At 45.8% G+C, this 115,343-nt stretch carries 97 protein-coding genes, 1 tRNA gene, 1 other RNA gene and 3 pseudogenes; 51 read left to right on the top strand and 51 right to left on the bottom strand.

Annotated features, from left to right (window positions below):
* Nucleotides 1-92: 92 nt before the first annotated feature.
* The 11 genes from RIE73_RS12855 to RIE73_RS12805 form a co-directional block, all read right to left on the bottom strand.
* Nucleotides 93-1,151: a CobW family GTP-binding protein gene (locus tag RIE73_RS12855; protein WP_446401543.1), complete on the bottom strand. Its 1,059-nt coding sequence runs from the start codon at nucleotides 1,149-1,151 to the stop codon at nucleotides 93-95.
* A 61-nt stretch (nucleotides 1,152-1,212) separates the two neighbouring features.
* Nucleotides 1,213-2,241: a porphobilinogen synthase gene (hemB, locus tag RIE73_RS12850; protein ID WP_446401542.1), complete on the bottom strand. Its 1,029-nt coding sequence runs from the start codon at nucleotides 2,239-2,241 to the stop codon at nucleotides 1,213-1,215.
* Nucleotides 2,242-2,352: 111 nt separating this feature from the next.
* On the bottom strand, nucleotides 2,353-2,814 hold the full coding sequence (locus RIE73_RS12845) for a DUF1830 domain-containing protein (RefSeq protein ID WP_446401541.1): 462 nt from the start codon (nucleotides 2,812-2,814) through the stop codon (nucleotides 2,353-2,355).
* A 21-nt stretch (nucleotides 2,815-2,835) separates the two neighbouring features.
* Nucleotides 2,836-3,705: an energy-coupling factor ABC transporter ATP-binding protein gene (locus RIE73_RS12840; RefSeq protein WP_446401540.1), complete on the bottom strand. Its 870-nt coding sequence runs from the start codon at nucleotides 3,703-3,705 to the stop codon at nucleotides 2,836-2,838.
* A gap of 41 nt (nucleotides 3,706-3,746) precedes the next feature.
* The gene (cbiQ, locus tag RIE73_RS12835) at nucleotides 3,747-4,544 is read right to left on the bottom strand and encodes a cobalt ECF transporter T component CbiQ (protein ID WP_446401539.1); all 798 of its coding nucleotides are present in this window, start codon (nucleotides 4,542-4,544) and stop codon (nucleotides 3,747-3,749) included.
* A 281-nt stretch (nucleotides 4,545-4,825) separates the two neighbouring features.
* Complete coding sequence (locus RIE73_RS12830; RefSeq protein WP_446401538.1) at nucleotides 4,826-5,128, bottom strand: energy-coupling factor ABC transporter substrate-binding protein; 303 nt, start codon at nucleotides 5,126-5,128, stop codon at nucleotides 4,826-4,828.
* Nucleotides 5,125-5,883, bottom strand: coding sequence for an energy-coupling factor ABC transporter permease (locus RIE73_RS12825; RefSeq protein WP_446401537.1), 759 nt, complete (start codon nucleotides 5,881-5,883; stop codon nucleotides 5,125-5,127). The genes RIE73_RS12830 and RIE73_RS12825 overlap by 4 nt, the downstream gene beginning before the upstream one ends.
* Nucleotides 5,884-5,898: 15 nt before the next feature.
* Nucleotides 5,899-6,156 carry a hypothetical protein gene (locus tag RIE73_RS12820; RefSeq protein ID WP_446401536.1) on the bottom strand — a complete coding sequence of 86 codons (258 nt, stop codon included), beginning with the start codon at nucleotides 6,154-6,156 and terminating at the stop codon, nucleotides 5,899-5,901.
* 114 nt (nucleotides 6,157-6,270) lie between these two features.
* The gene (locus tag RIE73_RS12815) at nucleotides 6,271-7,347 is read right to left on the bottom strand and encodes a WD40 repeat domain-containing protein (protein ID WP_446401535.1); all 1,077 of its coding nucleotides are present in this window, start codon (nucleotides 7,345-7,347) and stop codon (nucleotides 6,271-6,273) included.
* Complete coding sequence (locus tag RIE73_RS12810; protein ID WP_446401534.1) at nucleotides 7,335-8,306, bottom strand: CobW family GTP-binding protein; 972 nt, start codon at nucleotides 8,304-8,306, stop codon at nucleotides 7,335-7,337. The genes RIE73_RS12815 and RIE73_RS12810 overlap by 13 nt, the downstream gene beginning before the upstream one ends.
* A 118-nt stretch (nucleotides 8,307-8,424) precedes the next feature.
* Nucleotides 8,425-10,074, bottom strand: coding sequence for an iron uptake porin (locus tag RIE73_RS12805; protein WP_446401533.1), 1,650 nt, complete (start codon nucleotides 10,072-10,074; stop codon nucleotides 8,425-8,427).
* 129 nt (nucleotides 10,075-10,203) lie between these two features.
* Here RIE73_RS12805 and RIE73_RS12800 point away from each other — a divergent pair, with 129 nt between their 5' ends.
* Nucleotides 10,204-11,433, top strand: coding sequence for an FAD-dependent oxidoreductase (locus RIE73_RS12800; protein ID WP_446401532.1), 1,230 nt, complete (start codon nucleotides 10,204-10,206; stop codon nucleotides 11,431-11,433).
* A 122-nt stretch (nucleotides 11,434-11,555) separates the two neighbouring features.
* Here RIE73_RS12800 and RIE73_RS12795 read toward each other — a convergent pair whose 3' ends face one another.
* On the bottom strand, nucleotides 11,556-12,626 hold the full coding sequence (locus tag RIE73_RS12795) for a metal ABC transporter solute-binding protein, Zn/Mn family (RefSeq protein ID WP_446401531.1): 1,071 nt from the start codon (nucleotides 12,624-12,626) through the stop codon (nucleotides 11,556-11,558).
* A gap of 273 nt (nucleotides 12,627-12,899) precedes the next feature.
* Here RIE73_RS12795 and RIE73_RS12790 point away from each other — a divergent pair, with 273 nt between their 5' ends.
* The 3 genes from RIE73_RS12790 (at nucleotide 12,900) to RIE73_RS12780 (ending at nucleotide 15,939) form a co-directional block, all read left to right on the top strand.
* Nucleotides 12,900-13,619, top strand: coding sequence for a metal ABC transporter ATP-binding protein (locus RIE73_RS12790; protein WP_446401555.1), 720 nt, complete (start codon nucleotides 12,900-12,902; stop codon nucleotides 13,617-13,619).
* A gap of 229 nt (nucleotides 13,620-13,848) precedes the next feature.
* Nucleotides 13,849-14,736: a metal ABC transporter permease gene (locus tag RIE73_RS12785; protein ID WP_446401530.1), complete on the top strand. Its 888-nt coding sequence runs from the start codon at nucleotides 13,849-13,851 to the stop codon at nucleotides 14,734-14,736.
* A gap of 408 nt (nucleotides 14,737-15,144) precedes the next feature.
* Nucleotides 15,145-15,939, top strand: a complete 795-nt coding sequence (locus RIE73_RS12780; RefSeq protein ID WP_446401529.1) for a hypothetical protein — start codon at nucleotides 15,145-15,147, stop codon at nucleotides 15,937-15,939.
* 246 nt (nucleotides 15,940-16,185) lie between these two features.
* On the opposite strand, the gene RIE73_RS12775 is transcribed toward RIE73_RS12780, so the two are convergent.
* A complete protein-coding gene (locus RIE73_RS12775) occupies nucleotides 16,186-17,832 on the bottom strand; it encodes an FAD-dependent oxidoreductase (RefSeq protein ID WP_446401528.1) in 1,647 nt (548 codons plus the stop codon).
* Nucleotides 17,833-18,081: 249 nt separating this feature from the next.
* Between RIE73_RS12775 and RIE73_RS12770 the strand changes: the two genes are divergently transcribed.
* Nucleotides 18,082-18,882: an endonuclease/exonuclease/phosphatase family protein gene (locus RIE73_RS12770; protein WP_446401527.1), complete on the top strand. Its 801-nt coding sequence runs from the start codon at nucleotides 18,082-18,084 to the stop codon at nucleotides 18,880-18,882.
* Nucleotides 18,883-19,040: 158 nt separating this feature from the next.
* Here the strand turns inward: RIE73_RS12770 and RIE73_RS12765 are convergent, their stop codons facing one another.
* Nucleotides 19,041-19,673 carry a transaldolase family protein gene (locus RIE73_RS12765; RefSeq protein ID WP_446401526.1) on the bottom strand — a complete coding sequence of 211 codons (633 nt, stop codon included), beginning with the start codon at nucleotides 19,671-19,673 and terminating at the stop codon, nucleotides 19,041-19,043.
* A gap of 158 nt (nucleotides 19,674-19,831) precedes the next feature.
* Nucleotides 19,832-20,167 carry an element excision factor XisI family protein gene (locus RIE73_RS12760; RefSeq protein ID WP_446401525.1) on the bottom strand — a complete coding sequence of 112 codons (336 nt, stop codon included), beginning with the start codon at nucleotides 20,165-20,167 and terminating at the stop codon, nucleotides 19,832-19,834.
* Between the two features lie 159 nt (nucleotides 20,168-20,326).
* On the opposite strand from RIE73_RS12760, the gene RIE73_RS12755 reads away from it, so the two are divergent.
* Nucleotides 20,327-20,560 (top strand): hypothetical protein, encoded by a 234-nt coding sequence (locus tag RIE73_RS12755; protein WP_446401524.1) that lies wholly within the window; start codon nucleotides 20,327-20,329, stop codon nucleotides 20,558-20,560.
* A gap of 158 nt (nucleotides 20,561-20,718) precedes the next feature.
* Nucleotides 20,719-21,159, top strand: a complete 441-nt coding sequence (gene gvpU, locus RIE73_RS12750) for a gas vesicle accessory protein GvpU (RefSeq protein ID WP_446401523.1) — start codon at nucleotides 20,719-20,721, stop codon at nucleotides 21,157-21,159.
* Nucleotides 21,160-21,196: 37 nt separating this feature from the next.
* On the opposite strand, the gene RIE73_RS12745 is transcribed toward gvpU, so the two are convergent.
* The 4 genes and pseudogenes from RIE73_RS12745 to RIE73_RS12730 all read right to left on the bottom strand — a co-directional run.
* Complete coding sequence (locus tag RIE73_RS12745) at nucleotides 21,197-21,667, bottom strand: type II toxin-antitoxin system VapC family toxin (RefSeq protein WP_446401522.1); 471 nt, start codon at nucleotides 21,665-21,667, stop codon at nucleotides 21,197-21,199.
* Entirely contained in the window at nucleotides 21,654-22,040 is a 387-nt protein-coding gene (locus RIE73_RS12740) for a hypothetical protein (RefSeq protein ID WP_446401521.1), read from the bottom strand. The genes RIE73_RS12745 and RIE73_RS12740 overlap by 14 nt, the downstream gene beginning before the upstream one ends.
* Before the next feature lie 354 nt (nucleotides 22,041-22,394).
* On the bottom strand, nucleotides 22,395-22,661 hold the full coding sequence (locus RIE73_RS12735) for a hypothetical protein (protein ID WP_446401520.1): 267 nt from the start codon (nucleotides 22,659-22,661) through the stop codon (nucleotides 22,395-22,397).
* A pseudogene (locus RIE73_RS12730) lies at nucleotides 22,662-22,766 on the bottom strand (BrnT family toxin); the annotation flags it as partial.
* A gap of 43 nt (nucleotides 22,767-22,809) precedes the next feature.
* On the opposite strand from RIE73_RS12730, the gene RIE73_RS12725 reads away from it, so the two are divergent.
* Nucleotides 22,810-23,148 (top strand): element excision factor XisI family protein, encoded by a 339-nt coding sequence (locus RIE73_RS12725; RefSeq protein WP_446401519.1) that lies wholly within the window; start codon nucleotides 22,810-22,812, stop codon nucleotides 23,146-23,148.
* A gap of 15 nt (nucleotides 23,149-23,163) precedes the next feature.
* Here the strand turns inward: RIE73_RS12725 and RIE73_RS12720 are convergent, their stop codons facing one another.
* Complete coding sequence (locus RIE73_RS12720; protein WP_446401518.1) at nucleotides 23,164-24,711, bottom strand: ArnT family glycosyltransferase; 1,548 nt, start codon at nucleotides 24,709-24,711, stop codon at nucleotides 23,164-23,166.
* 924 nt (nucleotides 24,712-25,635) lie between these two features.
* Complete coding sequence (locus RIE73_RS12715; RefSeq protein WP_446401517.1) at nucleotides 25,636-26,781, bottom strand: quinone-dependent dihydroorotate dehydrogenase; 1,146 nt, start codon at nucleotides 26,779-26,781, stop codon at nucleotides 25,636-25,638.
* Between the two features lie 282 nt (nucleotides 26,782-27,063).
* Between RIE73_RS12715 and RIE73_RS12710 the strand changes: the two genes are divergently transcribed.
* The 6 genes from RIE73_RS12710 to RIE73_RS12685 all read left to right on the top strand — a co-directional run bounded on the left by RIE73_RS12710 (nucleotide 27,064) and on the right by RIE73_RS12685 (nucleotide 35,534).
* Complete coding sequence (locus tag RIE73_RS12710; protein WP_446401516.1) at nucleotides 27,064-29,892, top strand: GAF domain-containing protein; 2,829 nt, start codon at nucleotides 27,064-27,066, stop codon at nucleotides 29,890-29,892.
* Nucleotides 29,893-30,073: 181 nt separating this feature from the next.
* On the top strand, nucleotides 30,074-30,757 hold the full coding sequence (locus RIE73_RS12705; protein ID WP_446401515.1) for a Uma2 family endonuclease: 684 nt from the start codon (nucleotides 30,074-30,076) through the stop codon (nucleotides 30,755-30,757).
* Between the two features lie 555 nt (nucleotides 30,758-31,312).
* Nucleotides 31,313-33,940, top strand: a complete 2,628-nt coding sequence (gene clpB / locus RIE73_RS12700; RefSeq protein ID WP_446401514.1) for an ATP-dependent chaperone ClpB — start codon at nucleotides 31,313-31,315, stop codon at nucleotides 33,938-33,940.
* A gap of 119 nt (nucleotides 33,941-34,059) precedes the next feature.
* On the top strand, nucleotides 34,060-34,263 hold the full coding sequence (locus tag RIE73_RS12695; protein WP_446390328.1) for a hypothetical protein: 204 nt from the start codon (nucleotides 34,060-34,062) through the stop codon (nucleotides 34,261-34,263).
* 141 nt (nucleotides 34,264-34,404) lie between these two features.
* A complete protein-coding gene (locus RIE73_RS12690) occupies nucleotides 34,405-34,590 on the top strand; it encodes a hypothetical protein (RefSeq protein ID WP_446401513.1) in 186 nt (61 codons plus the stop codon).
* 257 nt (nucleotides 34,591-34,847) lie between these two features.
* The gene (locus RIE73_RS12685; RefSeq protein WP_446401512.1) at nucleotides 34,848-35,534 is read left to right on the top strand and encodes a Uma2 family endonuclease; all 687 of its coding nucleotides are present in this window, start codon (nucleotides 34,848-34,850) and stop codon (nucleotides 35,532-35,534) included.
* 92 nt (nucleotides 35,535-35,626) lie between these two features.
* On the opposite strand, the gene RIE73_RS12680 is transcribed toward RIE73_RS12685, so the two are convergent.
* A complete protein-coding gene (locus RIE73_RS12680; protein ID WP_446401511.1) occupies nucleotides 35,627-36,340 on the bottom strand; it encodes an SAM-dependent methyltransferase in 714 nt (237 codons plus the stop codon).
* Between the two features lie 226 nt (nucleotides 36,341-36,566).
* On the opposite strand from RIE73_RS12680, the gene lepB reads away from it, so the two are divergent.
* Both lepB and RIE73_RS12670 read left to right on the top strand, forming a co-directional pair.
* The gene (gene lepB, locus RIE73_RS12675; RefSeq protein ID WP_446401510.1) at nucleotides 36,567-37,610 is read left to right on the top strand and encodes a signal peptidase I; all 1,044 of its coding nucleotides are present in this window, start codon (nucleotides 36,567-36,569) and stop codon (nucleotides 37,608-37,610) included.
* A 179-nt stretch (nucleotides 37,611-37,789) separates the two neighbouring features.
* Nucleotides 37,790-40,108: a GAF domain-containing protein gene (locus tag RIE73_RS12670; RefSeq protein ID WP_446401509.1), complete on the top strand. Its 2,319-nt coding sequence runs from the start codon at nucleotides 37,790-37,792 to the stop codon at nucleotides 40,106-40,108.
* A 124-nt stretch (nucleotides 40,109-40,232) separates the two neighbouring features.
* Here the strand turns inward: RIE73_RS12670 and RIE73_RS12665 are convergent, their stop codons facing one another.
* On the bottom strand, nucleotides 40,233-40,571 hold the full coding sequence (locus RIE73_RS12665; RefSeq protein ID WP_446401508.1) for a hypothetical protein: 339 nt from the start codon (nucleotides 40,569-40,571) through the stop codon (nucleotides 40,233-40,235).
* A gap of 148 nt (nucleotides 40,572-40,719) precedes the next feature.
* Between RIE73_RS12665 and RIE73_RS12660 the strand changes: the two genes are divergently transcribed.
* Nucleotides 40,720-40,926 (top strand): hypothetical protein, encoded by a 207-nt coding sequence (locus RIE73_RS12660; RefSeq protein WP_446401507.1) that lies wholly within the window; start codon nucleotides 40,720-40,722, stop codon nucleotides 40,924-40,926.
* On the opposite strand, the gene RIE73_RS12655 is transcribed toward RIE73_RS12660, so the two are convergent.
* Nucleotides 40,909-41,745 carry a HEAT repeat domain-containing protein gene (locus RIE73_RS12655; protein WP_446401506.1) on the bottom strand — a complete coding sequence of 279 codons (837 nt, stop codon included), beginning with the start codon at nucleotides 41,743-41,745 and terminating at the stop codon, nucleotides 40,909-40,911. The genes RIE73_RS12660 and RIE73_RS12655 overlap by 18 nt on opposite strands.
* An 85-nt stretch (nucleotides 41,746-41,830) precedes the next feature.
* Nucleotides 41,831-41,944: pseudogene (locus RIE73_RS12650) on the bottom strand (ISKra4 family transposase); the annotation flags it as partial.
* A gap of 294 nt (nucleotides 41,945-42,238) precedes the next feature.
* Between RIE73_RS12650 and RIE73_RS12645 the strand changes: the two are divergent.
* Nucleotides 42,239-43,240: an aldo/keto reductase gene (locus RIE73_RS12645; protein WP_446401505.1), complete on the top strand. Its 1,002-nt coding sequence runs from the start codon at nucleotides 42,239-42,241 to the stop codon at nucleotides 43,238-43,240.
* On the opposite strand, the gene RIE73_RS12640 is transcribed toward RIE73_RS12645, so the two are convergent.
* Nucleotides 43,224-43,496: a hypothetical protein gene (locus RIE73_RS12640; protein WP_446401504.1), complete on the bottom strand. Its 273-nt coding sequence runs from the start codon at nucleotides 43,494-43,496 to the stop codon at nucleotides 43,224-43,226. The two genes, RIE73_RS12645 and RIE73_RS12640, sit on opposite strands and share 17 nt — an antisense overlap.
* A 735-nt stretch (nucleotides 43,497-44,231) precedes the next feature.
* Here RIE73_RS12640 and RIE73_RS12635 point away from each other — a divergent pair.
* From RIE73_RS12635 to RIE73_RS12620, 4 genes are all read left to right on the top strand, one after another.
* Nucleotides 44,232-44,927 (top strand): sigma-70 family RNA polymerase sigma factor, encoded by a 696-nt coding sequence (locus tag RIE73_RS12635; RefSeq protein ID WP_446401503.1) that lies wholly within the window; start codon nucleotides 44,232-44,234, stop codon nucleotides 44,925-44,927.
* Between the two features lie 212 nt (nucleotides 44,928-45,139).
* Nucleotides 45,140-45,919 (top strand): hypothetical protein, encoded by a 780-nt coding sequence (locus RIE73_RS12630; RefSeq protein WP_446401502.1) that lies wholly within the window; start codon nucleotides 45,140-45,142, stop codon nucleotides 45,917-45,919.
* A gap of 548 nt (nucleotides 45,920-46,467) precedes the next feature.
* A complete protein-coding gene (locus tag RIE73_RS12625; protein ID WP_446401501.1) occupies nucleotides 46,468-46,965 on the top strand; it encodes a Fur family transcriptional regulator in 498 nt (165 codons plus the stop codon).
* Between the two features lie 93 nt (nucleotides 46,966-47,058).
* A complete protein-coding gene (locus tag RIE73_RS12620; protein WP_446401500.1) occupies nucleotides 47,059-48,783 on the top strand; it encodes an iron uptake porin in 1,725 nt (574 codons plus the stop codon).
* A 459-nt stretch (nucleotides 48,784-49,242) separates the two neighbouring features.
* Here RIE73_RS12620 and RIE73_RS12615 read toward each other — a convergent pair whose 3' ends face one another.
* Nucleotides 49,243-49,317, bottom strand: coding sequence for a PEP-CTERM sorting domain-containing protein (locus RIE73_RS12615; RefSeq protein WP_446401554.1), 75 nt, complete (start codon nucleotides 49,315-49,317; stop codon nucleotides 49,243-49,245).
* A gap of 273 nt (nucleotides 49,318-49,590) precedes the next feature.
* Here RIE73_RS12615 and RIE73_RS12610 point away from each other — a divergent pair, with 273 nt between their 5' ends.
* Nucleotides 49,591-49,713 (top strand): hypothetical protein, encoded by a 123-nt coding sequence (locus RIE73_RS12610; RefSeq protein ID WP_446401499.1) that lies wholly within the window; start codon nucleotides 49,591-49,593, stop codon nucleotides 49,711-49,713.
* A gap of 117 nt (nucleotides 49,714-49,830) precedes the next feature.
* Here RIE73_RS12610 and sfsA read toward each other — a convergent pair whose 3' ends face one another.
* Entirely contained in the window at nucleotides 49,831-50,586 is a 756-nt protein-coding gene (gene sfsA, locus RIE73_RS12605; protein WP_446401498.1) for a DNA/RNA nuclease SfsA, read from the bottom strand.
* A 79-nt stretch (nucleotides 50,587-50,665) separates the two neighbouring features.
* On the opposite strand from sfsA, the gene RIE73_RS12600 reads away from it, so the two are divergent.
* The 3 genes from RIE73_RS12600 (at nucleotide 50,666) to RIE73_RS12590 (ending at nucleotide 52,996) form a co-directional block, all read left to right on the top strand.
* Complete coding sequence (locus RIE73_RS12600; RefSeq protein ID WP_446401497.1) at nucleotides 50,666-50,806, top strand: hypothetical protein; 141 nt, start codon at nucleotides 50,666-50,668, stop codon at nucleotides 50,804-50,806.
* Nucleotides 50,807-51,269: 463 nt separating this feature from the next.
* A complete protein-coding gene (locus RIE73_RS12595) occupies nucleotides 51,270-51,449 on the top strand; it encodes a hypothetical protein (RefSeq protein ID WP_446401496.1) in 180 nt (59 codons plus the stop codon).
* 152 nt (nucleotides 51,450-51,601) lie between these two features.
* Nucleotides 51,602-52,996, top strand: coding sequence for an aminopeptidase P family protein (locus tag RIE73_RS12590; RefSeq protein ID WP_446401495.1), 1,395 nt, complete (start codon nucleotides 51,602-51,604; stop codon nucleotides 52,994-52,996).
* 107 nt (nucleotides 52,997-53,103) lie between these two features.
* On the opposite strand, the gene RIE73_RS12585 is transcribed toward RIE73_RS12590, so the two are convergent.
* A complete protein-coding gene (locus RIE73_RS12585; RefSeq protein ID WP_446401494.1) occupies nucleotides 53,104-53,595 on the bottom strand; it encodes a hypothetical protein in 492 nt (163 codons plus the stop codon).
* A gap of 28 nt (nucleotides 53,596-53,623) precedes the next feature.
* Here RIE73_RS12585 and RIE73_RS12580 point away from each other — a divergent pair, with 28 nt between their 5' ends.
* Nucleotides 53,624-54,850, top strand: coding sequence for a methionine gamma-lyase family protein (locus RIE73_RS12580; RefSeq protein ID WP_446401493.1), 1,227 nt, complete (start codon nucleotides 53,624-53,626; stop codon nucleotides 54,848-54,850).
* 191 nt (nucleotides 54,851-55,041) lie between these two features.
* Here the strand turns inward: RIE73_RS12580 and RIE73_RS12575 are convergent, their stop codons facing one another.
* The 9 genes from RIE73_RS12575 to RIE73_RS12535 form a co-directional block, all read right to left on the bottom strand.
* Nucleotides 55,042-56,670: an ABC transporter permease gene (locus RIE73_RS12575; protein ID WP_446401492.1), complete on the bottom strand. Its 1,629-nt coding sequence runs from the start codon at nucleotides 56,668-56,670 to the stop codon at nucleotides 55,042-55,044.
* A 71-nt stretch (nucleotides 56,671-56,741) separates the two neighbouring features.
* Entirely contained in the window at nucleotides 56,742-58,325 is a 1,584-nt protein-coding gene (locus RIE73_RS12570; RefSeq protein ID WP_446401491.1) for a hypothetical protein, read from the bottom strand.
* Between the two features lie 181 nt (nucleotides 58,326-58,506).
* Nucleotides 58,507-60,378 carry an ABC transporter permease gene (locus RIE73_RS12565; RefSeq protein ID WP_446401490.1) on the bottom strand — a complete coding sequence of 624 codons (1,872 nt, stop codon included), beginning with the start codon at nucleotides 60,376-60,378 and terminating at the stop codon, nucleotides 58,507-58,509.
* A 134-nt stretch (nucleotides 60,379-60,512) separates the two neighbouring features.
* Nucleotides 60,513-61,499 carry an ABC transporter ATP-binding protein gene (locus tag RIE73_RS12560; RefSeq protein WP_446401489.1) on the bottom strand — a complete coding sequence of 329 codons (987 nt, stop codon included), beginning with the start codon at nucleotides 61,497-61,499 and terminating at the stop codon, nucleotides 60,513-60,515.
* A gap of 179 nt (nucleotides 61,500-61,678) precedes the next feature.
* Nucleotides 61,679-62,446 (bottom strand): PAS domain-containing protein, encoded by a 768-nt coding sequence (locus tag RIE73_RS12555; protein ID WP_446401488.1) that lies wholly within the window; start codon nucleotides 62,444-62,446, stop codon nucleotides 61,679-61,681.
* Nucleotides 62,447-62,808: 362 nt separating this feature from the next.
* A complete protein-coding gene (locus tag RIE73_RS12550; protein ID WP_446401487.1) occupies nucleotides 62,809-64,767 on the bottom strand; it encodes an adenylate/guanylate cyclase domain-containing protein in 1,959 nt (652 codons plus the stop codon).
* A gap of 191 nt (nucleotides 64,768-64,958) precedes the next feature.
* Complete coding sequence (locus RIE73_RS12545; protein ID WP_446401486.1) at nucleotides 64,959-65,459, bottom strand: Rab family GTPase; 501 nt, start codon at nucleotides 65,457-65,459, stop codon at nucleotides 64,959-64,961.
* A gap of 283 nt (nucleotides 65,460-65,742) precedes the next feature.
* Nucleotides 65,743-66,441 carry a 3-oxoacyl-ACP reductase FabG gene (fabG, locus tag RIE73_RS12540; RefSeq protein WP_446401485.1) on the bottom strand — a complete coding sequence of 233 codons (699 nt, stop codon included), beginning with the start codon at nucleotides 66,439-66,441 and terminating at the stop codon, nucleotides 65,743-65,745.
* A gap of 153 nt (nucleotides 66,442-66,594) precedes the next feature.
* On the bottom strand, nucleotides 66,595-66,918 hold the full coding sequence (locus RIE73_RS12535) for a DUF1825 family protein (protein ID WP_446401484.1): 324 nt from the start codon (nucleotides 66,916-66,918) through the stop codon (nucleotides 66,595-66,597).
* A 280-nt stretch (nucleotides 66,919-67,198) separates the two neighbouring features.
* Here RIE73_RS12535 and RIE73_RS12530 point away from each other — a divergent pair, with 280 nt between their 5' ends.
* The 5 genes from RIE73_RS12530 (at nucleotide 67,199) to RIE73_RS12510 (ending at nucleotide 69,400) form a co-directional block, all read left to right on the top strand.
* Nucleotides 67,199-67,594, top strand: coding sequence for an NINE protein (locus RIE73_RS12530; protein WP_446391378.1), 396 nt, complete (start codon nucleotides 67,199-67,201; stop codon nucleotides 67,592-67,594).
* Nucleotides 67,595-67,601: 7 nt separating this feature from the next.
* On the top strand, nucleotides 67,602-68,150 hold the full coding sequence (locus RIE73_RS12525; RefSeq protein ID WP_446401483.1) for a helix-hairpin-helix domain-containing protein: 549 nt from the start codon (nucleotides 67,602-67,604) through the stop codon (nucleotides 68,148-68,150).
* A 13-nt stretch (nucleotides 68,151-68,163) separates the two neighbouring features.
* Complete coding sequence (locus tag RIE73_RS12520; protein ID WP_446376342.1) at nucleotides 68,164-68,430, top strand: YciI family protein; 267 nt, start codon at nucleotides 68,164-68,166, stop codon at nucleotides 68,428-68,430.
* A 56-nt stretch (nucleotides 68,431-68,486) separates the two neighbouring features.
* Nucleotides 68,487-68,583: signal recognition particle sRNA small type (gene ffs, locus RIE73_RS12515), an RNA gene on the top strand.
* Nucleotides 68,584-68,755: 172 nt separating this feature from the next.
* On the top strand, nucleotides 68,756-69,400 hold the full coding sequence (locus RIE73_RS12510; protein WP_446401482.1) for a DUF3318 domain-containing protein: 645 nt from the start codon (nucleotides 68,756-68,758) through the stop codon (nucleotides 69,398-69,400).
* Here the strand turns inward: RIE73_RS12510 and RIE73_RS12505 are convergent.
* Entirely contained in the window at nucleotides 69,397-70,179 is a 783-nt protein-coding gene (locus RIE73_RS12505; protein WP_446401481.1) for a 7-carboxy-7-deazaguanine synthase QueE, read from the bottom strand. The two genes, RIE73_RS12510 and RIE73_RS12505, sit on opposite strands and share 4 nt — an antisense overlap.
* Before the next feature lie 119 nt (nucleotides 70,180-70,298).
* Here RIE73_RS12505 and RIE73_RS12500 point away from each other — a divergent pair, with 119 nt between their 5' ends.
* The 8 genes from RIE73_RS12500 (at nucleotide 70,299) to RIE73_RS12465 (ending at nucleotide 76,250) form a co-directional block, all read left to right on the top strand.
* On the top strand, nucleotides 70,299-71,258 hold the full coding sequence (locus RIE73_RS12500) for an anti-sigma factor antagonist (protein ID WP_446401480.1): 960 nt from the start codon (nucleotides 70,299-70,301) through the stop codon (nucleotides 71,256-71,258).
* 25 nt (nucleotides 71,259-71,283) lie between these two features.
* Nucleotides 71,284-71,748: an ATP-binding protein gene (locus RIE73_RS12495; protein ID WP_446401479.1), complete on the top strand. Its 465-nt coding sequence runs from the start codon at nucleotides 71,284-71,286 to the stop codon at nucleotides 71,746-71,748.
* A gap of 238 nt (nucleotides 71,749-71,986) precedes the next feature.
* Complete coding sequence (locus RIE73_RS12490) at nucleotides 71,987-73,315, top strand: glycosyltransferase family 4 protein (protein ID WP_446401478.1); 1,329 nt, start codon at nucleotides 71,987-71,989, stop codon at nucleotides 73,313-73,315.
* Between the two features lie 64 nt (nucleotides 73,316-73,379).
* Nucleotides 73,380-73,967: a bis(5'-nucleosyl)-tetraphosphatase (symmetrical) YqeK gene (gene yqeK / locus RIE73_RS12485; protein WP_446401477.1), complete on the top strand. Its 588-nt coding sequence runs from the start codon at nucleotides 73,380-73,382 to the stop codon at nucleotides 73,965-73,967.
* Nucleotides 73,968-74,026: 59 nt separating this feature from the next.
* On the top strand, nucleotides 74,027-74,464 hold the full coding sequence (rsfS, locus tag RIE73_RS12480) for a ribosome silencing factor (protein ID WP_446401476.1): 438 nt from the start codon (nucleotides 74,027-74,029) through the stop codon (nucleotides 74,462-74,464).
* Between the two features lie 14 nt (nucleotides 74,465-74,478).
* On the top strand, nucleotides 74,479-74,979 hold the full coding sequence (locus tag RIE73_RS12475) for a CGLD27 family protein (protein ID WP_446401475.1): 501 nt from the start codon (nucleotides 74,479-74,481) through the stop codon (nucleotides 74,977-74,979).
* A gap of 134 nt (nucleotides 74,980-75,113) precedes the next feature.
* A complete protein-coding gene (locus RIE73_RS12470; protein ID WP_446401474.1) occupies nucleotides 75,114-76,070 on the top strand; it encodes an asparaginase in 957 nt (318 codons plus the stop codon).
* Between the two features lie 103 nt (nucleotides 76,071-76,173).
* Nucleotides 76,174-76,250: transfer RNA gene (locus RIE73_RS12465), tRNA-Met, on the top strand.
* A gap of 380 nt (nucleotides 76,251-76,630) precedes the next feature.
* On the opposite strand, the gene RIE73_RS12460 is transcribed toward RIE73_RS12465, so the two are convergent.
* On the bottom strand, nucleotides 76,631-81,154 hold the full coding sequence (locus RIE73_RS12460; protein ID WP_446401473.1) for a S8 family serine peptidase: 4,524 nt from the start codon (nucleotides 81,152-81,154) through the stop codon (nucleotides 76,631-76,633).
* A gap of 181 nt (nucleotides 81,155-81,335) precedes the next feature.
* Here RIE73_RS12460 and RIE73_RS12455 point away from each other — a divergent pair, with 181 nt between their 5' ends.
* From RIE73_RS12455 to RIE73_RS12435, 5 genes are all read left to right on the top strand, one after another.
* Nucleotides 81,336-82,055 (top strand): sigma-70 family RNA polymerase sigma factor, encoded by a 720-nt coding sequence (locus RIE73_RS12455; RefSeq protein WP_446401472.1) that lies wholly within the window; start codon nucleotides 81,336-81,338, stop codon nucleotides 82,053-82,055.
* Between the two features lie 255 nt (nucleotides 82,056-82,310).
* Nucleotides 82,311-83,429 (top strand): DUF1822 family protein, encoded by a 1,119-nt coding sequence (locus RIE73_RS12450; RefSeq protein ID WP_446401471.1) that lies wholly within the window; start codon nucleotides 82,311-82,313, stop codon nucleotides 83,427-83,429.
* Between the two features lie 20 nt (nucleotides 83,430-83,449).
* Nucleotides 83,450-85,285, top strand: coding sequence for a CHAT domain-containing tetratricopeptide repeat protein (locus tag RIE73_RS12445; RefSeq protein ID WP_446401470.1), 1,836 nt, complete (start codon nucleotides 83,450-83,452; stop codon nucleotides 85,283-85,285).
* A complete protein-coding gene (locus RIE73_RS12440; protein WP_446401469.1) occupies nucleotides 85,285-86,418 on the top strand; it encodes a hypothetical protein in 1,134 nt (377 codons plus the stop codon). The genes RIE73_RS12445 and RIE73_RS12440 overlap by 1 nt, the downstream gene beginning before the upstream one ends.
* A gap of 66 nt (nucleotides 86,419-86,484) precedes the next feature.
* Nucleotides 86,485-92,040: a CHAT domain-containing protein gene (locus RIE73_RS12435; RefSeq protein WP_446401468.1), complete on the top strand. Its 5,556-nt coding sequence runs from the start codon at nucleotides 86,485-86,487 to the stop codon at nucleotides 92,038-92,040.
* On the opposite strand, the pseudogene RIE73_RS12430 reads toward RIE73_RS12435, so the two are convergent.
* Nucleotides 92,030-92,353 (bottom strand): annotated as a pseudogene (locus RIE73_RS12430) (Uma2 family endonuclease); the annotation flags it as partial. The gene RIE73_RS12435 and the pseudogene RIE73_RS12430 overlap by 11 nt on opposite strands.
* A gap of 143 nt (nucleotides 92,354-92,496) precedes the next feature.
* On the opposite strand from RIE73_RS12430, the gene RIE73_RS12425 reads away from it, so the two are divergent.
* The 3 genes from RIE73_RS12425 to RIE73_RS12415 all read left to right on the top strand — a co-directional run bounded on the left by RIE73_RS12425 (nucleotide 92,497) and on the right by RIE73_RS12415 (nucleotide 93,808).
* The gene (locus tag RIE73_RS12425; RefSeq protein WP_446401467.1) at nucleotides 92,497-92,811 is read left to right on the top strand and encodes a nucleotidyltransferase family protein; all 315 of its coding nucleotides are present in this window, start codon (nucleotides 92,497-92,499) and stop codon (nucleotides 92,809-92,811) included.
* The gene (locus tag RIE73_RS12420; RefSeq protein ID WP_446401466.1) at nucleotides 92,798-93,157 is read left to right on the top strand and encodes a HepT-like ribonuclease domain-containing protein; all 360 of its coding nucleotides are present in this window, start codon (nucleotides 92,798-92,800) and stop codon (nucleotides 93,155-93,157) included. Before RIE73_RS12425 ends, RIE73_RS12420 begins: the two co-directional genes overlap by 14 nt.
* A 96-nt stretch (nucleotides 93,158-93,253) precedes the next feature.
* Entirely contained in the window at nucleotides 93,254-93,808 is a 555-nt protein-coding gene (locus RIE73_RS12415) for a CHAT domain-containing protein (RefSeq protein WP_446401465.1), read from the top strand.
* Between the two features lie 455 nt (nucleotides 93,809-94,263).
* On the opposite strand, the gene RIE73_RS12410 is transcribed toward RIE73_RS12415, so the two are convergent.
* The 8 genes from RIE73_RS12410 to pflB all read right to left on the bottom strand — a co-directional run bounded on the left by RIE73_RS12410 (nucleotide 94,264) and on the right by pflB (nucleotide 106,212).
* Complete coding sequence (locus RIE73_RS12410; protein WP_446401464.1) at nucleotides 94,264-96,867, bottom strand: GAF domain-containing protein; 2,604 nt, start codon at nucleotides 96,865-96,867, stop codon at nucleotides 94,264-94,266.
* Nucleotides 96,868-97,197: 330 nt separating this feature from the next.
* On the bottom strand, nucleotides 97,198-99,939 hold the full coding sequence (locus tag RIE73_RS12405; protein ID WP_446401463.1) for a bifunctional acetate--CoA ligase family protein/GNAT family N-acetyltransferase: 2,742 nt from the start codon (nucleotides 99,937-99,939) through the stop codon (nucleotides 97,198-97,200).
* A 217-nt stretch (nucleotides 99,940-100,156) separates the two neighbouring features.
* Nucleotides 100,157-100,666 carry a hydrogenase maturation protease gene (locus RIE73_RS12400; RefSeq protein WP_446401462.1) on the bottom strand — a complete coding sequence of 170 codons (510 nt, stop codon included), beginning with the start codon at nucleotides 100,664-100,666 and terminating at the stop codon, nucleotides 100,157-100,159.
* Between the two features lie 62 nt (nucleotides 100,667-100,728).
* Nucleotides 100,729-101,895, bottom strand: a complete 1,167-nt coding sequence (locus RIE73_RS12395) for a SpoIIE family protein phosphatase (protein WP_446401461.1) — start codon at nucleotides 101,893-101,895, stop codon at nucleotides 100,729-100,731.
* A gap of 124 nt (nucleotides 101,896-102,019) precedes the next feature.
* Complete coding sequence (locus RIE73_RS12390; RefSeq protein WP_446401460.1) at nucleotides 102,020-102,526, bottom strand: PAS domain-containing protein; 507 nt, start codon at nucleotides 102,524-102,526, stop codon at nucleotides 102,020-102,022.
* Nucleotides 102,527-102,619: 93 nt separating this feature from the next.
* Nucleotides 102,620-102,877 carry a (2Fe-2S) ferredoxin domain-containing protein gene (locus tag RIE73_RS12385; protein ID WP_446340354.1) on the bottom strand — a complete coding sequence of 86 codons (258 nt, stop codon included), beginning with the start codon at nucleotides 102,875-102,877 and terminating at the stop codon, nucleotides 102,620-102,622.
* 16 nt (nucleotides 102,878-102,893) lie between these two features.
* On the bottom strand, nucleotides 102,894-103,667 hold the full coding sequence (gene pflA / locus RIE73_RS12380; RefSeq protein WP_446401459.1) for a pyruvate formate-lyase-activating protein: 774 nt from the start codon (nucleotides 103,665-103,667) through the stop codon (nucleotides 102,894-102,896).
* Between the two features lie 259 nt (nucleotides 103,668-103,926).
* Entirely contained in the window at nucleotides 103,927-106,212 is a 2,286-nt protein-coding gene (gene pflB / locus RIE73_RS12375) for a formate C-acetyltransferase (protein WP_446401458.1), read from the bottom strand.
* Between the two features lie 1,357 nt (nucleotides 106,213-107,569).
* Between pflB and RIE73_RS12370 the strand changes: the two genes are divergently transcribed.
* The 3 genes from RIE73_RS12370 (at nucleotide 107,570) to RIE73_RS12360 (ending at nucleotide 110,604) form a co-directional block, all read left to right on the top strand.
* Complete coding sequence (locus tag RIE73_RS12370) at nucleotides 107,570-109,483, top strand: SUMF1/EgtB/PvdO family nonheme iron enzyme (RefSeq protein ID WP_446401457.1); 1,914 nt, start codon at nucleotides 107,570-107,572, stop codon at nucleotides 109,481-109,483.
* Nucleotides 109,484-109,966: 483 nt separating this feature from the next.
* A complete protein-coding gene (locus RIE73_RS12365; protein WP_446401456.1) occupies nucleotides 109,967-110,269 on the top strand; it encodes a nucleotidyltransferase family protein in 303 nt (100 codons plus the stop codon).
* Complete coding sequence (locus RIE73_RS12360) at nucleotides 110,266-110,604, top strand: HepT-like ribonuclease domain-containing protein (protein ID WP_446378079.1); 339 nt, start codon at nucleotides 110,266-110,268, stop codon at nucleotides 110,602-110,604. The genes RIE73_RS12365 and RIE73_RS12360 overlap by 4 nt, the downstream gene beginning before the upstream one ends.
* Before the next feature lie 154 nt (nucleotides 110,605-110,758).
* Here RIE73_RS12360 and RIE73_RS12355 read toward each other — a convergent pair whose 3' ends face one another.
* Both RIE73_RS12355 and leuS read right to left on the bottom strand, forming a co-directional pair.
* Nucleotides 110,759-111,475, bottom strand: coding sequence for a Uma2 family endonuclease (locus RIE73_RS12355; RefSeq protein ID WP_446401455.1), 717 nt, complete (start codon nucleotides 111,473-111,475; stop codon nucleotides 110,759-110,761).
* Between the two features lie 298 nt (nucleotides 111,476-111,773).
* On the bottom strand, nucleotides 111,774-114,341 hold the full coding sequence (leuS, locus tag RIE73_RS12350) for a leucine--tRNA ligase (protein ID WP_446401553.1): 2,568 nt from the start codon (nucleotides 114,339-114,341) through the stop codon (nucleotides 111,774-111,776).
* Nucleotides 114,342-115,343: the final 1,002 nt, after the last annotated feature.

Here is a 115,343-nt window from a genome sequence, read left to right as displayed (position 1 = left end):
AACCCTTACTGTTCCCTGTTCCCTGTTCCCTGTTCCCTAATCTCAACCGTTCACGTTAATTGTGTCCACCTACTTAATTGACAATTAATTGACTATAATTTTACCGATTCAACCAGACAGTTGTCCAGTATCGTTTTGATTTCATCTAGATCGAGATGACGCCCAATCAAGACAAGCTGAGTTTTAGGTGAACCTATCCAAGGCTCAGCGTTTAATTCAAACCGAGGACCGCTGAGTTGAAAGATATGGCGTAAAGGGCTATCACTAAACCAGAGAATACCTTTTCCCCGAAACACAGTATTCGGCATCTGTTCAGTCAAAAAATACTCAAATTTGTGGACATCAAAAGGGCGATCGCTCTGGAAAGACAGGGAAACAAATCCATCATTTTCTAAGTGATGGGAATGATGGGAGTGATCATGATGGTGATGGGAGTGATCCTGATGGGAATGATGCCCATGATCCTCGTGCTGGCTTTCCTCCAACTCCTGCTGGTAGTTCTCTATTTGGGTTAATCCCACATCCAAAATTAAGGGTAATGGCACTTGACCATATTGACAACGGATGAGTCTTGCTCCCTGTTTAATTACGCGGATATAACTCTCTAATTCATCCAGCTTTTTCGGCTCAGCGCGATCTGTTTTATTCAGCAACACGATATCACCATACGCCACCTGTGCAAACGCGGCTTCACTGTCAAAATGCTCTGGAGTGAATGTTTCAGCATCGACTACCGTTAAGATCGAATCCAATCGCGTCAGGTTTCGCAGTTCTGTCCCTAAAAAGGTAATCGCAATGGGTAACGGATCAGCCACTCCCGTGGTTTCAATGACTAAATAATCAATCCGGTCTTCCCGTTCTAAAACGCGATAAACAGCATCAACTAACCCATCATTAATCGTACAGCAAATACAACCATTACTCAACTCCACCATGTCTTCATCGAAAGAAACCAGAAGCTGGGAGTCAATATTGATATCTCCAAACTCATTCACTAACACAGCGACTTTTAAATTCTGCTTGTTTTCGAGAATTTGATTAACTAAGGTGGTTTTGCCACTCCCCAGAAATCCGGTAATAATCGTGACAGGCATCCCTCGTTTGGGAAGGTTTACGATTTCCGATTCCGTTTGTTTTGTTGTCTGTACCATGGTTTTCTTTTAGGATGAAAGTCTCGGTTGGTCTAACTACAATTAGCGGTAGATGGGATATTTACGTCCCCGGCAACATCAAGGCGACATCTTTAGCAAAGTAGGTCAAAATTAGGTCAGCACCCGCCCGTTTGATACTCGTAAGCGTTTCTAAAATCACGGATTTTTCGTCAATCCAACCCCTTTGACTCGCGGCTTTAATCATGGCATATTCACCACTGACATTGTAAGCCGCCACGGGGAGTTGAGTCGCGTTACGAACCTGCTGAATAATATCGAGATAGGCAAGAGCAGGCTTAATCATTAATACGTCAGCACCTTCGGCAATATCCAAAGCTATTTCTTTGAGTGCTTCCTTAGCATTAGCTGAATCCATTTGATAGGTTTTCTTATCACCAAACTTCGGCGCAGAATCAAGGGCGTCACGAAAGGGACCATAATAGGCAGAGGCGTATTTAGCGGAGTAGGCGAGAATCCCGACATCGACATAACCCTCAGCGTCTAGCGCTTGGCGAATGGCGCCCACTCGCCCATCCATCATGTCAGAAGGCGCCACGAGATCTGCACCTGCATTGGCTTGTGAAAGTGCCATTTTCACCAACACGTCTACCGTGGGATCATTGAGGATAATGCCGTCTTCTGAGACAATGCCATCATGACCGTGAGATGAGAACGGATCGAGGGCGACATCGGTAATCACCACGATTTCGGGTACGGCTTGACGAATCGCTTTGACGGTTCGCTGTACAAGTCCATCCGGATTATAGCTTTCGGTGGCGGTGGCATCTTTCTTGTCTTCAGGGATAACGGGGAATAGCGCGATCGCATTAATCCCTAATTCAAAGACGTTTTCTACTTCTTTGAGTAGTAAATCCCCGGAATAACGGTAGCATCCCGGCATAGAAATTATTTCCTGCTGATGACTCTCGCCTTCCATAACAAACAGGGGATAAATTAGATCGTTAACACTAAGCTGAGTTTCTCGTACCATCCGGCGCATGGCTGGTGTGCGACGCAGACGCCTGGGGCGATTGGGTAACAGGAGGTTGGTTGATTTAGAGTGATGAGACACGGAGTTTTTTGATGACATAAGTTAAGGTAATTGACAGTAATAATTAGGGGGATTTAGCCATCTATTTGGCTCAATCTAGATCACAAAAGCAGTTGAGGGATTCGAGAAGCTGACACAATCAAGAACAGGCTAGTTGAACGTTCGGTGGCTGGAAGGGTGAAAAACTGGAAGTTTTTTTAAGTCTTGGTTAGGCGATCGGATGATATCATGTTCGCCAAAATAACCGTAATATCCTTCTTCATTGCCACCTTGATCCTTCCCTTCTGCCCTCTGCCTTCTGCCCTCTGCCTTGTCTCCACCTAAATGTGAGTATTCAACCGGACATAATATGAATTCCTGTTGAATGTATAACCGATCGCAGCCAATTCTATCTAGAAGAATTCCCTGGCTCATTGCGCCTGTATAAATTTCCAGTTGAGCCTCAGAACAGGCTTCAAATAAGAGATGTTGCCGAGGAAATACGACTCGCTCAAAGTACCAATTGGGAATATTGACAATCCGCACAATCTGAACTTGTCTCGTCTGATTGAAATAGCCACATAAAATTTTCGAGGGAAAGTCTGGGGGCAAAGCATCAAGAATTTGAGTCATGGTTATAATTACTTAGTTTAATTAACGTCTGGATTGATATAAATTTTGCGTCATAGTTCCTGATAATTTCTCGTTCAGTTCATTCACGGTTCGGGGAACAGAGGTATTTTCTGAACGACAAAGGTGCTTGGATAAGGCTTGCCAGATTTGCCAGACTATTGGCAAACCGAGTTGTAAGTCTTCAATTAATTCCCGTTGGGAAAAAACTGCTTCCGCCTCACCTTCCATAACCAATTGTCCTTGATGGAGAACCAAGAACCAATCTGCCCATTGATAGGCAATATCTAAGTCATGGGTTGCCAGAACAACTGTTGTTCCTGACTCATGAATCCGATCTAATTCCTGCATAAAATTCTGAGTTTGTCTTTGATCTAAATAAGCCGTCGGTTCGTCTAAAAGGAGTAATTCTGGCTTCAACGCCATCACACCCGCTAAAGCAACGCGCCGCTTTTGTCCTAAGCTGAGATGGTGTAGGGGTAGGTTGACTAATTCCTGCAAAACAAAGTCCGCGATCGCGTCATCAAGTCTCTGTTCAAATTCGGCTTTGGCTAATTGCAAGTTAGCTAAACCATAAGCGATATCCTCTATCACTGTTCCGGCGACTAATTGTTGTTCAGGATCTTGAAAAGCTAACCCAATTCGTTGTCGCCATCGATTGAGAGATTTGCGGTTGTATTTTAATTCCTCGTTTTTCCAGTAGATTTTTCCTTGCTGAACTTTATGTAACCCATCTATCAACAGGAATAGGCTGGATTTCCCCGATCCGTTTTCACCAATAATCGCCGTTTTTTTTGATTGAGCAATCCTCAGGTTTAATTCCCGAAACAAAGGATTATCTTGACCTGGATAAGTATAAACGATGTCTTTGAGTTGTAGCAATGTATGGGTCATAGATGGGGGATAGGGTAAAAAAGACTGAATCCACAGTTATTCTAGTTAATTCTCAGATAAATATCTAATCCTGACAAACTTAAACACCCAATTATTCCTTCTAAGGCATAGCGCTGGGAATAGTTCCGATGTTGCTCATTAAACCAATAGAATCTATCGGTAAATCCTCTAGCGGCTAAGCCTAAACCAAATTGATGATAGCGAATGATTGTCCGTTGCAGCAATTGACTAACGAGCAAACTTGTACTCTTAACCGCTAATGTCCAGGTGCGATATCCTCCTCTCGCTTGTTGTGCTAATTGTAACTCAATCACGGTGTTAATCAGCATAAAAACAAAGCGGTACATTAACATCAGCAAATCACCGATCGTTTCGGGCAATTGACAACGACGTAGGGTTTGCACAATTTCCAGAAATGGAATAGTCAGCAGCATAAAAAGTAAGCATGAGAGACAAGCCAAAGATCGGATAAAAATTTGGACTCCTTCTCGCCAGCCACTGTGACTGAGATAGAAATATAATCCACCTAACTGAATACCTCCGAGTTGATCATGGGCAACTAAATCGATTTGGTTCGTCCCGATTATGTTAATCATTAATGCTGGCAAACCCATCCCCAAAAATAGACTACTCACACCCAGAAGCTTTAAATAAGATTGGATCGGAATTTTGGCATAACCGATTGTCCAAATTGCCAGCCAGAGACTAATCAAAACTTGAGTGAGAGGGGAAGCGATGAGAGCAATTCCTAAAACGGCTAACGCAAACAGTAATTTTTGCTCTGGGGGTAGGGTTCTCAGGTTATTCTTATAAGAAAGTGTATCAATGGGGAGAGTCATGATCTCATTTAATTAGGGTTTGCTGAATCAGTATTGTGTTTTGTAGAGACGTGACTGTGGAACGTCTGGGAGTAATGGTACATTTGTCATAATTTATGATGCCCTAATTTTGACGAATTTGACCCGATAAAATGTAAAGAAAACAAATAACCAATGACGCAGGACGAAAGACAAATGACAATTACCTTAAAGGTGAATAGCACTGAAATAAGATGAGTTCGTAGTCGGCACTTTAGTGCCTCAAGCGCTGAAGCGCTTACTACAAACAAATCAGTGACATTCTACTTAAAGGTAGAATGACGCTCACTTTTTCCTCGATATAAACCGATCGCGTAACCGATTGTCCCCGCACCAATCCCAGCTTGTAAGGCAAATAACAGCGATTCAGTTTCACCACCTGGAGGTGCTAACAAAGGTTCAAACCATGGTTCATACTCAGGCTGAATGTCTCCAATCACGGCTTCGGCTTGTCCATCAGCACCGCTAAATTCAGAATCTCGAATGGTAAGTAAAGGGATAACCGCCAGAAGGATTACGCCTGAAATTAATAACCAATTATTCCAGCTTGATTTTTGTCGTTTCATAGTGATTTCGGTTTAATCAAGTTTAATACTTGTAATTGCTCTTGACTATAGGTAACCAGCCAATTCCAAACTAACACCGTTAACAATCCTTCACTAATCGCCAGGGGAATTTGGGTGATAGCGAAAATACCAGCAAATTTGATAAATGAGCTGAAAATACCGCCTTCTGGTGCGGGAAATGCCAGGGCTAACTGTAGAGACGTGACCACGTAGGTGATTAAATTAGCGACAGCGGCGGCGAGAAATATGGCAACGGTTTGTCTTCCAGTTACTTGCAGCACTAAACGATACAAACCATACGCCACCATCGGACCAACAACTGCCATGGAAAATGCATTAGCGCCTAAGGTTGTCAACCCCCCATGAGCTAATAATAAAGCTTGAAAGAGCAGGACAAAACTTGCCAAAACTGTCATGATTAAGGGACTAAATAATACAGCCCCAAGTCCTGTCCCTGTCGGATGGGACGAACTACCTGTCACCGAGGGAATTTTTAACGCCGACAAGACAAAGGTAAAAGCACCTGCTAAAGCCAACAGCAGTTTTAATTCGGGATAATCTTTCGTGATTTGATTAAGGGAACGTAATCCCAACCAAAAAAAAGGCAGGAAGAGTATCCACCAAAAAATTGCCCAGGTTACGGGTAAAAACCCTTCCATAATATGCATCGCTTGAGCGGGTGGTGCCGCTAAAATGGTTACAGTGACACTTGTGGCAGTGATTAAACCTAGAGAAATAAGTTGTTTTCGTTTCATGGATATGCTCAAAATTTACGATTTCTCTAGCAAGTTTTGAATGTCAATTTCTTCTAGTTCTGCAAGAGGTTTGTGGATTTTATACTGTCGCTGGGGTTTGTCTAAGATGGCAATAACGGTTTCAATGGGTGGACATCCCGGTTCAGTACAGCGCAATTGACTCAGAGACACGGAGATTTTTTCATCAATCTCTAAAACATCATAAATCCACTGTTTAATTTGCTGGATTTTTTCGGGATGGGTTTGTTGGTCAGTACGAGAAAATAAGTCCATGACTATTGTCAGTTATTGATTGTTCATTCTCTGTGCCAGCTTTCCAGACGCGCCATGGCAGACGTAGCATGCTACGTCTCTACATATATATGTTCCTTATTCAGCAAACCCGAATTAACCAAATCCTTTACCCCGTTTGGATTCTGACCACACTAAAACCTCCCCATTTTGACCGCCAGCCGCCAATTGATGTCCCCCAGGATGCCACGCCAGACAAGAAAAACCCTGGGTAGCACCGTTCATCATTTGGGCAATTTGCTTGGCTTTTTGCCACAGACAAATCCAGCCATCATTACTCGCTGACGCTAATAGTAAACTCTTGGGTTGAAAGGCGATATCCTGGATAATGTCCGTATGCAGATCTAAAACCCGTGCATCCCAACCCTGACGATCATCCGTTTGTTTTTTCCAGATCACAATCCCCTCACCACTGGACGCCGCTAACAGTGGTGCAGTATTTGACAGGGATTTTGACCATCTCAAGTTGCGAATTTTGCCGGGGAATCCCCGCATCACCCAGGGATGAGGATTACCCCATTGGACGACTGTAATCGTTAAGTCGAGATTACCAGAAGCGAGATACTTGCCATCCGGTGACCAAGCAATCGCCATACTCGCCGCCGCCATATCGACCAGGAAAGGGTCATCATCCCAATTTCGACTATCCCAAACCTTAGCACCCTGATCACCCGCGATCGCTAAATGTTGTCCTTGAGGATGCCAAGTCATTCCCAATACTGAGGACGAGTCAAACGGTAATGTGATAATCGTTTCTTGTTCAGCCGCATCCCAGACTTGGACATAACGCCCCAAACTAAATGCTAATTGGTTAGCCGTGGGACTCCAACCCAGGTGATCAACCCATTTGGGGGCATTATTGAGAGTCGTGATCTGTTGAAGTTGGGGCTTCACCTGCCAAACTCTCACCCCACCATCTTGTCCTCCGGCTGCCAAGAATTGCCCATCGGGGGAAAAGTCCAGACCATCAATCGACTGTTCACCTGTGTCGTCTGAACCGAGAATTAAACGTGAGTCACCATTCCCGCCATCCCACAGCAGAACCTCCCCCGCCGCCGAACTCACCGCTAAACACCCATCAACTGACCAAGCCACAGCCGTGACATACTCCGAGAGTTGCCCACGCCACTGTTGTTCTAATAGATTTTTCTGGGTAATCCCTAAACCAGACACGCTCTAAAGTCCTCTCTCAGCTTCGCTTCCTCTAAATTGCGACCAATAAACACCAGTTCGCTTTTCCGGCGTTCTCCAGGTTTCCAAGCGCGATCGCCTCGACCATCAAACAACATGTGTACCCCTTGAAAGACAAAGCGTTGGTCTTCTCCAGCTATGTTGATAATTCCCTTCATCCGGAAAATATCAGGACCCTGGGTTTGTAACAATTGCGAGAGCCAATTATTCAGTTTTTCCCCATCCACAGGTTTTGATTCAACCAAAGCAAAGGAATGAACTGACTGATCATGTTCATGAGCATCTTCGCTGAGAAAGTTGGGGTCAATCTCCAAAGCACGGTTGAGGTCAAAGGCTTTCACACCCAATAACGCCTCCATGCCTAACTCAGAGTTTTGGGTGCGGTAAATTTTTGCTAGAGCATTCATCCCCCGTATCCGCGTCTCCAACTCATCTAACTCATCCGGGGAAACTAAATCTGTCTTGTTGAGCAAAAGTACATCAGCAAAGGCAATCTGTTCTTGCGCCTCATCTGCTTCCCAATGCTGCCAAATATGCTTGGTATCCACCACCGTTACCACCGCATCTAAAAGCAGTTGTTGCCGCATATCTTCATCAATGAAAAAGGTTTGAATCACCGGGGCGGGGTCAGCCAGTCCAGTGGTTTCTATCACCAGATGGTCAAACTTGTTACGCCGCTTAATTAGGTTCCCAATAATCCGCATCAAATCCCCTCGGACGGTACAGCAAATGCACCCGTTGTTCATCTCAAAGATTTCTTCATCGGCATCAATCACTAATTGGTTATCAATACCAACTTCTCCAAACTCGTTGACGATGACGGCGACTTTCTTACCGTGTTCGTAAGTAAGGATGTGGTTGAGCAGGGTGGTTTTCCCTGCACCGAGATAGCCGGTGAGAACAGTAACTGGAATGGTACTGGAGGCTTGAGCTGTTACCATACGCTATTTAAAATGATTATCATTCTCATATATTAAACGTTTTTCCCCTAGGCGACAATCCCTTTCACCCAAATAATGTAGAGACGTAGCATGCTACGTCTCTACAGATGGCACGTCTCTAGAATTCAAAGATAGTGCGAAGCGTCCCCACCCAAATCGTGTCATTGTTATCATCATCGTGTTCTGGGTTAAGAATCACGAACACCCCCGGATTAATCGCGATATTATCCGTGAGTTGATAACGATACTGAGCTTCCAGATGCCAAGACGTATCATCATCCTCAAAACCGCCATCATTATCCGTCACCTTCGGCGGTTGTCCGACAACAAACCCCAGCAGACTCCCCTCTGAGCCAAAATCAGGCAATGCCAACGTAACCGCCCAGTTAAAAATAGTGGCGTCATCGCCCTCATCCACCAAGACACCATTATTGAAACCATTATCTTGAGCCTGAGCCAGGGTTAAACCGCCCCACCCCGACAGCGTAAAAGCGGGACTGAGACGCAAACTGGCAGAAAGCCCAAACTGATCAGCTGACGTGGCAGTATCTTCCCCAAATGGCACATTTGCCAATTCACTCCCCGTCTTCCCAGAAACCACCACCTTTCCCCCAGGATAATAGGAACGCACATAAGTCAGACCCAAACGCAAAGCTTCGCTCGGTTCAATCCCCAGTTGGGCGATGGCAGCATAGCGACCATTAAACAATCCGTTTTTCTCACTCGGATTATTAGCATTGGCAGCCAGATAACCCAAGGATAAATTAAGTGCCGAATTGAAGTTATAGGTCAAACTAGCACCCGTGCCTCCGACTCCCTGATAATAAATCGGATTGAAACGCCCGAAACGAGAAATTGCCCCCGTCATTTCTCCCGAGAAAAACTCGTTATAGTTGGTAAAGTTCCCGGCAAACTCGCCGCCAATGGCATCAATCATAAAGGAAAGTTTGGCATCTTTAACGGCACCCTGTCCATGTTCCTCTTCTCCCAGAGAGAAGCTATATCTTATCTTGCCAAGAGCTAAATCATTATCATTGCCTTCATCAAAAGCGAAGCGAGTCATGCTAGTTCCAGTAATATTAGGATTATCTCCTTCACCGGGACCAAAAGGAACCGGATTCAGTGCATCTAAACGAGTCAGCAACAAGTCCTCTCCCGTAAAACTCGTCGCTAAAAATAGACGCACTCGGTTGTCGAAAACCACTTCATCTTCCAAATCTTCTCCACTACCATCTGCCTTTTCATCCCCAAACACGCTACTCAGGGAAAAGCTGACTTCTCCGCGAAGTTTGGTTGTTGTGGAAAACTGATGATCCTCTAAAAAAGCGACTCGACCTTCCAAATTATCGACTCGCGCCCCTAGAGTTGCCAATTCCGCCTCAAATTCTTGCACCAACCGTCGTAAGGTTGCCAAATCACTCCCCTCCAGTTCGCCATTGGGGAGTAAACGCTCAATTTGCTGCAAGCACGCATTCAAACCAGCGGCAAACTCAAATCGGGTTAAGGCTCGATTCCCGCGATAGGTGCCATCGGGATAGCCCGCGATACAGCCATAGCGTTCCACCAGACTGCGTAAGGCTTCATACGCCCAATCACCAGGGGAAACATCTCGTAACTGAGAGACACTGGTGACTTGCTCAAGAGCGTTCGTCTGACTGATGGGGTTGTACCCCTCAATCTGTGCCAAAGCATTTGGGGCTGCACAAACTGCCCAACTACCCAACACCACTGGGTTCACGATTAAAGACTGCCACCACATTTTTGCCATAGTCATTCCTCACACCCTATTCAGTTCAAGGTCTTGCCCGATCACCTATCGGTGACTCGGCATCACAATTATGATAATCATTATCATAAGAACGATTATCGTTATTGTAAATCCCGGGTCTGATTTTTCATGACAAACCATTCGGCATCCTTACCCGCGAACATTGACATTGCTATTGTTGGCGCAGGTCCCCAGGCTCTAACCCTAGTCACTCACCTGCTGCAAAAGCGTAAGACAATGGGGGATAGGTTTTGGGTGTTTGACGCCAGTGGCAGATGGATGAATCGGTGGTTCCATCAATTTGCCGCCCTAGACATCCCTCATCTGAGATCCCCTGCGGTACACCATCCCCACCCCAACCCCTATGCGCTGCGCTCTTTTGCCGAAAACCGGGAGTCGGAATTTTTTCCCCCTTATGATCTTCCGGGAACGCAGCTATTTGAGGAGTTTTGTCAGAATGTTATCCATCAGTGGGGCTTGCCGGATAAGCTGGTTCAGGCTGCTGTGAGTAGCATTGAGCCAACCACGGTTTTCAAACGCCCTCGATTTCGCCTGGAGTTGTCCAATGGGCAATCAGTCATCGCTCGTCGGGTGGTTCTGGCTACGGGTGCGGGGAGAAAGATTGTACCGGATTGGGTAGATAAGATGGCATCGGCTTATCCAAAGGACAGACTATGCCATGCTCAAAGCGTCGATTTACGCAACGTGCAGATAGTCGGTGAGCAGGTGTTGATTATTGGGGGTGGGTTGACGAGTGGACATTTAGCCGTAGGTGCAGCAGCACGGGGAGCGAAGGTGATGTTAATGTCACGGCGCCGACTCCAGGAAAAATGGTTTGATGCTGAACCGGGTTGGTTGGGACCCAAGTATCTCAAGGACTTTTGGGCTGAACCGGATTGGCAGAGGCGGTGGGAGATGATTCAGGGGGCGCGAAATGGGGGATCAATGACGCCAAAGATGATGTTTCAGTTACGCCGCCTGGAGCGGCAAGGTAAGCTGAGGTTTTATCCAGAATGTCAGGTGGTTGAGGCTCGGTGGCAGGATAACCAGTGGCAGGTTGACTGTGATGATGGTCAAGTCTATGAATGTCAACGTATTTGGTATGCCACTGGAACTGGCTTTAATGCCACCGTTGACCCGTTACTTCAGGATGTTATTGATGCATATCCTGTCCCTCTTGTCAAGGGATTGCCCGTTTTAGATGAGCATCTGCGTTGGTCGGGGTGTGAGTTATTTGTGATGGGAGGTTTAGCCGCCCTACAGATAGGACCCGTGGCACGGAACCTGTACGGTGGTAAACTGGCGAGCGATCGCATCGTACCTGCCTTAATCAAACCGACGCTGTATCATTCCTCTTAAGGCGAATGGCACTGACTTAAGGCTGGTGGGCAATGCCCACCCTACGGTACATCAAGGGTTTCGGCGAGCCAAAAATGCCAATTTTCAGTACCATTCCTCTTCAGGCTGATTATCACCTGTCATTAGTTTGAAGGAGTACAGGTTCCGCCCAAACCTTCCACGATCGCACAGGTATTATGGGTGATCATTCCGATATAAGTTCCTGTGTCACTATTTTGGGCACCTAGACTACCAACAAACAGTTTTTGTTCCCAAACCTTGACATTCGCTTCCCTAGCTACAGTCTCAATAGCGGTGGAATTGGTTGTGGTTTCCACAAAAATCGTGGGAACCTTGGCTTGTTCAATGGTTCCTACCAATTCCTTTACCCGTGCGGCTGAGGGGGTTTCTTCGGTACTGAGTCCTTGTAACGATTCCGCCGCTTCAAATCCATAAGCGTTGACATAATAAGCCAAGGCGTCATGAGTGGTGATAATTTTACGTTTTCCTGGGGGAATTGTTTCCACTTGGGCGTTCACCCAGGTATCTAACTGGTCGAGTTGGCTGGTTAACTGTTGAGCATTTTCTGCATAAAGGTCAGCCTGATCGGGATTAATCTCTGTCAGTTGGTTGCGAATCACATCGACCATCGCTATGCTGTTTTGGACATCGTGCCAAACATGGGGATCGGGAACGTTTTCCCCCTTATCGGCGGCATGGTTTTGTTCATGATCTGAGTGTTCACCTTGTTCCTTTTCCCCGTGATCATGGTGATCTCCATGATGATCATGGTGATGTGCTTCTCCCTCTAGGGGATTGGGGACAGCTTCCTCAAATACAGCAACGATAGGGGCTGAGGTATTGCTGGCTTCAATTAATCCCTCAACACCGGGTTCCCCCTCATAGCCACCATAAAGGATCAGTTGTGCGGTTTCAACGGCTTTGCGATCCGATGGGGTTGATCGGTAGGTGTGAGGATCTTGGTTCGGGTCTAATAAACAGTTGAGTTGAATGGTGTCTTGGGCAATTTCTTCAGTTAAATTGCAAAGAACGCGATGAGATACCACGACACTGGGTTTCTCACCTGATGTCCCATCCTCTGTTGGTGAAACCGTTGTCTGGTTGGTTTGAACACACCCTGTCAGTGCGATCGCGAATACCAGAACTGTACTCTTCCAACCGTTCAGGGTTTGGCTCGATAGATACTTTAGCATAGTCAAGCTCCTTTAACCGAGAGATTATTATAATGATAATCATTCTAAGATTGGAGTTGACCCAAATGGCGACGGTTTCGTCCCCAATACGACTCCCAGGGAGTTCTCATGTATTTTCCTCTCCCCCAGCACCCAGACGTGCCATGGCACGTCTCTACATTGCTCCCCCTGCGTCCCTATCCCTACCCAATTGGTGTGACATCAGGGGAATCATTATCCGATAAGCTGAAAGCAGAATTTGTTAATGGTAGTCATTCTCACAGACAAGTTGTAATGCTCGAAGTTCATGATTTGGCGGTCAACTACCGAAATACCTGGGCAATCTCCGGTGTTTCGTTTTCCATCCAACCGGGACAGTTAACGGTGCTATTGGGACCCAACGGTGCTGGGAAAAGTACGATTATTAAGGCGATTCTGGGACTGATTCCGCTCACTAAAGGGGTCGCTACATTTCACGACAAACCCCTGAAAAGTCAGCGCAAACGAGTCGCCTATGTACCGCAGCGCACCCAAATTGACTGGAATTATCCGGTTACAGTCTGGAATGTCGTGATGATGGGGCGCACTATCCACACGGGTTGGTTTAAACATCCGTCTCGTCAATCCCAGGAGATTGTTCAGGATGCATTAGAACGGGTGGGCTTATTTGAGTATCGCCATCGTCAAATTGGTGAACTTTCTGGTGGACAACAACAACGAGTATTTTTAGCTAGGGCGCTGGCACAACAGGCAGAGTTGTTTTTTTTTGATGAGCCGTTTGCTGGGATTGATCAAAAGACAGAAGAGATTATTTTTGAAATTTTTCAAGACTTAAAGTTTCAAAATAAAATGGTATTGGTGATTAGTCACGATTTGGGGGAAACCTTAGAGCAATATAACCAAGTGTTACTATTAAACAAGGAGTTAATTGCTGTGGGGTCAAAGTCAGAAGTATTGACAACTGAAAATCTCAAAAAAGCTTATGGTAAACTCATGAGCCTGGTTGTTGCCTAATCTCAAAGCAGTAGGAGTGGGTTTAGCTACTGTAGGGGCGAGCCATTAAAGCTTGCGTATGACTGATAACTGAAAAACAAAACCCGCCCTGGCTTGTGACCGATAACTTAAGTTGCAAATCATAGCAATCATTAAACATCAACATTCGGAAGAATAAAGGTAGCATAATACAGATTTTAATGAAATATTAATAGTAAATAATAAATTAAGAATAAGTGAGGTGGATAGGATGTGGGATTGGTTAATTGAACCGCTGCAGTGGGGATATATGCGTGACGCCATAGCCATTGCGGTGCTGCTGGGAATTTTAGGGGCGGTTGTGGGGAGTTATTTGATTGTGCAACAGATGATCATGATCGCTCATGTGATTGCCCATGCTGTTTTACCGGGACTATCCATTGCCTTTTTTGTGGGGGAACAATTTCTGTCTCTGGGGGCGTTTGTAGCCGGGACATTGAGTGCTTTAGTGGTGGCTGGGATTCATCAGCGATCGCGAGTGAAAGTAGATGCAGCGATGGCGTTAACCTTAACCAGCTTTCTGGGCTTGGGAGTCATCCTAATTACTCTCTTAGAAACGAACCAATTTGACCTTAGTTCTATTCTATTTGGTGATATTTTAGGCGTCAGAACCAGCGATGTCTGGCATACGCTAATCATTACCGTCATCGTTTTACTGTTAACCAAACTGTTTTACAAAGAACTCCTTTTTTACACCTTTGACCCCCTCGGCGCTCAAGCCAGTGGTTTACCCGTCACCACGATGTATTTTGGCTTTGTCTGCGCCATTACCTTGACGATTGTCGCCAGTATGCAAACCGTGGGCGTGCTGCTGGTTATCTCCCTCCTGGTTGGTCCTGCCATTACTGCCTATCTTTTAGTCAAAGAATTGCATCAGATGATGGGATTAGGGGCAATAATCGGTGTAATGGCGGGTGTCACGGGTATGTATTTAAGCTATCACCTGGATTTGCCATCGGGACCCGCGATCGTCATGGTTGTCTTTAGTTTCTTTATTCTGGCATTTCTATTCAGTCCCACCCAGGGAATTTTAACTGAACCCGGAACCGTCCGTTGGATTGCCAACATCCTGCAACCGCTCAAACTCTGGAAACGCTGAGGCTCTCCCTGTTTTGACCGCTAACTGGGGGTTCTATTAGGTTATAGCAATCGCCATAGCGTTTAGGACGCATCATTTGGTAGAGACGTTGCATGCAACGTCTCTACAACAGTTCATTTGTCCTAATCGATGTGTCTACTGCTATATAATCCAGTCCGCGCAGGCGGACTACCCGTCGGGAAGGCTTCGCATACATTTGTGTAGCAGCGATTTCAATCGCCATGGCAAAAAAGGGTTTTCAAAGCGGATTTGGTATGAAATGTATCTATCGACTGATTCAAGATCACCTCATATCCTCCTTTAGCTTGGCGTCAGCGATAACGGCAGATTGGTAAGTTGATGAAAGATACAAGAAAATCTTAAACCACCAGAAGAACATTCAATATCAGTAAAGGAGGACAACTCTACATGGATAGTAATAAGCAATTTTCGGATAAAAATAATCAACCTGTTGAACCTACTGCCAACCAACCCGATGAATCTTCGTCCAATCAAGACAATCAAGGTAAGGGTGTAGTCGGCGCTGGCGTAGCTGGCGCAGCCGTTGGTGCTGTAGTTGGTAGTCAAGTGGCTGGCAAACGAGGCGCAGTTGTAGGTGCTGTCACAGGTGCAGTAGCTGGTGGTTTGACGGCTAAGGCTACTCCGGAGGACGCACCCGATAAACTCAAAGGTGCTGCGGATAAGGCAGCCGATAAAGTGCAAGGTGCAGCGGAACAAGCCAAGCCAGCGATTGAAAATGCCGCTAACCAAGCTAAAAGTGCTACGGAAAAAGCAGCCGACAAGGTAAAAGATGCGGCTGAGAACGCTAAGCCAGCTATTGAAAGTCAAGCCGACAAAGCCAAAAGTGCTGCGGTGAAGACAGCCGACAAGGTGCAAGATGCGGCTGAGAAGGCTAAACCCTCTCTCCAGAGTAAAGCTGACAAAGCCAAAAATGCGGCGATGGGTGCAGCCGATAACGTTCAAGACAAGGCAGAGAAAGCAAAGCCATCAAATCAAAACAATCAAGATGGTGAGGTAGTGGCAGAACAAGAACGCATTATTGTGGAACCCGACCCAACGGCGGTAGTCGCAGCAAAACCTGTCACTGCTGTGGGAAAAAACGTCGCAGAAACAGAAGTGACGCAGGTTGAGGTTAAGCCAGAAACACCTGAAATACCTGAAGTTGACAAGCGAACATCCTTCAGAAAGAATACCGAACGGTAAAATAAGGATTCCTAAGACCAAGTTGTGTTCCGACGTGTCATATTAACGCTTTGAGAGGCAACTTGGTACTATAGCAATCGCCATAGCGGTTAGGACGCATCTTATGGTAGAGACGTTGCATGCAACGTCTCTACAACTCATTCGTGTTGTACTAACTTCAACGAATGACAAATGACAAATGACAAATGACAAATGACAAATGACAAATGACAAATGACAAATGACAAATGACAAATGACAAATAACCTACTGAACTGCCTTGTAGGTTTTAAATCCACCCGTAAGATTGTGGGCATCAAACCCCTGTAACCGCAACGCACGGGTGGCATAATATGCCCGTTGACCGACTTGGCAATAGACAGCAATTTTCTGGTCTTTGGGCAATTCATGGACGCGATCGCGCAATTGTGTCAAAGGAATATTTAACGCCCCCTCCACATGACCCGCCTCAAATTCGCCAATTTCCCGAACATCCAATAGCAGCGCCTCATCGTCCGCCAGCTTATCCCAGTGAATAATTGGTGCATCACCGCGCAATACATTCGCCGCCACCATTCCTGCTAAATTCACTGGGTCTTTCGCCGCACCAAACTGAGGCGCATAACACAATTCTGCCTCCTCCAAATCAAACACCGTTGCCCGATTTTGCAGCGCCATGGCAATCACATCCATACGTTTTTCTACCCCTTCTTCCCCAACGGCTTGTGCGCCCAAAATGCGACCCTCTTGGGGAGAAAACAGTAGCTTCATATCAATCGGTTTTGCCCCTGGATAATAGCCCACATGATGACCCGGATGCAGATAAACTTTCTCATACGCCATCCCCACCCGCTTCAGGGTTTTCTCACTCGCACCCGTCGCCGCCACAATTAAGCCAAAGACACCACAAACGGTGGTTCCTTGTACGCCGCGAAACGTGGTATCCCGTCCACAAATCGCATCCGCCGCCACTCGTCCCTGGCGGTTGGCTGGACCGGCTAAGGGGATTAAAATCCATTCCCCCGTTACCCAGTCGCGCACTTCTACAGCGTCACCCACCGCCCATATATGGTCATCAGTGGTTCGCATCTGTTCATTGACTCGAATCCCACCGCGATCGCCAATATCTAATCCAGCATCCTTCGCTAGTTTAGTTTCGGGACGCACGCCAATGCCTAATATCACTAAATCGGCTGGATGCTTTTCCCCGGATTTTGTCGATACAATCAATGTTCCCTCACTGGTTTGCTCAAACCCAGTTACCCCATTGCCTAAGCGTAACTGTACCCCATTTGCCGTTAAGCGATCGTGAACGGGTGTCACCATTTCGGGATCAAGGGGAGGCATGACTTGCGGTAACATTTCCAGTAGGGTCACAGCAATTCCCCGCTTAACTAAGTTCTCCGCCATCTCCAAACCCACAAACCCGCCACCAACAATAACCGCTTGCTGCACCTGACGTTCAACAATCCATTCCCGAATCCGACGGCTATCAGGAATGGTGCGTAGGGCAAAAATTCCCGGTAGGTCAATTCCCGGTAAGGGTGGACGTAAGGGAGAAGCGCCTGGTGCCAGGACGAGGGCGTCATAGCGTTCTCGGTACACTTGTCCAGAGTTCAAGTCTTTGACGGAGATTTCTCTGGCGTCTCGGTCGATTTCCAGGACTTCATTCTCCAGCCGCACCTCAATATTAAAGCGCTGTTTGAACAGTTGTGTATTGGCAACCAGGAGTTTTTTCTCGTCGGTAATTACATCTCCCACGTAGTAAGGTAAGCCGCAATTGGCAAAGGAGACAAAGGAACCGCGATCAAAGATGATAATCTCCGCCGACTCCGACTGACGGCGAGTTCGCGCCGCACAGGATGCGCCTCCAGCAACACCACCGATGATCAGAATTCGTTGTTTTGTGTTCATAACTGATCCTTTATGTTTGGAACGTTTTACCTTATAGGGTTTTGATCGGGGATTAGCGAATTTATATTGCTCGTTGTTTAAACAGTGATTGATTCAATCATACAGCCTCTCTGCTGGAATAGGACTACGATTAGATCAAAATTTAATATTTGATAACTATTTATCGATATAGCTGTTTTGTATCCGGTAGATTTCCTCGGTTCGGTTTATTCTCGATCAGAGGAACCAATCAAAGGAGTAAACTCACCCGTGGTCAAAATCGTCACCATAAATATTTTGTTTGAAATGGACAGATGGGAACAGCGACGAGACCTTTTGGCAGCCGGACTCAAGGCACAACAGGCGGATCTGATTGGGTTACAGGAGGTCAAGTTGCCAGAAGATACCAGTGCTTGGTTAGCTGAACAGCTAGAGATGCCCCACGTCTATTTGATACCGTACCAAAAACCCAATCAAGCGCAACCCAAATATGGGGCAGCGATTTTGAGCCGTTATCCATTCGTACAGCAGGCGGAACTGGATTTGCAAGGTCAGGGGCGCAAAGCGCAGTATGTGCAAGTGGAAGTGGAGGGTCAAGCCTTAATTTTATGCAATGGGCATTATTTTTGGTCGCCCGGTTCCTCTCCCGAACGAGAAAAACAGATTCGGTTACTCCTGGATTGGTTGGGTAAGTTTCTGCCAGAAATGCCTGTGGTGGCGGTGGGTGATTTCAACGCGAGTCCCGGTACTCCGGAAATTAGTCTGATGGAATCTCAATTTACGTCAGCGTATGGGGCGCACCACGGACATGAACCCGAGTATACTGCTCCCACTCCCCTATGGCGCGGCTGGCGGCGGATGCTAAGCTACGCCATAAGTAACTGGAAGCGCTACGGTAGGTTGAGACATGAGCGGGGAACACGGGATTATATTTTTTTCAATCAATATTTGCGTGTGCAAGACTGTCAACTGATTCTGACTGAACCAGCGCCTGATGATTCTACTCTGTATCCCTCTGACCATTTTGGTTTGGCGGCTCAATTGGAATTGTTAGTAGGTGGAGAAACGTAAAGTTAAGGATGGGGATTGTCATTGGTCATTGGTCATTGGTCATTTGTGATAATTGAATGGTTAGGTCGGGGCGGGTTTATTTACATCTGGATGCAACCAAAAAGATAGTAGTGAAACCCGCCCCTACACAATCTCCCTCACCTTCCCCATCTCCCCTACTACAACAATCCCCGCCCTTTTTGGGCAAATTCATCAATGGTTTGCTCGGATAAATTGTGGGTAGTCATCGCATTCAACATCTCTAGCGGAAGCGTCAGATGATCCGCCCCAGCGATTAAAGCCCCCGCCGCTTCTTCTGGTGATTTGAGACTGGCGGCTAGAATTTCCGTGGGACTATCTTGGAGGATAGCTGCCATTTCTTTAACCAACGCCAAGCCATCCCCGAGTAAACGAGTGGCGCGATTCACGTAGGCGATCGCATATTTGGCACCAGCTTGTTGGGCAACGGCGGCTTGGGCGGCGCTGTAAATGGCGGTGACTGAACAGGGAATCTCTGGGGACAAATGGGCGACAACCTGAAATCCTACGGCTGTAGCCGGAACTTTCAGCACTGTTTTCTCCCCAATAATCTCAAACGCTCTTCGTCCTTCTGCTACCATTCCCTGAAAATCGGTTGCCATGAGTTGATAATACAGTTCTCCTGGGCTAATTGCCGCGAGTTGTTTTAGGGCTGTTTCTGGTGGTAAATCACTTTTGGCAAGCAGTGTCGGATTGGTGGTGATTCCCTTGACCCATCCCCAATTTTCTACAGTTTTCGCTTCACTGACTAATGCCGAATCCAAATAAATCATGATCGATTTTCCGTTATTTAAGGGACTTACGGAAAAATAGAATACCAATCATTGTAGAGAAAAAAAAGCGGACAAATGTAATAGTTTATCTGTTTTGTCGGTATAACCCCATTGAAAAGCGGATCGCGAAAAATGAGCAAACTGCAAATTCAACTTGGTTAAGCGATCGCGTAACCTGTATAAGGGCGAACCTCTGGCGGCTGAAACCCTAGCACGATATCCGATGGAGGAACACCTGCGGCAACGAGTTCTTCGGTAATACCATCTTCGATACCATCGCGTTGAATCCAAATTTTACCATCAATAATCTGAACATGAGTAAGGCAGCCATGGACTCGGCGTTTTTGTTGCCAGCCTACATCCAACAACAAAAAATGGTTGCGATCGCGATCGACAATCAAATATTCGTCTATTTCTCCGTAACTATAAGGGATATCGGCGTGTTTTTTCAGGACGTTTTCGATTGTCTCTCGATAGAACTCTAGGCGATCCATTGCACAACCTCCTTGGCTTTTCTTAAAGTGAAGTCACCGTATGCCATAAACAAGCGTGAGTTGTAGCCATCTCAATCCTATTGAGTTGTGAGAATATAGTATAATAGCCGCTAGAATCTAGGGATAGAGATATCCACAGACTAGCAACAACAGCAATCTATGGTTCAAAGGAGCTTTCAGCAAGAGTCTTTACCTCCAGCGCTTGAAAGTGGCGATCGCTTAAATCTTTATGAATTTGAGCGTCGTTATAACGCGATGCATTCTCTCAAGAAGGCTGAACTAATTGAAGGAGTCGTTTACTTGCAGCAGGGTGAGTATGTTTCTTTGCCTGTAGATGAAGGGAATGTAATCCGGAGTCGAGTATTTCCTCCGATTGTGGTTAGCCGTCGGTGATTTGTTGGCTGGAAATATAGGGAGAGTGTTGTCGGTGTTACAGGAAGGTTTAGCTTCGGAGGAACATACAAGGTTTGTCGAACAGTTAGCGAAACGTTGTTATAGTTAGATTGCATAACTGTAAAGCTTTAATTTCGTAGTTGAACTTGAGCAAGAAGATGACTGAATCGCCGTATAGAGAGTTTGAGGAAACAGAGGGGACTCCCCTTTCAATCGATCCAATATTAAAAACGTTTGTCCGTTTTGCAGAAGAACAGGATTTTAGCTTGGGAGTTACTCTGACTATTCATGGATTACTAATTGCTGGCAACATCATCAGTTACCATAAATATCTTGAAGGAATCGCTCAAGGCTTTAAATCTGCCACTGGCAATCAAGAAATCAGTCAAATCCTTGCTGAATCTTACCGAAATGCAAATCAAGAGTATCTAAAAATTTGCAGAGAGGAAGGATTAGAAGAACTTCCTCCTCCATTGTATATCCATCTATCTAATGCAAGGTTTATGTTTGGCAACAAAATTGTGCAAACAGGGTCTTATTGGAGAGGAAGATTGGATGAGGTCGATGGATTCTTTCTAGGCATAATCGATTTTGAGTAAAGTAGATGGTAAACTCTTGAGAAACGTGATTCACACTCTATCTAAGCGTCGAAAGTAAAAGAATACGGTGTAACGGAAAGCTGCTAGGCACAGTCCTAATTATTTGTTCGTCAGCCGTACACCATTGACAATTTAGGGTTTCAGCCAATCGGATGTAGGTCATGTCGTATGAACCTTTCGCATAGTCTACAGACATTCCCACTGATGCTATGCACTCATCCTCAATTGCCGCAGATATTTGAATTGGGATCTGGAAAAAGGCTTTGGCAAACTCTACGGCTTGTGTTTTTTCGAGACGAGGTGGATTCCCTTTCACTTGTCCGCAGGCTCTTGCTAAAATACCACATACCTCGTAAGGAAGAATTTGAGGAGCATGTAACTCAACTTCATTAGCTAAACACGCTAGAAGGATGTCGCTAGCTAGGTCAACATTGCTTTCTCTAGCATCCTTCAGAAACCATTTAGCCGCCACGCTTGCGTCAATTACTAAACGCTCAGGTAGATTCACGCATCTCCCTTAAAGTATCTATAATATTGAAGTCAACTGAACCAACCTCATCCCGCAGCTTCTGGATGCGCTCATACAACTCTCGGCGCTCAGGTGAAAGCTTATCGAGTCTTTGCAGTCTTTGCTGCGTTCTATCTAATCTATCGCTACCAACCTGTGGTATATGCTGTAGAGCATTCAATGCATCTTTTTCAGCTTTCTTGAGTATCTCAATTGATACATCCCGTTTTGGGGTTGGCAACCTGCTTTTCTTTCGTCTACAGGTTGAGAGATGAGGCAGTACAGCACTCCTCACAGATTCTACGATGATTTGCCTAAATTCAGCATCATGCTGTTGTGTACCCCCTGTTATCTCTATTCGGACAACTATCATCACCATATCATCGATCCCGTCGTGACCTTGTTAGAATTAACCTTGATTGACCTCAACCCTAATAAGTGGGTGGACACAAGTAAAGTTAACGGTTGAGATTAGGGAACAGGGAACGGGGAACAGGGAACAGTAAGGGTTTGAGGGCGATTTACTTGCACTTAATACAGTACCGTTTTCTTTTGTCCGACTACTTATCGTCAGTTGAGAGGGTAATTAACCTAAGTATCTTATTATATTTCAACTTTGGCTAAGTTTTACGGCGCAGCAAAAAGTCATAGACACCGCTATGATCCCCTACTCCTCCAAGAAATTGGTGATCTATGTACCTCACTTACCACCAAAAGCGCTGTCAAATTAAGGACTTTCGTCTGTTCGATCTAACGAAGTTCTAGACTTGATTTCGGGAGCAATGGCTTGATTGTCCTGCATAACCCTAATCAGAAATCGCAGAGCTTCATTGACTGCCTCAGCATTAGGAAACATCTCTGCAACATCAGGTTCTAAGCGTACAGTTTTCCCGGCAAAACTTTTCCGTCCAGAGCCTAACTTTCTGACTCGTAGACTCTTTAAGTCGTATTCTGATCGCAGATCATCTTCCATATCTGGCTTAACCCTCTTCACTTAACCCTCTTCATAAGCTTCTCGTTCAGCTCGTGTTACAACTCTTGCACTAATCAGGCGAATCAAATCTCCTTTTTCTGTATACGATACAATGAGTAAACGTCCTCCACTCCCATCCAACATCAATGTCAAATTTAGCGATCGCACAATGGATACCCAATTGAACTACAGAGATATCATTAAACAAATACTACAGGAACACGCCGACTATCGGGCTTCCCTGCCTGACAGCTATGACTCCCACGTTCTATTTGATGATCAGCGAGGACGCTATTTAGTCTTGGATATTGGCTGGAATGATGACAAGTATCTTCATACTACACCGATTCATATTGATTTAATCGGTGATAAAATCTGGATTCAATATGACGACACCGAGGAGGGAGTTGCTACCGATTTACTAGAAGCAGGCGTTCCCAAGGAAGATATTGTACTGGGTTTTCGCCATCCCAAAATTCGGCAGCATACAGGTTTTGCCGTGGCTTGATTGCAGGATAGTTACTCAATCGAGAATTGCAATTAGGGTGAAGCCTTCGCTACTACCGAGAATGACGCGATCGCGAATCGGTAATACTGCCAATGTTGACTCATCTACCAGTAAATACGCCGACGTTGACGCTAACTGTTTCAATGTAGTTGTATCCGTCGGAATCACTTGGCGATCGCTATAAAAATCTAAACTGGGACGCCGATAACTAAACGATGTATAAACCACCGTGTCTGGGGGCGTGTGTTCCTGAATTAACTGGGCGACTGGTTTTACCGCAAAGGCTTCATTTAATTCCCAAACCCAGGATGTAGACATGATTAACAATAACAATGCCACGTAAGTTCCACCCAATAAAATCGGGATAAATTGGCGATTATGCTGGTAAACCTGCCCAGCCGCCAAACCCATGGTTAACGCCACAACCACGCCCATAATAATTAATACAGGCTGCGGATCTGCCAAGATAAAATAAACAGATCCCCCCACCCCAGCAACTGCCATTAGCCCCAAAAGCCAGACTAAAATTTGCGGGTAATGCTTGCTTTTTTGCCATAAATGAGCTAAGAACATACCAACAGCTAAGGCAAAAAAGGGATAGAACGGCATAATGTACCAAGGCAACTTGGTTCCCATTAGGGAAATCGCTCCCAGATAGCCAACAGTACCAATCAGTACCAGTTTGCCCCAACTCCTGTAGCGATGATGCCAAGCTAGCGCCAATCCGCCAAACCAAAACAATAGCCAGGGAAAACTGTATTTAAGTAATTCCAGCAAATAATACCAAGGCGCACCCTGATTTCCCTCCACAGACTCCGAGATGCGGTTCAACCCCTGCGCCTGAAAATGCACCTGCCAAAAGGTTTCACCATAATACTGCCACTGAACCGCATACCACGCGATCGCAGGTGTAATTCCCAAGAGAATCCCTAGCCACAAATAGGGATGTTTCAACAACGTCCATTGTCTATCAGCTAAGAGAAACCCAAACGCGATCGCACCGAGGAGGATCACCAAAATCCCTTTGGTTAACGTAATTAATCCCAGGCTAATCCCAATCCCAACCGCCCAACGCCTATCCTGACGCGCTTTCAGCAGACACACTAGCAATAGCAGGAAAAACGACACTACCGTACCATCCAGCATCGCCAGACGCCCATGACGCACCACAGGTAGTAACGTCAAGTAAACGCTAGCCGCCAATATAGCCGGGAGACGTTGGGCAAAAACCTCTCGTCCCAACCAATAGAGTAACGGAACGCTACAAGCAGACAAAAATGCTCCCGGTAGGCGGGTAGTGAATTCTCCTATCCCCCAAAATTGATACGAGATAGCAATTAACCAATCCATTAACGGGGGTTTGAGCAGATAAGGTTCCCCCGCAAGCGTTGGATGTAGCCAATTCCCGGTACGATAAATCTCTCTAGCAATTAGGGCGCGAGTGCTTTCATCCCAGTCTCGTAGCGGTACATTCCCTAGAGAAATACTCCCCAGGAGAAGGGCGGCTAAGGAAAAACCAATTAGCCAATGGTACTCAGTTAGATTCAATCGTCGTTTTGTCAAGTCTCTATCTCCTCAAAGGGAGAACCCGCGCCGCCGTTAAAACCGGGATAAACCCTTTGCCATCCAAGTTACTTGACAAATCGTAACATTAGCGACTATCTTGTTTACCAATAGCTTATAGTCTTGACAGAGGCGGTGAGTTGTCTCGATTTTTGATCCAATCTCTACCGCGATCTAGCGCCCTGAACTTAAACTCTAGTAATTATTAAACGTTTTTCGGGCGTCCAACAGTTCTAGATAAGATATCGGCACGACTATGGGCCACAGGATGGTAGCAATGATTAAAATCACCCAAGACGAAAATTTTTCATTTGGGGACAGGCTGTCATCGTGTTGCATGAAATCTATCCATCGGCTGAATAAGATCGGTATCATGACTAGGTAGAATACGGCAAAGCCGATAAACATAGTTTCCCACATACAAAACCTCACTAACTTGATCATCAATTTGGTAATGAGTGACTCCTTAACCAAAGTAAGAGAGTCCTCAGCAATCTGGCTCTGCTTAGGTTTCTTGCTGGGAGATAACGCTCTGCCAACCTAAGCTGTATCTTCTTTCCCACCTATCTTTTTTCCCCCACCTATCTTTTTTCCCACCACTATAGCTAGAATGCCCTTGTCTCAAGCACTTTCGCAGCAATAGAATGCTAATCCACTCTTTACGCTAACGTTTAGAAGTTGGTCAAATTGGTTCGCCCAATTGACGTTAACAGATAAAGTTAATCGGTATCAGAAGTACTAATACTTACTTACTAAATTAGCAGTAGTCTGTTGACCATCACAGGATCACATCCCAAACATCTATCGCCAGATTTTAATCTATTCTATACCATTCTAGTATCGATAAAAAGATGGGGATGGAGATAGCCTGATGATTCATGTCGTGTTATCCGCCCTAGGCAAAACCTGGGTAAGGAATCAGCTTCACCCTTTAACGCCTTGTAGCTGATTTGTGATCTGAGTAATCGAACTCAATCCTTGTTGTTCCAACTTTCTTAACAATCCCTGCATGATTCGCCGCGCCATCCAGGGTCCTTCATAGACTAATCCCGTGTACGCTTGAATCAAGCTGGCTCCGGCGGTGAGCTTTTCCCAGGCATCTTCGGCGGTAAAAATTCCCCCCACGCCGATAATCGGTAAGTCCCCTTGGGTTTGCTGGTGAATAAATCGAATCACCTCGGTTGAACGTTCCCGCAGTGGCGCACCACTAATTCCGCCAGCTTCTTCTGTCACGGGTTTACCTGTGGCGGCGATGACTGGGGTTTTCAGCATATCCCGGCGAATCGTTGTGTTGGTCGCCACAATTCCCGCAAGCTGATAGGTTTGAGCTAGCATCACAACATCCGCGATCGCTTCCCACTCCAAATCCGGTGCAATTTTGACTAAAAGCGGCTTTTGCCCTTGATTTTCCTGTTGCAACGTCTCCAAAATGATTCCTAGTTGTTCAGCATCTTGCAGCGATCGCAATCCGGGTGTATTGGGGGAACTGACGTTAACCACAAAATAATCACCCCAAGGCTTAAGCAGGCGGAAACTGGTTAAATAGTCAGTAGCGGCGTCTTCTAAGGGTGTTACCTTAGACTTACCCAGATTGATCCCCAAGGGGATCGGCTCAAACGGCTGATGTGCGATCGCCGATAATCGATCTGCCAAAGCTTTCGCCCCTCGATTATTAAACCCCATACGGTTGAGAACCGCTCTATCTTGGAGTAAACGGAACAAGCGGGGTTGGGAGTTTCCGGGTTGGGCGTGACAGGTAACGGTTCCCAGTTCAGCAAAGCCAAACCCAAAGATACGCCAAATTCGAGCCGCTACCCCATCTTTATCAAATCCGGCGGCTAAACCAAGAGGATTGGGGAATTTCAGTCCCCACAGGGTTTGTTCTAAGCGAACATCGCTCAGGCAAAAGGCTTGGTGCAATTGAGAGGAAAGCCAAGGAGTTGAGGAGGATTGGTATGTACGGTCTAGCCAACCTAATAAGTGCATTGTCTGTTCGTGCGCCCACTCCGGATCTGCCTTCACCAGCGAAAATAGAATTGGGCGAATGGCAGATTGGTAAATATCAGTCATTGGTTATTTGTCCTTTGTCATTCGTCATTCGTCATTTGTCATTTGTCATTCGTTATTGGTCATTCGTTATTGGTCATTCGTTAGGAAACAGAGAACAGGGAAAAGTGTAAGGTAGAGTTTTGAGTTAACTCACGACTTCCCCATATCCCTCATCTTCCCCAGCTTCCCCAGCTCCCCCAGCTCCCAGACGTAGCATGCTACGTCTCTACACCGCTCCCCCATCTCCCCCATTCCCCATTCCCCATGCCCCATTCCCCGTTCCCTGTTCCCTGATAATTAATTATGGGTCAGCAAAATCTACCATCCCAAAACGATCATCCATTCCTTGCCCTAGGACGAGTGCTGGAGACATTGCGGGAAGAGGACAATGCGGAGGTGTTAATCGAAACTACTCTAAATTACCTGCAAACCGAGTTTGATTACCACCTGATCTGGATTGGGCTTTATGATCGCTTGGATCATCGCTTATTTGGTAAAGGGGGTATTGCTCCCACGGCTGAGACCGATTTTTTGAAGCAACGATACAACCTGCAACCGGGTGATCTGTTAGAACAAATCGTGATTCAACAGCGCCCAATCACCGTTCCTGATATTCAGCAAGAAATCCGGGCGGGAGAATGGCGACGAATTGCTACCAATCTAGGGATTCAGGGAACATTGCTGTTTCCCTTACGCGCCAAGGATCAATGTTTTGGTATCACCTTGTTGGGTTCACATCAATGGGGTATCTCTGCCAAACCCAAGGACACCGCCCATTTATCCATGGTGTTGGGTGGATTAGCGGCGGCGCTACATGAGATAGAGGTCAATTGGCAACAATCGGCAATGAAACGCCCCGATGAACCCCTGTTTCAAGCCCTCGATGAGCTGATCAAATTGCCCAAGCTGGTTCAGCGTTTGGATAAATTGGTGGCGATGACTCAAGAGTTTATTACACCGACGCGCACTAATATTTATTGGTATCATCCGCAGCAACGCTATTTCTGGCATCGGGTGGGTAATCGTCAATCTCTCCGTAGTGTTGTTGGGTTACGCAACTCTAAAGCGGGTCTTACTGTTGCTGAAGCCAGTGACTTTTATCAGGCGTTAAAAGCGGGTAAATTAGTCACTATTGGCAGCAGTAGAAGTCAACTCAAGACACAAACCACAGAACATATCCTCAATCGACTACGAACTCGTTCGTTAATGGCAGCCCCGATTCAAATTCAAGGGGAATTGTTGGGGTTTCTGTCGGTGGAAGAAGACGAGCCGCGAATTTGGGAACGGGCAGAACGGAACTATATTTTAGCTACCGCTCAATTAGTGGCGCTGGTGGTGAGTGGTGAGGAATTAGACACCCAAGTTCAGGTAAGAATCAAGGATAGCCAGATGGTGGCAACGATCGCTCAAGCGATCGCCTGTCGTCCCACGCCTGAAGCCGCCCTGAATCAGTCGGGAAAGCTGATTTGCCAGCATCTGAATACGGATCGATTGGTAATCCTGCAACCCGATCCGTCGGGTCAATTCACTGTTGTGTTTAGCCGACAACCGTCGAATCGCCGTCCTTGTCCCTCACCCTTACCCCCCCTGGATGATCAGGATCAGCAGTGGTTGAGGGGACGAAAAAAAATGGAGGTGATTGAAGATATTGAGGCAGATGGGTTTCTTATATCCTGGCGGGAGACGTTCACGCAACTGAATCTGCGATCGCTCCTCATCGAGCCTTTATCCTATCCAGAACATTCCCCTAAACAACCGAGTTTCCTGTTCTTGATTGGTCATGAGAGTCCTCGAACGTGGAACTCGAATGAACGGGATTTCGTGAAAACTGTAGCCCAACTCATCCACCTGCTACTAACGCTATCGGGTGAGTTAGATAACGCCAAACGTTCATTTTTGGCGCACCAAACCCTGCAGTCGGGTCTATCCATGCTCCACTCAGCCCCGAAAGATCCGGTGCGCTTTGAACGGGCTTGGATTAATTATGTGGCAAAGTTGCTCGAATGTCCATTGGTGGCGCTATTCACTTGGACTCCCCAAATTGCTTGGGCGACGGTATCCACGGTGGTGGTTACGGATTCGCGTTTTGCTCTCCCTCCCGATTTAACCATTTCGGTGGCAACAAATCCCCTGATTCATGAGGCTCTAGCTACCCCCCATTTCCGCTGCTTTGCGGTGAAGGATCTGCCGGACTCGATCCGTCAATGGTTTAATCGTCCCGATATTGGTCAAATTTTGGTGATTGCCTTACATCAGGATACCACCTCAGCCACGGGAGTGATTCTGATTGCGGATCACCAGGAACGAACGTGGTCTGAACGTTTGTTATCGGTACTGGAAATCTTAACCCAACAGTTTACTGACTTGCGTGACTATCGGTATCGCCTGATCCAACAAACCCAAGAGCGGGAGAATTTGCAAGCTCTCAACTGGTACAAACACCGATGCTTGGAGAAATTGTATCAGTCTGTGCAGGAGATGAATAATGCCTTACTCTCCTTGGACAGTCAGACATACTCCCTGGCGGAAGCCAGCCAACAGATGACCAATTCGGCGTTACAAAAGATGCGTCGTCAGCAACTGCTGCATAAGTTAGAAGCCGTTCTAGCGGGGGTGAATCCGATTCTCAAGCAGGAACAGTGGCAACTCAGGACGACGCTACGCCCGATCAAGTTGGCAACGTTGTTGAAGCGATCGCTGCGACAGGTGGAACCCTTTTATCATCAGCGTCAACTGGTTCTGAATATGCACAATGTTAGTCAGTTTACCATTTATGGGGATTACCTGAAGCTAGAATGCATTGTGTTGGAGTTATTGCTCACGATTGGTTTACAATCCCGTGCTGGACGTTGGATTCATCTGTGGTGCTGTCCCCTACGTTCGGATACTAAGCCCAGGCTGCGCTCAAGTTCACCTTATCCGTTACTCGAGTTACTGATTTCTCAAAGCAATTCTTTGGAGGAATGTCAGCAGGTTCTCACCGCTTCACCGAGAAAATCGCTACCTGGCTTAAATATGAAAATTTGTCAACAGATTTTGCGGAGTTGGGGAGGCGATCTGCAATTTTACCAAACCCAAGTCCATGATTATTTGATCCGGTTACTGTTGCCATTGGAACAGAAGCAGAGGTAAGAAACCTCGTCCATCTGATTAACATGGGTGGGGTAGTTCATCAAGCCCCGACAACTCCTACGAAGTCGGGCATCTGTCGGTGTACCTCACTAACTACCAAAAGCGCTGTAAATTTCTCACTCGACGCTAATCGACGCTAAAATAAATGTAACCGTTAGCAATTATAGTTAAAGCGTGCCAGATGTCAATCAGTCCCACCGTTTCTATCCCTCCCCTAGAAAATGGCGATCGCCTCACTCGCATCGAATTTGAGCGTCGCTATCAGCAAACACCAGACAAGACAAAAGCCGAATTAATAGAAGGAGTGGTTTACGTGGCTTCACCCGTTCGCGCTAACCGTCACGGTAAACCCCATGCTCAACTCGTCGGTTGGTTGTTAGTGTACGAGTCAGAAACTCCGGGTGCATATCTGGCTGACAATACTACAGTCCGTTTGGATGCCGATAATGAACCGCAACCCGATGCCTTACTCCGAATTGAACCGGAAGTCGGAGGAAATTCTCGGATTACTGCGGATGATTATATTCAAGGCGCACCGGAGTTAGTTGTAGAAGTAGCGGCTTCGAGTGCTTCTTATGATTTAAATGATAAACTGAATGCCTATCGTCGCAATGGTGTACAAGAGTATATTGTCTGGCAAAGTTATGAAAATCGCATTGATTGGTTTCGCTTAGAAGAGGGGAGATATGTTTCCTTAGAACCTGATGAAGTCGGGATTATTCGCTCTAATGTTTTTCCTGGATTATGGCTAGCAGTGAATGCGTTACGTGAGGGGAATTTAGCTGAAGTTTTGGCAGTGTTGCAGCAGGGAATACAGACAGCAGAACATCAGGATTATGTCCAGCGTTTAAATCGGCAAGCATAGCGATACCGATATGCAAAACTTGATAGCGATCGCGCTGGAGTTTAGACTACGAAAAATTAACCTAGCTATAGCCCGATGCTGAGAAAGAAGGAAAATTACTAAAAAATTAAAGTTTAAGATGCTTTTTTCGACCGTTTTTTGTGTCGTATTTTACCTTTTTTAACCACAGGGTAACGAGTTCATGATAGGGGAGACGTGAGGGATTTTGCTTCATTAGTTATATAGGCAGCTCTAATAAAGAGCCTGGGCACACTCGCCGATATGATTTGATTCCCTTTCCCACATTACTTGGTTACGGCGAGCGCACCCAGGCTGATTAATAAACTCAACACAGACTGATATCCTTACTCGTAGTCTAAACTCCAGAAGTAAGCGAGACGTTCACATTACTGTTCCCCTCTGCCTTCTGCCATCTGCCATCTGCCATCTGCCTTCTGCCATACCTCCGTGGTGCTGAAATACGCCGTAAAAAAGCCGTGAACACCGATCCAGCCACCCCCATCTGCTTCCTACAATGAGGTCAGTTAAACAAATTCTCTACGTTAACAACTGACTATGCAACCCAATAATCCCAATCTGTTTACCGAAAAAGCCTGGGAAGCCCTCGCCCAAACCCCAGATGTGGTAAAAGCCGCCCAGCAACAACAAATTGAAAGTGAACATTTGATGAAAGCGTTGCTGGAACAAGAGGGGCTAGCAATCAGTATTCTCAATAAAGCCCAAATCCCAGTGCAGCGCATCCGCGAAGCCACCGACGCCTTTATCCAGCGTCAACCCAAGGTGTCTGGGAGTAGTTCCTCTATTTATATGGGGCGTAGCCTGGATACCTTATTAGATCGCGCTGACGGCTACCGCAAAGAATTTAACGATGACTACATCTCCGTCGAGCATCTGATGTTAGCGTATGTGAAAGACGATCGCTTTGGCAAAAGCCTATTTCAGGAATTTAAACTAGACGAACAAACACTGAGAAATACGATTACCCAGATTCGGGGGAACCAAACTGTGACTGATCAAAATCCAGAAGGCAAATACGAAGCCCTAGAGAAATATGGACGGGATTTAACCGAAGCCGCTAGAGACGGTAAACTAGACCCCGTGATTGGGCGAGATGATGAGATTCGCCGCACGGTACAAATTCTCTCCCGTCGCACCAAAAATAACCCAGTTCTGATTGGGGAACCCGGAGTGGGTAAAACCGCGATCGCAGAAGGATTGGCACAACGGATTGTCGCCGGAGATGTTCCCCAATCCCTGAAGGATCGCAAATTAATCGCCCTGGATATGGGGGCGTTAATCGCCGGGGCGAAGTTCCGAGGGGAATTTGAAGAACGCCTGAAAGCCGTTCTCAAAGAAGTTACCGACTCCAAGGGACAAATCATCATGTTCATTGATGAAATCCATACCGTTGTCGGTGCAGGGGCGACACAAGGATCAATGGATGCGGGGAATTTACTCAAACCCATGCTAGCTAGAGGCGAGTTACGCTGTATTGGCGCGACAACCTTAGATGAGTATCGCAAATATTTAGAAAAAGATGCGGCACTAGAACGGCGTTTCCAACAAGTCTTCGTCGATCAACCCAGTGTCGTCGATACTATCTCCATCCTCAGAGGGTTAAAAGAACGCTACGAAGTTCACCACGGCGTTAAAATCTCCGATAGCGCCTTAGTCGCCGCCGCCACCCTCTCCACCCGGTATATTAGCGATCGCTTCCTCCCGGATAAAGCTATTGATTTAGTCGATGAATCCGCCGCCCGACTGAAAATGGAGATTACCTCCAAGCCGGAAGAATTGGATGAAATCGATCGCAAAATCCTGCAACTGGAAATGGAGAAACTGTCCCTGCAAAAAGACAGTGATCCAGCCTCCATGGAACGCTTAGATCGCCTGGAACAAGAACTGGCAAACCTCAAAGAAGAACAACGCACCTTAAACGCCCAATGGCAATCGGAAAAAGACGTTCTGGATCGGATTCAAGGGATTAAAGAAGAAATTGACCGGGTAAATGTAGAAATCAGCCAAGCCGAACGGGAATACAATCTGGATCGGGCGGCTGAACTTAAATATGGGAAACTCCCCCAGTTACAACAATCCCTGCAAGCTTTTGAACAACAGCTAAACTCAACCCAAACCAGTGGTAAGTCCCTGTTGCGCGAAGAAGTCACCGAATCCGATATTGCTGAAATTATCTCCAAATGGACGGGAATTCCGATCAGCAAACTGGTAGAATCCGAGAAAGAAAAACTCCTACAACTCGAAGACGAACTGCATCAACGAGTCGTGGGACAAGAAGAAGCCGTTACCGCCGTCGCCGATGCAATTCAGCGATCGCGTGCAGGATTAGCTGACCCCAATCGTCCCACCGCTAGCTTCATTTTCTTGGGTCCGACGGGTGTGGGGAAAACCGAATTGGCAAAAGCCCTCGCCGCCTATCTCTTCGACACCGAAGACGCCTTGGTGCGGATTGATATGTCCGAATACATGGAAAAACACACCGTCTCTCGCCTCATTGGTGCGCCTCCGGGATATGTTGGCTATGAAGAAGGGGGTCAGTTAACCGAATCAATCCGGCGACGCCCTTATGCGGTGATTCTCTTCGACGAAATCGAGAAAGCGCATAATGATGTATTTAACATCATGCTGCAAATCCTCGATGATGGTCGAGTCACCGATGCTCAAGGGCATACGGTAGACTTCAAGAATACCGTCATTATCATGACCAGTAATATTGGGTCACAGTACATTCTCGACTTAGCTGGGGATGATACCCGCTATAACGAAATGCGGGGACGGGTGATGGATGCGATGCGAACCAGCTTCCGTCCGGAGTTCTTGAACCGGATTGATGAAGTAATTATCTTCCACGCCCTGCAAAAACACCAGTTACGCCATATCGTCTCCCTACAAACCCAGCTACTGGAAACCCGGTTAGCCGAACGGCAAATGTCGCTGAAGCTATCGGAAGAGGCGATCGATTACTTAGCCGAAGTTGGGTATGATCCGGTGTATGGCGCACGTCCCTTGAAGCGGGCGATTCAGCGAGAATTAGAAACCCAGTTGGCTAAAGCCATGCTGCGGGGTGAGTTTAGTGACGGCGATACCGTCTTTGTCGATGTGGAGAACGAACGGCTGACATTCAAGCGCTTACCCGCAGAATTGTTAACCACGCAATCGAGTTAAGGTTTCAACAGCCAGGGAATTTAGGACAGGTTAATCCCCCACTTTAGGGGGATTGTTCCATTTTATGTCAGAATAAGTCCCGTAATTCTGTCGTTGTCTCAATCTCAAGGAACTCGATTGTGAATCAATCCCCCAATGAAGGCACAAAAACCTTTTTGTATATTATTGGCATTGCCCTAGGTGTGGGTCTATTACTCGCCGCCTTTGTATTGCTACTCACGGGACTCGGTGTCATTCAGCAAATTCCCTCGGCTGTTGTCTGGGCGATCGTTCTTTTTTCCATTGGTATTGGTATCCTTAGTGGTCTTACGATTCGACGGTAAATTTAGTAGGTTGATGGAAATAAATCGAACTCTATTCAGTGCTGTCACTATTTCTAAAAGCTTTACGAATGACAAATGACGTAGCTTGCTTCTCGCTTGCGCGAGTATGACGAATAACAAATGACAAATGACGAATGACAAATGACGAATGACACTCTAATTTATGCTTATATGTTTTCGATTTCTGTCGCCGTGACGATAGTGGTTTATATTTTTCGCGGTCTAGCCATTCTCAGCTTTATGCCCGGTGGTATTTTGTGGTTGTTAATTTTACTGTCGATTGCCACGGGGGTGATTTACGGCGTACAGAAAACCAAGCGGTATTAATTCAAAGGAATTTACCTCACATCTTGCCATTATCGTCGCCATTATCGTGGGTTGTAGGGGCGAGTCGCTGCACATAGTAGGCGGTGTAAGAATTAACCTATATCGACTCGCCCCTCCCAGGATTTTCGGTAAAATTAAGGGTTAGAATGACGAATGACGAATGACGAATGACGAATGACGAATGACGAATGACGAATGACAAATGACAAATGACAAATGACAAATAACAAATGACTTAAAGAAACAGGATAAAAGCTATGATTGCTCCCACGAATCAGAACCCCATCACGATTCCATTCCTCGAAAATGGAGATAAGCTTTCTCGTGCAGAATTTGAGCGGCGTTATACAGCGATGCCTCATCTGAAAAAAGCGGAACTGATTGAAGGAATTGTTTACATAGCATCGCCTTTAAGGTTTGAACCTCACGCTGAACCTCATGCTAATATACTCCTTTGGCTAGGAAACTATAAAATTGCGACTCCGGGTGCACGTTTAGGCGATAATCCGACAATTCGTCTGGATCTTGATAATGAACCCCAACCCGATGCAGTTTTGCTAATTGATAACAATTGCGGGGGTCAAAGTTGTCTTGACAACCAAGGCTATATTAAAGGCGCACCGGAACTGGTGGCTGAAATTGCCGCGAGTACGGCTTCAATTGATCTGCGGGATAAAAAACGAGTTTATCGTCGCAATGGGGTGAAAGAATATCTGGTTTGGCAGGTTATTGATCAGCGTTTTGATTGGTTTTCATTGCAGGAAGAGGAGTATAGTTCTGTTGCACCTGATGCAGAGGGAATTATCCGCAGTCAAGTTTTTCCGGGGTTATGGTTGGGAGTTACGGCGCTTTTAGCGGGGGATATGCTTGGAGTTATGGCGACGTTGCAAGCGGGGTTAGCGAGTAGCCAGCATCAAGAGTTTTTGCAACGGTTAAGTAGGTAGGCACAATAAAAGTTAACGGTGAAGATCGTCATTTGTCATTTGTCCTTTGTCCTTTGTAAGGGTTTGAGGGCTATTTACAGAACTTAATATAGTCAACATTCAGACGCGCCATGGCACGTCTCTACATTCTCTGTTACTTGTAACATTTGGTTTCCTCCTTTTTGAAATTCATAAGCAACCTGCTTGATTTCCAGGTTATATCCTTGGTTGTTGAACTCTCGGATAACGGGGGATAAGTGAGGTGATATCTCTCCGGAAATATCCACCAAAGGAAAAATTCGCACCTGATCTGCTACCCGACACAATTCCCGAATTGAATTTAAGTGAAACTCTAGAGATAACAAGTCAGAATAGCTAAAAAGGAAGTGAGAACAAACCGCTAAATTAAATTGATTCATTGTAAACGGTAAAATAGGTAACGCCGCGTTAATGTACCGTCCTTGTTCAATCCCCATTGATAAGTCGTCAACAAATTGTTCCATGGCTGAGAGACGGATTTGTCCTAATGCTTCGGGAGATTCAATCGTCTGCCACACATAGTTATCACGATTCGCTGTTACCCCATCAATTACCGTTGGATAAACCTCTTGAATTCGTCGTTTTATCTCCTTAGCCGGAAACTGATAGATTGGATCACAGGAGATCACAGTATAGCCTTGGCGCGTCATCTCCGCATTAAAGCTAGCTGGTCCCCCTGCACAATCGAGTAGGGTGAATTTGAGTTCATCGGGTTGCAGGTCAAACATTCTGACATATTCGTCTAGGGAACGTCCCCAGGGAATAACGGTTTCGAGTTTAAATGCCATTTTTATTTCTTTGTTCACTCAAAAGGATGAACATAAAAAAATGATTAACTTTATCGTTATTTTAAAGTATAGGCTGTTTTGATAAATTTTTATAAAGATATTCAAATTAACTTGTCACTCTCCTGGTTTACTGGTTATAGTGAAGCCGCTCTCTTAGACTTTTGTTAAAGTCAGCATCTTAACCTGGGGTATCTACTGGACTATACCGATATCGAAGGCAAGCCCTATGTCTCAATTCCAGCCCCCTTCCTCAGCGAGTTCAGTAAAAGAACCGTGGTTAGCGGTTAACTTATCCCTATTTTTTCCCGGAATTGGTCAGCTTTATGCCGGAAAGATTATCCGAGGGCATAGTTTAATTATCACGCAAGTCGGGTTATATGCTTTAAGTGGATGGTTAATCTTAAGTCAACTCGGCAATATTTTTATCGGAGAAGTTCTATTAATGGCGACTTTTGCCTTAAGTATCTGGGGAATCGTAGATGCTTATGACTGTGTCAAGAAAGCGAATCCGCCCAGTTTTGAGAAAAGCAGAACCCGTCACAAAGATCCTTGGCTGGCGGTCTTTCTCTCCCGCCTGGTTCCTGGTGCAGGTCATTTATATATTAATCGCCTGTGGTTAAGTGTTCTATGTTTTAGTTTTTTTGTTATTTCTCTGTTGGTTCATCTCGTCCCGATACTCTTCAAAGCTTTCGTTTTTTATCACGCTTATATTGCCACAACTGTTCGTCGTGAACGCAATCAACTCCCTATTTTTTGCATGGCAATTGCTTCGATTCTATTTTCTATCTTAATTTCTATCCAGGTGTTCCTAGTTACCACACATATCGCTGATATTCATGGTATTACCACGAACGAGATGAAGCCAACGTTACAAACAGGCGATCGCGTGATTGTGGATAAACAAATTTATCATTTTCAATCCCTCCAACGGGGAGATGTTGTCCTATTTTTACCGCCGCAATCCTTGCAAGACAACCATTTTCGAGACGCATTTGTGCAGCGCATTATTGGTTTACCTGGAGAACGGGTAGAGATTGACAATGGAACAGTTTATATCAATTCTCAGCCTCTAGACGAGCACTATCGTCAAGGAGGTGATCACGACCCTTTTAGTCCCATCACCGTTCCCGCCAATTCTTATTTCGTCTTGGGAGATAACCGGAACCACAGCTATGATAGTCAGGATTGGGGTTTTCTTCCCCGACGGAATATTCTGGGAAAGGTGACTAAACGATTTTTTCCGCCTCAACGAATGGGAATCGTTGACTAATCAGGCAGAAAAATGGCTACAGTACGGGTAGTATGGTTGATAGGTCACGGGCATGTCAAGATTGTAGCTAGAGCGGTTGCGCCAAATCGCATCGTATCAGAAGCATCTTACCCGATAAACCTTGAGAAGCGGCTTACATGGGCAACTGCCTGGTTCGAGCAAAGGGAGGATCTATACGGATGTCAAATTACCAGGACTTAAGTTTTATATTAACAGAAATGTTAATAGAAGTCGCTCAGTGCTTCAAGAAAATTATCCGTGTTGATCGGGTTAATGTTTTTTTATTAGACCGATATGATCCAGAGCAATGTCTGGTTTTAACACCCAACTCTTCCCAGCCGAAAGAGTTAAGAATTCCCAATACAACTGGGATTGGCGGAATAGCTAACGTACAGCGTTTTGTCAAAAATCCGTTTGAGTGTCAGTTTTACCGGGAAGAACATGGCATAGAGCTACCGCGATCCTTTGATTATATCGTTTATAATTTATTATCTCTACCCTTATCGACTAAACAAAAAAATGTTGTTGCCTTTGTGCAATTAATCAACAAATTAAAACCCGAGGCAAACCCCGATCATCCTTTAGAGAAGAGGATTGACAATCAGGGATTTACTCAAGACGATGAAAAGCGATTTTATCAGGCAAGTGCGTGGATTCGCTCAACGGTGGAGCGATGTCAGGCGCTGTATGCAGAAATTAAGAAACAAGAGGTTTTTATTGGTTTTATTAAAGCCATTCATACGATTAGCCAAGGCGGATTAAATATTGATGCGATCAGTCAGCTAATTATTCAAGAAGCCAAGGAGTTAATGAATGCCGATCGCAGTCGCTTATGGCTCATCGATCAGGAACGCCAGGAACTGTGGACAATGATAGAAACAGAGGAGGGTTCTACTTACGAGAAGCGTCACGGGATTGGCGTTGGCTTTGTCGGTAAAGTGGCTGAGTCGGGAAAAGCCTTAAATATCCCCTTTGACCTCTATATCTATCCGGGTGTTGATCGGATTAAAAAAAGGGATTGCCATACTGGGTATCGTACCTGTAGTTTACTCTATATGCCCATTTTGACTCCGGATAAGCAAGTATTGGGAGTATTGGAATTAATTAATAAAAAGAAACGGGGCTATTTTCCGGCGTATGATCCCGATAGTTGGCCCATCCCACCCGATATGTTTAAGGCAAGCTTTAGTCAAGCCGATCAACAATTAATGGGTGCCTTGGCGCTGCAAGTGGGGATTGCTTTGCAAAATTCCCGCCAATTCGCGTCGCTGAAACAGCAGGAAAAGATTCAACAGCTTATTTTAAAGACCCTGGATAATGGCGTGATTTATACCGATACCAAAGGGCGAATTATTACCGTCAACGAAAAAGCGCATCAGCTACTCAAAAGTAGTGATTTAGATGGGGTGGAAGGGCGTTGGATTGGTGATTTTATTCAGGTGAAAGAGAGTAACTTTGCCCATTTAGTCCAAGGCGCTTTAACAGAACGCCAGGACTATCACGCCCCTCATACGGTTATTGCCGAGGATCAGGAACAGCCGATTGATTTATCAATTCGGTCAATTGCGGAGAACAATGGATCGCAGAATTTTTATGGACTCGTCGTCGTTCTCAACGAAATTAAGTCCACGAGTTCTGCTCAACTGCCAACCTATCACCAAGTCAGCCAGGAACTTACCCAGGAATTTCGGAAAAAATATGATATCCAGTTATTTTCTCACCCCAATGTAGCAATTTTATGCGCCAATATTCAAGGCTATACCAGCTTGATGGACGATATGGAAGCGGAAACCGTTGTTTCCATGCTTAATCAATATTGTGAATTGATGGTACAAACGGTCTTGAAGTATCAAGGCACTTTAAATCAATATATTGGTGATGCTCTAATTGCTGTGTTTGATACCTCCTTACCCGTAAGCGATCGCGCCTGGTATGCGGTGCAAACGGCGATAGATATGCGCCAACAGTTAGCTGAGTTTAATTCTAGCCATTTGACCGCAAATCAGCTAATGCCTCGCCTGGGTATTGGTATTCATGTCGGGAGAATCCATCTAAACCAGAATGGTTCTCAACCCCCTTTATCCGGTGATCTTGTCAACTTTACCTCATTACTGGAACAAGTCAGTCGCGATTATGGCTGTGACATTATTATTAGCGAAACAATTTATAAACACTGTCGCGATCGCGTCTGGGTGCGAGAACTGGATCGCCTCCCGGTGAAGCGTAAACCCCAATCCCTCGCTATATATGAACTTATGGGACTTCGTTCCCAGTCACTTTCCCCTCAACAAGAACAGATTATAGACCATTATGAAAAAGGGCGTCGCTATTACCTAAACCAACAATTTGCCCTGGCGATTGGGGAATTTTCCCAGGTTTTGGCAATGGATGGCGCTGATAAGGCGGCGAGACTACATATCCAGCGCTGTTTGTATTGGCTAGACTCGCCACCGCCTCCCGATTGGGATGGGGTGTGGACATTAAGTGTTGATTGTTGATTGTTGATTGTTCATTGTTCATTGTTGACTCTTCACGTCGTTCGAGGAAACCTGGTTTTGAGGGATGTAGGTCAGTTTTCCTATCCAAGAAGTCGGGGATCTGGCTTGGATATACTGTACTTTATCAACCTGAATTATGCTGTAAAAACCACTTTTCACCCTTCAGGTTGAGGATGACTGACTCCACAACATCGGCTTGGGTGAAGTTTCCGGCTTTGAGGTTATTGTAATGGCGTTGCAGTAAATCAATATCCTGGGATTTCCAAGGGACAAGGCGGGTAACTATTGCTATCTTTTCGGCTAAGTCTTTTTGAAGTAGTGGCAATTTCTGAGCGTTTTCCCAGACTTGGAGAAACAGTTCCAGTGTTTTTTTACCGTCTGAGTAGTTGAGTGATGTGGGAGTTGTTTTAGGATAGCCTAGCCATTTCAGCAGGGTTTTTACTTCATCATTACCACCACTCAAGAAATAGATTAAAAATCGTAATTGTAAATACCCTTCAGAATCTACATAATTTTGCGAAATCGCACCTTCCCGTAATATTAACTCCAGGTCTGACTGATTTCGCCCTTGTTCCCAGCCTGCTAGATTTAGCTCATAAACATTATGTAGAATGACAACAACTTCGTTTAACTCCAGTTTTCGGACATTGCCTAATGCAGAAGCCGCGACATTGCCTAATGCAGAAGCCGTAAAGCTACGAACTACTATATCAACGGTTTCATCCTGGAGGAAGTTGAGAATCTCAGGGATGTATACAGCGCCAGCTTCTCCCAGTTTACCTAATGCTTCAGCCGCCGAGTTACGAACGTGTGAGTAAACATCCTAAATCAACGGTTTTATCCTGGAGAATATTGAGAATCTCCGGGATGTATATAGCCCCAGCTTTCCCAAAATTACCTAATGCTCTAGCCATCGATTTACGAAGTCTTGAAGAAACCGTTTTATCCTGAAGAATGTTGGCAATCTCAGGAGCGTATATAGCCCCAACTTCCCCCAGATTACCTAATATATCAGCCGCTGAGCCACGAACTCTTGAGTTAACAGTTTTATCCTGAAGAATGTTGGCAATCTCAGGAGCGTATATAGCCCCAGATTCCCCCAAATTGATTAATATATTAGCCGCCGAGACGCGAACTTCTGAGTCAATGGTTTCATCCTTGAGGATGTTGAGAATCTCAGGGATATATTGAACCCTAGCTTTCCCCAAATTGCCTAATGCTCTAGCCGCCCAGCCACGAACTCCTGAGTCAACAGTTTCATCCTTGAGGAAGTTGAGAATCTCAGGGATGTATTGAGCGCCAGTTTCTCCCAGATTGTATAGTGCTTCAGCCGCTGAGACACGAACCCATGGGTCAACTTTGTCATCGTTGAGAATTTCGGCAACTTTCTGTGCAATATCCTCTGATTTATTAACCACCAATTTCAAGTCTTTAGTTTCATATTTAGCTAACTTTTTGAAAGCATATTTCTTCACTTCGTCATGACTATCATCAAGGGCAGCGACTATCCCCTCAATCTGCCAAGCTTGCGGCTTAGGTTTGGGTGGTTCTTGGGCGCTAACCCAAGGGAGGGCGAGGAGGAGAGTCAGGAACAGGGTAAACAGGAATAGGAAAAAGGGTTTTTTATTTTTTGTCATTTGTCATTTGTAAGGGTTTGAGGCTGATGTACGGGTTGTCTACTTTCTGAACTTGGCGATGATGAGTGCTGTAACCCACTTCTATTGTTTCAATACCCTCGAACGTTTCAATTTTATCCGCTGGAGTATTATAAAGTATTTTGGCTATCGCCTTAACATGGTCGGCTATTAGTTTTTTGCCTTCGGGTGTCATTGTCATAAAGGTGTTCCCTAATTACAATCATCGTCCCCGTTATGACAGCCTCCGCCTAGTCGCGACTTGATTCGTGATAAAAAATCGCGAATAATTTTCCCTTCCCATTGTCTTCTTGCAAAATTGGGATGCTCCCTGTAGGGGCGGGTTTTACGACTACCATTTCGTACCTCACCCCGGATGTAACTAAACCCGCCCCGACTCAATCCCTTCTGTTCCCGGTTCCCGGTTCCCTCTCCTCACTTATTGCAAAGTTAAGCAAAGTCAGCACAATGGGAAGAAAGTCTGGAGGTGCAGTATATGTCCGAAAAAACGAACCGACGCACATTTCTCTTAACGGGTATGGCGGTAGCGGGTGGAATTGTGGGAAGTGCGGCGTGGAAACAAAATCAACCCTCAGCTTCTCAACAGCAATCAGCGGAAACCCTCGCCATGTCAGTCTCTGGAACCACCACAATGCCAGAACGGATGTTAGGAGATACAGGGGTTTCTGTGCCGATTTTAGGCTTAGGAGGGGCAGGGAAGACACCCTTATCCAAACCGAACAAAGAAGCGGAGGCGTTGGCGATTATTCAACGGGCGTTAGAATTAGGGATTCGTTACTTCGATACGGCGGCGAGTTATGGACCGAGTGAAGGCTATCTCGGTAAAATCTTACCAAACTACCGACAGCAGGTGTTTCTCGCCAGTAAAACCGCCGCCCGCGATCGCGATGGCGCGTGGCGGGATTTGGAGCGATCGCTCAAACGCTTGAATACGGATTATTTGGACTTGTGGCAATTGCACCACGTCTCCTTTCATGAAGAACTCGATACGATTTTTAGTTCAACCGGGGCTGCTAAAGCGATCGAAGAAGCCAAAGCCCAAAACTTGATTAAATACTCTGGGATTACTGGACATCACGAACCCGATGTGATTGCGGCTGGATTGCAGCGTTATCCTTTTGATACTACCCTAGTTTGTATTAATGCGGCGGATAAACATCACCCCCGTCCATTTATTCCCACAATTTTACCCGTTGCGCGAAAGCAAAAGGTGGGTGTGATTGCCATGAAAGTCCCAGCGTATGGGCGGTTGTTTAAATCCGGTGCTTTAGACGGGATGCACCAGGCGCTGGGATATACTCTCTCTCAATCCGGGGTTCACTGTGCGGTGATTGCGGCAGAAGATGTGCCACAGTTAGAGTCAAATGTGGAGGTAGCCAGCCGTTTTCAGCCGTTGGATGAGATGGAATTGGCGGCGATTGAACAGCGCACGGCGGCGAATTGGCAGACAAATACATTTTTTAGGGCGTGGACTTAATATGACCATCTTCTTCTTGTTGACGTAGCCATTCAGGGTCATTCGCCTTTGTCGTATAGTTCCACATCAGTTCCCGATCTTGCCAAACTTTAGCTGGGATCAGGATTTGTCCATTCTCTTCGCGATAAGAAACACTATAAAAATCAAAGACTCGCTTGATATTTTCTCGGTGTTCTGAGTTAACAGCCGAATTGGAAACCACTAACTCATCTTGCGAGCGAATAACTGGGCGATAGGGAACATACTGATTACTCATGCAAGCGACTGTCAAGGTTAATAAAACCAGGGAGATCGACCAATTCAGAATCACGTTTTGCATAATTATATGGCAGTTTCCAAGCTGATGTGCTATATCCAACTGTAGGGGGCAAGGTGTCTATAATACCAGTCAAGTATTCCGAGAAACCGGGTTTCTTGACTGATGTCCTATGCCAGGATAAACGAAACAATCAGTCGAAGTAACGTTTTGTAAACAAAGTCAATGTTCTGCGTAAAATTAACTCTCTTCTGACGAGTAATGAGTAGAATCTGTTTTTGTCAGACAAAATCATGAAAATCAATACGCTAATGCTGGGATTTTGGACGCCACTAATTTTTATTCGCGAAGCCTCACCAGCACAAGCAGGAGAGGAACTCATCCGCTGCCCTTCCCTTACCTAGTGATCGGTAACGAATCCTAAGAGCCAACTATTCCGAAATCCCCGAAAAAAGTTTTGTTGTCAGTTGAGTCGTTGCGATTATAACCCGGTGCTTGACCAAAAATTGGAACAACAACCACCCACCTGGAGTCATAAGTCTTTCTACCTAGTCAGCTGCAGGTTTGATAATTTCTTGATCAATCTTGCCACACCTTTGCTATGATGTAATGCTTTCAGCTCATCTATGACTTCTACACATCTGTGTAGGAGTCTCTTGTACCCGTGAAATTTTCTACACAGTCAACCCATTTGACGAAACAAGGCACATAATATAATCTTTAGCCAGACTTGATATGACTCAGCACTTTAATCACGCTCTTCTTCCTGAAGACCCAATAAAACGCTGTCTCAAGGGAGATTGTCTGGTTTGTGGACAACTTCTGAGCCACTTGGAACATCAACGAAGAATTGAAAGAATTGCCCGTAAAAATACGAGAGGTACGGCTGTTTCCTGGGAAGATGCTGCCCAAACTGCCCATGCTAAAGTATTTCAAGCTGTAATGGCGGGAAAGTTCCGCCAAGGGGATGTCCAAGACTTCTACCACTGGGCTGCAATGGTGGCACGTTTTGCGATTATTGACTTGGTTCGTAAGGAAAAACGACAAAACTGTATCAGTTTAGACCAAACCATTCCAGGCACGGATTTGCCTTTGTTAGAAACGATACAGGATGAGTTGGATTTGTTGGATACTGTAGAACGTGCAGATTTAGTTAGTCGCGCCATTGATGCGATTTCAGTGCTGGATAAACGTCATCCAAATCGGGGTTATCAAAAACTCTGGTATGGTAAGGTACAAGGCAAAACTCAAGTCCAACTAGCGGCTGATTTGGGCTTAAAAACGCAAAGTGCTGTCTCAAAACGTTGGCGCGAATTACTAGAACGCCTTGCTGAGGAGTTAGGCTTGGTGCAATCGGCAACGATTCAAGCCGATATCAAAGCGACAAGCGCTCAAAAGGTTCAGCGAGGGCGTTCCACTCAAGTTTGGTAAGGATTGTCTTGCCATAAGTCACTGGTAGGGGCTTGAGGGGGTTTCAAGAATCATCAGCAGATCAGGTGTATCTACGTGAGGAAAGGATTTGAAGTTTTGGTAAACTCGCTCGATTTGGATACGCAGTTCGGTGTAATTTAGAGTAGGCTAGGTTTCAGGTGGTTTGCTTTCTCATTTAAGCAGAGTATGGTATCGTCTGGAGCTGTAAACGAATGCGTATAAAGTCTAGTGAATACAGGTTTCCTCAAAATTCAACATTAAACCAACGCTCCCCTCAACCTGGAGAAATCTGGGAGGTTAATCGTTCGGTGTATAGCCCTCTAGAGTTGTCTTGGCAAGAGCAACAGAATCTATTTCCTGATTCAGCACGACGGTTTTTAGCCGGAAATTCGCCACCACGCTATGTGATGATTGTTAAGGAACCTGAATCCCCTGTCGCCGCAGAAGCGGAGTGGCAAGTTGTTTCGGTTATGGTTCTTTCACTAAACACCGATTTTCTGAGTTCTGTTGATTTGCTGATTCCCGCTAATTTGTCTGGCGTTGGACAAGATTTGCTAGCCCAAACGTGGCATGTACTGCCAATGTTAACCTGTAATTTGTCTCATCCCATTGGCAAACGGTTGTCGAGAGAGGTTTATGATTTATTGCTGGATGTGGGAGATTACTATCAGGGTTTAATTGATCAACCCCCATCGGCGCAAGCCATTGAATTAGGCGGATTGAAGATAGGCAAGGGAGTCACGGAACAACAGCCAAAACTTCAGGCGTTTCACCAACAAGAGGAAGCCTGGAGTGCTGTTTTAAATGTGCCAGTCGCCGCTTATAATGTCTATCTTAAGACGATGAACTTGACCGCAGCGATAGTAGAGGACGCTGTGCAACTTGAGCAAGAATTAATTGAATCGGGTGCAACGTTATGGGGTAAATCTCAGCCAAATTCCCATCGGAAAAACTGGCGAATGTCCGGGGGTGACAGGGCTCTCAAAAAGTAGGGGTTCTCCGGGAGTTACGGTGATCAGGAAAAGCTGCACCCAGACGTACCATGGCACGTCTAGCATAAGTAGGTGGACACAATTAAAGTTAACGGTTGAGATTAGGCAACAGATCCCCGACTACTATTTAGACCCCCGGTGAGTATATGTTCCATCCCCACCAAGATGCGATCGCGGAAAATGGCTGTATGGGTATGTTTAACGTGATTCCCCTGTGATCGATAGTTATTTTTTCCTCAGTTATTGCAAAATACTATCAATAGCTGTAGACTAAGAACCATTCACCCAGTTATTGCTAAATTTTCTTAACAATGTCATCGGTTCGTTTTTTGTCGATCACGGGTGCAGCAGCGACTCTGATTGCCCTGACAAGCTGTGGTAACCCGCCAACCTCTAATCCAGCAACGCCAGAGGCTAACGGTTCACCAGGGACAACTAGCCAAACATGCCCACCCTACGATCGATCAAGGGTTTGGACATAAACCTAACGTATTAAGTTAGGGAAATAGCTTTCCAGCCCTGACATAAGACAAATGACGAATTTTTGAATGCGTGAAGTCTTAACGGCAAACTCCCTCAAATTAGCCCTCAACCGCAGAAATTTGCGGATGACTCCCCAGAGAGAAACGATTCTGCAAGTGTTTCAAGAACTTCCCCCAGGGGAGCATCTTAGTGTCGAAGAGTTGCATGATTGGTTAGAGGAGCAAGGAAAACAGGTCAGCCTGTCCACCGTCTACAGAACTGTTAAGTTAATGGTTCGCATCGGTGTGCTGCGGGAACTAGAACTAGCAGAAGGACATAAGCATTATGAGTTAAATTATTCGGGTTTAAAACATCACCATCATCTTGTCTGTCTCCAGTGTCATCAAACCATTGAGTTCAAAGATCCGTCAATTTTAACGATTAGCCAACAACAAGCGATGGCTGAAGACGTGGAACTGCTTGACTGCCAGCTTACCCTTCATGCGGTTTGCTTGGAGGCAGTACGGCAAGGGTGGCCCCTTTTATTGCCCAGAAACTGGTCATGTCCCCGGTACGGGGATTGACAGACTATAGTTTCCTTTTGATAATGAAAATCATTGTCTTGGTGAAATCAAGGAACCATTAATTCTCAACAATTACAGATCAGGTGTGAGGACATGAAACAATCAAGAAAACTCTGGAACTATGGGCTAGTTAGTCCGACAATTTTGGCAGCAATATTGGGTGTGGGAGTGAGGGCGATCGCCACAGAAGTGGATTCGCTTCAAACCACAGCCCCCCTAGCGATTCCAGCCAACCTAGACACCGAAACATCCGATCCCATCAGCCAGATCGCCCAAGTTCCTGATCATAATGGCGATTCCCGGGATGAGATCTGGGAACAAATTAACCACTACAGCAACGAGACAAACGCCTTGGATCAAGTCACCAATGTCTCTCAGTTACGGGATGTATCGCCTGGAGACTGGGCGTATGAAGCCTTGCGATCGCTCGTTGAACGCTATGGTTGTATTGCGGGATATCCTGATGGCACCTATCGAGGAAACCGGGCTATGACTCGTTATGAATTTGCCGCCGGGTTGAATGCCTGTTTGCAGCAAATCGAACGCTTAATTGCAGGGACTGACGGTGTTGACGAAGGTGACTTAGAAACCCTGCGACGATTAATTCAGGAATTTGAAGCCGAACTCGCCACGTTAGGAGCGCGGGTGGATAATTTAGAAGGGCGAGTGGCATTTTTAGAGGATAATCAGTTTTCCACAACCACCAAACTATCGGGCGAAGTCATCTTTGGTTTAGCAGGCGTGGCTGCGGGAGAGGATGCCAATGGCGATGATATCGATAATGTCACCATTTTTGGTCATCGCACCCGCCTAGAATTAAATACCAGTTTCACGGGAGAAGATGTCCTCAGAACCCGACTCCAAGCGGAAGGGTTAGGTTCTCTAACCGAACAGACGATTACACCGGAAGGGGATCTTTTCTTTGCGGGTGCAACGGATAGTGATGTCGTGATAGATGCCTTACTCTATGATTTTCCCCTAGGTGAAAATACTCGTGTTGTCCTTGACGCCAATGCGGGTGCGTCTGATGACTTTGCCAGTACCGTTAATCCATTCCTGGATGGTGATGGCGGTAGTGGGGCGCTGTCTCGCTTTGGGACACGACATTCTATCTATTATTATTTGGATGGTGCAGGGATTGGGATTAATCACGCCTTGGGTGACAAGCTGGAACTTAGTGCTGGCTATTTAGCGAGTGAAGCGGCTGATCCCGGAGACGATACTGGCATATTTAATGGTCCTTACGGGGCGCTTGCCCAGATTTTGTTTAAGCCGAGTGATCAACTGAATATTGGATTAACCTATATTCATGCTTACAATCGAGACACGGATACTGGCAGCCGACGTTCCAATTTTCGCAGTTTTACCGAAGACTTGATTGGGAATGCGGTTCCCACATCTAGCAATTCCTACGGTGTAGAACTATCATGGCGGTTAAGCGATCGCTTTGCCCTTGGCGGTTGGGTGGGCTATACCCAAACCACAACCCTTTCAACCTTGGGTGGACAAATTGATCGCGGTGACTTGGATATTTGGAATTGGGCGGTTAATTTAGCCTTCCCGGATTTAGGCAAAGAAGGAAGTGTTGCCGCGATTTTGGTGGGGATGGAACCCAAAGTGACTGATTCTAGCGTTAATATTGCCGGAATCGATACGGAGGATGATGATACGTCGCTGCACATTGAGGCGTTTTATCAGTATCAGTTAACTGATAACATTGCCATCACACCGGGAATCATCTGGCTGACTGCGCCTGACCACGATAATGATAATGAGGATATTGTAATCGGGGCTATCCGCACCACGTTTAGCTTTTGATCCGACATCAAGTCCGCCTAAACAATCATTAGGACTTGCTGCACAATGCAGAAACCCTGATATCAAGTCCGGTTAATTAATTAACCATAATAACAATGCTGTAACAGCAAAAGTTTCGGGATTTTTGATTACAGCAGATTTCAGGTTGATCAGGTATAGCCTCAAGCAAGATCCCTGATTTATTAGAGAAGTCGGGGATCTGTCTGTAAAATTGTGGGATAGGTTGTAGGTTGGGTTAACGACAGGAAACCCAACAGAATATAGGGCTAAAATCCTTACTACAAGCCGGAGCGATCGCACGTTAACGTTGGGTGGGATAGCGATCACATTCACTACCCAGCATTAACGTACTACTTTACATGCTACAACTTGACGTGCAAAATGTGGGTTTTACTTTTTTTGACCCCAGGGTAACGAGTTTTTTTAGTATGTTTGTTTCCTTCAGGACAACCTCTTTTCCTAATTTTTTCGCTGTCTTTTTGTCTTTTGCTTGAATAAGACACCGAATCCCAAGGCGGTAGCCGAACTTGGCAAATCGTTAACTATTTAGTTTCTTTCGATATCTAGAATCACTAATTCCCTCGGCAAGCGCACAAAGAATTTATCAAGGAGCAATCAAACGACTAGGTGAGGTAATGGATTGAGTCTTGAGATGCGATCGCTGAGTTAAACCGTTACATAACTATACATTTTTGTTAACATAAACTATTTTTTTTTAAGCTTTGATAAAGAAGGTTGTATCTATGGCTTGAGATAGATAAAGTGACGGCGAGTAGTGTTGCCCGCTCAATACTTAGGAATTTTAACATGAATAAACTTGTCAAACGTCATACATGTCGGGAATTCTTCGGAGGTAAATGTAGCGTACAAGCCAGCCGCGTCACCTCTCTTGCATTCGACCCAGCCGTCAGCGATCGCACGTTGGGTTAAGTCCTGGATACAGTCGGGATGGCTAGTGCGACAAGGGAACTCCTCCGGGTTCAGTGGGTTTAACCATGAGGGTAAGTTCGGCTGAGATGGAGATTATTTTTTAGTAATTTATCATAGCTAGTCTGAAAGAGCCGGACTTATTACCAACTCGGCTAACCCTAAATAGCGAATTCCTTGGGGAGTAATCTCAAAACGACAGGGTAACACCTCAAGTCCCTGAGTCACCGCTTCTCGCAAAAGTTTTCCATAAACGGGGTCAGTACTATCACCTGGACTAAAGCGATCGCAGTCCCCCCGATTGATAAAATAAAGCATGATCGCCTTGGCTTGGGGAAGTAACTGCTGGAGTTCTTGCAGGTGCTTTTGTCCCCGTGTGGTTACGGTGTCGGGAAATAAGGCTAAGCTTCCCTGCGCCCACGTTGTATTTTTGATTTCCAAATAGATAGGAGGCGCGTCATTCTCCCCCGTCAGTACAAAATCAACCCGACTTTTCCGATTTGCGCCATAAACCACTTCGGGGCGAATTTGGCTGTAGCGATTGGCTAGTTCCGGAATCAGCTTTTGTTCCAGAATGATCTTCATCACCCGATTGGGTAGGGCGGTATTAATCCCCACCCAAGTTGGTTTCGTGTCATTGACTTGGATCATCTCCCAAGTGTAGGCTAATTTGCGCTTGGGGTTATCACTACGGGAGACCTGAACTAAACTTCCAGGAGTGGAAACCCCTGTCATCGGACCCGTATTCGGACAGTGGGCGACGATGGTTTCTCCTGATGTAAGCTGAATATCGGCAAAAAACCGCTTGTAGCGTCTGAGTAGCGTCCCCGTCTCTAGTGTCGGGTAGCTGTAAATCCAATCGGAATGATCGTCCATTAATTTTGGGGAACTGTTCACATTACTTAACGAATATATTAAAATAACTTAACATACAGTAACATTCAATAGACTCAACATGGCTAACTCAGACCAACGGAAACAGCGGATCATGGAACACATCAAGCGATCAGTCACCATTCCTCAGCGCGGCTTTTCGCTCAAGTCTGATTCGAGAAAGCAACAGATTATGGATCATATCAAAATGACACGAGGTTAGGGACAATTGTGATCGATTCAAATCAGCCAGTCTGTCAGGGATAGTTCCGGTTCCCCTTCTCCCCTGCGAAAGTCTCCCCTCCGAAAGAGAAGAGGTTAGGGGATGAGGGGGAAACGATAAATGCGTAAGCGGTTCGGTATTCAAACCTTAATGTCAAGCAAGTAAAAAGTAAAAAGAATACACAGACAGATCCCCGACTTCTTGGAGAAGTCGGGGATCTTGCTTGAGACCTGAAATCTGCCATGCTTTGATTCAAATATATTTTTCGATTTTAAAATAAAAAAAGTTAAGCCAAACACAAGAGATTAACGAAACTTTTTGAGTCGCTTGAGCGTCCTTTAAAACGAAATGGATGACTAAAAATAAAGGCTGACTCATGTTTTCAGGAAAACCAAACACGAGAAAACCCCTTTGGACGTCTCTCGCTTCATTAAGCTTACTGCTGATGATGGGCAGTTTAACGATGACCTCCTGCGGACTGGTAAAACCCATCAGTGAAACCACGCCACAAGATGAAAATCAGGCAACTGAGAACGATTCAGTCATAGACGCTGATCAAGACGCCGCTGAAGAAAAAACGGAGGCAGAAAAACGGTATGAAGCGGAAGGGATAGACACCACTGCTGATGATGATCCTGAATAATCTCAGATGCGAATTTCCCTTATATACACCAACAGTTTTAACCCATAGGATAAAAAAGTAGCAGGCTCTCACGCTGAACTCCAAGTTACAGGTTGGACTTCTAAGATATAACAGTTTTGTTATCATACAGTGATGGGTTAACACAACTGTTAATGGAAAGTCAGCAAAACTACAATAGCCTAGCCACAACCCTACGCGATCGCCGAGTTCGTCTCGCCCAGCTTATTGATTTTCCCGTCATTCTCTGGGCGGGACAATCTTGTCCGCGCAACTTTCCGGCAAATCCGTTTCCATTTCGCGCCAGTAGTCATTTTCTCTACTTTGCAGGTTTACCGTTGGAAGGTGCTGCTATTTATCTCAACCATGGCAGGTTGGAACTGTTTCTGGATCAACCCTCGCCAGCCAGTACCCTTTGGCATGGGGAAATGCCCAAACGAGAGGAGATTGCCCAACAAATTGGTGCTGATGCGGCATTTCCGTTCTCAGACTTAGCCTCACGCACAGCCAATGCTGCCACTCTGGCGGTGCAAGATAGGGCGACGTATCAGCAGCAAGAACAACTGTTAAATCGATGCGTCAACCGGGCTAACGCCGCCGAAGGAATTGACCGAGACTTAGCTAAAGCGATTGTATCCTTGCGACTGTGCCACGACGCGGAGGCATTATCCGAGTTACGCCAAGCCGCCGCCGTGACGGTAGCTGCCCATAAAGCGGGAATGCAGGCAATCGGGGGTAGAGATGTGGCAACAGCATGCCTCTACGAAGCCACAATCCGGGGGGCGATGGAAGGGGTGATTCTTGCCCACAACATGAGTTGTGCTTATGGCAGTATTGTCACGGTTCACGGCGAAGTGTTGCACAATGAACAGTATCACCATCCCTTGCAACCCGGAGATTTACTATTGGCGGATGTGGGGGCGGAAACGGAGAGGGGATGGGCAGCTGATGTGACTCGTACCTTCCCTGTAACCGGAACATTTTCTGCGACGCAGCGCGATATTTACGATACTGTTTTAGCTGCCCATAACGCTTGTATTGAGAAAATTCATCCCGGTGTCGAATATCGCGACATTCATCTGTTAGCCGCCGCCACCCTGACTCAAGGATTAGTGGATTTGGGGATTCTGCGGGGACAGGTATCAGATTTAGTCGAACGAGATGCTCATGCGTTATTCTTTCCCCATGGTGTTGGGCATTTGCTGGGCTTAGATGTGCATGATATGGAAGATTTAGGGGATTTAGCGGGATATGCAGAGGGGCGAGTCAGGAGCGATCGCTTTGGTTTAGGATTTCTGCGATTGGATCGACCATTACAATCGGGAATGCTAGTGACGATTGAACCTGGATTCTATCAAGTTCCAGCTATTTTAAATGATCCAGAACGACGCGCCAAGTATCAAGATGTGGTTGACTGGAATCGTTTGGCTCAATTTGCTGATGTGCGTGGGATTCGGATTGAGAATGATGTTTTAGTCACTCCGGAGGGTAGTGAAGTCCTCACCGCCGCTTTACCAACTGAGGCAGATGCGATTGAAGAATGTTTGTAGTGAGAACTTTAGTTCTCTAACCCCTAGCTGGAGAGGGCTAAAGCCCCTACTACGAACCCAATCTATTGCACCATTTTAGCTGTGCCACGCCAGTAGCGTAACCCACGTTACTCCCTAATACTTTGGACAAGAATCGTCCCTAAATTGCTATCAATGACGTTCTCCTTTCCTGAAGCTGAAATCTGAATTAAAGATAAGTCAGTATCAACCTTTCCTTTTAAATAAATATCTCCTGGCAACTCACCGCCAACATCAATTGAACCGATAATGTCTTGAGTCATCGTATTAAAGTTAAACTGAAAATACTTGCCCGTTGATACACCATCGTTAATAGTATTATATGTTTTAATCGGATGATTCGATGGATCAGCAAAAGAAACGGTCAAGCTTTCTAAGGCTTGAGTTGTACCCACTCCTTTTTCTGATAGTATAGCAGGAGCCGTTTTTTGATCATAATTGAATGTTCCTGTCGCCGAATAGCCCTGATTGCCTTGCCAAGTAAAATTAACCGTCATTGCTTCAGCGGGAGCGATGCTAGTCAGGAGGAGGCTTAAGGCTAAACTGGTTACGATAACAAGTTGGACAAAAATACGTGGCATTTTATGGATTCGATCTAAAAACAATTCTATGGTAATCAACAGTTCAGAACAGCTTCAAGACGCTGTTAAAGCACTCCGCCCAATTTTTGAAAAGATTGACATCAACGTCAAGCAAAATCTGAAAAAAGTCCTGACGGCTTTTCGTAATTATCGCGTTGGGGTGCATCACTTTGCTGGCGTGAGTGGTTATGGTCATGACGATTTAGGTCGGCAAACCTTAGACCAAGTATTTGCAGAAGTCATGGGTGCTGAAGCAGCAGCCGTGCGAGTTCAATTGGTTTCTGGAACTCATGCGATCGCCTGTTGCTTGTTTGGGGTGTTACGTCCTGGTGACGAGATGGTATCTGTGGTGGGTGCGCCTTACGATACCTTGGAAGAAGTGATTGGTGTTCGAGGTCAAGGTCAAGGATCATTACAGGAGTTTGGCATTGATTATCGTCAGTTAGAATTAACCGCTGATGGAACCATTGATTGGCAGGCATTAAAAACAGCAATTGGACAACGGACGCGCCTCGTCTTAATTCAGCGATCATGTGGTTATTCTTGGCGTCCTAGTCTTTCTATAACAGACATTGAAAAAATTGTCCAATGCGTTAAACAGCAAAATCCGAATACAATTTGTTTTGTCGATAACTGTTACGGCGAGTTTATTGAAGACAAAGAACCTCCAGCCGTTGGTGCGGATTTAGTAGCGGGATCATTGATTAAAAATCCGGGTGGAACTATTGTCACTGCTGGGGGATATATTGCCGGAAAAGCCGAGTTAGTCGAAGCCGCAACCTGTCGCTTAACCGCCCCTGGAATTGGTCGTTCGGGTGGGGCAACATTTGACCAGAATCGGTTATTATTTCAAGGACTCTTTCTCGCCCCGCAAATGGTGGGAGAGGCAATTAAGGGAACGCATTTAACCGCTTATATCTTTGATCAGTTAGGCTATCCCGTCAATCCTCAACCCATGGCACCTCGCCGGGATGTTATTCAGGCAATTCAGTTAGGTTCACCGGAGAAATTAATCGCCTTTTGTCGGGCGATTCAGCAATATTCTCCGATTGGTTCCTATCTCGATCCTGTACCCGCCCAAATGCCAGGATATGAGAGTCAGTTAGTTATGGCGGGAGGAACGTTTATTGATGGGAGTACCTCGGAGTTTTCTGCTGATGGACCGCTGCGAGATCCTTATATCGTATTTTGTCAAGGGGGAACCCATTGGACTCATGTCGCGATCGCACTCGAAGCCGCGATAGAAGCAATATAGAGTGGGGGAATTCATTCCATCTAGAAACCGTAGGGGCGCAAAGACTTGCGCCCGATTCCCGATTCAATCGTCACATCTAATCCACAATTTTAGCTGTGTCAATCCCGTCGTGGCGTGGCACACCTTATTTGATGAATTAGAAATACGTTCAGAAATTGTAGGGGCGCATGGCGTGCGCCCAATCCAGTCGGTCAATTCGACAAAGGTAAACGCCCTGCTAAAAGTGCTTTCGTGGCAGATTCTCCAGCTAGGCGCAACTGTCGCCTTAACTGCCAATTTAACCCACCCAAGATAATCACTTGAATCAGAAAAGCTTGCAACACCAATCCCACGGATGCATGGCGCATCACATAATCCCAAGGAAATGCTGTAAACAGCCATAACCCGCCCCAGTTTGTTCCGGGAACAATCGATAATACACTCAATAGAGTTGGTGGTAAAACAATCGCTGCGACAAGTATCCCAGTTGCCCAGATTCCCCGCTTAGGCGTTTTTATCAACAGCATTAGCTGTGCGATCGCGCTATAGATTAACATCATACTCAGGCTGAGAATTAGGCTGGCAAAAGCTTGCAGTTTCATATCAATATCCACTGACTCCAGCAAAATCCAACCGATTAACGGGAGTGCCACAATCATACAATTCATCGCAATCGCGACTAAAGCGGGACTCTTTTCACCCCAGAGTAAATCTGCCATCAACGAAGACTTCACAGTGGAACGATTTTGATGTCGATAACGCGCCCAATCCTGTAAACTTTGACGCTGAGGAGATAAGGCAGCTATTAACCCCAAAAACAGTACCAGATTTAATCCCAGTACGATGTAGAAGTTATCGGGAAACGGATAAGAATATCCTGAACTCGGATGTTGCAGGGCAAAACCTAGGGTAAATGTTATCCAGCAAGCTGTGAATAAATAACTTTGGCGTTTACTCAGTAGCGTTGTACCCGGATTCCGAAATTGTCGGTTAAAGGCTTGTCCAATCCAGTATGTCCATAAACCATAGTTAAGCAGTGCCAAGACAACAATGCTAAACCCCATCATTCCTAATGGCAGGTTAAAAAATTGCCACGCTTGAATTTTTCCCAAGTTAAAGGGGAAACCTGTATAATGTGAATTGGTTTCATCAACAAGATAAGGGAATAACACTGATGGAGAAAACAGACTTAACCAATCTAGAGAACTATTGCTAATGGGTTTAGAATTCGCCATCAACAAAAATACAAAAACTGCCCCACTGCCTAACCAAGCTTGGAACCCACTAAACCAGGAACCAAATAAGCCAAATAAAAGCGCCGCACTGAAGAAAAATCCACTACTGGCGATAAGAATCACCCAGAAACTGATAATTTCTGCCAGGGGAATTTTGCCAGATAAACCCGACCACAGATGGAAAGGTAAAGCGATCGCAATTGCCAGATAGAGGAGAATAGGAACGCCTAAGAGTTTACCTAGCCAAAACTGCGCCGTTGACTGAGGGCTGAGTCGAATGAAATTCAGTGTACCGCGTCGTTCTTCATGACCTAGGTTGGCAATCAGCATATAACTCCCGATAACCAAAAGGGCAAAGACAACAACAAGACTGAGAGAGATGAATATGTCGCGATAGTGATCTTGCCACCAAAGCTGGATCTCCTGTTCACTCAGGTGGCGAGGAAGATAAGAATGATCGCCTGACCAAGAAAAGAATAGCAGGAATTGACCCACTAAGGATATAATCAGTGCGATCGCGACATTCCGTCCCTTAAGACGACCTTTCACTTCCCGCAATAGCTGCGGGTTCCATTCGCCAATGCGATCGATCCAAGTTAGTCGCATAATTGAGAATCTCCTAATTGAAACATAAAGAATAATCTTTGTCGTGTTAACCCAAGGTGGTTGGTGAAACTTCAGCGCACTTTCGATACATTAGGCAAAGTATTAGGGTTGGCAAATAGCGGTTTTGACGCCGCTTCACCGACACGTTTTAACTGACGAGTTAGTTGTGCAATTAATCCGGTCATAATCACCCATTGACCCAATAAACTAAACAAGACGGTAAAGACGGATGTCTGTTCTAAGATAATCCAAGGCGCACCAAATACTGACACAAGCCATAATCCCGGCAATTGTACTCCTGAAGTGAATTCCGCTTGTATGACAGATAAAATAAATAGAGGGACAAAAATCGTCATACTCAAGGTACTTCCTGCCCAAATCCACGGTTTTTTGCGTCGGATTATCAACATCAATTGAATGAGAAGGGCGTAGCATCCAATTAAATTAGCACACAGTAACAATCCCGCGATCGCTTTCACTTTGTCATCGACACCAGTGGGAAACAGCAGTAACCACGGAAACCAGACAATTGCTATAATCCCTAAATTTACCGCGATCGCGACGGATGACGGACTCTTTTCACCCCAAAACCAATCCCACCATGACATCTGCACATTTTTAACCGTTGCATGTTGACGTTGGAATTGCCCGTACCTTGACCAATCTAACAAACTTTGTCGTTGCGGCGAAATTGCAAAACTAACCGCTAATAAGACAACCAAGCTAAACAGAGAAATTCCAAACAGACACCCAAATAGTGCATCTTGGCTAGTTACAAACTGGCGGGGAAGTGACCCAAATAATCCCAATAGCCAAACTTGAACACTTCCCACTAACCAGTAACTCTGTTGTTTACTTAATAGCGTGCCATTGGGATTGCGGAACATGCGATTAGTGGCTTGCCAAACCCAGTAGGCGCTGGTGCTAATTGTTATTAGTATCCATAGAATTAGCTGCCAAGGTTCATCACTCAGATGCCAAATAAACCAATACCAATCACCCAGATCTTGGTAGGTCAACTTTTGCCAATCCAAATACAAATCCAGTAAACCCAGAAAAGAACTACCTAACCACGCCCCGACTAGACTAGCTGCTAAGCCTTGATAGGAGGCTTGAGTTAAGGAAGCATTGAGTAATCCTACACTATAGAACAACCCACCAGTGACCAGAATTAAAGCATAAAAACTGATGATCCAGCCTAGCGGAACCCCAGCGGCAATTCCTGCGCCCCAATGTAGGGGGACAGCCACACTTAATCCCAGGTAAACTAATATCGGCACACCAAGCATTTTTCCCCACAAAACACGCTGACTGGATTGGGGTGTGAGGCGAATAAAATTGAGCGTACCCCGTCGATGTTCTTGCATCCAATCCGAAACCAGCAAGTAGACGCCGATGGAAAATAAAGACAGAGGTAGAATCCAATTAAGTGTTCTGAAAATCGTCAGCCAATCAAATTCCCAGGCGAATTCGACACAGCGATTATTAACATAACTCGTACAGTTTTGGCTAGAAAACGATAACAAAATTGACGCTTGAATCATTAAAGACGTTGCCACAACCAGGCATCCATTGCGGAGTTGCAACCGTCCTCGAAGTTCTCGCATCAACTGGGGATTCCAATCACCCAGTCGGTTGATCGGTATAGAAAACATGGGGAATATCTCCAAATTAACTGTTCGTTCGTAGTTGCGCTTTAGCGCCTAAAACCTTGAGTCTTAACCACAAACGCTGAACTCATACTCTCAAGTTTAACGGGTTTTTTATCAGTTTGTAGTCAGCGATGCGAACGCTTATGGCACTAAAGTGCCTACTACGAACGAAATTTACCTTAATCTAACGACGACTTGAGGAATGTCCCGCTAATAAAGCTTGAGTCGCTGACTCACCTGCTTTGCGTAATTGCCGTGTTAGCTGAAACGTTAATAGTCCCCAGAGTAGGAATTCGCTAAGGATAGCAAAAGCCATCATTGAGGTAGCCGCATATTCAATTCCTGCCCAAGGAAATGAGGAAAATAGCCATGGAATAGGATTGTCGTGAGTCTCAATTCCCAATACTAACAGCATAATTGGTGGCAAGCTAAGAACAGCCCCAATAGTACCCGTTGCCCACAGCGCCCGCTTAGACGTTTTCATCATTAACATTAGCTGCCCTAGGGTGGAACAAATTAGCGTAATGCAGATGAAGAAAGCGACGGCTAACAAGGCTTTGAGTTTGTCGAATCCTGGCTCATTCCACAATGCAATCCAAACCCAAAAAGGCGTTGTGGCAATCGCTAAATTAATCCCAATGGCAACGATAGCTGGACTCTTTTCTCCCCAAATTAAATCCTGAACGATTCTCCACTTTTTGCGAATTGTTCCTTGTTGCTGACGATAACGCGCCCAATCCTGTAGGACTTGGCGGTGAGAGGAAAGTGCTGCAATTAAACCCAGGAATAGCGCAACATTGAAACAGAAAATGATCCACAGATTATCAACGAGTGAATAAGATATATAGATGTCCTGCTTTTCTTGCACAGCAAATCCTAACAGTAAGATTTCCACACAAGCAACTAGCCAATAACTTTGTCGTTTGCTTAGGACAGCCGTATTGGGATTTTGAAAGCGTCGCTTCAGGGCTTGCCAAATCCAACCTGTCCATAAAGCATAATTCAATAGGACAAAACTGAAGATACCTAATCCAGTCAACCCCACAGGTATATGGAACCATTGCAGGCTTTCTATTGGCGTACTATAGCCAATAAAGTCAGGACTATAATGTTCCGTTTGATTGTAAAGATAGGGCAGAATGACATCAGGAGAAAATAGTTTCATCCAATCCAATGGATTCTGAGTAATCCAAGTCCACCGATTGAACGCTATCAGCAGAAATAGGAATACAGCGCCACCTCCTAACCAGGATTGGAATCCATTTAACCAAGAACTCATTAACCCAAACAGCAGTGCAGCACTGTAGAAGAAGACACAACCTGCTATCAAAACAGCATAGAAGCTGAAGATCTCTCCCAGGGGAATTTGGGCAGATAAACCTAACCACAAATGCAAGGGAATAAGCAAAACTGCTGCTATATAGAGTAAGATAGGAACGCCTAATACTTTTCCCAATAAAATACTCTGAGCAGATTGGGGACTAACGCGAATAAAATTAAGTGTGCCACGGTGTTCTTCTCCAGCTAAGTCAGCGATGAGCATATACGTTCCCACAGTTAACAGGACGAACAGAACAATTACACTCAGCCATCCGAACATTTGTCCGTGTTGATATTGCCACCACAGTGGAATATCGATAGCATCTTTGGGACATTCATAAATCGGAGCAATTCCTTGAAGATTTGTAATTTGTGTTTTTACGTTCTCTATACTGCCTTTGAGTTGATTGATTTTTGCTAGATCATAGTATTCGGCGCTGCTATAGCGAAAGAATTGGTCTTGAAGTAAGCGATATTGCTCCTGAAGTTGGGACAGTTTGGCTTGATTGGCTAGGTAAGTATCGGGAAGTTTACAGAATATTTCTTTACTGTCAACGTAGTAGTCAGGATCACTCAAGCGAGTAAATTGATTCAATCCATAGAGGAACATCGCTAGATAGCCAAGTACCGATGCGCCAACCGCGATCGCGATATTCCGCCCCTTTAGCCTTCCCTTCAGTTCCCGCAAGAGTTGCGGGTTCCAGTCTCCTAGTCTGTCTATTCCTTTAAGTACCATGAAAATAGTCTCCTAAATTGGTCATTTGTCATTTGTTATTGGTGAAAAAACCTTGGTCTGGGCGGGTTTAGTTACATCGGGGTGATGTCAAAAACGATCATCGTAAAACCCGCCCCTACAGTCTTGAAAACGTTCTAAGAGACTTGTTGATGTCCTAGCTTTAAGAATATGGTTTCTAAGTCCTCTTGGGTACAGTGAAACTCCGTTAGCGGAATTCCCGCTTCAACTAGCGATCGCAACAACATCGCACTCTCTTCTGGATTCCCGGAAAAATCAACCCGTATCTGGTTCTTTCCCGGAATCGGTTCGATGTCTTGCACTAACGGATAATGTTTCAGTTCAGCCGCCAATGCGTCCATATCTCCTAAACTGGAGAGAATAATCTTCTGACGACTAAGGCGGCGATAAAGTTCAGCTAAAGGCGCACTTTCCACCAAATAGCCGAGTTCCATAATCCCCACCGAGGTACAGAGTTCGGCTAAGTCACTCAAGACATGGGACGAAATCAGAATCGTCATCCCCGCTTCTTGTAACGTTTTGATAATTTCCCGAAACTGCATCCGGGCGATCGGATCTAATCCGGAAACGGGTTCATCGAGTAGCAGCAGAATCGGTTCATGAATAATCGTTCTCGCCAAACTCAGCCGCTGTTTCATCCCCCGCGATAGGGTAGCAATTAAGCTTTTGCGCTTACTGGTAAGCTGTACCAGTTCCAACACCTCTCGTAAACGTCGAGTACGCCGGGGTTCTCGCAGGCGATAGAGTCGGGAAAAATAGTCCAGATAATCCCAAACCGTTAAATCCTCGTAAACCGGGAAATCATCGGGGAGATAACCAATGCGCTGCTTGAGTTTGGGGTTGCTTTGATCTCGCAACAAGCGATCGCCATTAATATAAATTTCACCCGTCGTCGGTTCCTCAGCGGCGGCTAACATGCGAATTAGCGTCGTTTTCCCTGCGCCATTGGGACCAATCAATCCATAAACTTCACCAGCGGCGACTTGTAAATCGATATCATTGACGGCGATATGTCGGTCAAATTGTTTTGTCAATCCATGGGTAGAAATGGCTAAGTCTTGACTTAGGGGGGGTGGGGATGGGAGAAATGTTCCTGCTTCCATAGTTGATGCTGATCGGATCTAATGTCCGCCAGTTTAACCTCTCTGAAGCCAAGGTATCTCTCTTCCGGTGACACTTATGCAGTTTGGGCGGGGGATTGGGGAACAGGGAATAGGGAACAGGGAACAGGGAATAGGGAACAGTAAGAATTTGAGGTTTCTTAATATTTCTTAAATTTACTTCATCGATTGATATCACGCCCAATATAAATAATATCCTGTTCGTCTTCTAATTCGCTCTCAATTCTAGAACAGGAAAATGCCACGAGAATCTTGTCTCCTGTCTTAGTCTGACAAAGCATTTTAGTTGTGTTGATGCCATTGCAACAAGAGCCATTTTTCTGTTCAACTAAATTTTTAAGCTGAGACTCATCAATAATCAAGGATAAAGGTTTGCCGATTAATTCAGAATTGTTATAGCCAAACAAAGCATTAGCTGCTTTATTTACAATTTTGATCCTAGATAACGAATTGGTAACGAATAAAGCATCTCCTATATATTGGATAATTTTATCCAGATATTGACTCGATGCTGCCCAAGCATCTAATAATAAGGTCGTTTCATTTGAGCGTTGAACTAAGGTCTGTTCTAAATTCATCCGCTCAGTGACATCCTCACATAAAATAATTAGTTTATTTCCTGCCTGATAGTCTTCACTGTCATTGATAATATACATATCAAAATAGAGAAGATTACCTCGTCCAGTAAACCGCCCAATTCCTTTTAAATTAAAATGTAACTGTCGCCCTTGAAGGATATAGCTTAAAATCTCTTCCATCCCGACAATTTCTGGAAAACTCAGACGGATATCCTTGCCTATAGTCAAATCCTGAGGACGATCGGCAAACTGAGCGATTTGATTTGATAGTTCTACAATATTGAATGATTCATCCACGGCTAAATATTCTATATGCCGAGCGACTAATAGTTTTTGAAAGAGAGGATGCATTTCAATTTATACTGCCTTGTAGAATTCATCAGTTAAATTTTATTTTAGCTTTAAAAACAATTGATCTCAAGTATATTTTTTGATAATGACTGTTATTTAATAATCCAAACTATTAGAAATTAATCATGCTTTTCCAGTTTTCCTTACTATCAAAGGCTTAGTTACTCTTAGATTGGGCAAGAGGTAAGTATTCCCTCGCCTCATTGTGTATAGTAAGTAGTCGGACAAAAGAAAACAGCACCATACTAAGTTTTGTGAACAAACCTCAAACCCTTACTGTTCCCTGTTCCCTGTTAAGAGTTCCCTAATCTCAACCGTTCACGTTAATTGTGTCCACCTACTTAGAGGTTCACGATAATGATTTATTTTACCGCAATAAGAAAATAGGTGGTCATCTTGCCCCTACCCTTCACGTCAATCATACCCCGTTGCTCAAACTCAAATGTATCCTTCAGTTTTTCGTAGGTTGCGGCTGTCACTTGGATACGTCCAGGTATACCCTGTGATTCCATACGGCTGGCAATGTTCACGGTATCTCCCCACAAATCATAACTGAATTTTTTGAGACCAATTACGCCAGCAACCACTGGTCCAGTGTTGATGCCAATTCGCATATTAAAAGCCTGTCCTGTCTGGTCACGAAATTGGGTAATCGCCCCTTGCATATCCAGTGCCATCCGGGCGATCGCATGGGCATGGTTGAGGGGCGATCGCGGTAATCCCCCCACCACCATGTACGCATCCCCAATGGTTTTAATCTTCTCCAAGCGATGCTGTTCGCAAAGTTCATCGAAGCTGGAAAAGATTTGATTGAGTAAGTTGAGTAATGTAATCGGAGGTATTGAGGACGACAGTTGAGTAAACCCGACAATATCGGCAAAAAGAACCGAAACTTCAGCAAAATCCTCGGCGATGATTTGAGATTCATGTTTCAAACGCTCGGCAATAGGTTCAGGTAAGATATTTAGGAGTAGCTGTTCAGATTTTTCCTGTTCTTGCCGCAATGCGGCTTCTGCTTGTTTACGCTTTATAAACTGTCCCAACTGATTCCCAATTGCTGCCATCACCTGCATCAGTTCCTGATCCGGGGGTTGCACATCACAGCAATAAAACGTGATCACACCCAAAATTTGCTCCTCGTCTTGAATCGGAAAGCCAAAAGCACTGCTTAGTTCAGCAATTGGAACGATCGGGGATGGTGACTCGGAGGTGATATCGCTAACCCATTCAGGAGAACGACTCGTCCAAATTTGACCCAGTAATCCCCCCGTAGGGGATGCAATTAATGGTTGAGTTATTGACATCGATTCTGGAATCGCATGGCTAATCCAAGTGTGTTCACACCGCAACTGAGGCATCACTCTGTCAGTTTCGATTGATTCCGAAGTCCAAAGTTCACCCAAATCCCACGCCAATGTTTCACCAATTGTGGGCAAAATTTTGGGCATAGCCTCCTTGATTGTGCCTGAATCCGATAGAATACGAGTAATAGCATGTTGAGTCGCTATCCGTTTTTGTGTGCGTTGACGTTCTGTAATATCACGCCCAATATAAATAAAATGGTGACTCCCTTCTGTTTCCATTTGAATCGCTGAACAGGAGAAGGATACCATTATTTTCTCTCCAGTTTTTTTCTGGCAAACAACCTCCCAATTATTGATCGATTTTGGCTCAACGCAAAGTTGATGTTGATGTTCGCTGAGTAAGTCATCAGCCAGAGACAGAATCAGGCGAATAGATTTGCCAATCAATTCAGCTTCGTCATAGCCAAATAAAAGTTGTGCCGAACGATTGACCGTTTTAATGGTTCCAGAAAGCGTAGTTACCAATAGGGCATCCGCCATCGCCGTAATAATTTGATCAATATACGCTTTTGATGCCGATAAGCGACTCACTAATAAACTTGTTTCATTGGTGGCTTGAACTAAGGTTTGTTCTAAAACCATCCGTTCCGTGACATCTTCTAATAAAATAATTAATTGATTTTGGTTATCAGGGTTAGACGGGTCAAAAGCTAAAGGATGTTTAATCACATACAAATCCATATACAGCGACTCGCCTGTATCTGAACACCGGGTAATTCCTTTTAATTCAAAAGTATCCTGTCGTTCATCCAGAATATCAATCAGAATGGATTCTAACCCAATGAGTTCCGGAAATCCTAGACAGATATTTTGTCCTTGGCTAACCTGATCGGGGTCTTCGGCAAACCGCTTGACTCCCGGAGAAGTCTCCAGAATTTGACCGTCTTTATCTATTAATAAATATTCCCTGTGGCGTGGTGCAAACAGGGATAGAAGTTTATTTAAACGGATACTCATATCTGCTTATTTTGGTGCTGTGAGCTGAATCCACGTCTTCGGCGCAGATTCCTATAGCAGAAGGCAGGAGGCAGAGAGCAGAAGGCTTTTTTACGTCGTTTCAGCGATTTAATCTATCCTGTAAAACCTATAGTAATGTATTTCATTGTTATACATTTGGCGATTTTGTAATACAGCCGATGAAATCTTTTTCATTCAACCATTCGCTGCGCCAGTATAAAAAAAATATCATCAACATTTGTCCCTGTTTTCGCTGATGTGGGATAGATAGCAGCGATTTTGTTCGGATAATTCAATTGGCACTTGTCTAGCAAATCTTGCTGTTGCTTTTCAGACAGAAGATCGGCTTTATTTAACGCAACGATACCGAATCCTTTAGGATTGACGGATAAAAAGGCTTGTAAGTGATCAGAAATATGATCGATTGTGACTTTACGACTGACATCAGCTACAATGACTGCGCTGCTTGCCCCTTGGAGGTACATCGGTGTCACCGTTTTAAATTTAGTATTTCCCTCTAAATCCCAAATTAGCATTTGTACCTGGAGCGTCTTTTTTGGCGTCTTGGCTTGTACCTCAACTGTTTTTCGGGAAATCTTGACGCCCACGGTTGACAGATACTTATCGCTAAACTGCCGTTCCACAAAGCGACGAATCAAGCTGGTTTTCCCGACACTAAAATCGCCCAGCATACATATTTTTTTAGAGAGCAGGGAAGTCATCCTCGTTTTTTAACTCCAATCGATAGGGGATCTAGTATATTTAAATAGCAAAACCTGAGCGCTACAAAATAGTTCTGAAATTATTAGTTATCTGTGTTTTGTGTCACTGATGAATGATCAATGATTGCCTGGATATCGTCCAGATATCCTTTGCCAAGAAGGGCGGGTTAAGTTAGAGGTTGTGTTCCGAACATTAGTGGTCAAACCCGCCCCGACAAAAAAGTAGAGACGCCCCATGGTTCGTCTCTACAGGTTAAATACTGCCATACACGGGAATAGCCGCACCGCTTACATCTTGTGCGGCGTCTGATGCTAAGAAACAGATCACCTGGGCGATAGATTGGGGTTTCACCCACTGATTGGCATTTTCTTCCCCCATCGCTTGACGATTGGTTGGTGTGTCAATCACGCTAGGGAGTACACTATTGGCAGTGATATTCGTGCCTTTGGTCTCATCCGCGATCGCTTGAGTCAGAGCGACAACGCCAGCTTTTGCCGCACAGTAGGCGGCTAATTGTCCCCCCGGTTGTACAGCACCCCGCGATCCCACGGTAATAATGCGCCCATAATTCTGGGGCAGCATTTTTGCCAAACTGTGCTTGCACACCAGAAAGGTAGTATTTAAGTTCAGATCAAAATCATTTTTCCAGGCTTCGTAACTATATTCGTGGGTTTTGCCCATGGAAAAGCCACCCACTAAATGGATCACTACATCCACCCCTTCCATATCGTTAATCATTTTGCTGACATTCGCCTCATCCGTGAGATCCGTCGGGACAAAGTGAATTCGGGCAAAATCCGCAGGGGATAGGATGTGTTTGAGGCGTTCTACATCTTGAGGATTGCGATAAGGAATGGTTACCGTTTTGGGTGTAGAGGCTAATACGGCTGGAGTCACCCCTATTCCTAATCCGCCAGTACCGCCAGTGAGTAAAACGTGTTTGCCTTTCATGAATTTGAACGGGTGGGTATCTTCATGTCCCACCATATCGCGATTTGAGCAGCGATTAAGCTGCCCTTACTCTATTCAAGCACGAATTGGCTTCACCTGATCGGGTAGATATCTAGGATAACCCGATTTGACGGAGTAGCTTGTGTCCGGTTTCTAAGACTGTTTTTCCAGTTCCGATTTCATCCGCTCTAACGTCATTTGCATTTGATCAAACATTTGCTGAGGCGTGATGCCAAACTGACCAAGTTGCGTATTAAGCTGCTCAACAGTCATCTGAGCCATAAAATCCTCGGATAACTCGAAGCGCTTCATAAAAATTCGATAGCGCTCCATCATCGCTTCCATCTGATCAATGAAAATTTTCTTCCCTTCTCGGTCAAATTTACCGTAGCTGCCTCCCAATTGGACAAGGGACTGATAATCTTCAAACAGTTGTTTAGCTTCTTGTTGGACTATATCTGAATCAAAAAACCCCATAGCTTTTAACCCTATCAACCGAGTGGGTTGTACTGCCGTTTCCAGTCATATTCTAGTGCAGTGTTGCACTTAGAGGAAACTTCGGTTATCCGTATTAGGGATGCAAGGGAGTAGGGGTGTGGGGATGCCGGGTGCAGGGGAGCGGGGGTGCAAGGGTGCAGGGGTGTACAGGTGAAGATCTGAATGTAAATGTAATTGAGGAAGCTTCAATATCATAAAAGTATGGCGTTCCTCTTTCTTGATTGATAACGGTGTCCTTTCGTCTGGTGTTTGAACCACTATGTTAAGCAAGCCGAAAAGTCGAAAAGTCGCTTCCTTACTGGCGTTTAGTGGGGTAGTGATACCTGTTTCTGGACTGCACAAGTTTTATCTAGGGCAACCTTGGTGGGGAGTTTTGTATTTGTTGCTGTCCTGGACACCGATTCCCAGAGTGGCGAGTGCCATTGAAGGGGTATGGTATTTGTTGCAAAATTCGGAGCAATTCGACCAAAATTTTAATGGCGATTTGATCCCAACCGGGACATCAGCGCCAAGTCAAATCCCAGAGGTTGATCCAGCGCAAGTGGGTGCGATCGCGGATGCACTGCGACAACTGGATAAGCTGCGTCAGGAGGGGCTGATGTCAGAATATGAGTTTGAGCAAAAGCGTCGCCAATTACTGGATCGTATCGCGTGAAAAGAAGATGGCACTGTTTGACTGGCTGTTATCGACGGATCGATTAAACCCAACCTGGCGCTCAATCCAAGCCCGGATTCAGAGCGATCCCTACTATCGGCTGCAATCGGCACAAGACATTGAGGTGGCGGCGGCATTGGGGATTAGAATTGATGTCAATCAAGCGACGGTGGATGACTGGCTGAGATTACCAGGAATATCCATCCATCAAGCGCGATCGCTGGTGGAATTGGCAAATAGTGGGGTACAGTTTTGCTGTTTGGAAGATATTGCGGCGGCGTTAAGTATCCCTGTGGCGCGGTTGCAGCCGTTACAACCAATTCTCAGCTTTTGTTACTATGACGCCGAAAGTCCAGCCACCCCGATACCGATTCCGGCGAATACAGCATCCGTGGAACAACTGAGCCGAATTCCTGGGATTGACTTGTTTTTAGCCAGAGCGATCGCCCAAAATCGGCAAGAGAGGGGCAACTATCGTAATTTAGCCGACTTCCAGCGACGCCTTGCCCTTCCCCCAGACCTGATATCTGAGATAATGTACTATTTGCGGTTTTGATGGGAAAAAGCCAATGCCCTGGTTCGTCAAGATAGAAGAAGGCATCGTCGATAAACCTACGTTTGACCAATATGTTCCGGCTCATAAAGCCTACGTCCAAGACTTGATTGCCAAAGGACATCAAGCCAAAACAGGTTACTGGGCGGAGAAAGGAGGGGGAATGCTCCTGTTTGAAGCAAGTTCAAAACAAGAAGCACAGGCGATCGTCGAGGGAGATCCGTTGGTGGCAAATCACTGTGTCAAATACCAACTTCACGAATGGTGCATCATTGCCGAATAAAAATATCTCCCTGAACTGGATGATCAATGTGGCGGAAAGATGTTATGCTAATAAATGACTCGGATTCATGCAATCCCAACGCTCAAACCTTGTCAGAACCGGAAGGTAGCAGCAATACGAGATGCTTGGGATAGGCGTGAACTCCGGGTCTTCTCGTATCTAGCGCTACAGTGACGCATTATTTTTCATCTCCCCCGGCTCGCCCATCCCTTGCCGTATTCCGTTGAATCCTGGCACCTAGCCAGAAACAAGGCGGAGGGCGAATCTCGCTATACTGCCAAATGATACCCTTGTTTATTGGTTTAAGTTTCCTGGAGGCAGATCTATGACATCCTATGCAACCTCTTCTGCCAAAGCCGAGATGAGCGAACTTCGGCGTCTAAAAACCTTACTCCCCCCAGAATTGCAAAGCTGGGTCATGGTGGAAGGAACGACTGAGGTCAATCCCCCATTGTTACGCACCGAAGAAATTGGTAGCGATGAGGTGGAGGTGCAAATTGACTTAGTGAAATGGGAGCAGTTTGCTCTTGACCAACGTAATCTCCTATTTTGGCACGAAGTTGCCCGGATTCAGAATGACACGATCCCCAAAGAAGGGTGGGAAATGGCAGCCCTAGCCATTGGTTTGGGAGGGGCTGTAGGAGAACTTTGGGTACAAGATGGATTGCTACTGCTGTTGGCACTCGCCCTCTGTGGTGTGTCTGGGTGGAGACTCTATCAGAAAAACAACGGCGAGAAAACCCTCAAGGCAGAAATTGAGGCAGATGAAAAAGCGATCGCCCTGGCTACTCGCTTTGGTTACACTCTCCCCAACGCCTACAAGAGTCTAGGCAGTGCCTTAAAAACATTAGTTGAAGTGACCCCCGGTCGCCGTCAACGTCGCCGCTACGAAGCCCGCCTAGCTGCCTTGAAGAAAAGTGCCGCTAAAGCCAAAGCTGAAGCAAAAAGCCAGCGTGAACCCAAACCCTAACGCTGACCGATCATCTTATGGGTTTGGGGGACAACCCGCACTGATTTGAGATGGCGCTTCATCAACGCTTGCCATTCTAAAACTTGAGTCGGCATTGGCGGGATCATTGGCGGATGATCAGATGTCGCTAGGGGCGTTACCGGTTGTAAAAACACCGGGATACTGGGGTGACACGCTGCAACCAATTCGGCAGCTAACTCCAGTTCGGCGGTGTTGGTTGTTTGGGCAATAATCAGCTTGACAAAAATCTCGACATCTGCATCACCACAAAGCTGGAGAAACTGACGATGAGCGTGCCAACAGTTTTCCCCACTTACACTCGGCAATTTCATATCCATACCGATACTATTTAAATAGGGTAAAATCTGGGCTAGTTGCTCCGGACGATGTCCACCGGTTTCCAAATAGATGGGTAACCCGGTTCGATGTCGTACTACGGGCAAGAACTCTCTTAAAAAGGGAGCTTGCAACAGGGGTTCGCCCCCCGTTATGCTAATGCTTTCATGGAGTCCTGGATAATTTTGCCGCTCAACCCATGCCAGTAACTGATCAACGGTTACGGGATTAGGATGAGCTTCAAAGTCCCGATTTCCAGGGGTTTGTTCCACATCAGCTAAATCTGGAACTGTCCAGGTATTCTGACTATCGCAAAAATGGCAGCGCAAATCACACAGAGCCAAACGGATGAATAATTGACGGATACCAACATTGAGTCCTTCCCCTTGAATGGCAGAAAACAGTTCAATGAGCCGTGCGGTGCGTCCAGTTTTAGCTGACATTTTTTTACATTGAATCGGTAAATTCCAGTGAGTTTTCGGTTAAGTTAGCAATTGTACGACACAATATTGGTCAGAAACACAGGTGAATACCAACAATACAGGTCGTTATGGGTGACTCAATGTCAGAAGCGAATTTTAAAGTAATACTATTGCACGAAACTCCCGTCATGCAACTTCCGGCTCGCCTGAGTGTGCTTGAAGCTGTGGCTTTCAAAGAAACCTTCCAGCAAGTTTTGCACAACCACCCCCTACCGCCAAAAATTATTTTAGACTTTCGTCAAACGACCTTTATCGATAGCTGTGGGATTGGGGCATTGGTCAACAATTACAAAAATGCGACCAGTAAAGAGGTTGAACTGGTACTCACCAATGTTAGCACTCCGGTCATGGCAGTTTTGAAAATGACGGGACTCGATCAAATTCTCACAGTGGAACTCCTGTCTGAATCAAGCCAGCCACCAGCATTACCACCCACTCACCCCTCTACCCGCTCTGGGATCAAACGCGGACTCGATATTATCGGCGCAATTGTGGGCTTAGGAATTACCGCACTGCTGTTTATTCCCATTGCTATTGCCATCAAACTTGATTCGCCAGGTCCGATCTTCTTCAATCAAATCCGTAAGGGGTGGATGGGCAAAGAGTTTCGGATTTGGAAGTTCCGCTCTATGTATGTCGGTAGTCAGGATATTAGTCAGGGTAAGATTAGAGTTAAAATTTTGGATGAAAATGCCCCAGATCCCCGAGTGACGCGAGTGGGTCGGTTTTTACGCAAAACTAGCCTCGATGAACTGCCTCAATTTGTCAATGTCCTGAAAGGGGAAATGAGTTTGGTGGGAACTCGACCCCCGACACCGGATGAAGTAGACTACTACGATGTCCCCGAATGGCAGCGTTTAGATGTCAAACCGGGTATGACCGGGGAGTGGCAGGTCAATGGGCGAAATCAGATCCACGAGTTTAAGGACATCATTGACCTAGATTTACGCTACCAGCATCACTGGAGCTTGATGTATGATGTCAAATTAATTATCAAAACTATTTTAGTTGTATTTTCTAAAAATAGTGGCGCGGCTTAAAAAACATTGCACTGGCTTTCGATTGATGCATAATGACAAACCGCTTAAACAATCGCATCTCAAGGTAACCACAGACATCAATGCTGTTGCTGAAATTTTCGCCTGGTTTGATAGGTTAGCTTTGCGCCAATTTCCTGATCAATTTTGCAGGGATTGTAAAGTGGCACTAGACGAAGCCTTTGCCAACGTGGTTGATCACGCTCATCAACACTTACCCAAAACCACCCCGATTGAGTTGGAACTGAAGCTATTTGCTGACCGCTTAGAGATGCGGATTTGGGATCACGGAGAACCGTTCGACTTGCAGGCTACGCTGGACGCTTTACACCAAAAAGGCTGTACCCTTTTAGATGAAACAGGCAGAGGATTACTTTTGATGGAACAATTTACGGATGAGTTATCTTACCAATGTTTATCTGACCAGCGCAATTGCTTGTTTATGGGAAAACGACTGGTATCAGTGAGCCAAGAGTCACCAGCCATTGAATAGAATCTATGAAATCTGTGATTGATTCAGGCTTTAGGCTGATTGCACTGACTCTGGCTAGGCGGCATTCTGATCAAGGCAACTACAATGGGTAGATTCTACAATAATGGTGTTTCCGTAGCAGTTGAGCCGGACAATGTCCTTGAACATAAGCCTAGACATCCTGATTGATAGGCACTCGGCTAGTTTGGCGAAAAAATTAGCCCCAACTGGGTAAGTCCCACTTGCTTTCCTAAAATTTATGAGAATTCTGATTTATTCCTACAACTATTTTCCCGAACCCATTGGTATTGCCCCCCTGATGACTGAACTCGCTGAGGGGTTAGTGAAACGAGGACATCAGGTTCGGGTGGTTACGGGTATGCCTTGGTATCCTCAAAAAGAAGTCTATAAAGACTACCAAGGAAAATTATACTGCACAGAAGTGATCAACGGTGTAGCGATTCAGCGCAGCTATGTCTGGATTCGCCCTGAACCCAGTTTAATCGACCGATTATTATTGGAAGTTAGCTTTGTGGCGACGAGTTTTGTCCATGCTCTAAAGGGTAAGCGCCCCGATATCGTTTTTTTGACTGCACCACCACTACCCGTTGCCGTACCCGCCGCACTCTTAGGATGGCTACACCGTGTTCCAGTGGTTCTAAATCTTCAGGATATTTTACCTGATGCCGCTGTACACCTGGAAATTCTCACCAATCCCAAGCTGATTCGCATCCTTTCCATTCTGGAAAAATTTGCCTACCGGACAGCGACCAAAATCAGTGTTATTGCTGATGGGTTTATTAAAAACTTGCGGCATAAGGGAGTTAGTGAAAGCAAAATTGAGCTGATTCCCAATTGGGTGAATGTTGATTTTATCAGACCTTTACCGAAACAACCGAATGCATTTCGTCAAGAGCATGGACTCAACGGGAAGTTTGTGGTCATGTATTCCGGTAATATAGCGCTTAGTCAAGGCATAGAAACCGTTATTCAGGCTTCGATTCGCCTGCGTCACATTCCCGACATTGCGATTGTCATTGTGGGAGAAGAAAAAGCTCTAGAGCGATTGCACCAAGAAGAAACGAGGGCACTGGTCGAATGGCAGATTGAACTCCAAAAGAAAGCGCGATCGCAGGTGAAAGCAGAAGCCAAAGCCTTGCAACAACTCCAGCTCTATAAACAAACCTGTAAAGCCACCAATGTTCTCCTGCTACCGTTTCAACCTCGCGAAAAACTCCCGGAAATGCTAGCCGCCGCCGATGTCGGCTTGGTTTTGCAAAAGCACAATGTTATTGACTTTAACATGCCCTCAAAGATTCCAGTCTTGATGGCAAGCGGTCGCGCCATCATCGCCTCGGTGCCCGCTGAAGGGACAGCTGCCAGCGCTATCCAAAGAAGTGGCGGTGGCATTATTGTCGAACCCGAAGATCCTAAAATGTTAGCCGCCAAAATTTTGGATCTGTATCTCCATCCGGAAAAAGTCAGCGCTTTGGGTGACAAAGGCAGAACGTATGCTGAAGACAATTATTCCTTTGACCGAGCGCTTGATCGCTATGAACAACTCTTTGCTTCCCTTCAGAACGGTTGAGATAAAATGGGTTCAATACCGATAGTATAGAGTCAATCTTCGCCTTGAGGAGTTTGGTGACCGAATGCGGGATCAGGTTTTAACCTGGCTAGACGATAATGTACCAACAGCCCGGATGCAGCACATCCTGAGGGTTGAGCAGATGTCTGTGGAATTAGCTCAACATTATCATTTAAATGTGGAGCAAGCCGCTCAAGCTGGATTAATGCATGATCTGGCGAAATACTTTAAGCCAGAACGACTCTTGCTGATGGCTAGGGAGGGCGGTATCGAGATAGATCCAATCTGTGCCGCGACGCCCCATCTGTTACATGCTGATGTCAGTGCTATCGTGGCTAAAGAGCAGTTCGGTATCCAAGAGGACACCATACTCGAGGCGATCGCGCTGCACACGTTAGGAAATCCAGGAATGAGTGAGATGAGCTGCGTGGTGTTTTTAGCCGATAGTCTAGAACCAGGTCGTGGTGATACACCGGAGTTGGAGAATTTGCGAACAATTGCTCGCGTCGATCTGCACAAAGCCGTTTGGCTAACCTGTGACTACTGTGTCAAACACCTGCTCAATACTCGTCGCCTGATTCATCCCCGCATGATCTTAACTCGCAACTGGGCAGTACAACAGTTTAGCCAAAAACCAGAATCGGCAAAATAGGTCGATGGATATAAACCCAAAACTGTTACGTTTTATAAAAAATCCTCAAACTCTAACAAATGACAAATGACAAAAAACAAATGGCAAAAGACCAATTTCAACGATCATCTACCTTATTTGTCAACGACAATCAAGAGCAAAAAACGGGACCCGATCTGGCATTAACCATTGCCCAAGCTGCCGATGAGCGCAAAGGCGACAATATCGTCATCCTCCGCGTGGCAGATGTTTCTTATATTGCGGATTATTTTGTGATTGTAACCGGCTATTCACGGGTACAGGTGAGGGCAATTGCTCAGTCGATTGAAGATCAAGTGGAAACGACTTGGCAACGGCATCCTCTACGCACCGAAGGACAAGCCGATGGCAGCTGGCTGCTTCAGGATTACGGTGAGGTGATTGTTCATATTATGCTGCCTCATGAACGGGAGTTCTATAATCTAGAAGCATTTTGGGGTCACGCCGAACATGTTGAATTCAATTCGCAACAATCGTAACCTGAACAAAGACTATGAGGGAATCGTCCGTTTCTTTCTGTCCCGTCCCGACAGAACAACAACCGATTCATGAGTACCAAGAATTAAAAGACTCTTGGTTTTTCCGATGGGCGAAGCTAGAATTGGGAGATTATGCACTCAAGCTGGCTTGGGTGTGGGGTTTAAGCTGGTTGATAGCCGGTCCAGTCGCCGCCGCTAGCTTTGCGCCGCACCAGCATCTGGTACAGTTTATTTTGGCAGGGGGGGGCGGTGCTGGAGTGTTTCTGATATTGGTGTTACTGCGGCTATATTTAGGGTGGTCTTACGTGGGCGATCGCTTATCGACCGAAACCATCGGCTATGAAGAGTCCGGCTGGTATGATGGTCAAACCTGGACGAAGCCACCAGAAGTCCTGAGTCGCGATCGCTTGATCGTCTCCTATCAAGTTCAACCCATTCTGCAACGCCTGCAACGAACATTGGGCATTATCGCTATTCTGATCATCAGTGGCAGCTTGCTATGGAATCTTTCTTGATCATTTATGGTTTGGTTTTTCCTCAAAACGATTAAGTGGGTTGATGGAAATAAACCCAACACTATTAATTTCTGTAAATATTCCCTAAACTCTTAACCAATGACCAATGACCAATGACCAATGACGAATAACGAATGACAAGGGTAAAACGTAATCAAGCACCAGCGATCGAAGTCCGTTTACTCCGGGAAGGCATAGCCGAATCCACCCACCACGCTCAAGCCGTCCTCTGTGATGAGCGCGGGCGCGTGCTATCCGTAGCGGGCAATTCAGAAACATCAACCTTTATTCGTTCGGCACTCAAACCGTTTCAGGCTCTGGCAGTTACCACAACAGGAACTCTGGAACGCTATAATCTCAACGACCGGGACTTGGCAATTATCTGTAGTTCCCACCAAGGAAATTTGGAACAAGTACGTCAAGTTTTTAAGATTCTTTGGCGCTGCGATGTTGACCCGTCAGCCTTGCAATGTCCGATTCCAGCGGGCAAGCAAAGTGCCTTAGAATACAACTGCTCTGGCAAACACGCGGGTATGCTTGCCGTCTGTCGGCAACGCAATTGGTCGATTGATAGTTATTTACAGTACAATCATCCCGTTCAACGACTCGTTTTGAGCAAAGTCGCGGAATTGATGCGGATGCCCCCAGAAGAGTTGATTTTGGCACACGATGACTGTGGGGCACCAACCTATTTTCTGCAACTTGGTCAAATCGGCATCCTCTATGCTCAACTCGCTTCTGGTGACAATTTGGCAATGGAGCGTATTGTCCGGGCGATGACCCATCATCCTCGCTTAGTGGCAGGAGAAGGGGCATTTGATACAGAATTAATGCGATTGACTCAAGGAGAAGTGGTTAGTAAAGCCGGAGCAGAAGGCGTTCAATGTCTAGGTCGTGTGGGTGAAGGGCTAGGTATGGCGATTAAAGTCCTTGATGGAGCCAAACGCGCCAAATATGCGGTAGCGATTCAACTGTTGAAGCAAATGGGTTGGATTAGTCCCGCCGTGGCGGAAAGTTTGGCAGAAACCTTTATGTATTTTGGTGAGTTTAAGCGTCTAGAGGTGATTGGTGAACTCTCGATGAGTCTTTGAAATTGGTTATTTGTCCTTTGTCCTTGGTTGGCACTGCCACGCCTGGGTTTTTTGACTTGGAGTTGTCACATTTAGGAAATAGGTGTTATGCTGTTTACAGCGACGCGGGATAGAGCAGTCTGGTAGCTCGTCGGGCTCATAACCCGAAGGTCGGTGGTTCAAATCCGCCTCCCGCCACCAAATTCAAAAGGTAAGCCCTGTAAACGATTGAGTCTACAGGGTTATATTGTATATATTTTGGGCGGTTGATAGCTCCTAAGTTCACAGCTAGATCAGGGCGCACGTCGGTGCTATCCTACCGTGTTTCAGGCGATCACACAATTATCGGGGCTATCTGGGGAAAGGGAAGACGCGATCGCAGGGTGGGGATAGAGAAGGTGCGATCGCGTGGGAGTCCAGGTATTTGTAGGGACGGGCGCGAGCCGTTTAATTTTAATGTTTGTGATAACTTTTCAACAAAACCCGCCCTAGCTGAAAATGGGGGTGTGTGTTTTAGGCGATCGCAGGGTGGGGATAGAGAAAGTGCGATCACTATCAATGAAATTTCCCCAATTACATCGCTAAAAGTTGATGTAATTACGTGGATTCCGATTATCAGTTTTCCAACGGAATGGAGAGACACGAGTCTCGAAATGTAAATGAGGTCCCGATGAGTTTCCTGTACTCCCCACTTTTCCAATCTGCTGACCTCCAGCTACTATCTGATTTGTGCTTACATCGATACGAGAAAGGTGAGCATAAATAGTTTGAAACTCATTACCATGATTAATTCTTACAAAATGCCCCCATCCATGGGGATGGTATCCAATTTCAACGACTTTACCAGGTTTTGCCGCTTTCACAGGAACATAGGGATTACTGTGCCACGTTGATAAATCAATCCCATAGTGAGATCCACCTCGCGCACCAAATTCACCGCCTGGAAGAACGGTATATGTTCCTGAATCTAAAGGATTTTGCCATGCACTATTTCCGCCGCCACCATTACTACTCCCTTCCTTCACATAATAAGCAGCAACGTAACCAACAGTATCGCCAACTTTAACCTTATACCAATCTGTCCGATTATCCGGCTGGTAAGCATCCCCAGAAACTGTTTCCAGAATGGTTAAATTAGTTCCATTTGGCAACGTACTAATCCTCGCTCCACTCAAAGAAGGGCTACGACGGAAATTCAGACCGATACTGGAATTAACATGTCCTGGTTTGCTTGTCGTTCCACCACCCGGATTTCCCCCAGGTTGAATTGGCGGTTTAGATTTGGGATAGCCAAAAATGTAAGCACTGGGAACCCAATAAGCCTTCCCATTACGCCAGTAACGATACCACAGCGCATCAGATTTACCTGTCCAGATGTCAGTTACAGACTCTCCATACTTCCATCCGTCAAAGTGGAGTGTCTTTTTATAAGGTTCCGCTAAACCACTCCGATCTGAATGCTTCGGACTATTGCGAAGCGCGACTCCAATAGAAGGACCAACCCAGCCAGAGAAAGATTCTGCATGGAACCCTGAAGGTTGACTCGGTGACGAATTGTCAGAGGTTACATCAACATAGTAAGCCGCGACATATCCTTTTTTCCCGTTAACTTCTACCTGATACCAATCATTCCGAGAATTCCCCGTCGGTGTCGTGTAGCCTCCTCCCGTAACTGGTTTCAAAATCTTCAGAGATGTTCCCTTGGAGAGTGACCCAATAATCGTTGCACCCACATAAGAATCAGCACGGAAATTCAACGATATAGAGCCTACCTTAGAATTCACGACACCCGATTTTGTGGGAGATGGATTCGGTTTTGGTGTAGGTGCAGGCTTACTCGGTGGAGGTGTAGAACCTGTGGCATTACCTGTCAAGAATTTCTCAATCCCACGCGCTACAGCATGAGCAGCTTTCTCCACATTGGCACGGCTCATTCCGGCTGCATCGATAAATAAAGATTCAACCAGAACAGCGGGAACATTCGTTGGCGCATTACGCAGAACAGAAAAATCTGCTGTCTTCACCCCTCGATTAGGAATGATGCTGTCTGGGAAAATTGCATCTAACTCACTATTAATCGCTTTGGCGAGTTCAGCATCTTTAGCTGGAGCGTTTGGATGGGAAAATACTTCATGCCCTTGAGCATTATTGTTGAATGCATTTTGGTGTAACGAGACAAAAATATCATGTCCCGCCGCCCGTTGACCAATTTGTGGCAGAGATAAGCGTTCATCTAACACTTTTACCTCGACACCAAGTTCTCGTAAATGCTCAGCAACAACCTTAGCCTGATGTAGGTTTTCGACAGCTTCATTTGTGCCATTACCACCCGCACCGGGATCAAATCCAGTGTTAGTGATTCCATGTCCGGGATCTAAGATAATTTTCTTCCCAGCTAGAGTTGTTGCATTTTGAGTCGGCGTAGGTTGAGGTTTAGGTGTTGAAGAAGTCCCTGTTCCTGATTGCGGTGCTTGAGAATTTAGTGTTTCATCGGGATTCTTATAGAACTTCTCAAATATTTGTTTGAGGAAGTTTTGCCAAGACGCACTCCCTGATGTGCCAAATACCTTCAAGAAATTAGTTAAGGCGGCTTGTTTGACTTGCTCTGGATTGGGTTGAGGTTCCGGTTCAGGTTCCGGTTGTGGTTCCGGTTCAGGTTCAGGTTCGGGTTGCGGATTGGGGTCATCCCCCGGTATATAAACCACTTGTCCTACAGGTAATTGTGTTGCTTCCTCACTGGTAAAGGGTACATTTCCGGCTGCATCTTTGGTAATTTCTGTCCAACGATTTCCATTCCCTAACTCCCGTTGAGCAATTCCCCAAAGGGTGTCGTCGGCTTTCATTTCATAACGATCACGCACCGCCCGTTCCAGTGGAGTTACTTTTCCGTCACCCCTCCAATTAATCGGAACAACTTGTAAATCGGGATTGTATTCTTCGGGTTTTGTCGCCTTAGCCAGATGAATTGCTGCCGCCATGTTTAGTAAGCCTGACCCGGTTTCTAAATCAGGATTTGCGGTTTTGAGATCAGTCGCTGTTGATTTGAGAATGTCAATCACTTGACGGTAGCTTAACTCAGGGTTCGCTGCCCAAACTTGAGAGACTGATCCTGTAACTTGAGCCGTTGCCACCGAGGTTCCATCCATTGCGCCCAGATGATTTCCTACAGTAGACAAAACTGGATCTTCTAAGGTGCCGCTATCAGCAACAATATCCAAACCGTTGCCGTAACTTGAATAATCAGCACGGTCAAACCCTTTCCAAGCTGAGGTTTCACCATCAATTTGTTCGGCAGAACCAACGGTAATGATGTTATCGAATTGTTGGGATGCTTGTCCTAAAGCAGACATAACTCCGCCGTCATTTCCAGCAGCAACTGCCACTAAAACATTATTTTGGCGAGCATATTCTAACGCTGCCATTTCTACAGGCGTAAATTCATAACGAGTGGTAACGTTTCCATCTGCATCAATTTGGGTTAAATCCATACTCAGATTAACCACCGCATTGGGTTGTCCCGATTCTTGCGCCGCATCAACAAATTCAACTAATGATTCTGCCCACTTGCCAGAACCAACCGCACGCCCAACCCAAAGCGGCGCATCATCGTTAATCCCTTCAATGCCAATATCATTATCTTGAGTTGCCCCAATAATTCCTAACACATGGGTGCCATGTTCATTCCCCTCACCAGCTTCCATTAGAGGGTTATTATCGCCATCAATCCGGTCTTGCCCTAAACTAATTCGGCTATAGTCAATATCAGGATTATTGTCACTGAAGCCTGTATCAATAATGCCCACTAACGGCTGATTTTCTGGAGGAAACTCATTCTGGACAGGTTCAGCCAGTTCAGAATCTGTTATGGGTTCGGTGACGATTTCACTATTGTTAACAGGTTCATCGATAACAACATCCGTTGATTCATCAGTCGTGGGTTCGGTAACGATTTCACCCTCATCGGTTAATAGTCCACCCTCATCAGGGGTATCTGGAGTAATATAAGGTCTGGCATATTCAATCAACGCTTCACCCATATCCGTACCGCGCCAATCGTGATTGGGGTCAACCACATCATCCATCAACGCCGCGTTACCTGTCGCCCCCCGCACTTGGAAAACAATATCGTTATAATCCTGGTCATTCCAATCAGCATCTACGCGCAAGTCTTCCATGACAAATGTGCTACCATCGCCCGTGACATCGGCGATTTGTCCAGTATGGAAGGCATCTTCTGGATTCGCCGTTGCCATGGAAAATAGAGGACGGATTGTACCCCCCGCATCCGGGTTATCAAATACTTGCTGCACCGTACCATTAGGTACTAGCATTACGCCAAATTCATCTCCTGGACGCATTTGGACTGTTTTTACACCCAAATAGTCGCCAGCATTGTTATCCGCTTCTCCAAGTTCACCAGAAAACCGTGCGCCTTCTGTTTGATCTGCAATGGCAATATGACCTAATTCTGAATCACTCAATGCACGAGAGGCGGCTTCTTGGATAAATTCTTCAGAACCCGGTTCAAATTCATCCATTCCTTCTAAACTAAAGATAGCTAATTCCCCCTGATAGCTACCCCCATCAAAGAGGAAATCAATACTCACCTCCCCAGTTTCGCCGACGGTGAATGTGCCAGACTCAAAGGTGGGATTGATAAAGGGAATGTCTTCGAGTTGATCCGTTAACAGTGGCGTCTCTGGCGTTGTTTCGGCACTGCTATCAGCCGTACCTTCTGGGGTTACATCGACATCTCCATCAGTATCGCTAAACGTTTGAGTGTCCCCATCAGAGATATCCCACTCCTCCCCCAATTCTGGGAGTTCAGGGGTATCAATATCCATTGTCGCTAAGTCGGGTGTATCATCAATGCCATCCACTAAACCACTGGGGGTGTACATGGGTTCGAGGATAAACGCTTGTAGCAATACGGGAGACTTGTCAACCAGGGATTGATTATGAGGGGGTGATTTTGAGCCGAATAAACCATTCCAAAAACTCGTCAGCCATCGAAAAACACCATTGTGCGATCGCGCCTTGGTGCTGGATGCTGGAGACGGTTGAGTGGCTGTCTGTTTGCTTGTCGCTACATCTAAACGGTTCATAGCATTATTAAATCCTTCTGTTTACCTGTCATTTACTGGGTCTATCTTTTTTGTCTATAGGCAGTTTTTTTTACAAAACTTCACACTAAGACCCAAAAATTTGAGGATTCGACAAAAAATTTCCAATTCTCAGGGATAACTAAGAGTAGGGACAGGTTTGCATCGAATCATGAGGCGCGTTATGACTGAAGAGTTCAACCCGTCAACGTCTGATAACCGCTTACCCGACAACCAACCTGGGGATTTAGAGTCGAGTCATCGTCAGACTATCGAGGAACAAATGAGTCAGCTTGTTCAGGAAACCTGCAAGCATCCCCCGAATAGCAGCCAGCGACGAAAAGGGTTAAGTCAGCTAATTCGACTGATTGACGAATCCGGTAAGCTGTGGCGGAAATACACGCCTTACTATGAAGATGCGCTGCAAATGATGTGGCAACATCTGTGCCGGAATCTCTGCGAAGCCCCGAGAGGCGGGCAATATGACCCCAGTCGCGGGAGTGTTACGACTTGGTTGAATTGGTATCTCAAGCGGCGGCTGCAAGATTTGCGATCGCAGGCGGAAGCGGAGAAGAAAAGCCGAACCTTTCCCCAACCATCCGATGAACAGGAAACCCTTAATTTTATCGAAAATATAGCGGCTAAACCTGATATTCCCCCCATTCTAGAAGAAACCCGCCATTGGGCGGAAACTGATCCGGAGGGGGAGTTAAGTGGCGTTCATATTAAAGGACGTCCGGATATAACCTGTCAAGTGTTAATTCTGCGTCGCTTACCGCCAGAAACCAGTTGGAAAACCCTAGCCGATGAGTTTAATTGTTCCCTGCCAACTTTGGCTGGCTTTTACAAAAAACAATGCCGCCCTCGTTTGCGAAAATTTGGCAAATCTCAGGGGTATTTGTAATTTTGTAGGGAACAGGGAACAGGGAACAGGGAACAGGGAATTTACAATTCGCAATTAATTGGTCTGAATTTTTATGTTTAGACATCCTAAATGCATCGCGGCAGAAATAACTAACCAGTTAACAAACTCCTTAAAAGCAGCTACATTATGTTCCTTATAGCCTTCTGCCCTCTGCCTTCGGACTTCTGCCTTCTTGTACTAAAAGAGTTCAGTTTATTTCTAGTCCCGGAATTCGGGGACGGAGTGTAACCTATTATGGCTAACCTACAAATGCTCAATGAAACAGTCTTACCTATGCCAATTACCCGCAAAGCCATTCAGACGGCTGAACAATTTGCGGCGGCAATTCCCCATCCGCAAAAATCGGAACAGGTTTATCTGAATACCCTGGCAGTACAGGCGGTGCATGACTATTTACAATTAATGGGGATTGACACCAATTTGCAGCAAAGCGATAGCTGGAATCCTGTGGTGCGGATGTGTGAGGATGTGGCTGATTTGATGGTGACGGGATTGGGAAAATTGGAATGTCGCCCGGTTCTCTCAGAAATAATTAAAGACTTGGAGACACCGATTCAATCCTCCACTGTGCCACTCTGCCCGATTCCCCTAGAAGTGCAGGATGAACGCATTGGTTATGTTGTCGTAGATATTAATCAACAGACAAAAAAAGCCACGCTGCTGGGATTTACTAAAACGGCGGGAACGGGTGAGTTATTCTGGCATCAACTGGAATCTGTGGATGCTTTATTCGATTATCTGGACAGTCTGACACAAGCCCAAGTTCGCCTGAGTCAGTGGTTAGAAAATGTCTTTGAAACCGATTGGCAAGATGCAACATCCCTACTGGAAACAACCACCAATACTGCATCCCCCCAGCGCCGGGATTCTCGGTTGAATTTGGGTCAATGGTTTGGGCAGATTTTTGATCAGGGATGGCAGGCGATTGAACAGGTATTGGGGGGTAAACCTAATCTTCAACCTCAATTCCGGGGTGGGTTAGTCTCGACAACTCCTAGAGGACAACGGGGACTGCAATTGCTGCCAGAAGCTGATGTGATGCGGGCGAAGTTGCTGGATTTGGGGCTACAATTGGGAACTAAAATGATTGCCCTGCTGGTGGCATTAACCCAGGAAACGGATGGCAGAATTAGTTTAGTTGTGCAAGTTTATCCGGCAATGGGGGAGGCGTATTTATCTCCTCACCTGAAACTTATTTTACAGTCTGATCCGGGAGAGGTTCTCCAGGAAGTGGAATCGAGAGGTCAAGATATCTGTATTCAATTGCGACCGTTTAAAGTTGAACCGGGAACCCATTTTAGTTTACAACTAATTCTGGGTGACGTGAGTATTACTGAATCCTTTGTTGTCTGATTGTTGCCCCCATTATCGCCATGAGTGAGTTAGTCGTCTTAAATTTAGGACAAGGGGATTTTAATCAGGGATTTCCTTCAGTTACGGCGCGGTTGGGACAACCGGGGAATCTGGGGATGCAAATGAGTGGTTCGTTGCCGCCAGCACCGGAAATTCCGCAACTGTACACCAATTGGCGACTCCTTTATCAGTTACTTTATCGCCAGAATAAACGTTCCCCTATCGAAGTTGCTCCCTCTGGGATTACTAATATTTCTGATGGGGCGTTTGGTGAGATTAGTCAGCGGTTAGAAACGAGTTTTAATGGGTGGTTGGCGGCGGCGGGATTTCAGGGGATTGAGTCGCAACTGAGAACTCAATTAAGTCCGAGTCAACGGGTTCAGATTATTGTTGAAAGTGATAATGATCAGGTATGGCGACTCCCTTGGCATCTCTGGAACTTGGCAAAACAGGATTTCCCTTATGCGGAAATTTGTTTGAGTAGTTCTAACTATCCTGCCCCAATTCGGCAACGGTTGAAGCCTGCGGGTGCGGCGGTGAAATTGTTAGTTATTTTGGGGGATAGTCGCGGACTTAATGTGAAGAAAGATTGGCGTCTGCTGAAGCGACAGTTACCGGGGGTAGAGGCGAAGTTGTTGGTGGAACCGGAACGGGAGGAGTTGAATGATCAACTGTGGCAAGCCGGGTGGGATATTTTAGTCTTTGCTGGACATAGCGGGAGTGATGAGAATGCCCAAAATGGACGGATTTTTATTAATCAAAATACACAGCATAATAGTTTAACCATTTATGAGTTACAAGAAGCCCTGAGTCGGGCAATTGAGCGGGGATTACAGTTGGTTATTTTTAACTCCTGTGATGGGTTGGGATTGGTGCGAGATTTAGCTGCCGCCCGGATTCCTTTACCGCCAACTATTGCCATGCGGGAACCCGTTGTTGATGCTGTGGCTCAAGCGTTTTTACAGTATTTTTTGCGCGAATTTGCTTGGGGAGAACCCTTGCATTTAGCAGTACGACAGGCGCGGCAACGATTGAAAGGGTTAGAGGATCGATTTCCGGGGGCGAGTTGGTTGCCTGTGATTTGTCAGCATCCGGCGGTGATACCCCTAACGTTACCGGAATTGCGGGGTTCTGGGCAGTTGCCGAGTCGGGTTTCTGGTGCGGCTATTACTCCCAGATTTCGATTATTCCGTCCGGCTTTAAACGGGTTAATTAAGTTTACCCCAATTTTCGTATTTGGCTGTATCAGCAGCTATGTTTTAGCCGGAGATTGGATAGCAACGTCTCTGGATCAATTGGGAGTAGAAAAGCACCAAAACGGGCAGCTTTGGCAAGCTCAAATTTACTACCGCACCGCCACCTGGTTTAATCCTAGTTATGCCAATCCTCACTATAATTTAGGCTATTTGTGTGATAAAGACCTAAATGATGTGAATTGTGCCTTTCAAGGATACCAACAGGCAGCGCTACGGGGACTACCAGAAGGCTATGCTCAAGTGGCTCGTTTGCAGATTATTGATGATAACCATAGAGAAGCGTTATCGGCGATTCATCAATGTTTACAATTGACGGACTACGATGCCGTCAAAGCCGCCTGCTTTAAAAATTTAGGTTGGATATTATTAAAGGAAGAGAATTTAATCGCAGCGGAAAAAAATCTGCGCCAAGCGATTGAATTAGAAGTCGATAGCCCACATTCCCACTGTCTCTTGGCTCAAGTTTTAGACGCCAAGGGGAGAGAACAAGCGGCGCTGACAGCCTGGAAGAATACACTGAAGTATTCACAACATCGGGTTCCAGAACAACATGACTGTATTAGTTGGGCAAACCAACGTGTAGAAACCGGGGGAAATTGATGAAATCTCAACAGTTTATGGCAATGAGTCTGAGTTTACTGGCGATGATTGGGTTAACAGCGCCACGTTGGAAAATGGGTATCGCTTTAGCCACATCCCGGAGACTTGCCAATGGACAAATTATTCAAATTAAAGGTGAGGTACAGATAGAGCGATCGCATGGTAGTATTCTATCCCCAAGTCCGGGAACCTATCTGTATCCTGGAGATCAACTGCTGACAACAAACGGGGCGCAGGTTTTGGTGTACTGTGCGGATTCAACCCAGTGGGTGGTATCGGCGGGGGAACAGCAGTTGAATCGCTGCGCCAGGGAAACTGAGGAGGATAAATGTAACAGCAATTTGGTGGATTGTCCCGATCGCGGTGATAAAATTGCTTGGAGTAATGCACCTATCCCTTACCTGATCAGTCCCCGTCGCACGGCGTTACTGACTCAGCAACCGACGCTACGCTGGAATCCGGTACCGGGGGCGACGAGTTACACCGTCACCGTAGAAGGAGTGACGCCGAAGGGTGAGGTGGTGGCAAATTGGACAACTGAGGTAAGTGAGACGCAAGTAGCTTATCCGGGGGAGTCACCGCTGAATCCCGGTGTTGAATATTTAGCCATCATCCAAGCCAACCCAGGGGCGTCATCGTTAGACGAACCGTCTCGACCGGGAGGACTTCATTTTACTGTACTCGATCACGCTCAAGCTGAGATTGTTCGCGACAAAGCCGCCGAAATTAGCCAACAAGACTGGGAAGACTCAGCCAAAGCCCTAGCACAGGTTCAGCTATATGCAGAGAACCACCTGATTGCCGCTGCGATCGCGCTTTTGGAAGAGTTAGTCGCTAGTGGGGTGGAATCAGCCCCGATTTATCGCCGTTTAGGGGAACTCTATTTAGATGAGTTGGCGCTAGTTCCCCAAGCTAATACTTACTATACCAAAGCGGTGGCGTTAGTCAATCCAAATGATTTAGAAGAACAAGCCGCCGGATTAGAGGGGTTGGCACAAACCCAGTTGGCATTAGATCAAAATGATGCCGCGATGCGTTCGTTTAATTTGGCTTTGGATGTCTATCAACAGTTAGGAGATGGGGAACGGGTGAAACAGTTAGAAACTACGTTGGAGGACTTAATCAATGAATGATAATTTTCACATCATAAACTTGTAGAGACGTTGCATGCAACGTCTCTACATAAAGAGGAGAAAACTATGTTTATAAATCAGGTATCGCATTTACTCAGAAACAACCACTCAGCCATCAAAACCATTAGCCGATGGATAGCGGCAATTGCTCTGTTCACACCCTTTAGCGGTGAATGGGTGCAAGCCCAATCGATTACGCCAGAAACCGATGGAACTGCGACAACGATTACCATTGATGGCAATCAGTTTAATATTGAAGGCAACACGCTTTCGGAAGATGGGACAAATTTATTCCATAGTTTTGAGGAATTTGGATTAGATTCGGGTCAGATTGCTAACTTTTTATCCAATCCTGAGATTAGGAATATTTTCGGGCGGGTGGTTGGCGGTGATGCTTCAATTATTAACGGGTTGATTCAGGTAACTGGCGGCACTTCTAATTTATTTCTCATGAATCCGGCGGGGATTGTGTTTGGCGCAAATGCTCAATTGAATGTCCCGGCAGATTTTACTGCGACAACAGCCACAGGGATTGGTTTTGGTGAGGGGAATTGGTTTAATGCGTTTGATGGAAATGAGTATCAGGATTTAGTGGGAAATCCCAGTGGTTTTGCCTTTGATTTTACGCAACCGGGAAGTGTGATTAATGCGGGGAATTTGGCGGTTACAGAAGGGCATAATTTAACCTTACTGGGAGGTAGTGTTATCAGCACTGGGGAATTAGCTGCACCAGGAGAAAATATTACTGTTGCGGCGGTTCCGGGGGAAAGTTTGGTGAGGATTAGTCAACCGGGACAATTATTGAGTTTGGAAATAGCACCGCCACGGGATAGTGAGGGGATGTTGATTCCGGTTGCGCCGTTGGATTTAGCAACGTTGCTGACGGGAAGTGATGAAACAGGGGAGACAGGGTTAAGTGTTAATCCCGATAATACAGTACAGTTAACCGAGTCTGGCGCGACTATACCAAATGAAGGAGGAATAGCGATCGCTTCTGGCACTCTTGATACATCTAATGTAGGGGCGCAAAGCCTTGCGCCCTCACCACGTATTGGCGGTGAGATTAATGTTTTAGGTAATAAGGTAGGACTCTTTAATGCCAATATTAATGTTTCTGGTACTGACGGTGGCGGGATTGTAAGAATTGGTGGCGATTATCAGGGACAAGGTACGGTTCCGAATGCCTTACGCACATTTGTCAGCAGAGATTCGGTGATTAATGCTGACAGTTTACTTGATGGAGATGGCGGTCGTGTTATTGTCTGGTCTGATGAAGTAACTGGATTTTATGGGAATATTAGCGCTCGTGGAGGGAGCGAGTTAGGAAATGGGGGTTTTGTTGAAGTATCAGGGAAAGAGTCTTTGATTTTTGATGGTTATGCAGATACATTCGCATCTAACGGAAATGCTGGTACAGTATTGCTTGACCCAGTTACATTGACGATTATTGACGCGGCTGCTGGTGGAACTCAAGATAGTAATCTTCCTGCTATATTAGAGAGCAATCCAAATATTGGTGCTAACACTGTATCCTGGGGAGCAATTAAGAACCTAGGAGTAGCTGGAAATGTTGTTTTAGAAGCAACTGGAGATATAGTTATTGCTGATGTAACTGGAACAGCAGGTGCTGGCATTACTGCGGCTGATTTGGTTGATCTGAACTGGACGACTAGCAGCCTCAGAATCACTTCAACGGAAGGTGGAATCGTATTTGCTGATACCAACGACATTATTCAGACAAAAGGTGGAGCGATTATTTTAGAGGCGTTAGGTGGAGATCTTATAGCAGGTCGCCTCACTACAGAAGGACAACTGAGACCAGGACCTGGATTTGGTGGAAATATAAGCCTTGAGGCGGCTGGTAATCTCTCTGCTGAGCAAGTAATAACAGGTTCTGGAGTTGTTTCCCTCACCAGTGGGAACAATATTAGCGTGACTAGAAATTTAAATTCTGGCACCCTGAGTACCGAGGGTGGAGATGTGATAATATCTGCGGTGGGCAATATTACTACAGGTAGTATAAATGCTATAAGTGGTGGTGCAATTGGTAACAATGGTGGCAATATTACCTTGATCAGTCGAACAGGTCGAATCGATACTGGTCGGCTCTATGCATCTTCTTCTAATAACCTTAGTAGCGGTGGCGACATTAAGCTTTCTGCCGAAGGTAATATCACCACTCGTGATATTATAGAATCAACTGGTTTTAATGGAGGAAATGTCGATATCACTAGCGAGACTGGCACTATTAGTGTAAAAGGAATCATTACTATTGGTCTCCAAAATGGGAGAGATGTTAACCTGACTTCTCTTAACGGTAGTGTTAAGGCTGGAAACATATTTACAGATGCAAGTTCTAGTAGTGGAACAGGAGGAAATATTGAAATCATTAGTGGAAACGAAATTGATACTAGGCTAGCTGAAATAAGATCTGTTCATGATGGTAATGGTAATGCGGGGAGTATTACTTTTGATGCAGTTGGTGATATTAGAACTGGCGATGTTATTAGTCGTGTTTTTAACGGAAATGGAAAAGCAGGAGATATTAAATTCAGAAGTCAAGTAGGCGTTATAAACACCACTAATGGAGGTATAAACTCTGTTAACCTTGATAGTGGTTCTGCTGGCAATATTCTATTTGATGCAGATCAAGACATTTTTGCAGGCGATATTATTGTCATCTCAAATTCGCCCACTACAACAGGAGTAAATATTACATTAATTAGTCATAACGGTAATATTCAAACTAGCTCCGGCACTCTACAGGCATCTAACCTTAAAGGCGACGGTGGCAATATTATACTCCAAACCAATGGTAGTATTATTACTGGTGGAACGGTAACAACAGCTATTGGAAATGGCGGAAATATTATTCTTGACAGTGGTGGTTCAATCGATACTAGCAATGACAGTGTAGAGTCTAATAGCATCAATGGGAATGGTGGTATAATTCGCTTTGATGCCAATGGTAACATTACCACTAACGATATTAATTCAAGTGGCAAATTGGATGGTGGCTCTATTTTCTTAAACAGTGGTGGTAGTATTAATACTACTACAGGAATTCTTAACTCTATTGGTGGCAATAACGGTGGTAACATAGTTCTCAAAGCTGCTAATGATATAAATACCTCTGATATCGCCATTCTTGTGAGTGGCTTTAATGCCAATAGTGGCAGCATTGATTTGAACAGCCGTGCTGGTAATATTGATACCACCGCAGGTGCATTGGTGGCTCCTTCTGCTAATGGTAATGGCGGTAATATCATCTTGGATGCTGCTGGCAATCTTGCTGTAGGTACTGTGAATGCTTTTTCAATCTCTGCCCAAGGTGGAGCGCTGAATTTTAGTGCTTCTGGTAATATTAGTATTACTACTGGAGAGGTGGCAACCAATAACAACACTATCATTTTTAACCGCCCAGTTAACTTAACAGGTAATGCATTGATTACTAGTGAAGATAGAGGTAACATCATCTTTAAAGACACAGTTGATGGTAATTACAATCTGAGTCTTAAACCGGGTTCTGGTACTGTGGAGTTTAATAATGTTGTTGGCAGCTCTACACCTCTAAACAATTTGCTCGTTACAGGTGATATCACCACTACTAATCCTTTAGGTGTCGATATTACTACAACCAATAACATTACTACCAACAGCATCACCTCACCAGGAGGAATTACTCTCACCAGCAGAAGCCGACACATTACTACAGACAGTCTCAACTCCTCTGCGTTTAGCGATGGCGGCGATATTACTCTTAATGCCCGTGGCAATATTACAGTAAGCCAAATCAATACCCAGAGTTTTGGTATTGGCAAGGGAGGAGATGTTGAGATCACTACTCCCAGTTTCTTTCAAGCAACTGACTTTTTCTTAGACCAAAATCAAATAAATACAAGTATTTCTACTGCTGGACGATCTGACGGTGGCACCATTATTATCCGTCACGGTGGAGAAGGCATTACTCCATTTATTGTTGGCAATGCGGATACTAATGGTACTGAAGGCGCGATTACCAGGGGAAATGCCACACCTGAGAATACAATTTTGCCGACTCAAGCATATTATTCTACTCATACACAGGATGCAGATCAGATTCAAATTATATCCATTCCTAAATCACCGTCACCCTCACCTGATCCCAATCCTCTACCTCAACCTTCTGATTCGGGATTAAATCCTGATCCGATTTCAAATCTCAGTTCTGAAACAAATCCCGATTCTGGTTCACAGACTAATCCACTAGAATCGCTTGCCCTTTTAGTTGGAGATATTTTAGGAGCTGAAACTCAAATTAATCAAGATCCAGTAACCGGAGATTATAGTTTCAATTGGACAATTCCACACAACCCAGCCCATACTCTATCCCTAAACGTCAACAATTCTCTCCCCATACTACAACAACAAGATGATATTGTCGCTGAAATCGACCAACTCTTTGAAGACCAATATGAAGACTACTTCGGTGAAAACCTCACCGATAAAAACATCACCGCCGCAAATCTGCGCGAAACCCTAAAAACCATCGAAAGTCAAACCGGACAACGAGCCGTGGTTATCTATGTTCGCGCCTTTCCCGACCAACTGCAACTCGTCTTAGTCACCCCCGACACCCCACCCATCCCCAAAACCATCCCCAATATCAACCGCCAAAAACTAGAGCAAGAATTAAAGAAATTCAACCACGCGATTAACAATAACACCAGCCACGCCTACTTACCCACCGCTCAAACCCTCTACAAATGGCTACTTGCTCCCCTAGAAAATGAAATCGAACACCTAGAAATCGATACCCTCATCTTCTCCATGGATGCCGGATTACGCCTAATTCCCCTCGCCGCCCTCCACGACGGACAACAATTTCTAGTGGAAAACTACAGTATCGGGTTTGTTCCCAACTTCAGCCTCACCGATACCAGTTATCAAACCCTAAAAGACGCTCAAGTTTTAGCCATGGGAAGAGACGACTTTTCCAATTCCACCCAAGACAATTTACCCTCTGTTCCCCTAGAATTATCCACTATTGTCGGCAACTTATGGACAGGGGAATCCTTCCAAAACCAAGACTTTACCCTCGATAACCTCCGCACTCAGCGCCGCCAAAAACCCTATAGTATCGTTCACCTCGCCACCCACGCCGACTTTCCCCCAGACGGCGGTAAAGGCGCTTACATCCAACTGTGGGACGAGAAACTAGGATTAGAGGAACTCAGACTCGTCGAATGGTACGCCCCTCCCACCGTGGAACTCTTAACCCTCAGCGCCTGTAAAACGGCGGTTGGCGATGAAAATGCCGAGATGGGATTTGCGGGTTTAGCCGTACAAGCCGGGGTCAAATCCGCCCTCGCCAGTCTTTGGAAAGTCAACGATGCTGGCACATTAGCCCTGATGACGGGATTTTATTCCCAACTACGCAAAGACGAAATTACCATCAAAGCCAAAGCCCTGCAACAAGCCCAAATTGCCATGCTGCGGGGAGAGGTGCGGATTGAATCGGGTCAACTGGTGGGAACAGATATAACCGTAAGCCTACCGCAACAGTTGAAAAACCTGAATGATTCTGAACTATCCCATCCCTATTATTGGGCAGGTTTCACCATGGTTGGTATTCCTTGGTAATTTCCCCGATTTTTGAGTCGTCGAAGACAACTTGGGGAGGAATATTCTCTTCCTCCCACTGTTTGTAAGAACGCCTATCTCCCCTGGGGCGTCCCATAACCACCATCACATCAGGAGCTTGTCTAATCCAAGGTTCTCCTTCTACCGGATACCAGAACAAATCTCCAGCCACAAAGACGTTAGGATTGTCAATAAATAGTGCGTCAATGCCACCTTGAATCGTGACAATTAGGCGAAATTGGATAGTATTGTCTGCCAAGGATTGACCGTCACTTTCGGGGTAGATGATAGGAACCGAGGTGGAGAGGGACATAGCAACAGTAGGAATGCGCGTCTTTTGTTACTGTAGCATAGCTGGTTATTTCCTCAAGTAATTTCTTTTTGCCCTCTCTCTGCCTTGGAGCAGTGGAGCATTCTACTATAGAATCTAAACGTTCAGCCCTTAGGACAAACAAGATGACGACAATTAGCCCAAAGGTTGAGGTATCAAGAGAACAGATTGCTGGGTTTTGCCAGCGCTGGCAAATTACTGAGTTTGCCCTATTTGGTTCTATCTTACGAGATGATTTTCGCCCCGATAGTGATGTGGATGTACTGGTCAGTTTTGCGCCGGAGGCTAAATGGAGTCTTTGGGACATCATTAAGATGAAAGAAGAACTGAAAACGATGTTTAGGCGGGAGGTTGATTTAGTCCAAAAGGATTGTTTACGTAATCCCTTCCGGCGTTATGAAATACTCAGCACAAAACAGGTAATCTATGCTGCCAAATAATCGAGATGCTGGCTATCTTTGGGATATGTTACAGGCGGCACGTCGTCTTCAAGACTTTACGGCTGGTTTATCCTATGAAGCTTATTTAGAGAGTATCTTGCTTCAGAGTGCCGTTGAGCGACAGTTAGAAATTCTCGGTGAAGCGGCGAGACGAATGTCAGAAGATTTCCGTCAAGCGCATCCAGAAATTCCCTGGAGTGCTATTATCGGGCAACGGAATATCATTGCTCATCAATATGATGATATTGAGCTAGAACAGCTTTGGTCTGTAGTGACTTCCGATATTCCCACGCTGATTACTCAATTAGAACCTTTGATACCACCCTTGCCACCGGAAATAGAGTAGTCCATGCGGTTGCTGAACTGTACCTGTATGGATTGAATATGGTTCGCAAAGGACAGCGTTAGCATGCCTTATTTCTAGATCAAGTTTAGGAGTTTGATGAAAATTGCTATTTTTGAAGTGTGTCGTAGTCCGGAAATTAAAAAGAAGACTGAATCCTTAATCCTATCCCACTTTTTTACCAAACAAGCGATAGACTACAAACTTTACAGTAATGATGGGATTTGGCAGGAAAAGACCATCCTGGATAAAGATTTATTTAGATTGTACTTGAAAAAGCCGGATTTTAATATCGTTCACTTGGCTATGCATGGAACGAATGATGGCTTAATTTTGCAATGGTCTAATGCGAAGACTATTGGCGAACGGGTTCCAGAGGTTATATTAACCGATTTTGATATTAGCTTGATGAGAGAATGGCAGGGAAAGGTAGTGGTTAGTGGTGCTTGTAGTTCCGCTCAACTAGCCGATTCTTTTTTGGCGGCGGGTGCAGCGGCTGTAATTGCGCCTCAATCTCCTATCCCTTGGACGAATTTAGGACTTTTTTTTAGCCTTTTCTACAAACATTTATTTTCAGGTAAAAGTTTAATATTGGCGTTAGATTTAGCCGTTTTGCGGTTTCCAGAGTATGAAAGTTATTCGGTTGTGCGTTAGTCATAAACTGTTAGGGATTTTCTGGGCGCAAGCCTTGCGCCCCTACCTGCATATTACGGTTTTCTTCATCACAGGACTTACGCAGTTACACCATAATGGACTGACACAGCTAAAATTGTGGAATAGATTTATCATTGAATCGGGCGCAAGTCTTTGCGCCCCTACAGTTTCCGGGCGTAATTCTAATTTATCCAAAAGCCCTTGGCTAATCCCACGCTGATGCGAAATAATGCAGATGCAAACTCTAATCATCAACGAGATTGTGATGACTGCATTTTTATTCATAACCGACTTAGATAACACTCAATCCAGAGGAAGAAATCGTTGATCCCAAATGGGCAGAAGCGATGGCAAGTCAGGGTTCAGGTGGTGCTTACAGGGACTTGAAGGTACTACTGGGTATAGGGTGTCGGGTATAGGGTGTCGGGTGTCGGGTGTGACAAATGACAATTTTATTACTTCCGCGTCATTGTATGCACGCCATCCCAATACTCAGGAGGCGGATTATCCTGATAATGTTTCGCCCGTTCAATGTGAATTAAAACAGGTTTGTCATGGGGTTCTAGTTCATACGCTTCTTCAAAATATATAATCGCCTTGGCAAAGTCACGATTCATGTATGCCTGACGCCCTTTGGCATACAGAGCTAAAAATTGGTGCGTCTGATCATTAAGAGGCGTGTCGATATCTTGAATCAAATGATAAATGCTCACCGCTTGGTTTTTCCCCTTCACCCGAATTTTATCTAATTCCCGCACCCAAACGTTATGACGACACAGGTTATAGGTGTACTCACTAATAATAATATCGCAGCCATACTCTTTCGTAATACTTTCTAAGCGAGCGCTAAGATTCACACCATCTCCGATAACCGTATAATCCATACGTTTGTGAGAACCAATATTACCCGACACCACTTCCCCCGAACTAATGCCAATCCCAATATGAATCAAGGGTTGGCGATTTCGCATCCGAGGTTCGTTAAACTTGGCTAAACGCCAACGCATATCTAATGCCGATTGTACCGCCATCCAGCCATGATTTTCTTTTAACGCCAAGGGAGCGCCAAACACTGCCATGAGCGCATCGCCAATAAATTTATCTAAGGTTCCTTTATGCTCAAATACTGATTCCACCATGGTTTCAAAGTATTTATTCAGCAGGGATACCACTTCCGATGCGCCCAAGTTTTCGGTTAAGGTTGTATACCCACGAATATCGGAAAATAAAATCGTGACATCCTTTTTACTTCCCTGCATCAATGCATCTTCACCCAATGCCAAGACTTCATCAGCTACCTCTGGCGTCATGTAACGATACATGGTGGTTTTCAGCCGTTTTTCACGACTAATATCTTCCAGAACCACTAAACCGCCGCGCACCGTTCCTTGGGGATTGGTTAAGGGATTGACGGTTAAATTAATACTGCGTTCAATCGGTTGAACTTGGGTTTTAGAGAGGTAGGGAGAAGACTGAGACTGATCCGGGGGTTCATTCCACAAACTATAGGTCTTGGGGTCATCACTTCGAGGAATGGCTAGGAGATAAATATGAGTATCATCCTGGGATTGAAAATAGGGGGGACTATTCGGCAGTTCTATCTCCTCCAGGGGACATTGAAATAGACCGACCATTAAATTTTGTTCAGGAAGGTAATGCTTCGTTCCAGTAGTGAGACTATCTTGTAACCGGACTTGCAGATGTTCAATCGGCACAACTTCCCAGACGTAACGATGGGTGAGTTTTTCCTCCCACAACTTGCGGTTGCGATTATTCAGTTGCTCTAAAGGACACCCTAATAAACCCAGCGCTGCATCATTAATCGTGACGATTCGTCCCTGCATATCAGTAGAGATTACCGCATCAGACAGGCTTTGCAGGATGTCTTTTTGATATTGTTTTTCAATCAGAACATTCTCAAACAGCTTGGCATTTTCCAAGGCAATTCCAGCTTGAATATTAAATGCCCGCATAAACTCTTCATCGGACGTAGAGAAGCTGCCTTGATTTTTATTAATCAGTTGCGTCACCCCAATTAATTCCCCCCCGGAGTTAAACACGGGCATACAGAGAATATTGCGGGTGACATAGCCGGTTTTTTTGTCCGTTGTTGGATCAAAGCGAGGGTCTTTATAGGCATCAGCAATATTCAAGGGTTGACCCGTAGACGCCACATACCCGGCAATTCCTCGATTCGCCGAAATCCGGATTTCCATCATCTCTTTGCCATCTGCTGTGGCGACTTTACTCCACAGTTCCCCATTATCTTTACTAAGCATAAATAAGGTAGAGCGGTCAGCTTGCATTAACTCCCGCGCTTGATCCATAACTAGACGCAGTGTGGCTTCTAGGTCTAAACTTTGACCCAGGTACTGAGTTGCCTTGAGCAAAGCCGCAGCACCGCGTTGGTTACGGGCTGCCATGTAGAAAGATTGGCAGGTTTCTAGGATAATGCCGATAGACGCGGCAAAGTCTCGGAAGCACTGTTCATCTTCTTCGTCAAAGGGTACACCCCCCGCTTTATTCAATAGCTGCACGACGGCGACAATCTTTTTATTACTGCTGACAATGGGGATACATAACAGTGAATTGGTATGATAACCGGGAGATTCGTCAACTTCGGGATTAAAGAGGGGGTGATTATAGGCTTCGGTGATATTCAGGGATTCGCCCGTCGTCGCTACATGACCGACTAAACCCACATTTAGAGGAATGCGAATTTCCTTGGTCGCCTTGTCTTCACCGGAAGGAACTTTTGCCCACAATTGATCTTTGTCACCATCAACCAGGAAAATCGTTGTGCGTTCGGCTTGCAGGAGTTGACCGATTTTCAGGGTAAACGCCTCCATCACCTGCTCCAGCATGGTTTCTAGCGCTTCATGGTTAATCATTTCCAGCGCTCGCAGAAATTGCTGAAATTCAGCGGTGATGAAATCCAGTAAGCAAATAAATTCGGGAAGGGATAGGTCTTTAACTCGATGAGTTAGGACGCTTGTGCGATTGAGTTGGGTTAACTGAGTCAATGTAGCAAGAACGCTACCAGCATTAGACAGTGTCATAGGATTCGCTGTTGAACAGCTACTTGTGGCTCTGGCTGTCAGACGCGCTCTTATGCACGTCGGGTGTCAGGATGGAGTCGGGGTCAAATAGGCGCAGTGAAATCAGTGATAATTGAAAAACGCTTCCGTTTTCAGCTAGTTTAGACCAATCTCAATTCTAAACAAATTTATCATCAGGATTCAGGTGACTAAGTAGGGGCTGCTGAATAAGTCTGGTGGTGGGGAGAGGCAATAGGGAATAGGGAATAGGCAATGGGCAATGGTTTCCACAGACAAATCCCCGACTTCTGGGAGAAGTCGGGGATCTTGCTTAAGGCTGTACCTCAAGTACTACAAACGAATCTCGGCTTTGACTAAATCAGTACCCGCCCGTTCGAGATGGAATCCCACTTTTTCTGCTACCTTCTGCATCGGCACATTTTCTGCCAGAATATCAGCGGTGATCCGAGTGAGTTTCTCTTGACGCCCTACTTGGATAATGCGTTTCAGTAATTCTGTGCCTAAGCCGCGACGCTGGTAGGGGTCACTAATTAACATGGCGAATTCCCCTTCATTAATCCCATGCATCTTGCTCAATCGCGCCACGCCCAAGATTTCATGTTCTCCAGTTTGCGGATTTTTATAGTCCGCCACCAGTGCCATTTCCCGATCATAGTCGATAAAGCAGATGCGGGTTAACCGTTCATGGGCAATCCGGCGACTCAGCTTCATTAAGCTGAAGTAACGCAAATAGACACTTTCCTCCGATAGCGTCTGGTGGAATTGCACGATTAAGGGTTCATCCTCTGGACGAATCGGACGAATCGTCACGGGCGTGCCATTATTAAGCTGCCATGGCGTAACATACTGCCGAGGATAGGGACAAATCGCGGTTTTGGGCAGTTGGTTTTCCTCAACATCGAGATCATGGAGGATAATCCGGGCATCTAGGGCAATGAGTCGATCTGAAGACGCTTGCAGGGGATTGATATCAATTTCTTTGATCCAACGCTGTTCAATCACCAACTGACTAAAGCGAACCATAATCTGCTCAAGTTCGGCTAAATCAATGGCTTGACGTCCCCGCACCCCTTTGAGTGCCTTATAGATTTGCGTCTGTTCGATCATCCGTCGCGCCAGGGTAGTATTCAGAGGCGGTAGGGCGATCGCCCGATCCTTGAATACCTCAACTAACTGTCCCCCAGACCCAAACACTAACACCGGTCCAAACTGCGGATCAACGATGCTGCCAACAATCAGTTCATAGGCACCATCCTGGCGCACCATTTCCTGCACCGTAACACCCAGGAAATGTTCAGCGCCGACTTTCTCCGTCACCGTGGATTTGATTGTGTTATACGCCCAGCGCACTGCATCGTCATCGGTGAGATTCAACTGCACCCCACCTACATCGGTTTTATGGGTAATCGTTTCCGAGAAGAGTTTCAACACCACCGGGTATCCCAGGGAATTTGCCCAATTCACCGCATCCTCTTCCGTTTTTGCCACCCCTGTATGCACAATCGGGATATTATAGGCAGCGAGCAGTTGTTTCGATTCCAACTCGGTCAGAATCGTCCGTCCTGCCTTGCGTGCCGTTTCAATCATCTTTTGGGCAAGGGCGCGATCGGGTCCGGTTTCTTCGGATGAGGGTAGAATCGGCGTTTCGTAGATTCCACTCAGGTTGTAGCTGTACTGCCACATTAAATTAAATAACCGCGCCGCATCATCGGGGTAGGGATAGGTGGGAATGCTAGCACGGTTGAGTAAGGTTTCCCCAGTTTTGGTTTCTGATCCCCCCATCCAACTGGCAAACACGGGTTTCCCGGCTTTCTGGGCATAGGGTTTTAACTGTTCGGCAATCTGGGTGGGATCAGTCATGGCTTGGGGCGTGAGAATCACCAACAAGCCATCACTATTGGGATCTTCAACCGCAATATCTAGGGCTTTGGTATAGCGATCGGGGTCAGCATCACCGAGAATATCAATGGGGTTGCCATGACTCCAATGGCGGGGCAGGATTTCGTTAAGGGCAGTGACTGTTCCCTCCGAGAGTTCTGCCAATGCACCCCCGGCACTAATTAGGGCATCCGTTGCTAACACCCCTGGTCCCCCGGCATTGGTAATAATGGTTAAGCGAGGTCCTTTGGGACGACGAGGTTGTTTTGCCCACACCTCCGCCATATCAAACAGTTCAGAGATGGTATTCACCCGCACCACCCCACAACGGCGGAAGGCGGCATCCAGGACATTATCGCTTCCGGCTAAAGACCCCGTATGGGAGGCGGAGGCTTTCGCAGCAGCTTCGGTGCGCCCAGTTTTAATCACAATAATCGGCTTGGTTAATGCCACTTCCCGCGCGGCGGAGAGGAAGGATCGGGCATCACCAATGGATTCCATATAAATGACGATGCTATGGGTATGGGGATCATCACCGAGATAGTAAATCAAATCCCCCCAACTCACATCCATCATTGAACCAATGGAAATAAAGGCACTAAAACCGACATTTTCCCAGAAACTCCAATCGAGGACAGCGGTACATAATGCCCCACTCTGACTAATAAATGCCAAATTCCCCGGACGCGCCATCGTACTGGCAAAGGTAGCATTTAACCCCGTGCGTGGACTCATTAAACCCAGGCAATTGGGACCAATAATTCGCAACTTGCCCCGGGCGGTTTCCAGAATTTGTTGTTCTAACTCAACTCCCTTTGGACCAATTTCTTTAAATCCGGCTGAAATAATAATCGCGCTTTTGACGCCAACCTCAACACATTCTTGGACTACGCCCGGTACTAGAGGGGCGGGTATGGCGATGATCGCCAAATCCACGGGATCGGGAATGTCTTTAATGCTGGAATAGGCGGGAATCCCTAGGACACTATGGCGTTTAGGATTCACGGGAAAAATGGTTCCCCCGAAGGGATTACTCATTAAATTCCACAGCAGGGTTCGCCCCACACTTCCCTCTTTATCTGTCGCCCCAATCACAGCAACGGTATCGGGGGTAAAGAAAGAGTGCAGCGGTTGACGTTCGGAACGCAGAATATCGTAAGCTGGATCGGTGGTTGGTTTAAGTGGCTTAACCATTGTTTTGTCCTTTTAAGCGCTTGTCGGAAGACAACTCGAAACGTTACGGTTAAATTCACATCATTGAACGGACTGAAGTCTAGTGTTCTCCCTGATAATCTGCCATCTGAGGGGGGAAGGTGGGGATTTGAAGTTTTACCCTTCAGTTAGTTCGAGGGTATGGCGCGTGAATTAACTCACCCTCTCCCCTATCTCCCAGACGTGCCATGGCACGTCTCTACACCCCCATCTCAGTGCAACCTGATGATAATCGAGGTGGTGATTCCCCTGGTATTGCCAACAGGCGATGAATATGAATGAGGGCGTCAGTAACTCCCTGTTGGGCAATGGGTGAGAGGGTTTCGCCAAACTCGAAGTCAACAGCGGGAATCGTAACCAGCCAAGCGGCAGGAGAATGACCATAGAGGGCTTGGGCTAATGCTAACAGCGATCGCGGATCACAATGATGCCCGCAGGGAACCGTATCCGCATCCCCCGATTGTAGGGAAATGACTTGCACCAAGGCTTTCTCTGGGGAAACGTCCGAGATCGGATAAGCATCCACAAAGATAGCCCCATCCACGCTGGCTAAGGGTTCTGCCAATTCTGGAGTCAGTTGGTGCAGGGAGTGCGATCGCACCCCACAGCATCCCCATTCTTGCACCTCCATTGCCACAATTTGACCGACACCGTCATCCCGCCGCAGTGTATTCCCATAGCCAATCACTAGATGGTGGTCATTTGTCATTGGTTGTATGTCCTTGTGTCAGGGTTTGCAGGAGATTTACAGATGATGTCCACTGACTGAACTTAGCAGTATTCTAACTGGACTTCTTTTTTGTGATTTTGCAAATACTTCACTACCTCTTCTACTAAATTTCGGCGGATGGAAATGTTTTTGGGTAACAGCGGATTTTGGTAAAATTCGTTAATTTTCTGCCCCACCAAGAAGAGTACCGAATCCGCCATCAAGATTTCCTTAGCCAGAAGCGCCGCACCATTGCGGTCAGTCGGTAAGCGATCGATATCACATTTACATTTTTTTAAGATTTCTAGGCTTTTGGAGATCGTTAATATCCCTTCGGTTACCAGGTCAATTTGGCTTAACTTACCAATCGGCGGCAAATCCGGTCGCATCGTGGCAATATCCATTTCTACCTCTTCGCCCAGATATTTACCCACAATATTCCCGGTGGTGCCGCCACAGATTACTTTTCTGCCCTCAAAGTTTAATAAGCGTTCCACATAAACCTGATCGTGACGTTGATCCAGAGGCGGACCCGTAAAAATCATTAACTCATTACGCTTCCGCACACAGAGACCCACAAACGTGGCATCATCCCCAATTTTCCCTTGATAAAGGTTGTGCGTTTCACCAATCACTTTACGGACAATATTACGGGCTGTGTAGGTATCCCGAATATATAAGCTTTCGATGTATTTGGCAATATTTTCCCAGCCCCAGCCAAAATTTAAGACCGCACCCAGCCCCGCATACAAGACGCCATCACTAATCGCCCCCAGAAAATCCCCCCGTTCTAACTGCCCTTCGGAAATGACAATTTCTTTATCCAGAATTTTCTCCGTTCGGGTTTCCACGGGGACAGGTTTTCCTTTCCGGAAATGAAAAATTGGCGGGTTATCAAAGTTGATAACTTTAAATTGATTCGTTGGGTGATGAATCCGAATAATCGTAAACGTAGCGTAAGCAATTTTCCGGACACTACAAATCGGCAACGTACCAATCACCGTTTCAATTACCTCGGTTAGAGGCAGATCGGCATTCAACATGGTGATCAAGATTTCCGTCGTCAGGGTTGCCAGAATATTCGCCTTGACACCACTGCCCAACCCATCGGATAAAACAATCGTCGTTTTATCCTTCGTCTTGATAAACTTAACCTGGTCACCACACAGTTCCTCTCCCTTTTTATTTAAGCTTAAATCATAGATATCCAGAAAATTATCACGACTCATAAGCTTTTATATTATAGTGTTAAACGACTACTCCCCCTGCTCCCAGACGTAGCATGCTACGTCTCTACATTGCTCCCCCTGCTTCCCCTGCTCCCCCTACTTCCCCTGCTTCCTAACCTATTTTCTACCCCATCTCCTGTTCCACCATTTGAATAATCTTCAATAGACTCACCTTCGTCGTTGCTGTTGTTTCTCCCAATATTCCCGCAATTTCTTGAACCACTTTCATTTGATTATCTACAACCTCATTAACCTTTTCCACCGTTTCCCGCTTAACTTTTATCAATTCTCGCTTACGCTGTAACTCATAACTCATATTCACCAAAATAGCTGCAATTATATTTTCCTCTTTAATCGGAAAAATAACTTCTCTGACATAAAGTTGGTGATTAGCGTACTCTTTTTCCTTCCCCTGAATCACCTCATCATTATCCCAGACTCGTTGAAAATCGCTGACATCTGTCAAAATAGAGGAGGCGGACTCACCAATAGCCGCCTCCTGTTCCACATTAAACATTTTGCAAAAGGCAGGATTCACTAGCTTGATTGTCATATCTTTATCCACGACAATCAAACCGTTGGGATCATACCGCCACAATAATTCCCACAAACTCTTATCGTTATTCGTCATAGTATTTATTGATCAAGGTGCTATTGCCAGGTTAAGTGAAACTTATTGTTCCCTGTTCCCTGTTCCCTGTTCCCTGTTCCCTCTCCCTAGACATCATTGAATACAGGGCAGAATCTCTTGTTTAAACTTTTGCTCAACATTGTTAGCATTGATATTGACAAAGAATTTATCCTTAAACTTCATCACAATACCAGCGCTACAGGTCTCCAAACAAAAGGAACCCTTTAATTCAACTTTATCCTCCAAATTGTAGGTGCTAATCAACTCCTGAATTTTGGGTAATACTTCATAAACACCCAATTGATGACACGCTGAACCCATACATAAATAGAGATTTTCTTTCCCGTCCATAGTCTACACCTCAATCTTACTGCACGTTCAGCCCCTGTCTTTGAAAGATGTCCATAACCTGCTGCACCTGTTGGGGCGTTGGCGAGGGTGTGTCTTTAAGCTGATAGTCATACCCTAGCTGTTGCCATTTATATTCTCCCATTTTGTGAAACGGCAGAACTTCTACGTTTTCCACATTGCCCAAGCTAGAGACAAACTGGGCTAATCCCTCGATACTCTCTAGGTTATCGGATAAATTGGGAACTAGGACAAAGCGAATCCAGGTTGGCTTTTGAATCTCACTCAGATACTGGGCAAACGCGAGTGTGGGTTCTAGGGAAACGTTGGTAATCTTAAAATAAATTTTGGGATCAAAGGATTTGATGTCCAACAAGACCAAATCGGCATGATCCAGCACAGGTTTAGCCACATCCAAATTGACATAACCCGACGTATCTAGGGCGGTATGAATCCCTTGGTCTTGGCAACGTCGGAAAATTTCGCGGACAAACTCCGGTTGCATCAAGGGTTCACCCCCTGTTATCGTAACGCCGCCGCCAGAAAAGCGCATGTAGGAACGATACTTTGGAATCTGGGTCATCAGTTCATCAACCGTAACCTCCTGACCTTCACGAATGCAGCGGCTATCCGGATTGTGACAATAGAGACAGCGCAGCGGACAGCCTTGGGTAAAAATAACAAAGCGGATACCCGGACCATCCACTGTACCGCAGCTTTCTATGGAGTGAATGCGTCCAGTTACAGAGGTTTTGGGAGTGGCGATTGGGGATTGAGAAATTGATGATTGCATTACCATAGTTCAAATGTTGAGTTTGTAGGGGCGGGTTTGATGACTATCGTTTACGAAACACCTAGATGTAACTAAACCCGCCCGTGTGTAGGGGCGGGTTTGATGACTATCGTTTACGCAAGCACCCAGATGTAACTAAACCCGCCCCGACTTGATTCGAGGAAACCTGGTGCGTGATCCTTCGCCTTGTCGTGTTAGCTGGTGGGCAATGCCCACCCTACGCTATATCTAGGATTTCGGCGAACCAAAACTATTGCACCTAAATCCGTTCGTGGAATGTGCGATTAATCACATCCAGTTGCTGTTCCCGGGTTAACTTAATAAAGTTCACCGCATAACCCGATACCCGAATCGTTAATTGCGGGTATTTCTCCGGATGATCCATCGCATCCAGCAGAGTATCGCGATTGAAGACATTGACGTTGATGTGATGACCTTCGTCATGGAAATACCCATCCAGCATTCCCACTAAATTAGTCACCTTCGCATCATCCGTCTTACCCAACGCTTGGGGGACAATGGAGAAGGTATAGGAAATCCCATCTTGGGCATGTTCATAGGGGAGTTTCGCCACTGACGCCAAGGCTGCGATCGCGCCATTGCTATCACGACCATGCATCGGGTTCGCACCCGGGGCAAAGGGTTCCCCAGCTTTGCGCCCATCCGGGGTACTTCCGGTCTTCTTCCCGTACACTACATTGGAGGTAATCGTCAGAATCGACTGGGTAGGAACAGCGCCGCGATAGGTCTTATTCTTGCGGACTTTATCCATAAACGCTTTCACCAGGTTGGCAGTAATCTCATCGGCTTGATCATCATTATTGCCAAACTTGGGATAATCTCCTTCCACCTGATAGTCTACGGCTAAACCTTGATCATTGCGGATGGCTTTCACCTTGGCATATTTAATCGCCGATAACGCATCGCCAACCACCGACAACCCAGCAATCCCACATGCCATTGTCCGATAAACATCCCGGTCATGTAGCGCCATTTCCAAACGCTCATAACAATATTTATCGTGCATGTAGTGGATCACATTCAAGGTATTGACGTAGAGTTTCGCCAACCACTCGATCATTTGGTCGAATTTCCCGATCACCTCGTCATAATCGAGGTACTCTGAGGTAATCGCTGCCAGTTCCGGACCGATTTGTTCGCCCGCTTTTTCATCCTTACCGCCATTAATCGCATAGAGTAAGGCTTTCGCCAGGTTAACCCGTGCGCCAAAGAACTGCATCTGCTTGCCAATCGGCATTCCCGATACACAGCAGGCAATGCCATAATCATCACCATAGTGCGATCGCATCAGGTCATCGTTCTCGTATTGAATCGAACTGGTTTCCACGGATACCTTGGCGCAGAACCGCTTAAAGTTCATCGGTAGCCGTTCTGACCAGAGAACGGTTAAATTCGGTTCCGGTGCAGGACCCAAGTTATAAAGCGTATGCAAGAACCGGAAACTCGTCTTCGTCACCAACGGACGACCATCTTCACCCATTCCGCCAATGGCTTCGGTTACCCAAACCGGGTCACCGGAGAATAGTTCATTGTAAGCTGGTGCCCGCAGGAAGCGCACCATCCGCAGTTTCATCACGAAATGGTCAATTAATTCCTGCGCCTCGGATTCGTTCAGCGTGCCGTTATTTAAATCCCGTTCAACGTAAATATCTAGGAACGTAGACACCCGTCCCAAAGACATCGCCGCACCATTTTGTTCCTTCACCGCACCCAAATAGCCAAAGTACGTCCACTGTACCGCTTCTTGGGCAGTTGCCGCCGGACGGCTAATATCACAGCCATAGCTAGCTGCCATGTCTTGCAGTTCGTTTAGCGCCCGGATTTGTTCAGAAATTTCTTCCCGTTGCTGAATAACGGACTCATCAATCGCATCGAATTCCAGAGACTCTTGCTGTTGTTTTTTATCCGCAATTAAACGGGTGATTCCATATAGTGCAACCCGGCGATAGTCACCAATAATTCGACCCCGACCATAGGCATCCGGTAACCCCGTAATGATCCCAGAATGTCGCGCCTTCCGCATTTCCCGCGTATAGGCATCAAACACCCCATCATTATGGGTTTTGCGATAGTTGGTGAAAATCTCTTCCGTTTGGGGATCAAGCTGATAGCCGTAAGCTTCCAGGGATTTCTTGACAACTCGGATACCACCCAAGGGCATAATTGCCCGTTTTAACGGTTTATCGGTTTGGACGCCGACAATTTGTTCCAGGTTTTGATCAATATAACCCGGTGCATGGGCAGTGATACTGGTGGGGACTTTGGTATCGACATCTAAAATACCCTTTTCCCGCTCTTGCTGCATTAAATCGCAGACTTTTTGCCAGAGTGTTTTCGTCCGTTCCGTTGCTCCGGCAAGGAAAGAGTCGTCTTGTGTGTATGGGGTATAATTCTTTTGGATGAAATCCCGGACATTAATTTCATTCGTCCATTTACCGGGATTAAAATCCTGCCATTGTTCGCATAAAACACTAGCTGTCTCATGCTTTTGTGTAGATGTGTTAGGTTCAATTGTCCCAACCATAGGCATTATTTACCTCTTTTTTTGTGCAAAGTTTTGAACGTTAGACGTAGCCCTGACCATTCTTGTTTAGACGGTTTGGTCAACAGTCTAAGGTGATTGTGGTTCTGCTAAAAACTCGTAGCGTTTTATTTGTACCTCAGGCTCTTGACTCTAGTCATGGGTCTCTAGGAAGAACAGTAAGGTTGATCCTAACTAAATCTATTCCTTGCGGTCTATTTAGCCTGGACATTTACCGCTCTCTCTAACTGTCTATCTCTATCGTAACTCCATGGATATTAAATCAGCAAATTTTGGAGAAGTCAATCTACTGCTTTACAAATATTTTTAATGTCAAGGTAGGTTGATTTTTCCAGAACCTGTGGGGATAATACTACCCATTCCAATCCGTTTAGTGTTACAATAGGAGAATATTTTTTAAAAGTGGAAATAACTCCCCTCGCCCAAGAAGGGTATCTGGTGAGGACTGGAGCTTGAGTTGACACAGATGACGTTGATGCCCTACATCCTTATCTATAGGTAATCCAGGTTCAGGAAAATCCAGGTTAGCCCAAGATGTGGCGCTCTGTTGGGCAGAGAAATCCACAAAAACAATTCCCTGTCTGATAGAATGGCACAATTATGCCCGCGATCGCACCCCACCCCAAACGCTACAATAACCCCCTCTCTTGACCTGGAGCGCTTTCCCTCTGCGTCCTGGAGCGTTACCCGATCAACGTTATCGAATTCACCCCTAACTCCTCAACACTTCCCTCAACTCACACCCACCCCATCTCCCTAGAAGACTGGATGGAAAATCCCCCCATTGGTACAGAATGGGTCAATGGCGAATTAATCGAAAAACATTGATGAACGATTAGACTAGAGTGACTAAAATAATTTTGAGTTGAGCTATTGACAAATACAGTAGTTTTCGGGAATAATTACTTTATAATGGGAAAATGTGCCCGCCTATAGGGTCGAATTTCATCCTGATTCAATACAAGTTGAGTGAAATCACGAGTTTCTGGTTATCCCATCAGTAATAGAGCAAATTGTCCTAACGCCGAACAACGCCTCGGAATCAGTTAAAGCGTCAGAACTTGCCAAAAATGTGGATGCGATACGTTCTCTTCGGAACAGCCTCCGCCAACGCGCGTTGGCGAACTCATTCGAGTAACGTCCAATTTAGGCGACTTTCAGCGTTCAATTGTCCCGATGCCGCAAGTCCCTTAGAGCGCCAATTGGCACGTCCAGAAAAGAGGACACAGATTTTTTTTGACCTGAAACTGACACATCTGCATCAGACTGAAAGGCTATAATCTGAATGACGCAACCCTTCGACTTCGCTCAGGGTATCAGGAAGAGGAACCAAGGACGTATGGCATGGACGCCGGGACACCCGTTAAAAAAGCGCCCCTTTGTGGTGGATTGTGTCCTAGGGGAGGGCGGATTCGGAATCACCTACAAAGTCCATCATCAGTTCCTCGACCAGGATTTTGTGATTAAAACGCCCAACGCCCGTCTAATAAATGACCCCGATTATCCCAAATATCTGAACCGCTTTATTCAAGAAGGACAGCGAGTCGCTAAAATTTGTCATGACCCCCATCCCCATATTGTCCGGGTGACGGATTTGTTTGAAGAGGCGGGAACTCACTGTCTGGTCATGGATTATGTGCCTGGGGAGAGTTTATGGAAATACGTGCAGAATCAAGGCGCGTTGTCAGAAGCCCAGGCGGTGCGATATATTCGCCAGATTGGGGATGCGCTGCGTGTGGTGCATCAGGCGGGATTAGTGCATCGGGATGTGACACCCCTGAATATTATGGTGCGGAGTCCGGAAAAAGCGGTATTAATTGATTTTGGCATTGCCAAGGGATTAATCCCCACCACGAGTACAACCACGGATAAAGCAGGAAATCAGGGATTTGCTCCCTATGAACAGATTGGATTAGGGAGTCGAGAGGTTACGGTTGATGTGTATACCTTAGCGGCGTCCTTATATTATGCGGTGACAGGTCAGCGTCCCGTTGGTTCCTTGGGGCGTAAGCTGTTTAATGCAGAATTAGTACCACCGCAACAAATTATTTCTGGGTTAAGTGATGCCACGAACCAGGCTATTTTATCGGGAATGGCATTAGAAGCGAAAAACCGCCCCCAATCAATAGAAGCATGGTTGGCGTTATTAACGTTTGAACCGCCAATTATCCTGTCGGTGACATCTCCATCAGTTGAGATTTCAGCCACGGTTCAACCTGACTTTTCACGTCATGGGGAAAAATCAACATCAAACCTAATCCCCCAGCCCCCTGGGGAGAATTCAAAGCCTCTCTCCTTGCAGGAGAGAGGTTTGGAGAGAGGTTTTCCAGATCCCGTGAAAAGTAAGACGGTTCAGCCGGCAAAAACTGCCAAAACCCTACCCGTGTCAGCCTTTGACTTTGAGGTGGTGACGGTGGAGGTTAAATCGGGGTTGTTGGGGAAAAAACTAACGCTGAATCGTCGCACTCATCAGGCGTACCATTACATTGAAACCCTTGGCGATGTGCCTCTGGAAATGGTGGCGATTCCGGGGGGTACATTCCAAATGGGTTCGCCAGAGACTGAGGAAGGACATAAGGATAATGAAAGTCCTCAGCATTGGGTGACGATTAAACCCTTTTTCCTGGGGAAATACCCCATCACTCAGGCGCAATGGCAAGCCGTGGCTCATTTTCCCAAAGTTGAGCGAGAACTTGACCCTGACCCCTCTGAATTTAAAGGAGAAAACCGTCCTGTAGAGCGGGTATCATGGTATGATTGTGTGGAGTTTTGTGCGCGATTATCGCAGTACACAGGTTGGAACTACCGACTTCCTAGTGAGGCGGAATGGGAATATGCCTGTCGTGCTGGAACAACAACACCGTTTCATTTTGGTGAGACGATTACTACCGATTTAGCTAACTATAAAGGTAACTATATTTATGGTGCAGGTGTTAAGGGCAAGTATCGTAAGGAAACCACTCCCGTGGGCAGTTTTCAAGTCGCGAATGCCTTTGGCTTGTACGATATGCATGGAAATGTGTGGGAATGGTGTCTTGACCAGTGGCATGATAGCTATGAAGGTGCGCCGTCAGATGGTCAAGCTTGGATAATTGATGATGATAATGATAATCATTGTCGGCTGTTGCGCGGTGGTTCGTGGTTCTACAATCCCAGGGGCTGTCGTTGTGCGGCTCGCGGCAGGAAGACCCCAGACTTCAGGCACGGCATCCTCGGGTTTCGGGTTGTCTGTGGTGCGGCGTGGACTCTTTAGCACTTGACACTTTTGCCCTTTTGTCCTGTTCCCTATTCTCTTTTCCCTCTTCCCGCCTGCGGCGGGTCGATTTTTTTCAACAGCTAAGTTCGTAGTTGCGCTGTCTTCGCCATCAACGCTTGTATCGCTTCCTACTGGCATGGTACAGATAAAATCGTGATATAGATATTACCATAAAATCGGGCGCACGTCAGATGTAGGTTGGGTAGAGCGTAAGCGTTACCCAACAGGTTCTATGGAGAGTTGGGTAAGTCGTCGGACTTTCATTAAAGTTAACGGTTGAGATTAGGCAATAAGCTGTTTGGCATTTAAACCTTAATATCAATAATGGCGAAAGCCGTGTAGTGCGTTAAGCGAAGCCATGCCGCAGGCTTTGCATCTTGCTCGCTACTAATACCCCATTTAAATGCATGACAGCTTAAACTAGAAAAACTCTGCCAGAAACCGGATTAAAAACTACTTGGCTAAATCGAGGAAACCCCCATGTCTAGTAACATCCAAATCCATCCCCTAATCACCACCAATAAACCGCAAATTCTAGCCATTTCTGCAAAGTATGGAGCGTATAACATACGACTATTTGGTTCCTATGCCAGAGGGGAAGCAACAAACAATAGTGATATTGATTTTTTGATGGATATGGAAACAGGAAAAAGCTTATTGAATCGCATTGCCCTTAAACAAGAACTCGAAGACCTACTCGGTAAAAAAGTAGACATCGCCAAGCCAGAAAACCTGCATGAATCAATACAATCCCAAATCCTTAAAGAAGCTATTCCTTTATGAAAAATCAAATTCTTTACCTAACCAATATCCAAGACTGTATTCAAGCCATTGAGAATTACACCCATGAAGGTAAACAAGCATTTTTCACCAATAAAATGATGCAAGATGCCGTGATTCGTAATTTGGAAATCATTGGCGAAGCGACAAAACGACTTTCCGAAGAAATTATTACAAACTATCCGAATGTTCCCTGGCGACAAATGGCAGGGTTAAGAGATGTATTAATCCATGACTACCTTAAAGTAGATTTGGAAGAAGTTTGGCTAGTAGTAGAAACAGATATTCCACCTCTAAAAGTCCAAATTCAACAAATTCTCGACACTCTCACTACCTAAATGAATAGGGACATGAATTATAGTAATCGCCATAGCGGTTATGACGCATCATTTGGTAGAGATGTTCCGGCGGAACGTCTCTTCACGCTATATTTTTGGGAAAGTTATACTATCAAGTTTAGAGGTGTTAAATCGGGCGCACGTCGGTGCGCCCCTACTGTTCTGAATCCGGGTCAATACCCATCGCTCTTAATCGTTCTGCCAATCTTGCCGCTTTTTGCTCGGCTTGTTCAGCGCGTTGGCGTTCTTGTTCGGCACGTTGACGTTCTAATTGGGCGCGTTCTTCACCAATTAACAAAAGATTGCCTTCATTATCCCACCAACGCAGCCAATATTGGGTTTGATTTTGATACGTCCCCTGCCAAAGTCCCAGTTCTACTCCTAAGGGTGTAATCGGATAGTGACCCCGTTCATTGGGTTGTAATTTTTGATAGGAAAAATTCAGTAAATTATAAACTTCTAGCTTTCTAGTTTTGATTTCAAAAATGCCATAGTAGGGAATGCGGATAATCCGTTCATAAACCCAGAATTTACCCGGTTTCGTAGTTTCTCCTTCAGCGGAAACCGATAAGGGTGTCGTATCCCGTTCCTCATCCCCATTCCCACTGGCAAATTCTAAAGCAATCATCGGTGCCATTAATTCCCGCCAGAGAACATAAGAACGGCGAATTTCACCATTCAGTAATGGGGGAACATTAGGAACATAGAACCAATCGGGCGCTTCTGCACCTTTTTCTGGGGGGTCAGTTTCGCGCCAATAAATACCGCAGTCTTGTCCAATGGCATATTCTCCATCGGGATGGAGTTGCTGCAAAACTGAACCAATGGAATCGGTCAAAATGATACTTTGAGGATGTTCTTGAAATGTCATTTGTCATTCGTCATTGGTCATTCGTCATTGGTCATTGGTCATTTGTCATTAGTCATTTGTCATTTGTCTTATGGTCGGGGCGGGTGTAGTGGCGTGGCACACCTAAAATGGTAGATTAGAATTGTAGGGGCGCAAGGCTTGCGCCCAGTTTAAACGTAAAATCTATTCCACAATTTTAGCTGTGTCAGTCCAGTAGGGTAGCGTAACGCACCATTTCAAAAGATAGTAGTGAAACCCGTCCCTACACATAGACGCGCCATGGCACGTCTCTTGATGATTCTATCTCCCTACCTGGATATCAACCTGTCACCACAAAATTAACCAGCTTTCCAGGTACAACAATCACCTTTTTCACCGTCTTACCTGTGATATAACGCTGGGCAACCTCTGACTCCCTGGCGTACTGTTCCAAGGCTGATTTATCGGAATCAGCAGGAACCTGAATGGTGCCACGGGTTTTGCCCATGATTTGAATTACCAGGGTAATCTCATCGGCAACTAATGCCTCTGGTTCAAAGGTAGACCAAGGTTGTCGGTGAACCGAATCCGTATGACCAATTCCATGCCATAACTCTTCCGCAATATGGGGGGCAAAAGGGGCTAATAATAGAATCAGAGTCTCGATTCCTTCAGCATAAACGGGTGAATCTTTGCACTTGGCATCACCGAGGGCGTTGCTGAGTTTCATTAACTCGGACACCGCCGTATTAAATTGATACTCCCCATCTAAATCATCGGTGACTTCTTTAATCGCCGTGTGAACTGCCCGCCGTAGGTCTTTTTCCGGTTTACTTAACTCAGGGGGAGTGGTGGTGGAACGGTTGGTTCCTTTGGCGACAAACTCCTCCACCAACCGCCAAACCCGATTCAGGAAACGGAATTGTCCTTCCACATCCGCATCATCCCATTCCAAGTCTTTTTCTGGGGGGGCTTTAAACAGAATAAACATGCGGGCGGTATCCGCACCATATTTGTTAATTACCTCTTCGGGTGCAACACCGTTATATTTAGATTTGGACATGGTTTTGTAGGACACCTCCAGGGTTTCCCCGGTTTCTGGGTCTTTGGGGTCACTGGGGTTGACCTCCACCGAAGGAACCCATTTCCCGGTTCTAGGGTTCATGTAGGTTAATCCCTGTACCATCCCCTGAGTTAACAGACGCTGGAACGGTTCATCAAAATTGAGTAAACCGCGATCGCGCAGGAATTTGGTGAAGAAGCGGGAGTACAATAGGTGCAAAATCGCATGTTCGATGCCACCCACATACTGGTCTACGGGCATCCAGTCATTCGTTTTACTGGAGTCAAACACCTGCTGGTGATTATTCGCATCCGGATAACGCAGGAAATACCAGGACGAATCAATAAACGTATCCATCGTATCCGTTTCCCGTTTCGCCGCTGTCCCACAGGTGGGACAAGGCACATCCGCCCATCCCTCTACCTGGGATAACGAGGCGACTCGCCCGCCACTCATGGCTACATTCTCCGGTAATTCTACAGGCAAATCCTGCTCCGGAACCGGAACAATGCCACAATCAGGACAATAAATCACCGGAATCGGTGCGCCCCAGTAGCGCTGGCGCGAAATTAACCAATCCCGCAGGCGATACTGTACCCGCGCTTTCCCCCATCCTTTCCGTTCGGCGTAGTTGACAATCTCTGCTTTGGCGGAAATAGATTCCATCCCATTAAACAGGTCAGAATTCACCACCACACCGGGTTCAGTATACGCCTGTTTCGGTTCAGCTTTCGGGTCAGCCGCATCTGCTGGAACAATCACCACCTTGATGGGTAAATTCTGTTCCGTAGCAAATTGGAAATCTCGCGCATCATGGGCGGGAACCCCCATCACCGCCCCTGTGCCATATTCATAGAGGACGTAATCGGCAATCCAAATCGGGATTTCTTCCCCCGTAAACGGATTAATCGCCTTACCCCCAGTAGGAATCCCCCGTTTCGGCTTATCCTCAGCCGTGCGTTCCAGTTCGCTTTCCTGAGTTACCTCCTGAATAAAGGCGTCAACCGCAGCTTTGCGGTCAGGAGTCGTCACCTTTGGGGTTAAGGGATGTTCCGGTGCTAACACCACATAGGTGACGCCATAAACCGTATCGGGGCGAGTGGTAAACACACCGATTTTTTCATCCAAGTTGATAATCGGAAACTCTAAATAAGCGCCGACGGATTTGCCAATCCAGTTGGCTTGCATCAACTTCACCCGTTCGGGCCATCCCTCCAGCTTATCTAAGTCGTTGAGTAATTGTTCGGCATAATCGGTAATTTTCAGGAACCACTGGCGCAAGAGTTTCCGTTCCACTTTCGCACCAGAACGCCAGGAACGCCCCTCACTATCCACCTGTTCATTTGCCAGTACGGTTTGGTCAATCGGGTCCCAGTTAACGGCGGCTTCTTTCTGATAAGCTAATCCGGCGTGGAGAAATTGCAAGAAAATCCACTGCGTCCACTGGTAATAATCTGGCGCACAGGTTGCCAGTTCTCGGTTCCAGTCGTAGGACAAGCCCAGACGCTTTAACTCAGACTGCATCTGAGTAATATTTTGATACGTCCACTTGGCAGGATGGACACCGCGTTGAATCGCGGCATTTTCCGCAGGTAACCCAAAGGCATCCCACCCCATCGGATGCAGGACTCGATAGCCCTGCATCCGGCTTTTGCGGGCAATGACATCAGTAATCGTATAATTACGGACGTGACCCATGTGCAGGTTGCCCGATGGATAGGGAAACATCGACAGGGCATAGAATTTGGGCTGATCTGCCTTGTCCTGGGTTTGGTCTAAGTTGTGGTGTGACCAACGGGTTTGCCACTTTTCCTCTATCTCGACGGGGTTATAACGCGACTCCACCAAAGAATCTCCTACAGGGTTGAACTCTATCCGTTTTAACAATTTTGGCACATCATCAGGGGAGATGAGGAATTCGTATGTAGTAAGGGCTTTAGCCCGTTACAATCCTGGGTTGACTACTGGCGTGACAGCAATAGTTCAGAAATCGACCAAAAGCGACGTGAAACTCCATCATTTCCGATTCTTGTTTGGGCATTAGATGCACAAAAGGGTTTTTTTGTCAAATCTGCCCCTGATGAGTTGATGAAAATTGGGTGTTGAAATATGTTTGTATTTTCTCAACTTTTCCCAAGTTAGGAAAAAAATTGACGTTATTTTAGGGCTTTGATGCGTTTTGCCCTTAAAAATGACCAAAATAAGACAAATTTACAGGATTCAATTTCCTCATACTACAACCAAAACCAACGGTAAGTCAAGCTTTGCCAGGAATTTCTGACTTAAGCCCTCAGTCCGATTATCTTGATCAATTTAAAACTCAACGGATAAATCGAAAAGTTATAGTTATAGGATAGGTTCACGGGTGAGGATGCAACCGGACATGATACTATCCGAGTTGTATCGCCGGGATGATTTCTTTGAGTTAGGGTGAAACTTACCAGGATGTTCGCGATCGCACCACCAGCAAACAAAGAGCGATCGCCAATCACCTGCAGCCTTGGAGTCTTAAGAGAATAGTGACATGATTAATCAGCGTATTTTGGGCATTGACCATCCCCCCTTGCCCCTTGACTTTGCTGGCGAATGTTACAAAAGAGCGTCAAATCCAATAAAATCGTTAGCTACTCTAACGTATTTCGGTCATTCTAGGGCAGAATGTTAAATTCGCCAGCAGTATCCCCTTCGTAAGGGGGGTTAATGGAACCTTACAGGTGTAGGTTTTTTATTTTATGGTTGGGACAAGACAAGGAGGGCAAGGGGGACAAGAGGACAAGGGAGGAAAACCGTACAGAATCTTGTTCGGTCAAGCTAACTTCTAAAAGCCGAAACGCCCTATTTTTCGTT

The organism is Coleofasciculus sp. C1-SOL-03, assembly GCF_040220555.1.
Classification (GTDB): Bacteria; Cyanobacteriota; Cyanobacteriia; order Cyanobacteriales; family Coleofasciculaceae; genus Coleofasciculus.
This window is presented reverse-complemented; position numbering and strand designations above follow the sequence as displayed.

What these genes read in the sequence shown, in the direction of transcription:
- RIE73_RS12855 (WP_446401543.1), bottom strand. Translation starts at nt 1,151, where the DNA reads ATGGTACAGACAACAAAACAAACGGAATCGGAAATCGTAAACCTTCCC.
- hemB (WP_446401542.1), bottom strand. Translation starts at nt 2,241, where the DNA reads ATGTCATCAAAAAACTCCGTGTCTCATCACTCTAAATCAACCAACCTC.
- RIE73_RS12845 (WP_446401541.1), bottom strand. Translation starts at nt 2,814, where the DNA reads ATGACTCAAATTCTTGATGCTTTGCCCCCAGACTTTCCCTCGAAAATT.
- RIE73_RS12840 (WP_446401540.1), bottom strand. Translation starts at nt 3,705, where the DNA reads ATGACCCATACATTGCTACAACTCAAAGACATCGTTTATACTTATCCA.
- cbiQ (WP_446401539.1), bottom strand. Translation starts at nt 4,544, where the DNA reads ATGACTCTCCCCATTGATACACTTTCTTATAAGAATAACCTGAGAACC.
- RIE73_RS12830 (WP_446401538.1), bottom strand. Translation starts at nt 5,128, where the DNA reads ATGAAACGACAAAAATCAAGCTGGAATAATTGGTTATTAATTTCAGGC.
- RIE73_RS12825 (WP_446401537.1), bottom strand. Translation starts at nt 5,883, where the DNA reads ATGAAACGAAAACAACTTATTTCTCTAGGTTTAATCACTGCCACAAGT.
- RIE73_RS12820 (WP_446401536.1), bottom strand. Translation starts at nt 6,156, where the DNA reads ATGGACTTATTTTCTCGTACTGACCAACAAACCCATCCCGAAAAAATC.
- RIE73_RS12810 (WP_446401534.1), bottom strand. Translation starts at nt 8,306, where the DNA reads ATGGTAACAGCTCAAGCCTCCAGTACCATTCCAGTTACTGTTCTCACC.
- RIE73_RS12805 (WP_446401533.1), bottom strand. Translation starts at nt 10,074, where the DNA reads ATGGCAAAAATGTGGTGGCAGTCTTTAATCGTGAACCCAGTGGTGTTG.
- RIE73_RS12800 (WP_446401532.1), top strand. Translation starts at nt 10,204, where the DNA reads ATGACAAACCATTCGGCATCCTTACCCGCGAACATTGACATTGCTATT.
- RIE73_RS12795 (WP_446401531.1), bottom strand. Translation starts at nt 12,626, where the DNA reads ATGCTAAAGTATCTATCGAGCCAAACCCTGAACGGTTGGAAGAGTACA.
- RIE73_RS12790 (WP_446401555.1), top strand. Translation starts at nt 12,900, where the DNA reads ATGCTCGAAGTTCATGATTTGGCGGTCAACTACCGAAATACCTGGGCA.
- RIE73_RS12785 (WP_446401530.1), top strand. Translation starts at nt 13,849, where the DNA reads ATGTGGGATTGGTTAATTGAACCGCTGCAGTGGGGATATATGCGTGAC.
- RIE73_RS12780 (WP_446401529.1), top strand. Translation starts at nt 15,145, where the DNA reads ATGGATAGTAATAAGCAATTTTCGGATAAAAATAATCAACCTGTTGAA.
- RIE73_RS12775 (WP_446401528.1), bottom strand. Translation starts at nt 17,832, where the DNA reads ATGAACACAAAACAACGAATTCTGATCATCGGTGGTGTTGCTGGAGGC.
- RIE73_RS12765 (WP_446401526.1), bottom strand. Translation starts at nt 19,673, where the DNA reads ATGATTTATTTGGATTCGGCATTAGTCAGTGAAGCGAAAACTGTAGAA.
- RIE73_RS12760 (WP_446401525.1), bottom strand. Translation starts at nt 20,167, where the DNA reads ATGGATCGCCTAGAGTTCTATCGAGAGACAATCGAAAACGTCCTGAAA.
- RIE73_RS12755 (WP_446401524.1), top strand. Translation starts at nt 20,327, where the DNA reads ATGGTTCAAAGGAGCTTTCAGCAAGAGTCTTTACCTCCAGCGCTTGAA.
- gvpU (WP_446401523.1), top strand. Translation starts at nt 20,719, where the DNA reads ATGACTGAATCGCCGTATAGAGAGTTTGAGGAAACAGAGGGGACTCCC.
- RIE73_RS12740 (WP_446401521.1), bottom strand. Translation starts at nt 22,040, where the DNA reads ATGATAGTTGTCCGAATAGAGATAACAGGGGGTACACAACAGCATGAT.
- RIE73_RS12725 (WP_446401519.1), top strand. Translation starts at nt 22,810, where the DNA reads ATGGATACCCAATTGAACTACAGAGATATCATTAAACAAATACTACAG.
- RIE73_RS12715 (WP_446401517.1), bottom strand. Translation starts at nt 26,781, where the DNA reads ATGACTGATATTTACCAATCTGCCATTCGCCCAATTCTATTTTCGCTG.
- RIE73_RS12710 (WP_446401516.1), top strand. Translation starts at nt 27,064, where the DNA reads ATGGGTCAGCAAAATCTACCATCCCAAAACGATCATCCATTCCTTGCC.
- RIE73_RS12705 (WP_446401515.1), top strand. Translation starts at nt 30,074, where the DNA reads ATGTCAATCAGTCCCACCGTTTCTATCCCTCCCCTAGAAAATGGCGAT.
- clpB (WP_446401514.1), top strand. Translation starts at nt 31,313, where the DNA reads ATGCAACCCAATAATCCCAATCTGTTTACCGAAAAAGCCTGGGAAGCC.
- RIE73_RS12690 (WP_446401513.1), top strand. Translation starts at nt 34,405, where the DNA reads ATGACGAATGACACTCTAATTTATGCTTATATGTTTTCGATTTCTGTC.
- RIE73_RS12685 (WP_446401512.1), top strand. Translation starts at nt 34,848, where the DNA reads ATGATTGCTCCCACGAATCAGAACCCCATCACGATTCCATTCCTCGAA.
- RIE73_RS12680 (WP_446401511.1), bottom strand. Translation starts at nt 36,340, where the DNA reads ATGGCATTTAAACTCGAAACCGTTATTCCCTGGGGACGTTCCCTAGAC.
- lepB (WP_446401510.1), top strand. Translation starts at nt 36,567, where the DNA reads ATGTCTCAATTCCAGCCCCCTTCCTCAGCGAGTTCAGTAAAAGAACCG.
- RIE73_RS12670 (WP_446401509.1), top strand. Translation starts at nt 37,790, where the DNA reads ATGTCAAATTACCAGGACTTAAGTTTTATATTAACAGAAATGTTAATA.
- RIE73_RS12660 (WP_446401507.1), top strand. Translation starts at nt 40,720, where the DNA reads ATGACAACAACTTCGTTTAACTCCAGTTTTCGGACATTGCCTAATGCA.
- RIE73_RS12655 (WP_446401506.1), bottom strand. Translation starts at nt 41,745, where the DNA reads ATGACAAAAAATAAAAAACCCTTTTTCCTATTCCTGTTTACCCTGTTC.
- RIE73_RS12645 (WP_446401505.1), top strand. Translation starts at nt 42,239, where the DNA reads ATGTCCGAAAAAACGAACCGACGCACATTTCTCTTAACGGGTATGGCG.
- RIE73_RS12640 (WP_446401504.1), bottom strand. Translation starts at nt 43,496, where the DNA reads ATGAGTAATCAGTATGTTCCCTATCGCCCAGTTATTCGCTCGCAAGAT.
- RIE73_RS12635 (WP_446401503.1), top strand. Translation starts at nt 44,232, where the DNA reads ATGACTCAGCACTTTAATCACGCTCTTCTTCCTGAAGACCCAATAAAA.
- RIE73_RS12630 (WP_446401502.1), top strand. Translation starts at nt 45,140, where the DNA reads ATGCGTATAAAGTCTAGTGAATACAGGTTTCCTCAAAATTCAACATTA.
- RIE73_RS12625 (WP_446401501.1), top strand. Translation starts at nt 46,468, where the DNA reads ATGCGTGAAGTCTTAACGGCAAACTCCCTCAAATTAGCCCTCAACCGC.
- RIE73_RS12620 (WP_446401500.1), top strand. Translation starts at nt 47,059, where the DNA reads ATGAAACAATCAAGAAAACTCTGGAACTATGGGCTAGTTAGTCCGACA.
- RIE73_RS12610 (WP_446401499.1), top strand. Translation starts at nt 49,591, where the DNA reads ATGAATAAACTTGTCAAACGTCATACATGTCGGGAATTCTTCGGAGGT.
- sfsA (WP_446401498.1), bottom strand. Translation starts at nt 50,586, where the DNA reads ATGGACGATCATTCCGATTGGATTTACAGCTACCCGACACTAGAGACG.
- RIE73_RS12600 (WP_446401497.1), top strand. Translation starts at nt 50,666, where the DNA reads ATGGCTAACTCAGACCAACGGAAACAGCGGATCATGGAACACATCAAG.
- RIE73_RS12595 (WP_446401496.1), top strand. Translation starts at nt 51,270, where the DNA reads ATGACCTCCTGCGGACTGGTAAAACCCATCAGTGAAACCACGCCACAA.
- RIE73_RS12590 (WP_446401495.1), top strand. Translation starts at nt 51,602, where the DNA reads ATGGAAAGTCAGCAAAACTACAATAGCCTAGCCACAACCCTACGCGAT.
- RIE73_RS12585 (WP_446401494.1), bottom strand. Translation starts at nt 53,595, where the DNA reads ATGCCACGTATTTTTGTCCAACTTGTTATCGTAACCAGTTTAGCCTTA.
- RIE73_RS12580 (WP_446401493.1), top strand. Translation starts at nt 53,624, where the DNA reads ATGGTAATCAACAGTTCAGAACAGCTTCAAGACGCTGTTAAAGCACTC.
- RIE73_RS12575 (WP_446401492.1), bottom strand. Translation starts at nt 56,670, where the DNA reads ATGCGACTAACTTGGATCGATCGCATTGGCGAATGGAACCCGCAGCTA.
- RIE73_RS12570 (WP_446401491.1), bottom strand. Translation starts at nt 58,325, where the DNA reads ATGTTTTCTATACCGATCAACCGACTGGGTGATTGGAATCCCCAGTTG.
- RIE73_RS12565 (WP_446401490.1), bottom strand. Translation starts at nt 60,378, where the DNA reads ATGGTACTTAAAGGAATAGACAGACTAGGAGACTGGAACCCGCAACTC.
- RIE73_RS12560 (WP_446401489.1), bottom strand. Translation starts at nt 61,499, where the DNA reads ATGGAAGCAGGAACATTTCTCCCATCCCCACCCCCCCTAAGTCAAGAC.
- RIE73_RS12555 (WP_446401488.1), bottom strand. Translation starts at nt 62,446, where the DNA reads ATGCATCCTCTCTTTCAAAAACTATTAGTCGCTCGGCATATAGAATAT.
- RIE73_RS12550 (WP_446401487.1), bottom strand. Translation starts at nt 64,767, where the DNA reads ATGAGTATCCGTTTAAATAAACTTCTATCCCTGTTTGCACCACGCCAC.
- RIE73_RS12545 (WP_446401486.1), bottom strand. Translation starts at nt 65,459, where the DNA reads ATGCTGGGCGATTTTAGTGTCGGGAAAACCAGCTTGATTCGTCGCTTT.
- fabG (WP_446401485.1), bottom strand. Translation starts at nt 66,441, where the DNA reads ATGAAAGGCAAACACGTTTTACTCACTGGCGGTACTGGCGGATTAGGA.
- RIE73_RS12535 (WP_446401484.1), bottom strand. Translation starts at nt 66,918, where the DNA reads ATGGGGTTTTTTGATTCAGATATAGTCCAACAAGAAGCTAAACAACTG.
- RIE73_RS12530 (WP_446391378.1), top strand. Translation starts at nt 67,199, where the DNA reads ATGTTAAGCAAGCCGAAAAGTCGAAAAGTCGCTTCCTTACTGGCGTTT.
- RIE73_RS12525 (WP_446401483.1), top strand. Translation starts at nt 67,602, where the DNA reads ATGGCACTGTTTGACTGGCTGTTATCGACGGATCGATTAAACCCAACC.
- RIE73_RS12520 (WP_446376342.1), top strand. Translation starts at nt 68,164, where the DNA reads ATGCCCTGGTTCGTCAAGATAGAAGAAGGCATCGTCGATAAACCTACG.
- RIE73_RS12510 (WP_446401482.1), top strand. Translation starts at nt 68,756, where the DNA reads ATGACATCCTATGCAACCTCTTCTGCCAAAGCCGAGATGAGCGAACTT.
- RIE73_RS12505 (WP_446401481.1), bottom strand. Translation starts at nt 70,179, where the DNA reads ATGTCAGCTAAAACTGGACGCACCGCACGGCTCATTGAACTGTTTTCT.
- RIE73_RS12500 (WP_446401480.1), top strand. Translation starts at nt 70,299, where the DNA reads ATGTCAGAAGCGAATTTTAAAGTAATACTATTGCACGAAACTCCCGTC.
- RIE73_RS12495 (WP_446401479.1), top strand. Translation starts at nt 71,284, where the DNA reads ATGCATAATGACAAACCGCTTAAACAATCGCATCTCAAGGTAACCACA.
- RIE73_RS12490 (WP_446401478.1), top strand. Translation starts at nt 71,987, where the DNA reads ATGAGAATTCTGATTTATTCCTACAACTATTTTCCCGAACCCATTGGT.
- yqeK (WP_446401477.1), top strand. Translation starts at nt 73,380, where the DNA reads ATGCGGGATCAGGTTTTAACCTGGCTAGACGATAATGTACCAACAGCC.
- rsfS (WP_446401476.1), top strand. Translation starts at nt 74,027, where the DNA reads ATGACAAATGACAAAAAACAAATGGCAAAAGACCAATTTCAACGATCA.
- RIE73_RS12475 (WP_446401475.1), top strand. Translation starts at nt 74,479, where the DNA reads ATGAGGGAATCGTCCGTTTCTTTCTGTCCCGTCCCGACAGAACAACAA.
- RIE73_RS12470 (WP_446401474.1), top strand. Translation starts at nt 75,114, where the DNA reads ATGACAAGGGTAAAACGTAATCAAGCACCAGCGATCGAAGTCCGTTTA.
- RIE73_RS12460 (WP_446401473.1), bottom strand. Translation starts at nt 81,154, where the DNA reads ATGAACCGTTTAGATGTAGCGACAAGCAAACAGACAGCCACTCAACCG.
- RIE73_RS12455 (WP_446401472.1), top strand. Translation starts at nt 81,336, where the DNA reads ATGACTGAAGAGTTCAACCCGTCAACGTCTGATAACCGCTTACCCGAC.
- RIE73_RS12450 (WP_446401471.1), top strand. Translation starts at nt 82,311, where the DNA reads ATGGCTAACCTACAAATGCTCAATGAAACAGTCTTACCTATGCCAATT.
- RIE73_RS12445 (WP_446401470.1), top strand. Translation starts at nt 83,450, where the DNA reads ATGAGTGAGTTAGTCGTCTTAAATTTAGGACAAGGGGATTTTAATCAG.
- RIE73_RS12440 (WP_446401469.1), top strand. Translation starts at nt 85,285, where the DNA reads ATGAAATCTCAACAGTTTATGGCAATGAGTCTGAGTTTACTGGCGATG.
- RIE73_RS12435 (WP_446401468.1), top strand. Translation starts at nt 86,485, where the DNA reads ATGTTTATAAATCAGGTATCGCATTTACTCAGAAACAACCACTCAGCC.
- RIE73_RS12425 (WP_446401467.1), top strand. Translation starts at nt 92,497, where the DNA reads ATGACGACAATTAGCCCAAAGGTTGAGGTATCAAGAGAACAGATTGCT.
- RIE73_RS12420 (WP_446401466.1), top strand. Translation starts at nt 92,798, where the DNA reads ATGCTGCCAAATAATCGAGATGCTGGCTATCTTTGGGATATGTTACAG.
- RIE73_RS12415 (WP_446401465.1), top strand. Translation starts at nt 93,254, where the DNA reads ATGAAAATTGCTATTTTTGAAGTGTGTCGTAGTCCGGAAATTAAAAAG.
- RIE73_RS12410 (WP_446401464.1), bottom strand. Translation starts at nt 96,867, where the DNA reads ATGACACTGTCTAATGCTGGTAGCGTTCTTGCTACATTGACTCAGTTA.
- RIE73_RS12405 (WP_446401463.1), bottom strand. Translation starts at nt 99,939, where the DNA reads ATGGTTAAGCCACTTAAACCAACCACCGATCCAGCTTACGATATTCTG.
- RIE73_RS12400 (WP_446401462.1), bottom strand. Translation starts at nt 100,666, where the DNA reads ATGACAAATGACCACCATCTAGTGATTGGCTATGGGAATACACTGCGG.
- RIE73_RS12395 (WP_446401461.1), bottom strand. Translation starts at nt 101,895, where the DNA reads ATGAGTCGTGATAATTTTCTGGATATCTATGATTTAAGCTTAAATAAA.
- RIE73_RS12390 (WP_446401460.1), bottom strand. Translation starts at nt 102,526, where the DNA reads ATGACGAATAACGATAAGAGTTTGTGGGAATTATTGTGGCGGTATGAT.
- RIE73_RS12385 (WP_446340354.1), bottom strand. Translation starts at nt 102,877, where the DNA reads ATGGACGGGAAAGAAAATCTCTATTTATGTATGGGTTCAGCGTGTCAT.
- pflA (WP_446401459.1), bottom strand. Translation starts at nt 103,667, where the DNA reads ATGCAATCATCAATTTCTCAATCCCCAATCGCCACTCCCAAAACCTCT.
- pflB (WP_446401458.1), bottom strand. Translation starts at nt 106,212, where the DNA reads ATGGTTGGGACAATTGAACCTAACACATCTACACAAAAGCATGAGACA.
- RIE73_RS12370 (WP_446401457.1), top strand. Translation starts at nt 107,570, where the DNA reads ATGGCATGGACGCCGGGACACCCGTTAAAAAAGCGCCCCTTTGTGGTG.
- RIE73_RS12365 (WP_446401456.1), top strand. Translation starts at nt 109,967, where the DNA reads ATGTCTAGTAACATCCAAATCCATCCCCTAATCACCACCAATAAACCG.
- RIE73_RS12360 (WP_446378079.1), top strand. Translation starts at nt 110,266, where the DNA reads ATGAAAAATCAAATTCTTTACCTAACCAATATCCAAGACTGTATTCAA.
- RIE73_RS12355 (WP_446401455.1), bottom strand. Translation starts at nt 111,475, where the DNA reads ATGACATTTCAAGAACATCCTCAAAGTATCATTTTGACCGATTCCATT.